The sequence below is a fragment of the Nostoc sp. genome (genome assembly GCF_036917235.1).
Lineage (GTDB): Bacteria > Cyanobacteriota > Cyanobacteriia > Cyanobacteriales > Nostocaceae > Nostoc.
Window position 1 is genome coordinate 1 of the sequence record NZ_JBALDU010000114.1, and the last position, 115,343, is coordinate 115,343.

General features: G+C 41.7%; 72 protein-coding genes, 1 other RNA gene and 2 pseudogenes (1 of these 75 running past the window's edge). 43 read left to right on the forward strand and 32 right to left on the reverse strand.

Annotation, left to right across the window (positions count from 1 at the left end; translation table 11 throughout):
* Nucleotides 1-388 precede the first annotated feature (388 nt).
* Nucleotides 389-838 (reverse strand): hypothetical protein, encoded by a 450-nt coding sequence (locus tag V7K44_RS32345; protein WP_334938065.1) that lies wholly within the window; start codon nt 836-838, stop codon nt 389-391.
* A 640-nt stretch (nt 839-1,478) separates the two neighbouring features.
* On the opposite strand from V7K44_RS32345, the gene dnaN reads away from it, so the two are divergent.
* Nucleotides 1,479-2,642 (forward strand): DNA polymerase III subunit beta, encoded by a 1,164-nt coding sequence (gene dnaN / locus V7K44_RS32350; protein ID WP_334938068.1) that lies wholly within the window; start codon nt 1,479-1,481, stop codon nt 2,640-2,642.
* 533 nt (nt 2,643-3,175) lie between these two features.
* Here dnaN and V7K44_RS32355 read toward each other — a convergent pair.
* The 4 genes from V7K44_RS32355 to V7K44_RS32370 form a co-directional block, all read right to left on the reverse strand.
* On the reverse strand, nt 3,176-6,484 hold the full coding sequence (locus tag V7K44_RS32355) for a GAF domain-containing protein (RefSeq protein WP_334938070.1): 3,309 nt from the start codon (nt 6,482-6,484) through the stop codon (nt 3,176-3,178).
* Nucleotides 6,485-6,740: 256 nt separating this feature from the next.
* Nucleotides 6,741-7,928: a TRC40/GET3/ArsA family transport-energizing ATPase gene (locus tag V7K44_RS32360; RefSeq protein ID WP_334938072.1), complete on the reverse strand. Its 1,188-nt coding sequence runs from the start codon at nt 7,926-7,928 to the stop codon at nt 6,741-6,743.
* A gap of 104 nt (nt 7,929-8,032) precedes the next feature.
* Nucleotides 8,033-8,314, reverse strand: a complete 282-nt coding sequence (locus tag V7K44_RS32365) for a hypothetical protein (RefSeq protein WP_094350381.1) — start codon at nt 8,312-8,314, stop codon at nt 8,033-8,035.
* A gap of 113 nt (nt 8,315-8,427) precedes the next feature.
* Nucleotides 8,428-8,586: a hypothetical protein gene (locus V7K44_RS32370; RefSeq protein ID WP_334938074.1), complete on the reverse strand. Its 159-nt coding sequence runs from the start codon at nt 8,584-8,586 to the stop codon at nt 8,428-8,430.
* A gap of 7 nt (nt 8,587-8,593) precedes the next feature.
* Here V7K44_RS32370 and V7K44_RS32375 point away from each other — a divergent pair, with 7 nt between their 5' ends.
* The gene (locus V7K44_RS32375; protein ID WP_334938076.1) at nt 8,594-9,451 is read left to right on the forward strand and encodes an SGNH/GDSL hydrolase family protein; all 858 of its coding nucleotides are present in this window, start codon (nt 8,594-8,596) and stop codon (nt 9,449-9,451) included.
* A 135-nt stretch (nt 9,452-9,586) separates the two neighbouring features.
* On the opposite strand, the gene V7K44_RS32380 is transcribed toward V7K44_RS32375, so the two are convergent.
* Together V7K44_RS32380 and V7K44_RS32385 are read right to left on the reverse strand one after the other, a co-directional pair.
* Nucleotides 9,587-10,306 (reverse strand): helix-hairpin-helix domain-containing protein, encoded by a 720-nt coding sequence (locus V7K44_RS32380; protein WP_334938078.1) that lies wholly within the window; start codon nt 10,304-10,306, stop codon nt 9,587-9,589.
* A 10-nt stretch (nt 10,307-10,316) separates the two neighbouring features.
* Complete coding sequence (locus tag V7K44_RS32385; RefSeq protein WP_334938080.1) at nt 10,317-10,949, reverse strand: DUF416 family protein; 633 nt, start codon at nt 10,947-10,949, stop codon at nt 10,317-10,319.
* 292 nt (nt 10,950-11,241) lie between these two features.
* On the opposite strand from V7K44_RS32385, the gene V7K44_RS32390 reads away from it, so the two are divergent.
* From V7K44_RS32390 to V7K44_RS32430, 9 genes and pseudogenes are all read left to right on the forward strand, one after another.
* The gene (locus V7K44_RS32390) at nt 11,242-11,856 is read left to right on the forward strand and encodes a HupE/UreJ family protein (RefSeq protein WP_334938082.1); all 615 of its coding nucleotides are present in this window, start codon (nt 11,242-11,244) and stop codon (nt 11,854-11,856) included.
* Between the two features lie 156 nt (nt 11,857-12,012).
* Nucleotides 12,013-12,576, forward strand: coding sequence for a hypothetical protein (locus tag V7K44_RS32395; RefSeq protein WP_334938084.1), 564 nt, complete (start codon nt 12,013-12,015; stop codon nt 12,574-12,576).
* Between the two features lie 53 nt (nt 12,577-12,629).
* Nucleotides 12,630-13,007, forward strand: coding sequence for a DUF2358 domain-containing protein (locus V7K44_RS32400; protein ID WP_334938086.1), 378 nt, complete (start codon nt 12,630-12,632; stop codon nt 13,005-13,007).
* Between the two features lie 285 nt (nt 13,008-13,292).
* Nucleotides 13,293-13,481 (forward strand): annotated as a pseudogene (locus tag V7K44_RS32405) (transposase); the annotation flags it as partial.
* A gap of 316 nt (nt 13,482-13,797) precedes the next feature.
* Nucleotides 13,798-16,131 carry an EF-hand domain-containing protein gene (locus tag V7K44_RS32410; protein ID WP_334938088.1) on the forward strand — a complete coding sequence of 778 codons (2,334 nt, stop codon included), beginning with the start codon at nt 13,798-13,800 and terminating at the stop codon, nt 16,129-16,131.
* A 393-nt stretch (nt 16,132-16,524) separates the two neighbouring features.
* Nucleotides 16,525-20,766 carry an ATP-binding protein gene (locus tag V7K44_RS32415; protein ID WP_334938090.1) on the forward strand — a complete coding sequence of 1,414 codons (4,242 nt, stop codon included), beginning with the start codon at nt 16,525-16,527 and terminating at the stop codon, nt 20,764-20,766.
* Between the two features lie 599 nt (nt 20,767-21,365).
* Complete coding sequence (locus V7K44_RS32420; RefSeq protein ID WP_334938092.1) at nt 21,366-23,585, forward strand: EAL domain-containing protein; 2,220 nt, start codon at nt 21,366-21,368, stop codon at nt 23,583-23,585.
* Nucleotides 23,586-24,144: 559 nt separating this feature from the next.
* The gene (locus tag V7K44_RS32425) at nt 24,145-25,728 is read left to right on the forward strand and encodes a mechanosensitive ion channel family protein (RefSeq protein ID WP_334938094.1); all 1,584 of its coding nucleotides are present in this window, start codon (nt 24,145-24,147) and stop codon (nt 25,726-25,728) included.
* Nucleotides 25,729-25,852: 124 nt separating this feature from the next.
* The gene (locus V7K44_RS32430) at nt 25,853-27,511 is read left to right on the forward strand and encodes a mechanosensitive ion channel family protein (protein ID WP_334938096.1); all 1,659 of its coding nucleotides are present in this window, start codon (nt 25,853-25,855) and stop codon (nt 27,509-27,511) included.
* Between the two features lie 637 nt (nt 27,512-28,148).
* Here the strand turns inward: V7K44_RS32430 and V7K44_RS32435 are convergent.
* Nucleotides 28,149-29,090 carry an N-acetylmuramoyl-L-alanine amidase gene (locus V7K44_RS32435; RefSeq protein ID WP_334938098.1) on the reverse strand — a complete coding sequence of 314 codons (942 nt, stop codon included), beginning with the start codon at nt 29,088-29,090 and terminating at the stop codon, nt 28,149-28,151.
* Between the two features lie 747 nt (nt 29,091-29,837).
* Between V7K44_RS32435 and V7K44_RS32440 the strand changes: the two genes are divergently transcribed.
* The 5 genes from V7K44_RS32440 (at nt 29,838) to V7K44_RS32460 (ending at nt 45,772) form a co-directional block, all read left to right on the forward strand.
* A complete protein-coding gene (locus V7K44_RS32440) occupies nt 29,838-30,047 on the forward strand; it encodes a hypothetical protein (protein ID WP_334938100.1) in 210 nt (69 codons plus the stop codon).
* A 297-nt stretch (nt 30,048-30,344) separates the two neighbouring features.
* Nucleotides 30,345-34,079 carry a magnesium chelatase subunit H gene (bchH, locus tag V7K44_RS32445; protein ID WP_334938102.1) on the forward strand — a complete coding sequence of 1,245 codons (3,735 nt, stop codon included), beginning with the start codon at nt 30,345-30,347 and terminating at the stop codon, nt 34,077-34,079.
* A 536-nt stretch (nt 34,080-34,615) separates the two neighbouring features.
* Complete coding sequence (locus tag V7K44_RS32450; RefSeq protein ID WP_334938104.1) at nt 34,616-35,062, forward strand: hypothetical protein; 447 nt, start codon at nt 34,616-34,618, stop codon at nt 35,060-35,062.
* A gap of 620 nt (nt 35,063-35,682) precedes the next feature.
* Nucleotides 35,683-38,541, forward strand: coding sequence for a HEAT repeat domain-containing protein (locus V7K44_RS32455; protein WP_334938106.1), 2,859 nt, complete (start codon nt 35,683-35,685; stop codon nt 38,539-38,541).
* Between the two features lie 589 nt (nt 38,542-39,130).
* Nucleotides 39,131-45,772, forward strand: coding sequence for a HAMP domain-containing protein (locus tag V7K44_RS32460; RefSeq protein WP_334938108.1), 6,642 nt, complete (start codon nt 39,131-39,133; stop codon nt 45,770-45,772).
* Between the two features lie 57 nt (nt 45,773-45,829).
* Here the strand turns inward: V7K44_RS32460 and V7K44_RS32465 are convergent, their stop codons facing one another.
* Entirely contained in the window at nt 45,830-49,000 is a 3,171-nt protein-coding gene (locus V7K44_RS32465) for a protein kinase domain-containing protein (protein ID WP_334938110.1), read from the reverse strand.
* Nucleotides 49,001-49,181: 181 nt separating this feature from the next.
* Here V7K44_RS32465 and V7K44_RS32470 point away from each other — a divergent pair, with 181 nt between their 5' ends.
* From V7K44_RS32470 to pstS, 3 genes are all read left to right on the forward strand, one after another.
* The gene (locus V7K44_RS32470; RefSeq protein WP_334938112.1) at nt 49,182-49,922 is read left to right on the forward strand and encodes a cytochrome c biogenesis protein CcdA; all 741 of its coding nucleotides are present in this window, start codon (nt 49,182-49,184) and stop codon (nt 49,920-49,922) included.
* A gap of 30 nt (nt 49,923-49,952) precedes the next feature.
* Entirely contained in the window at nt 49,953-51,350 is a 1,398-nt protein-coding gene (locus V7K44_RS32475; protein ID WP_334938114.1) for a cytochrome c biogenesis protein, read from the forward strand.
* Between the two features lie 227 nt (nt 51,351-51,577).
* Nucleotides 51,578-52,675 (forward strand): phosphate ABC transporter substrate-binding protein PstS, encoded by a 1,098-nt coding sequence (gene pstS / locus V7K44_RS32480; protein WP_334938116.1) that lies wholly within the window; start codon nt 51,578-51,580, stop codon nt 52,673-52,675.
* 37 nt (nt 52,676-52,712) lie between these two features.
* Here pstS and queF read toward each other — a convergent pair whose 3' ends face one another.
* The 6 genes from queF to V7K44_RS32510 all read right to left on the reverse strand — a co-directional run bounded on the left by queF (nt 52,713) and on the right by V7K44_RS32510 (nt 55,053).
* Complete coding sequence (gene queF / locus V7K44_RS32485) at nt 52,713-53,126, reverse strand: preQ(1) synthase (RefSeq protein WP_334938118.1); 414 nt, start codon at nt 53,124-53,126, stop codon at nt 52,713-52,715.
* Between the two features lie 80 nt (nt 53,127-53,206).
* Nucleotides 53,207-53,608 carry a hypothetical protein gene (locus tag V7K44_RS32490; RefSeq protein WP_334938120.1) on the reverse strand — a complete coding sequence of 134 codons (402 nt, stop codon included), beginning with the start codon at nt 53,606-53,608 and terminating at the stop codon, nt 53,207-53,209.
* A gap of 156 nt (nt 53,609-53,764) precedes the next feature.
* The gene (locus V7K44_RS32495; protein WP_334938122.1) at nt 53,765-54,151 is read right to left on the reverse strand and encodes a phasin family protein; all 387 of its coding nucleotides are present in this window, start codon (nt 54,149-54,151) and stop codon (nt 53,765-53,767) included.
* A gap of 25 nt (nt 54,152-54,176) precedes the next feature.
* Nucleotides 54,177-54,273, reverse strand: an RNA gene (gene ffs / locus V7K44_RS32500) — signal recognition particle sRNA small type.
* Between the two features lie 37 nt (nt 54,274-54,310).
* Complete coding sequence (locus V7K44_RS32505) at nt 54,311-54,577, reverse strand: YciI family protein (RefSeq protein WP_094350336.1); 267 nt, start codon at nt 54,575-54,577, stop codon at nt 54,311-54,313.
* 140 nt (nt 54,578-54,717) lie between these two features.
* Nucleotides 54,718-55,053, reverse strand: coding sequence for a KGK domain-containing protein (locus V7K44_RS32510; RefSeq protein WP_334938124.1), 336 nt, complete (start codon nt 55,051-55,053; stop codon nt 54,718-54,720).
* Between the two features lie 240 nt (nt 55,054-55,293).
* Between V7K44_RS32510 and V7K44_RS32515 the strand changes: the two genes are divergently transcribed.
* Nucleotides 55,294-55,845: a 2'-5' RNA ligase family protein gene (locus tag V7K44_RS32515; protein WP_334938126.1), complete on the forward strand. Its 552-nt coding sequence runs from the start codon at nt 55,294-55,296 to the stop codon at nt 55,843-55,845.
* Nucleotides 55,846-56,198: 353 nt separating this feature from the next.
* On the forward strand, nt 56,199-56,942 hold the full coding sequence (locus V7K44_RS32520; protein WP_334938128.1) for a peptidoglycan-binding domain-containing protein: 744 nt from the start codon (nt 56,199-56,201) through the stop codon (nt 56,940-56,942).
* A gap of 302 nt (nt 56,943-57,244) precedes the next feature.
* Here the strand turns inward: V7K44_RS32520 and cobO are convergent, their stop codons facing one another.
* The 3 genes from cobO to V7K44_RS32535 all read right to left on the reverse strand — a co-directional run bounded on the left by cobO (nt 57,245) and on the right by V7K44_RS32535 (nt 60,124).
* Nucleotides 57,245-57,922, reverse strand: coding sequence for a cob(I)yrinic acid a,c-diamide adenosyltransferase (gene cobO / locus V7K44_RS32525; RefSeq protein ID WP_334938130.1), 678 nt, complete (start codon nt 57,920-57,922; stop codon nt 57,245-57,247).
* Nucleotides 57,923-58,396: 474 nt separating this feature from the next.
* Nucleotides 58,397-58,717, reverse strand: coding sequence for a GFA family protein (locus tag V7K44_RS32530; protein ID WP_334938132.1), 321 nt, complete (start codon nt 58,715-58,717; stop codon nt 58,397-58,399).
* A 138-nt stretch (nt 58,718-58,855) separates the two neighbouring features.
* A complete protein-coding gene (locus tag V7K44_RS32535) occupies nt 58,856-60,124 on the reverse strand; it encodes a plasmid pRiA4b ORF-3 family protein (protein ID WP_334938134.1) in 1,269 nt (422 codons plus the stop codon).
* Nucleotides 60,125-60,318: 194 nt separating this feature from the next.
* Here V7K44_RS32535 and V7K44_RS32540 point away from each other — a divergent pair, with 194 nt between their 5' ends.
* The 3 genes from V7K44_RS32540 to V7K44_RS32550 all read left to right on the forward strand — a co-directional run bounded on the left by V7K44_RS32540 (nt 60,319) and on the right by V7K44_RS32550 (nt 67,656).
* A complete protein-coding gene (locus V7K44_RS32540; protein WP_334938136.1) occupies nt 60,319-60,855 on the forward strand; it encodes a nucleotidyltransferase family protein in 537 nt (178 codons plus the stop codon).
* Between the two features lie 184 nt (nt 60,856-61,039).
* Nucleotides 61,040-66,466, forward strand: a complete 5,427-nt coding sequence (locus V7K44_RS32545) for an ATP-binding sensor histidine kinase (RefSeq protein WP_334938138.1) — start codon at nt 61,040-61,042, stop codon at nt 66,464-66,466.
* A 527-nt stretch (nt 66,467-66,993) separates the two neighbouring features.
* Nucleotides 66,994-67,656, forward strand: a complete 663-nt coding sequence (locus tag V7K44_RS32550) for a nuclear transport factor 2 family protein (RefSeq protein ID WP_334938140.1) — start codon at nt 66,994-66,996, stop codon at nt 67,654-67,656.
* Nucleotides 67,657-67,803: 147 nt separating this feature from the next.
* Here the strand turns inward: V7K44_RS32550 and V7K44_RS32555 are convergent, their stop codons facing one another.
* On the reverse strand, nt 67,804-68,220 hold the full coding sequence (locus V7K44_RS32555; RefSeq protein WP_334938142.1) for a (2Fe-2S) ferredoxin domain-containing protein: 417 nt from the start codon (nt 68,218-68,220) through the stop codon (nt 67,804-67,806).
* 203 nt (nt 68,221-68,423) lie between these two features.
* On the opposite strand from V7K44_RS32555, the gene V7K44_RS32560 reads away from it, so the two are divergent.
* Together V7K44_RS32560 and V7K44_RS32565 are read left to right on the forward strand one after the other, a co-directional pair.
* Entirely contained in the window at nt 68,424-68,816 is a 393-nt protein-coding gene (locus V7K44_RS32560; RefSeq protein WP_292728612.1) for a carboxymuconolactone decarboxylase family protein, read from the forward strand.
* Nucleotides 68,817-68,871: 55 nt separating this feature from the next.
* Nucleotides 68,872-69,687 carry an alpha/beta fold hydrolase gene (locus V7K44_RS32565; protein ID WP_334938144.1) on the forward strand — a complete coding sequence of 272 codons (816 nt, stop codon included), beginning with the start codon at nt 68,872-68,874 and terminating at the stop codon, nt 69,685-69,687.
* A 9-nt stretch (nt 69,688-69,696) separates the two neighbouring features.
* Here the strand turns inward: V7K44_RS32565 and V7K44_RS32570 are convergent, their stop codons facing one another.
* The 6 genes and pseudogenes from V7K44_RS32570 to V7K44_RS32595 all read right to left on the reverse strand — a co-directional run.
* Entirely contained in the window at nt 69,697-71,259 is a 1,563-nt protein-coding gene (locus V7K44_RS32570; protein WP_334938146.1) for a hydantoinase B/oxoprolinase family protein, read from the reverse strand.
* Nucleotides 71,260-71,375: 116 nt separating this feature from the next.
* Nucleotides 71,376-72,191: a TrmH family RNA methyltransferase gene (locus V7K44_RS32575; RefSeq protein ID WP_334938148.1), complete on the reverse strand. Its 816-nt coding sequence runs from the start codon at nt 72,189-72,191 to the stop codon at nt 71,376-71,378.
* Nucleotides 72,192-72,450: 259 nt separating this feature from the next.
* Nucleotides 72,451-74,544: a hydantoinase/oxoprolinase family protein gene (locus V7K44_RS32580; protein ID WP_334938150.1), complete on the reverse strand. Its 2,094-nt coding sequence runs from the start codon at nt 74,542-74,544 to the stop codon at nt 72,451-72,453.
* Nucleotides 74,545-74,603: 59 nt separating this feature from the next.
* The gene (locus V7K44_RS32585; protein ID WP_334938152.1) at nt 74,604-77,762 is read right to left on the reverse strand and encodes a leucine-rich repeat domain-containing protein; all 3,159 of its coding nucleotides are present in this window, start codon (nt 77,760-77,762) and stop codon (nt 74,604-74,606) included.
* A 155-nt stretch (nt 77,763-77,917) separates the two neighbouring features.
* The gene (locus V7K44_RS32590; protein WP_334938154.1) at nt 77,918-80,728 is read right to left on the reverse strand and encodes an ATP-binding protein; all 2,811 of its coding nucleotides are present in this window, start codon (nt 80,726-80,728) and stop codon (nt 77,918-77,920) included.
* Nucleotides 80,729-81,235: 507 nt separating this feature from the next.
* A pseudogene (locus V7K44_RS32595) lies at nt 81,236-81,812 on the reverse strand (beta-phosphoglucomutase); the annotation flags it as partial.
* Nucleotides 81,813-82,006: 194 nt separating this feature from the next.
* Between V7K44_RS32595 and V7K44_RS32600 the strand changes: the two are divergent.
* Complete coding sequence (locus tag V7K44_RS32600) at nt 82,007-84,643, forward strand: sensor histidine kinase (protein WP_334938156.1); 2,637 nt, start codon at nt 82,007-82,009, stop codon at nt 84,641-84,643.
* A gap of 8 nt (nt 84,644-84,651) precedes the next feature.
* Here the strand turns inward: V7K44_RS32600 and V7K44_RS32605 are convergent, their stop codons facing one another.
* The 3 genes from V7K44_RS32605 to V7K44_RS32615 all read right to left on the reverse strand — a co-directional run bounded on the left by V7K44_RS32605 (nt 84,652) and on the right by V7K44_RS32615 (nt 86,764).
* Nucleotides 84,652-85,356 (reverse strand): helix-hairpin-helix domain-containing protein, encoded by a 705-nt coding sequence (locus V7K44_RS32605; RefSeq protein ID WP_334938158.1) that lies wholly within the window; start codon nt 85,354-85,356, stop codon nt 84,652-84,654.
* A gap of 21 nt (nt 85,357-85,377) precedes the next feature.
* Nucleotides 85,378-85,776, reverse strand: a complete 399-nt coding sequence (locus tag V7K44_RS32610) for an NINE protein (RefSeq protein ID WP_334938160.1) — start codon at nt 85,774-85,776, stop codon at nt 85,378-85,380.
* A gap of 592 nt (nt 85,777-86,368) precedes the next feature.
* A complete protein-coding gene (locus V7K44_RS32615) occupies nt 86,369-86,764 on the reverse strand; it encodes a hypothetical protein (RefSeq protein ID WP_334938162.1) in 396 nt (131 codons plus the stop codon).
* A 576-nt stretch (nt 86,765-87,340) separates the two neighbouring features.
* On the opposite strand from V7K44_RS32615, the gene V7K44_RS32620 reads away from it, so the two are divergent.
* From V7K44_RS32620 to V7K44_RS32630, 3 genes are all read left to right on the forward strand, one after another.
* Nucleotides 87,341-87,697 carry a hypothetical protein gene (locus V7K44_RS32620; RefSeq protein ID WP_334938164.1) on the forward strand — a complete coding sequence of 119 codons (357 nt, stop codon included), beginning with the start codon at nt 87,341-87,343 and terminating at the stop codon, nt 87,695-87,697.
* Nucleotides 87,698-88,108: 411 nt separating this feature from the next.
* The gene (locus tag V7K44_RS32625; protein WP_334938166.1) at nt 88,109-89,461 is read left to right on the forward strand and encodes a histidine phosphatase family protein; all 1,353 of its coding nucleotides are present in this window, start codon (nt 88,109-88,111) and stop codon (nt 89,459-89,461) included.
* Between the two features lie 197 nt (nt 89,462-89,658).
* The gene (locus tag V7K44_RS32630; protein ID WP_334938168.1) at nt 89,659-90,963 is read left to right on the forward strand and encodes a dihydroorotase; all 1,305 of its coding nucleotides are present in this window, start codon (nt 89,659-89,661) and stop codon (nt 90,961-90,963) included.
* A 359-nt stretch (nt 90,964-91,322) separates the two neighbouring features.
* Here V7K44_RS32630 and V7K44_RS32635 read toward each other — a convergent pair whose 3' ends face one another.
* Entirely contained in the window at nt 91,323-91,847 is a 525-nt protein-coding gene (locus V7K44_RS32635; protein WP_334938170.1) for an isochorismatase family cysteine hydrolase, read from the reverse strand.
* A 330-nt stretch (nt 91,848-92,177) separates the two neighbouring features.
* Between V7K44_RS32635 and V7K44_RS32640 the strand changes: the two genes are divergently transcribed.
* On the forward strand, nt 92,178-97,958 hold the full coding sequence (locus V7K44_RS32640; protein WP_334938172.1) for a PAS domain S-box protein: 5,781 nt from the start codon (nt 92,178-92,180) through the stop codon (nt 97,956-97,958).
* Nucleotides 97,959-97,970: 12 nt separating this feature from the next.
* Entirely contained in the window at nt 97,971-99,050 is a 1,080-nt protein-coding gene (locus V7K44_RS32645; RefSeq protein ID WP_334938173.1) for a hybrid sensor histidine kinase/response regulator, read from the forward strand.
* Between the two features lie 123 nt (nt 99,051-99,173).
* Here V7K44_RS32645 and V7K44_RS32650 read toward each other — a convergent pair whose 3' ends face one another.
* Nucleotides 99,174-100,274: a DUF6745 domain-containing protein gene (locus V7K44_RS32650; RefSeq protein ID WP_334938175.1), complete on the reverse strand. Its 1,101-nt coding sequence runs from the start codon at nt 100,272-100,274 to the stop codon at nt 99,174-99,176.
* Nucleotides 100,261-100,554 carry a hypothetical protein gene (locus V7K44_RS32655; RefSeq protein ID WP_334938176.1) on the reverse strand — a complete coding sequence of 98 codons (294 nt, stop codon included), beginning with the start codon at nt 100,552-100,554 and terminating at the stop codon, nt 100,261-100,263. The genes V7K44_RS32650 and V7K44_RS32655 overlap by 14 nt, the downstream gene beginning before the upstream one ends.
* A gap of 436 nt (nt 100,555-100,990) precedes the next feature.
* Between V7K44_RS32655 and topA the strand changes: the two genes are divergently transcribed.
* From topA to V7K44_RS32705, 10 genes are all read left to right on the forward strand, one after another.
* On the forward strand, nt 100,991-103,642 hold the full coding sequence (gene topA / locus V7K44_RS32660; RefSeq protein ID WP_334938178.1) for a type I DNA topoisomerase: 2,652 nt from the start codon (nt 100,991-100,993) through the stop codon (nt 103,640-103,642).
* A 422-nt stretch (nt 103,643-104,064) separates the two neighbouring features.
* Entirely contained in the window at nt 104,065-104,205 is a 141-nt protein-coding gene (locus V7K44_RS32665) for a hypothetical protein (RefSeq protein ID WP_012410890.1), read from the forward strand.
* Between the two features lie 7 nt (nt 104,206-104,212).
* Nucleotides 104,213-104,674, forward strand: coding sequence for a type II 3-dehydroquinate dehydratase (aroQ, locus tag V7K44_RS32670; protein WP_334938180.1), 462 nt, complete (start codon nt 104,213-104,215; stop codon nt 104,672-104,674).
* Nucleotides 104,675-104,758: 84 nt separating this feature from the next.
* Nucleotides 104,759-105,703 carry an ADP-ribosylglycohydrolase family protein gene (locus tag V7K44_RS32675; RefSeq protein WP_334938182.1) on the forward strand — a complete coding sequence of 315 codons (945 nt, stop codon included), beginning with the start codon at nt 104,759-104,761 and terminating at the stop codon, nt 105,701-105,703.
* A 230-nt stretch (nt 105,704-105,933) separates the two neighbouring features.
* A complete protein-coding gene (locus tag V7K44_RS32680) occupies nt 105,934-108,630 on the forward strand; it encodes an HD family phosphohydrolase (RefSeq protein ID WP_334938184.1) in 2,697 nt (898 codons plus the stop codon).
* A 105-nt stretch (nt 108,631-108,735) separates the two neighbouring features.
* Nucleotides 108,736-109,158 carry a putative toxin-antitoxin system toxin component, PIN family gene (locus V7K44_RS32685; RefSeq protein ID WP_334938186.1) on the forward strand — a complete coding sequence of 141 codons (423 nt, stop codon included), beginning with the start codon at nt 108,736-108,738 and terminating at the stop codon, nt 109,156-109,158.
* Between the two features lie 6 nt (nt 109,159-109,164).
* Nucleotides 109,165-109,383: a toxin-antitoxin system HicB family antitoxin gene (locus V7K44_RS32690; RefSeq protein ID WP_334938187.1), complete on the forward strand. Its 219-nt coding sequence runs from the start codon at nt 109,165-109,167 to the stop codon at nt 109,381-109,383.
* 302 nt (nt 109,384-109,685) lie between these two features.
* Nucleotides 109,686-110,504, forward strand: a complete 819-nt coding sequence (locus V7K44_RS32695) for a ParB/RepB/Spo0J family partition protein (protein WP_334938189.1) — start codon at nt 109,686-109,688, stop codon at nt 110,502-110,504.
* A 12-nt stretch (nt 110,505-110,516) separates the two neighbouring features.
* Nucleotides 110,517-111,230, forward strand: a complete 714-nt coding sequence (locus V7K44_RS32700) for a hypothetical protein (RefSeq protein ID WP_334938191.1) — start codon at nt 110,517-110,519, stop codon at nt 111,228-111,230.
* A complete protein-coding gene (locus V7K44_RS32705) occupies nt 111,223-113,514 on the forward strand; it encodes an esterase/lipase family protein (RefSeq protein ID WP_334938193.1) in 2,292 nt (763 codons plus the stop codon). Before V7K44_RS32700 ends, V7K44_RS32705 begins: the two co-directional genes overlap by 8 nt.
* 294 nt (nt 113,515-113,808) lie before the next feature.
* Here the strand turns inward: V7K44_RS32705 and V7K44_RS32710 are convergent, their stop codons facing one another.
* Nucleotides 113,809-114,465: a TetR/AcrR family transcriptional regulator gene (locus V7K44_RS32710; RefSeq protein ID WP_334938195.1), complete on the reverse strand. Its 657-nt coding sequence runs from the start codon at nt 114,463-114,465 to the stop codon at nt 113,809-113,811.
* Nucleotides 114,466-114,798: 333 nt separating this feature from the next.
* Here V7K44_RS32710 and V7K44_RS32715 point away from each other — a divergent pair, with 333 nt between their 5' ends.
* On the forward strand, nt 114,799-115,343 hold the 5' portion of the coding sequence (locus V7K44_RS32715) for a Rieske 2Fe-2S domain-containing protein (protein WP_334938197.1). Its footprint extends 409 nt past the window's final position; only the first 545 of its 954 coding nucleotides appear in the window; it begins with the start codon at nt 114,799-114,801; the stop codon falls past the right edge of the window.

Genomic DNA, 115,343 nt, shown 5'->3' on the forward strand with positions numbered 1-115,343 from the left:
AAATGGTCATCTTTCCATCACAATTGCTCAAAGATTTCTCTCTAATGATATTGACAAACTTCTTGCCCTTGTGGAATGAATCAGCCCTGCCTTAAAAAGGGGATAAAAGGAGGGTTAAAAGCCCCCCTTAAAAAGCTACGGTGTATACACAAGTCAAAAAAGGTTGATTTTCCATTGTTCTTTCGTTTATCTCGTTCCCATGAAGAGCATGGGAATGCTCCTCGTTGAGGCTCTGCCTCTAATCTGGCATTGAGTCTCTGACTCAATGAATGCATTCCCAGTCGGAGACTGGGAACGAGGAAAGTCTTATCAAGCTAGGTTTTTAGGACTTGTGTATACACGGTAGCTTAAAAAGGGGGGTTGGGGGGATCTGCAACGACTAATTGCGCTAACCGAGAAGTATTGCATTCGCAGCCGATGCCCCATTCATAGATCCATTTACAGAAGAAGGCTGAACAGAATCGACTACTAAAGAATTGGTGACTTTGGAATTGCTCGCTGTGCCTCGCTTATTTTTGGTATTACCTCGTCGCGCACCACCCGCCATCTCGTATTCCTGGCTGGTTTTACCGTAACGGCTGCCAACTCCTAGTAACATTTTTTCTGACATTGTTATGACAACCTGTTCTGCATTCTTCACATCATCTGTGAGTTTGTTAATGGAAGATAAAGCAGTGTTGTAGGCAGCAAGTTTAGACCGTAGATCGTTAATTGTTGCATTGTAAGCTTGTATAGTCAGTCCTTCGCCAAAGTCAAGTTCTACACTGATAGATTGTAAACTTTCAATCCGGCGATCGGCTTTTTCTAAAACGCTGGAGTTTCTTTTAGGACGTGCCATCATTCATCTCTCTCAGTAAACTATAGTACTGTTTTATACAAGAACTTCCTTGATTGTCATCAGAAAATATAACAAAATCAGTTGCGTAGGCGTAGCCCATCGTAGAGATTGCACCTCTAAATCTCTAGTTGATTATACTTAAATAATCTTGTAATTTTGGTAATAAATAAATTTATAAGTTTATTGCGACAATTGCTGCAATGATTTAAACGTTTCTTATACATGGAGGATTAATTGTTGCAAAGTATGAATGCTTTGCTGCAACTGCTTATATGTTTGTAAAAAATACTTAAGCGTTTCTTATACATGGAGGATCAATTGTTGCAAAGTATGAATGCTTTGCTGCAACTGCTTATATGTTTGTAAAAAATACTTAAGCGTTTCTTATAGATCGCGCAACATTAGCTGCAATCGTTTGAGTTTTTACAAGTCTGAAGCGTAGGAGCGTAGGCGTAGCCGGTCGTAGACATCGCTTTTCCCTGTTGTCTAACAATAGAATCTTCCCTTGAACCTTGTTAACGTGATAAATGAAGTCCTGTTGGTATTAAGTTGTCAGCTACACCCAAGCGCCAACCAGAAAACAGCGATCGCCTATAAACATAAGGATGTTAGGATATCTTTCACTAGCTGCATCTGACTTATGAAATTAGTTTGCTCCCAAAGCGATCTCAGTACAAACCTCTCACTCGTTAGTCGTGCAGTACCTTCACGACCAACTCATCCGGTACTTGCCAATGTGCTGTTACAAGCGGATGCTGAAACTAACCAAGTAAGTTTAACAGCCTTCGATCTCAGCTTAGGAATCCGCACCAGTTTTAACGCAGAGGTATGGCAAAGTGGTGCGATCGCACTTCCTGCTAAGTTACTTGTAGACATCACTTCTCGTCTTCCAGAAGGCGAAATCACTCTAGATAATGAATCAGCCTTGACAGGTGCAACATCCGGTGGAGAAGGTTTAATTGTCACACTCACACCCAAGAGTGGACATTACCAAGTCCGAGCAATGGGGCCGGAAGAATTTCCCGAACTCCCTGTAATTGAAAATACAGAAGTAATCCATCTCACCACCACCGCATTAATTGAGGGATTACGCGGTTCATTGTTTGCTACCAGTGCTGATGAAACCAAGCAAGTACTCACTGGTGTACATTTAACAGTTAAACAAGACACCCTAGAATTTGCAGCTACCGATGGACATCGCCTCGCAGTAGTAGAAACTAGCAACGAACGTCCTTTAGGTGGAACTAGTCAACTAGAAGTGACAGTACCAGCGAGAGCATTACGCGAACTCCAAAGAATGTTAGCTCATAGCGCTTCATCAGATGAACCCGTAGCTTTATATTTCGATCAAGGTCAAGTTGTGTTTGCATGGCAAAATCAACGTTTGACTAGTCGCACATTAGAAGGGCAATATCCTGCTTATCGACAATTAATTCCGCGCCAATTTGAGCGACAAGTGACAATTGAACGGCGACAATTCGTCAGCACTTTGGAGCGGATTGCTGTGTTAGCCGATCAAAAAAATAATATTGTCAAGCTCAGTATTGATAGCGAAGCCCAAGAAATTACCTTATCTTGTGAAGCTCAAGATGTGGGCAGTGGTAGAGAGTCGATGCCAGCCCAAATTTCTGGTGAAAATATTGAGATTGCCTTTAATATTAAATATTTGATGGAAGGCTTGAAAGAGTTACCATCTTCCGAAATTCAAATGCATTTGAATCAAAGCCTAACTCCAGTGATTTTTACACCATTGAGTGGCTTGAAAATGACCTATTTAGCTATGCCTGTGCAACTTAGAAGTTAGAGGTTATTTATCAAGTAAAAATCCAATTAGATCGTGTCCGCTTGATTGCTTATTAAACCCGAAGAACCCCACCCCCGCCAAAGCTACGCTTTGTCTCCCCTCCCCGCAAGCGGGGAGGGGATTAAGGGGTGGGGTACAATGAATGTGGTTAGCATAACTAATTATGCGGACATGATATTACTCTAGAATGAAATGTCTTTTAACCCTGATTTAGATCCCTAAGATCCCCAACTTCTTCAAAAAGTCAGAGTTCGAGCAATACGGTTTAGCTAAGAGGTTGTTTGAAAAGTATTTGGCTGTGATTTTAGGCACTTAGAGATCCCCCCTAGCCCACGCCAGTCGCTCATGGGGGAAACCCCCAAGACCGCGCTGGCTCCCCTTAAAAAGGGGGGAACCGGAATCAAAGTCCCCCTTTTTAAGGGGGATTTAGGGGGATCTGAAATGTTTTGCTACCAACGAGAGGACTTTTCAAACATCCTCTAAAGGTAAAAGTCTTTGCCAATGACAAATGACAAATGACTAATGACCAATGACTAATGACGAATTTGTTTAATCGGAATTTCAATCCAAAATTCTGTACCTAACCCCGGCTGAGAATCACATTTCAACACACCACCATGTTTATCTACAATAATCTGGTAACTAATTGATAACCCCAAGCCAGTGCCTTTTCCCACTGGCTTAGTTGTAAAAAATGGATCGCAAATTCTTGCCTTCATAGCTTCGGGTATTCCTGGGCCATTGTCTCTTATGCGAATTACTACGCTCTTGATATTGCCTTCAAGTTCTCCAAGAGCAGTACGGATAGTAATTTGACTGCTATGAGAATTTGATTTAGATTCGGTGTAATCTTCTAAAGCATCGATCGCATTGCTTAAAACATTCATAAATACCTGATTTAGCGGCCCGGCATAGCACTCTACTAAAGGAAGGTTAGTATATTCTTTGACTAATTGAATCGCCGGACTTTCTGGTTTTGCTTTCAAGCGATGCTGCAAAATTAGTAAGGTGCTATCAATGCCCTCATGAATATCAACTGGTTTTTTTTCTGCTTCGTCAAGGCGAGAGAAATTCCGTAAACCTAAGACAATCTGCCGGATGCGATCGACCCCAATTTTCATGGAAGATAGAGTTTTGGGCAAATCCTCAATGATAAATTCTAAGTCGATATCGAGTGCGCGATCGCGAATCTCAGAGCTAGGGTTGGGAGCATTTTGCAAATAGAGGTCTAATATACCAAGTAAATCTTTTGTGTAATCGTTGACATGATTGATGTTGCCATAAATGAAGTTCACGGGGTTATTAATTTCGTGAGCCACACCAGCTACCAGTTGACCTAGTGAGGACATTTTCTCAGTTTGGATCAGTTGGGTTTGAGTTTGCTGTAAATCATGCAAAGCTTGAGCCAGCTTTTGAGTCTGCTCTTTAGTTTGATTATGTAATTGCGCTTGTTGGAGTGCAACCCCAAGCTGATTGGCAATTTGAGTAATAAATTTAATTTCTGAAGCTTCCCAATGGCGGGGTGCAGAATTCTGGTAAGCTGCTAGTAAACCCCATAGCTGTTGCCCAATAAATATAGGTGCGATCGCATAAGCTCTTGCTTGAATTTGCTCTAGAACCGCAACGTGGCATTGAGAGTGGCCAACTTCATAGATATCATCAACTGCAAAAGTTTCATTGTGACGATATCGCCCACCTTGGGTTTCCTGTAAATAGCTATCTTGCCAAACTGTATTGGTATTTGAACCGACTAACTTTAACCAGTTATCACCCACAAACTCGGCGATATATTCACCACTCCAATCAGCCTGGAAGCGGTAGACTGCAACTCGATCTGCTTGTAATGATTTACAAATTTCTTGAGTAGTTGTCTGAAAAATCGCATCTAAATCTAAAGATTCTCTAACTTTCGCCACAACTTCAAACAATACCCGTTGTTGTTCTGCTGCTTGTTGCAAATCTAATGTCTGTTGTCGTGTCTGAGTGAGTAAATCAGCTTGCTGGAGTGCTACGCCCATTTGAGCCGCAATCTGACTGAGAAAGTTAACTTCAGAAGCTTTCCATTGCCGAGAACCAGTATGTTGATAAGTTGCCAACAAACCCCAAAGTTTTTGCCCAACAAAAATCGGCGCAAGCACAAAAGCATGAATTTGAAACTGCTCTAGATTGTCGATATGACACTGAGCAAACCCCATCTTGTAAATGTCATCGACTGCAAATGTTTCATTGTGGCGGTAACGTCCTCCTTCTGTGTCTTGTAAGTAGGTGTCATTCCAAATTGTATTAATACCCAGTTCCGACTCATTCGACCAGTATGGACTAGCAGCCTCGAAATCCCCGACAAATTCACCACCCCAATTAGAATCAAAACGATAAACAGAAACGCGATCGGCTTTGATTAATTGACAAACTTCTTTAGTTGTCGTCTGAAAAATCGTATTTGTGTCCAAAGATTCTCGAATCTCGGCAATAACTTTAAACACAGCTTGTTCTTGTTCAGCTGTGCGTTGTAACTCAGCGGTGCGTCTTCTAACTTGTTTTTCTAAATTTTCATTGAAGGTTTGCACTTGTTGGTATAATTCATACTGCTGAATTGCCGAAGCAAAGTGTTTACCAAGGTTTCTAGCCAGTTCAATCTCTTCAATTGTCCATTTTTGAGCTTGTGCTGTTTTAGATTCGCGCCAAACCTCAAAGGATCGTCGAGGGTAGAGTTGTCTTTGATCGCCCTCATGCTGCCCCGCCCATAAAGTTTCTGTGTCTACTTCATTGCGGAAAATACTTAAGTAACCCAACAACTGCTGACGATAGTGGAGTGGGATCATCAACACGCTGCGAATTTTAGTTGGTTGAAAAGCAACTTGCAAACTTCGCAAGCCAGGAGTGTTATATATATCTGAAATCGCCCAAACATCGTAGTTAGTAGACTTGTAGTGTTCGTGCCAGATACTATACTGCTCGATAAGTGGATATATAGTTTGTTCTGGCATTACAGGTTGCTGTCCACAGATATAAAGCTTGATACAAGTATTTCCTGGTATTAAGCATTCTGTTAAGCTGGTCACGTTGCCATTGTGGAAATCAAGAGCTTCATTTCTAATGCAAAGTCTGCCACCAACACCATTAAAGGCAGCAACAGCGGCTTCTAGGGCTGGCTGTAAGACAATCGTCGGCAGTGAATGTAATAGGGTAGCAATGCGGTTAACGATCGCTTCTCGTTCGGCTGTTTTGCGAACTTGAGTGTGAAGTGTACTTTGAGCGATCGCCACTGACAGTTGCTCGACTACCATTTGTATTGCTTCTAGCTCATATTCTGAAATCAAACGCGCTTCAGAATTATGAGAAACCAGGAGCCCCCAAAGTTGCTCTTGATAGAGAATAGGCGCTACTACGGAGGATTTTACGCCCATTGCCGTCAAATATTCAATATGGCAAGGGTCTACAGGGCGATAACGGATCTCCTCTGAGATAGTTTCTCCATTATCCAAGTCACGCAGATGAATTTGACCAATCTCTTTAGTCTCAACATTCACAACAGAACGCACCCGTGATTTGAGAAATAGTTCACGGGCATCGGATGGGATGTCATCGTAAGGAAAATTTAACCCTAGTAGCGACGGCAAACAATTTTTATTAATTGATTCAGCAATCACTTGACCACTACCATCAGGAAGAAATTTGTAAATCATCACTCGATCGGTTTTTAATAGCGATCGCACCTCTGCTGTTGTCACTGTGATAATTTCTTCTAACTCTAAGCTTCGTCGGATACGGTTTGTAATGCGGCGTAATAAACTTTCTTCATCGCTACATAAGGGCAAATTTTGTTCAGGATTAGAGGTCATTGTTTATAGCAAAATAAATTAATAATTTCAAAACTGACATAATTAAATCTAAAGACATTGTGAAATTTATTTCATCATTTTGTCTTCAGTAAAACTACGGTCAAATCATTAATAAAAATATTTTTTTGGCTTTTATCAAAATTCACCAAAACATCATAAAAACAGACGCTAAAAAGATTGCGTCTGTACTAGCTATAAGAGAAAATTCTTGCTTTTTAGTTTTAACTTTTTGTTGACAGACTAACGTTCAACAAAATTAAACTTTTCTGTTGTCAGCAAAGCGAATTTTTAGATAGTCATTTTCCATCTTTGCTCCGGCTGGTTGTAGTGCTGCTAAGGCTTGTGGCAAAACTAAGTTACGACGATGGTTGCCAATAGTGATGTTTAATTCGTCTCCAGTTTTACTGAGTTGAACTTGGTCTTTAGGAATACCCGGTAGGTAAAGTTCTAAGCTGTATTGGTTTTCCTCTTGCACTACTCTAAGAGTTGTTTCTTTGTAATAAACTTGAGTTGGATCTTCATCTTTATAAAGAGTTTCTTTCAGGCGTTCTAATGAAGCCAATCCACACATTTCCTCAGAAAATAGAGGAACTTCTTTCACAGGCAGAGGGTGAAAATTATCATGAATTTCTCGGCGATATTGCTCCTGACTTTCCTTCCAACGTTGGAAAAATGGATCTTGGACTTCATTGGGAATAATCCGATTCGCCACGACTAAATCTGTTGCAACATTATACAAACTCAGATAAGCATGGGCACGAAGTGACTCTTTAATCACCATTTTTTCGGGATTTGTTACTAGACGCACTGAGGTTTGAGTATTATCTGTTAATACTTTTTCCAGAGCTTCAATTTGTTCATAAAACTCATAAGGTGCATCCATTACTTCTTTATCAGGTAGCGAAAAACCAGCAATTGGTCTAAACAAAGGTTCAACCAAAGGCCGAAGTGCCACCGAGATGTTTTGAAATGGTTTGTAAAAACGGCGCATATACCAGCCACCGACTTCAGGTAAACTCAGCAAACGCAGTGCTGTGCCGGTGGGGGCTGAGTCGATAATTAAGACATCAAACTCACCTTCATCGTAATGGCGTTTCATCCTTACCAAGCCAAAAATCTCATCCATCCCTGGTAAAATTGCCAATTCCTCCGCCTGTACGCCATCTAAACCCCTTGCCTGTAAAACTTGGGTAATATAACGTTTCACAGCACCCCAGTTACCCTCCAGTTCTTGCAGCGCATCCAGTTCAGCACCCCAGAGATTTGGGCGAATTTTTTGGGGTGCGTGTCCCAGTTCCATATCAAAACTGTCTGCAAGGGAGTGGGCGGGATCTGTACTTAAAACCAACGTTTGATAGCCTAGTTCTGCACAACGGAGTCCAGTTGCAGCCGCGACGGAAGTTTTGCCCACGCCGCCTTTACCAGTCATTAAAATTACACGCATAGATGCTTCTATCCTGCCTGAGAATTTTTTACATTTATTTACATTATCGACTGTTTAAGGAAAATAAATGTTGTTTCAACACGTCTAGGCATTATTATGAGCGTTTACCCTAACTCATCCGTTGGGTTTTGCTGCAATAACTGGTCAAGCTTAGTTTCCAGTGCTGAGAGTTTTTTAAGAATTGTGGGGCGATCGCCATCAATAGAAATTAGTAGATTGGTTATTCTCTCTTGTATATTCGTTAATTGTGCTACCGCATTCTGGATTTGGAGCATTCCTTCTCGGAGTTCTTGGCGTTCCTGACGTGCTTCCGCCATTTCATCTAACATAGCTTGGACTGTTTTAGCGTTACTCTCAATTAGATGTTTGAGTTCTTTATCAGTCATTGCGATCGCGCTTTGGAGTTTAGTTTATTATTAACTCTAAAGTATTGAGGGATTTTGTTTCAATCTCCCGTAGGGCAGCATAACTGTGCTACCCTACACTACAGTTTAATTACCTAAAAATTGCGATCGGGGCTGTTTACTGGCTCAACAAGCATCTTAGCTTTGTGCAAATTCAACAGCTTTTCCTGTTCAAATCTATCGGGATAACTCATTTTCCTATCCTTGAGCGTTAGCCGAATCAGTGCTATTTGCTCATCTGTAGGTGAACTCATTTCGTCTATGGCTGCGCCAATATTAAGTTATACTTCAAAGATTTCAGGGATGATGAGCAAGACCAACATCGTATATGTATGTTTATTCCTCTTGATGATGATTGCCTTGTTTCAAATGCTAAGAAGGCAGATTCAGGCAAATTTTTTCCCAGTAGCTGAACAGCAGATAATCAGAGTTTTATTTATTGGTAACAGCTATACATATTTCAACGATCTTCCTTGGTTGACACAACAGTTGGCTGCTTCAGCGAAAGAACCTAAAAAGTTAGAAACTGAAATGGTTGTCATTGGTGGAGCTACACTTCAAAACCACTGGAAAAGTGGTAAAGCACTCAGACTTTTGAAAAAAAAACGCTGGGATTATGTAGTACTACAAGAGCAAAGTACTTTACCAATTACCAATCCCAAGGAAATGTACAAGTACGCTAGTCTGTTTGATGCCGAGATTAAGCGAGTGAATTCCCAAACAGTGTTTTACTTAACTTGGGCAAAGCAAAATCAACCAGAAACGCAACAGATATTGACTGATGGTTACATGAACATTGCTCAAGAACTGAAAGCTAAAGTTGCACCTGTGGGAATAGCTTGGCAAAAAATTCAGGAAGCGAATCTAAAATTAAACCTTTACAATTCCGATCTAAGCCACCCTAGTCCGATTGGCTCGTATGTAGCAGCGTGTGTATTCTATACAACATTTTATGAGAATAGTCCCGTAGGCTTGAGTCGTCGTATATATAGTAGTAATGCTAGTACCCCACAAAAAAACAACAGAATTGAATTGGAAAGTTTAAGTGAAACAGATGCCCAAATGATTCAACAATTAGTTGAGTATATCGTGAACAAGAATTCAGAAGTCAATATTTGAGAGTCATAATCAATTAACGAAAATTAAAAAGTAAAAACAGTGCTACACATAAATAAATTTAGAATGGTAGGTTGGGTTAAGCTACAGAAAAAAGCAAAAAAGCGTTGATAAGGTTTGGTTCTGACAAACTTGATGCTATGTTTTCTTGAGACTCTCTAAGTTACGTTGCGTTTGGACATAATTGCACTTTGCTGAGAGAGGGCAATTATTACAAAGAGGATTTTTTGCCCTGCAAACCATCGCTCCAAAGTCTAGCAAGGTTAGATTCCATTTGCCAACTTCTTTATTAGGAGCAATTATTTCTGCCGCACCCCAAAGAATTTTACAGCGCGATTTCACTCTTTCTCCTTGCAAGCCAAAGAAGCGTTCGAGGATGCGAGCTACGTTAGTATCGAGTACGGCTAGCGGTTGACTGAAGGCTTGAGAACAGATAGCACGAGCTGTATATTTACCAATTCCAGGTAATTCAAGCAACTGCTTTTCTGAATCGGGGATTTTTCCTCCATACTGCTCTAAGATGATGCGAGCGCACTTTTGTAATCTTTCAGCGCGGAAGAAAAGACCCAAAGCTTCAAGCAATTCTCTCAATTCATCAATGCTTGCCTTGGCTAAGTTTTCGAGGGTAGGATACCTCAAGAGAAATGCTTTGTAAATAGGAACAACCATAACTGCATCTGTTTTTTGCAGCAGATTTTCTGCAACGAGAATTGCGTAAGAATCGCAAGTCTGCCGCCAAGGAAAATCGCGTAAGTTTTGCGTTCCCCATATAGAGAGATGGTGGCGAAACCATTTAATTTTTACAGCATCCAAATTAGACGCTGCGTTTTCTTGAGGTTCTTTAGTCGCACCCTTCACGATTGTTTTCTCAACTTAAATCTAGCAGACTTTTACCACCATTTTCAGAAGAAGTACGCAGCCATTGTAAAAACTCACCAGTTAAGGTGGGAGTTTCTCGCAAGCGCTGTAAATCTTCGCTTTGTTTTGGCATTTCTCGTACTGTAAACGGATGGTTGGAAACTATTTCCACTAGTTCTTCGTGGGAAATGTCTTCCGAGTATTCGTCTTCAGACTCGCATCTTAAATAATCTATATACTCAAAAAGAGTTTCATGTATTTCTTCTGCTACTGAAATGGTCTGTTGTACACTTGGAGCTAAACAAAGTTCTAAAGTATAGAGAATTGCACCTGCGGCTCTCTGTCCTTCTGGAGTGTCTACGTTTTCATAATCACTGGGGTAGCTTTGGTCGCAATCAAAATACAGTTGACGAAATCTTGCCACATCAACCTTTTTTCCTGCCAAAAATTGCCAGATTTCATCGAGTGCTATTCTAAATAAATCTTCTCCATCCCAGCCTTCTTCTCTAACTATTCGCAATAAAATATCGTAGTGTGGATACAATCTCTCGCAACAAGCTGCCGCAAATGCTACTCGATGCATAGATGAAAGAGCTTCTAGTTCTCGCTCCAATATATCGAATTCACCGTACTTTAGACTCATTTTTGTAGTTTAGTTATATTGTCAGCAGTCGTTGGGTCGATTATTGATTAGCGATCGCACCTTGAATCTCAATATTAATAACCCGATCCTACTTGCTTATAAAAGAACTTTTTCTACCACTGCGGGTTTACATCACTTTTTGAAGCTAGTACGATTTAGGGTAATTACCACGTTAGTTTTTTGTGATAGCTGGGTAGTATAAATTACCTAAAAACTAATTTGGTATATAGCGATGTTCAAGACTAAATTATCAGAATCCCATGCTTGGGGGGAACTTAAGACCTCAAAGTTCATGGATCGTCATATTGGAGCGATCGCAGCTTTAATTTTAATTAGCTTACTGAGTTCATTGAGTGGAACACCATTTGACCATAACATCTCTAACGGCTGGGAAGCCTTTGTCTGGGGATTGGCAGATCCAGTAATTAGTTTAAATTGTTTAGTTGGTATTGTTGCAATTGGCTTACTCTCATCTGTGTTTGTTCGTGGCGCTGCGATCGCTGGATGTTTTGTCTTGGCAACAGTTTTAGGCATTGTAATTCATATATTTCAGTTAGATTTACCAGGCACAGAAATAGCCATTACCATTTCTACCATTGTTTTTGGTACTATGCTGATGATGCCAAATCAACTAAACTTTCTGGTGCTTGCTCTAGTAGGCATCAGTGCTGGTTTATTTCAGGGCTACGCTAATGCTGAATCTATTATTGGGGCAGGAACGATATCAGTAGTTGCCTATATACTAGGTATTGCTTTAACTCTGTTTGCCGTTGCCATGAGCGCTAGAGAAATTGGTGTTGCAATGGGTATGGGAGAAATAAACCGAATGTTACGCTGGAAAATCAGCCTTGCTGGCTTCGCTTTCTGTGCGATCGGTATCGTGTTTTTGAGCAATTCGCTTATTTAAATCAGATATTTAAATTCAGTGGAATACATTCATTCGTGGGGGCGTACACCTAGCTGTGCGCCCCCACTGTGTTTTCAGACTGGACAAGCAAGCATTCTAGTGAATAAGTTGATGCACCTCTGCGCTAATCTAGAGGCTAGATATAAATATAAGGTTATGACACCTAAAGAAATTGCGGGTACGCTAATAGAACTATTTGGCACATCGGCTGTTGCTGCGATTGCTACTGGATCGTGGCAAGTAGACACTCCTACTTTTCGGCTGTTGGTGCTGCTTTCCGAAGATAATACTTGGCTGCGAGTTTTACTGCCTATTCTGCCCATTCAAGAAGCCCAACCATTTTTAGAACAGTTCCTAGAAGCCAACTTTGATGACACTCAAGAAGTACGTTACGCTTTGTATGAAAGAGTAATTTGGGGGGTATTTCAATATCACAGTGATACTTTAGTGAGTGCAGATTTATCCAATGCAATCAACCGACTTTTATCTCTCCATCAGGCTAGATTAGATAATGTCTTTAATCAACTAATTGAAAGCCGCATCCGGCAAATTATTCAGGCAGCAAAACAACAAGGACAATCTCTGCAAGCTACCATGCAAAGCTTAGAACGCTTTTACGCCGAAGGAATGATGGGCGAAATAAATCAAACTTCACAAGGGCGAGAAGAAGTCCTAACTGCTTGGCGGCGTCAGTTAGAACGTTTATGGGATGAGGGTTAATTTCTATTTTTAAGTTTTCATATTAAACCAATTTACAGATATATTTATCTATCATGGATATTATTGAAATACTCAAAGAAGACTATCAAAGATTCCCAGTTAATCAAACTTACAGCATTTATGCCCCAGAGGTTTATTTTCAAGACCCGATGAATAAATTCCGTGGTGTTAAACGTTACAAAGAAATGATTAATTTTATCCAAACTTGGTTTTTAAACCCCAAGATGGACTTACATAATATTCAACGTTTAGGAGACACAATAACAACTGAGTGGACACTCAGTTGGAATACTCCTCTTCCCTGGAAGCCACGGATCTCTATTCCTGGTTGGAGTGAATTAGGTCTGAACTCGGATGGTTTGATTATTTCCCATATCGATTATTGGAACTGTTCACGCTTAGATGTGGCAAAGCAGCATTTTTTCTCTTGAAAAAGCGGATGATTCAAATAATATAATTACCATCAAAATCTTCATGGTTTGTAGTGAGGACTTTAGTCCTCTCTGACGAGATGCTACGCAAACAAAATCAGGACTGAAGTCTTGCTATCACACTAGTACCGCAAGGCAGAATTAAAAATTAACAATGAAGGGTTTTCAGTACTTTTTATGCTAAAGTATTAGCTATAAATGCAAAGTAATATTAAAAATTGTATTAAAAGATTACTAAAAGCATTGCAATCATTGACATCTAATAAATATTTATTGTTATCGAGAGCTAAAAAATATTTTCCCAATAGCAACAACACTATTATTCGTTGGTTTGATGAAATTATTGCTTACTTTGACAATGGGACAACTAGTGGCATGGTTAAAGGAATTAATAACAAGCTTAAACTGATTAAGCGTTCTGGATATGGATTTAGAAACTTTGAAAATTTCAGAGTCAGATACTTACTAAATTAGCATTCTATTTATTAAAAAGTTTGGCATAACAAGTACTGAAGAACCCAGATTTTTGATATTACTTAATATAGTTTGATTTATTCTCGCTGACTTACTTGGTTTATCTAGAGCATTTGGAATTAAAACCGTAAAGCTGCATTGATTGGAACAATAAGCAACTGACAAACTTACAAGGCGACTGCAAGTAAGGTTGAGACTAAGTTCAGACGTTCCTAATACTTACTATTTACTTAATATAATTAAACAGCATTGAAGTAGCTATTAGAAAATATGGTAATAAATTTATTAGTGACAGATATAGAATTGGAACAAAACCATGATTGATGAACAAGAAATAGAAAAATTGTGGCAAGCTTTCAAAGTATTAGACGTAGACGGCAACGGAGCGATCTCAACCGAGGAACTAGGGGAGGTAATGCGATCGCTAGGGCAAAATCCCACGGAGGCGGGGCTGCGTGACTTGATTAAGGAGATTGACGTTGACTTGTCAGGCACTATCGATTTTGAAGAATTTAAAACGCTGATGATCGCAAAGGTAGGCGATCGCGAAAGCCGCCTGAAGTTAGCCTTCAGTGCCTTTGATGAGGACGGTAGCGGTGAAATTACTGCTGTTGAACTGCGGACAGTGATGACTCAGTTTGGGCTGACAGACGCTGAATTGAAAGAGATGTTGCAGGAAGTAGATCATGATGGCGATGGCTCAATTGATTTTGAGGAATTCTGTCAGCTAGTACCGGAGGAGTCAGAAAGCAAAACTGGCTATCAAGACTCACCGATTTCCCTGAACAGTTCGCTCAAAACAGTTGCCACTTCCAATGAGGCCGCAGCAGCCAGCACCCAGCCGACGGAAGCAACGACTCCAGAGTTGGCACAGCTAAGAGAACAGTTAGCGCAACAACCAAACTCACCGAATCAGAAAAAAAGCGGTACGTCTCCTTTACAAATGCAGATTGGTCTGTTTCGTTTGATTCAAGGAGCAGCCTACCGCAGCTTCCGTGAAAGTTTCTCCGCCAATCACGAAACTCATTTGCGGGTGAAAAACTTGCCATACAAAATTACTGATTTTGTGAAGTTTGTCAAACAAGCGATCGCACTATACAAAGCATTAGGTATAGTATCCGAAGATTGCTACCCCGTCTTGGATGCAGTGGTTGAATCGATTGCCAATGAATATGCCCGATTGCAGGAGCGAATCAAAAACTGGCAAACAGTGGCAAAGACACCAGAAATGTTGGCAGAACAGAAAGCGATTTTAGAGGCGCGGAGTAAATTTGCCAATGTCAAAGAAAAGTTTGCTGCCGGAGTCGAGTTTGCAATTACGATCAAAAAGAAAAGTCTTAGCCTGGGTGACATCGTAGAAGGTGTGCTGGCCATTAACGAACTCAATCGTCTCAGGGGAATAGAACTGAATGAAGAAATGGCTCCACCACCAACTAAATCTCAGGCAAATCCAAAAGACTATTTGAACAAGTGGAACCGCGTCATCCTTTCCCAGGCAACTGAAGAAATAGATGGTGCAATCATGCCAGTAGCATATTGGTATGAAGACTTTATGCCGAAGTTGTTGGCAGCGTTTAGTGTTTCTAGCACAGCAGATATCCAAAGCAACACCGTACCCGACCAAGCGGCTTTGGATGAGTGGTATCAGTGTACAAAAAACTCAGGAGAATTTAACCGCTACGGGGCGGATGTTGCCGAAAATTTTCCCCGTTGCACTCCCAAACAGAAATTGATACTCAAACAAGCATGGCGGTTAACGCATCACTACTTGAATGGAGTGCAGAAACGCCGCGAACGCCTAGAATTTGGGCGAGAATCAGGGGCGCTATCGCAATATGTATCATTCATTGATGTCTATCTAGATCGGACTGAGGTGAAGGATTCCCAAATGCGAGTCAGCTTCCCCTACTACATTGGCCCGGCAGTGTGGCGCTTCTTCCATACCACAGCAGAGATTGTGTGTACTAAGACACCAGAACAGCAAAAAGCCGCAGTAGCAATCTTCAAAGACTTCTTCCAACTGTTTGCCACAATGTATCCCTGTCCTTACTGCCGACACCACCTGAATATGTATGTTGTCCAAAATAAGGAAGTGGATATGTATCCTGTAGAATATTTGGTGCTTGGGCGCGACCCTAACCTGATTGACTTTGAGGTGTCACTAGAGGCGAAATTATCCACCGTCGTAGATGGTTCCTCCCTGCGGTTATTCTTCTGGAAACTGCATAACACCGTTTCCTCATCCATTGCGCGATCGGAAGAATGGTATCACAAGGATGAAAAAGCGTTCTACACCACCCGTTTTTGGCCTAGCCTTGACTCTGAGTTAGCAAGAGCTAATGCACTCAAATACACCAGCATAGAAACTGCTCGCATCTACAACATCTATGGAATTCTTAAGCCATTGGCACGGCTGACAGGGGTAAAAACAGAATTGCCAAAGCTACTGGAGAAGGGCGATGCGAATAACCTCAAGGAAGCGTGTATAGTTGCACAGAACCACATCAAGGATTTAGAAGAAGCTGTCATTATCGGACAGTTTCTCCAAGAGACATACTACTTTGAGCCTAGCCTTGTGGATAAACCTCCACTCTTCACCCCTGAAGAAGAAGAGTTTGCCCGAACTGGTATGTTTACAGAAACGATTTAAATACTTAGGAATGCTTTAATTCCCCTCCTTCAAAGTTTCGTCGGTAGGGGAATTTTAGCACGACCCTTTAAAACTCGTCTGTTTGACCTACAGCGTGCCAAACGCTTGGGCTAGCGACGCCGTTGCAACATTAAATGAGAATTGCCCTTGGTAGCTTGAAATATCGATGATATAAAGGAGACAATAAAAAATAGCCAAAGTAGAAACTTGCCCTAAAAAAGCAATTTCAATGCTTTGAAAAGTCACAGCATTGGTATCTCAGGCTGTATGTACCTTTAAATATCCTCTAAAATGACTGTTTAGAAGCGTCAAGGTCTAGTTTATAAAGGATTTTTTCTAAAAGACAACTACTGATGTAGCCTGTAACCGCATATGACCAATCGAGAGGAATTGATGAAGAACGAATCAACGTTAGCAAGCAATGCCAACGTAAATTTCCTGATCGGTGGAGGTGAAATGGGTGCTAGGATGCGAGAATACGATTGGTCAAAAACGTCCCTTGGTCCAACACAGCACTGGCCACAGAGTTTGAAGACTGCTGTGCGAATTATGCTAACTTGCCGTCAACCCATGTTTGTTTGGTGGGGTGAGGAACTAATTAACCTTTACAATGATGCTTACAAGGCGATTATTGGCGGCAAACATCCAGCAGCGCTTGGACAGCCGGCTTCATACGTGTGGCGGGAAATTTGGGATCAGGTTGGGCCTCGCGCCGAATCAGCGATGCTGAAGAATGAGGGTACTTACGACGAAGCGCTGCTGCTAATTATGGAGCGCAACGGCTACCCAGAGGAAACCTATTATACTTTTTCATATAGCCCGGTTCCTAATGACCAAGGCGACACAGGCGGGATCATCTGCGCTAACACAGAGGACACGCAGCGGATTATTAGTGAGCGTCAGTTGGCACTTTTGCGCGAACTAGCGGCGAGGACGGCAGACGCGCGAACATTCGACGAAGCCTGTACGCTAAGTGCGAGTTGTCTGGAGAGCAACCCTTACGATCTCCCTTTTGCAATGATTTATTTGGTCGATCCCGATAAGCAGCAAGTTTTTCTGGCTGGAACGTGCCGCATTGGGCAAAACCACGTAGCAGTTCCCGAAACAGTGGCTCTCGATGATGCTGATGGGGTTTGGCCCTTTGCAGAAGCGATCGAAACACATCAAGCCAAACTGATTTCCGGTTTGGAAATGTCTTTTAATAGTCTACCCTGTGGTGTTTGGCAGCGATCGCCCCACCAAGCGATCGCAGTACCCATTGCCGCATCTGGTCAAACCGGAAAAGCTGGTATATTAATCGCTGGTTTGAACCCCTTCAGGCTATTCGACGACAATTATAAAGGATTCATTGATTTAGTTGCGGCTCAAATTGCCGCCAGCATCGCTAACGCCCAAGCTTACGAGGAAGAACGCAAACGTGCTGAAGCCTTGGCAGAAATCGATCGCGCCAAAACCGTTTTTTTCAGCAACGTCAGCCACGAGTTCCGTACCCCACTTACTCTAATGTTGGGGCCATTAGAGGACACCTTAACCACTTGTGCCACTCTGCTTCCAGCCAAAGAACGAGAGCAGCTAGAAATGGTGCGACGCAACGGACTTCGGCTGCTGAAACTGGTCAACAGCTTGCTAGATTTTTCACGCATTGAAGCCGGAAGGGTTCAAGCCTCTTATGAACCCACTAACCTTGCCACCTTCACCGCAGAACTAGCTAGTGTATTTCGTTCCGCAGTAGAACGGGCAGGGATGCAGTTATCAGTTAATTGTCCTTCCCTGCCAGCACCAGTGTATGTAGATCGGGAGATGTGGGAAAAGATTGTTCTTAACCTGCTCTCGAATGCCTTCAAGTTCACGATGGCTGGAGAAATTGCGGTCAGTTTGCAGTGGTCAAATGACCATATTGAGTTTGCAGTCCAAGACACAGGAATCGGTATTCCAGCCGCAGAAATCCCCCACCTTTTTGAACGATTCCACCGCGTCAAAGGGGCGCAAGGACGAACTTTTGAAGGGTCAGGAATCGGATTATCACTGGTGCAAGAATTGGTGCAAATGCATGGTGGAAGAGTTGATATTACCAGTCTTCTCGGAGCAGGCAGTTGCTTTACTGTGTCAATTCCAACCGGATATGCTCATTTGCCACCAGACCGGATTAGTGCCCCGCGAACTTTAGCTTCAACCGCATTAGGTGCAACACCTTATTTAGAAGAAGCCCTGCGGTGGCTACCGGAGGGGGCAGGGGGGCAGGGGAGCAGGGGGGCAGGGGAGAAGGAAGTATTTTTCCCTCTGCCTCTGTGTCCCTCTGCACCCTCTCCTCGGATTCTCTTGGCTGACGACAACGCAGATATGCGTGATTATGTCAATCGGCTATTAAGTCAGCAATATGAAGTGGAAGCGGTGCCAGACGGTTTAACTGCTTTGGAGTCTGCTCGTGGGCGTGTCCCCGATTTGGTACTGACAGATGTCATGATGCCTGGATTAGATGGCTTTGGACTGCTGCAAGCATTACGAGCCGATCCACGGACGCAAAAAGTTCCCATCATTTTGTTGTCGGCACGGGCAGGGGAAGAGGCACGGGTGGAAGGGTTAGAAGCGGGAGCCGATGATTATCTGATTAAACCTTTCTCTGCCCGTGAATTGTTGGCGCGGGTAGAAGCAGCCCTAAAAATGGCTCGTCTCCGCCAAGAGGCAATGGAACGCGAGCAAGGGTTGCGAATTGAAGCTGAGGTCGCTAAAGCACACCTAGAGACTGTTATCGCTGGCATCCAAGACCAGTTCTTTGTGTTGGATCGAGAGTGGCGTTATACCTTTGTCAACGATCGCGTAGCAGATGTTGTTGGCATCCCAAAGGAAGAGTTGCTAGGTAAGATCATTTGGGAAGTGTTTCCCGATCTGGTTAAAAGCAAGTTTGATACTGAGGTTCATCGGGCGAACGCCCAAGACACTGTTGTTCAGTTTGAATACTTTTATGCGCCTTGGCAGCGCTGGTTTGAGAACCGCGTCTACCCTTTTGCAGAAGGAGTAAGCATTTTTGTTACGGACATTAGCGATCGCAAACAAGCAGAGAAAGCACTTCGGGAAAGCGAAGAAAAGTTTCGCAACATGGCTGACAATGCCCCCTTCATGGTTTGGGTGACAGACACCAATAGCTACTGCACTTACCTCAGTCAAAGCTGGTACGATTTTACAGGTCAGAGTGAGGAAATGGGTCTAGGATTTAGTTGGTTAAATGCTGTGCATCCAGAAGACAGCAACGTTAGGAATGTTTTTCTGGAAGCTAGTAGCAGTTATTCGGCTTTCCGTTTGGAGTACCGCTTGCGGCGCCAAGACGGCGAATATCGCTCTTGCATCGATGCCGCTAATCCGTGGTTTGGGGTGGACGGTGAGTTTAAAGGTTACATCGGCTCAGTAATTGACATTACCGAACGCAAAGCCGCAGAAGCCGAACGCGATCGCCTCTTGGAACTTGAGCAAGCCGCCAGAACTGAAGCCGAAAGGGCCAACCGGATTAAAGATGAGTTTCTGGCGGTGCTTTCCCATGAATTGCGATCGCCTCTGAATCCGATTCTTGGTTGGGCGAGACTCTTGCAGACTCGTGAATTTGACGCAGCAGGATTGAAGAAAGCGCTCGCAACTATCGAGCGGAATGCTCAATTACAAGCTCAACTAATTGAAGATTTGCTCGATGTCTCTCGGATCTTACAAGGCAAGCTCAACCTGAAAATGTTACCTGTCAACCTAGTATTTGTGATTGAGGGGGGATTGGAAACAGTCCGTTTGGCAGCAGAAGCTAAAAATATTCAAATTCAGAGGATGCTGGATGCTTCTTTCGGGCAAGTTTTGGGTGATTCTGGTCGTTTACAACAAGTTATTTGGAATCTCTTATCGAATGCCGTTAAATTCACTCCTGAAGGAGGAAAAATTGATATTAAATTAGAGTGCGCTGACGCTCAAGCTCAGATTACCGTCACTGATACAGGTAAGGGAATCAGCCCTGACTTTCTGCCTTATGTGTTTGAATATTTTCGTCAGGCTGATAGTACAATAACGCGAAAATTTGGTGGCTTGGGGTTAGGGTTAGCAATTGTCCGTCATTTGGTAGAATTACATGGCGGTACGATTCAAGCAGAAAGTTTAGGTGAGGGGCAAGGATCTATTTTTCGAGTTAGGCTACCACTAATTAAAAAAGATTTAACCCCAAAACAAGATATAGATGTTGCTGCATTAAATTCTTCTCCTCCGATTGAAATCCTGGCAGGCATCCAAATCTTAGTTGTAGATGATGACAATGATACCCGTGACTTCCACACATTTGTACTAGAACAGGCTGGAGCAATGGTGACAGCAGTCACATCAGCAAAAGAAGCATTGCAAATTTTGGCAGAGTCAGAACCAGATATGCTGCTCAGTGATATTGGGATGCCAGAGATGGATGGCTATATGCTGATGCGCCAAGTTAAAGCATTGCAGGCAAACCAAGCCAAACAAATTCCGGCGATCGCTTTAACTGCTTATGCCGGAGAAATCAATCAGGAACAAGCACTTGAAGCAGGGTTTCAAAAACATCTATCTAAACCTATCGAACCAGATAAGTTAGTCAAGGCAATTGCAACTCTAATTGGTAGAAGTGGAAATGTCTGAGTATTTTAAATGTCTTCACACCAAAAATTGATAAATTTATTCGTCGAAGAAATACCAACATTAGATATTGATTTCCCTAAAACCCTTCAATCATTCAATCGAACTCTTGCACAAATACAAAATTCGCCCTCATCCCCCAACCCCTTCTCCCAATATTGGGAGAAGGGGAGCTAATTTCAAAGTCCCTCTCCCAATATTGGGAGAGGGATTTAGGGTGAGGGCTTTTGATTTATGGCTTAATGTATTAACTTGTTTCAAAAATTTTGTTGTTTACTGAGGTCGATTCCTTCTTCCAAAGATATATTTACTCTGAATTAATCTAGTTAAAACCCGTTCCTAATCTGCTTGATTTTGCCTTTATATTGTAAATTGAATTGTTAATTCAACTCCTCATTTTGTTGCTTAATTTCACAAAGCATATCGGCAATTACTTGGGCTTTTATTATAAATTTTGGAATGTGTTGCTGAGTCACTTATTCAGCTAAATTATTCAGTTTACTTAACTCATCAAATCTTCATGTATTTGAAGTATAGTTTATCTTTTACAGTAAAAATAGTGGGAATAATAGAATAAATCGGATTAAGCAAATTATTTAGCCATGAGCCAAATATGTCCTATCTCCAAAACCTGTGCTTGTCGCAATGTTGCACGCTGCCGGAATAAGGAGGCAGGTAGGCTCTTTCTCTGGTTTCCCGTTCCACATACCCTCACAAAAGTCACCTCCTACCTACAGCAGTTTTCCCTTAAGTATGAACTGATGCACGAGCGACCAGGTTTGAGTTTAGACTGTAAACCCGGACAGTGCCTAGAAATTGCTCGTAATCTGGCCAAACTACTGGCACCAAGAGAATTAAAAGAGACGCAAGTCCTTTTCATTCAAGGTAATATCCAACCTCAACTCCATGATTTTAGTGACATAGCCTCATTACAACGGTTCATTAAGTTGAACCAATCCGACTGGGTAGTTGATATGCTGGCAACGGAACGATTCACCAGTTACTTTCAACCAATTGTCTCAATTAACGATACATCGCAAATTTTTGGATATGAATCGCTCTTGCGGGGACTGGATGAAGAAGGCAATTTAGTGCTACCAACACCAATTCTGGAGTTAGCAACTGAAGCCGGACTTATACCACAACTAGACCAAGTTGCTCGACTCACTGCAATCACTCAATTCAGCCGCTATCAAGTGAATGGGCACATCTTCATCAATTTTGCACCAACATCACTTTATGACCCAGTTTTTTGCCTACGTAGTACAGTAGAGGCCATTAATACTGCCGGAATTTCCCACGATCGCGTTGTTTTTGAAGTTGTAGAGTCAGACAATCCTCAAGATTTAGCCCACCTCAAGGCAGTGCTTGAATACTACCGAAGTGAAGGGTTTTTAATCGCTCTTGACGATCTCGGTTCTGGCTATTCCAGCCTAAACTTGCTGCATCAGTTACGTCCAGACTTTATCAAGCTGGATATGGAGTTAATTCGAGATGTGCATCAAGACCTTTACAAAGCTTCGATTACGGAGAAGCTTCTAGAGATTACTCAAAAGTTAAACATTCAAACCGTTGCTGAAGGAATTGAGTGCATTGAGGAACTGAACTGGCTGCGAGAACGAGGTGCAAATCTTGCTCAAGGCTATTTGATTGCTAAACCCAGTGCAGTACCTATTACTACAACCCCTTACTTTGAGCAAATCTTGTTAACTATAGCATCAGCAAATTCTCAGGAAGTTGAGCAGCGTGTCCAACACCAAAGCGAGTCTGAGCGAATTGTTGCGGCTGTAACGCAGCGTATTCGCCAATCGTTAGAGTTAGACGAGATTTTGCAAACCACAGCAGCCGAAGTGCGACAACTGTTTGAGGTAGACCGAGTGCTGATTTACCAGTTTGAGCCAGACTGGAGTGGATTAGTGGCTGTAGAATCCTTAGCAGAAGGCTGTATGTCGATTTTTAGATTTCACGTCATGGATACGTGCTTTAAATCTACGCGTGCGGCTTACTTCCAAGAAGGTAACACCAGAGCGATCGAAGACATTGAAACTGCGGGACTATCGCCGTGTCATGCTGAACTCCTCCGAAGTCTGCAAATCCGGGCAAACCTTGTTGTGCCCATTTTACAACAAGAGCGTTTGTGGGGATTATTAATCGCTCATCAATGCCGTAAGCCCAGACAATGGCAGCAATCGGAGATTAACTTATTTAACCAGTTAGCGGGTCAAGCTGCGATCGCTATTCAGCAATCAAAACTCTACCATCAATTACAACAAGCAAACCAGGAATTACAACGCCTTGCCTGTTCCGACGGTCTAACCCAAGTGGGAAATCGACGCTGCTTTGATGACACATTAAACACGCAGTGGCAATGGTTGGCACGAGAGCAAAGTTCGCTATCTTTGATTTTGTGTGATGTCGATTACTTTAAGCTTTACAACGATACGCATGGACATCTGGCAGGAGATGATGCACTCAGACAAGTTGCCAAGGCAATCTCTCAGACAGTTAAACACCCAGCTGATTTAGTGGCTCGTTATGGCGGAGAAGAGTTTGCAGTCATTTTGCCGAATACTGATATCGAAGGGGCTATTGCAGTTGCAAAAGATATTCAGATCAATGTTAGTGCATTACAAATGCCTCATCCCCATTCTCAAGTCAGTGAATTCATTACCCTAAGTCTTGGTGTGGCAACCATCACACCTGATAGCCAATTATCTCCTGCAACCTTAATTGCTGCTGCTGACCAAGGACTCTACCAGGCAAAAGCACAAGGGAGAAATTGTGTGGTGCAGATGGATTGTGAGAATGGTAATGCTAAATAAGCTGATGCGCTTGTAAGTTGCATAGTTCAAATCGCTAGAAAGATGTAAAGACGCGGATATACGGGGAGTAAAAGACACTTTAACCCACTATCTACGCGCAATTATTGCAGTGAACACCAGAGAAATGCTCTCGTGTCATTCAGGCAAAAATGATGATTTTAGCCATAATGTTAGCAAACAAAGCTCCAAACCTAATTTCTGTCTATTGTTTAAAAGTTGGCTGAGATTTTTCTTTGACCAGAGTGATGGAAGAGCGTTAAGTAGAGCAGCATAAATAATTAAAGGTTTGTAGTGAAAACTTTAACCCTCACTTGATGGCTAAAGTTTTCACTAAAAACTAATCTCAAGATTTTTTACATTACTTAATTTACTTCGATTTATTCTCACTTACTTAAAGTCGGTGAAGATAAAACGAAAAGTGAACGTGTGAATAAAATGTTAATGGCTTGACAAGTTGTGATTATATGAAATAATAATCATCTATGTATTAAAAAACCCTTGATGATCTCAAGATATTTTGATATACAACTGTTAAATTCATTCAGTTTGATATTCATATATGAATGTATTAATTATTTTGGCTGAAGTCAGCCTGATAATCTTTGTTTTTGTATTACTAAACTGGTTTTTCAGCAAGTTATTCAAGCTATTTACTAAAACCTTTATACCTAAAAGCGATAATAGAAGTATCAAAACCCTCCGCCGAAATGTCACAGGGTTATTGTTACTTGCTTGCGTGGTGTCGTGCATTCTGATTGTGGGTGCTAATGGTTATCTAGTTTATCGGGGCGAAAACCTTCAACAATACACACTCTCGTTGATTGAGCGTATCCCATCAGGATTTTGGGTGACACTAGGAATTGGCATAGCTCAGAGTATTGGCACTTTGATTTTAGCGGCGATCGCCCTGAAATTTATCAAATATTGGCTGAAAGTAGCCAGCACTCGCGCCAAGAACTTAGAAAAAAATACTGCTGATGATGAAAGTATTGATGCTTTCTTTAAGGCCTTCTATGACAGAATCAGTGGTGGAATCTGGCTTTGGGCTATCATCTTATGTGCCCAGTTTCTCAAATTGCCAGCAACGATTTCGGAATATTTGTACATTGCGCTGCGAATCTATCTAATCATTGCCGTCGGCTTGCTTATACTCAAAGCAGTCGCTGCGATCGTTGATAGCCTAGACGCTCTCAGCATCAGATACTCCAATCCTGATAACCTGCTAAGATTCTACGATCGCCTGCGACACCTGATACCCTTTTTAAAGCGCTGCTTGGAATTTGTGATTTATGTCTGCATGGCAACATTGGTGATTCAACAGGTGCAGTTAATTGCCAACGTCGCAACTTTTGGCCCGCGAATGATCAAGATAATCGGTATCATCTTTATTAGTCGCGTGTTGTTTGAGGTCGTTTACTTACTTATTGAAGAGATGCTGTTCAAAGACCAGAATCTAACTGATATTCAAAGAAGTAGACGCCTGACGCTCGTTCCTCTGTTTCGTAGTTTCTTACAATACTTAATTTACTTTGGTGCTACAGTTTTCATTCTCTATGCCCTAAGTATCGATCCAACTCCCATACTTGCGGGTGCTGGTATTGTCGGCATTGCTGTAGGGTTAGGGGCACAAACACTAATTAATGATATTGTCTGCGGCTTCTTTATTCTGTTTGAAAACTACTATTTAGTAGGTGACTATATTGAAGCTGGAAAAGCCGAAGATAAAGTTGTCGAAGGTATTGTCGAGGCGATTGAACTCAGAACTACTCGTGTCAGACATCCTAATGGTCAATTGCAGATTATTCAGAATGGGAATGTTGGCTCAATTACTAATTACTCCAAACAGTATATCTTTGCAGTAGTAGAAGTTGGTGTGCCTTATGATTCCAACTTAGCGCACGTGTACAAAGTCATTGAGGAGGTGGGACAGCAGTTAAAAGCAGACGATCCAGATGTACTCGAAGGCACACAGGTGGATGGAGTCGAAAGTCTGGGAGAGTCTAATTTATTGCTGCGAACATTGACGAAAGTAAAGCCAGGAAAACATCTTCAGATTCAGCGCGTTCTTCGGAAGATTTTTACGAATGCACTGCTACGGGAAGGAATTGTAATTCCCGTGCGCGCTGAAAGTGTAGAAGGTTAATTTGGCACTTTCTTTTAACAAGAAATAACTCAGGAGTCATTTAATTTGGGATTTTTCCTTCAATCAAAAATCCCAAATTGGCAGAGCAACTTATTTGAAATTGCAATAATTGAAACAGGCACTAATGAATTATACTCTCATCGCCCAAGTCGCAGAATCTGCATCAAAAGCTTCTGTTGTAGTACCAGCACCTCCGACTTTTCCAACGGCTGCGCAAATTAGCTCTTTCTTTTATACATTCGGTGCATCTATAGTTATTGTATTTGTACTCTATATATTACTTTTCTATCTACTGCGATCGTTTCTGCGCCGCACAGAAAAAGATACAGCCCTGTTTATCCTTGGAATCTTGCAAATCCCTGCGATCGCTATTTTTATCCTTGCTAGTCTAAAACTCTCTCTGACTCAACTCGGATCGGGGGTAATCATTAATTTGATCGATCGAGGACTCACGGCTTTCCTAATTCTTGGTTTCACTTACGGCATAACTTTATTGTTTACAGAAGCAGCAGTCTACTACTTAAAAGACTACGCCCGAAAAACTGAGGCTGTCTGGGATGATGTACTAATTCCACTCCTACAAAATTTTATCCCAGTCATCACTTACCTCATTGGCATATCTCTGTTTTTCAGCACCATTGGGGTTGATTTAACAGGAATTGGGTTAGCAATAGGTAGCATCACTGTAGTGTTGGGATTAGCAGTAAAAGATATTTTAAGCGATTTTTTCAGTGGGTTAGTTTTATTAGTTGATACACCCTTTAGATTTGGAGATGTTATCTCCATGCCAGATGGTTCAATTGCAATTATTAAACACATTGGCATCCGGGTGACAAAACTATATTTGATTAATGAGCATTGCGAGGTATATACACCAAACACGACTTTGGGAGGTCAAAATATAGTCAATCTCAGTCGTCCTACAACTCACTACGCTTATACTATTAAAGTGTCAGTTAGAGTTGATGCTGATGCAGTGGTAGCAACAAATATTCTCCAACAAATTATCCTCGGTCATCCAGACACATTAGGCGATCTTGATGAAAAAATTCAATATTTAGATAGTTTTGCTGCATTGACAGAAGCCGAAGATGATAAACTGTCAAAAAAAGAAGCAGGGCGGCTGCGATTATTAGTTGAAAAAGATGTGAACACGCAACTGCAAAAAGTTGAGCAAGCATTTGAAGATTTTGTTAGAGAAGTTAAAAAGTTAGAAAAGGGTGGATTGAATTCAGAGGAACTGAAAACTCTCCAGAAAAACTATCTAGAAATATTGAACATTGTAGGGCTGGTAGTTATCACAGAACGTAAGGGTAAACGTCTGCGATCGCGCCTAGAAGAACAAGAGCCGACTGAAAAACAAACTCTAATTGGCTTGATTCGCCAATGGTATCAAACTTGGTTAAAAGATCCTGATTTAGTAATTGAAGACCAACATCTTTTACCAGACGAATGGGAGCAAAAAATTGATCTTCTGAAAATAAAACTAAATAAATTATTTCAAAAGATTTCCAATCCTGGAGTAGATGAAACTAGACTAGATGACTATTCATTAAAATTTGTCGAATGGTTACATGATAGTTTTAAAGAGTCTAATACTGCCTGGAAAGAACCACAAGTTCAGCTAACTGATATCCAAGGCTCTGCTATGCAATTTTCTGTGCGTTTCTATGTTGATAATATTCAGTTAGAACACTGGCGACGTGGAAACCGTGTCCAAAATGAGGTACGTCGAGAGATGGTAAGGCGGTTAAGACAAGCCTATATCTACACACTAGGATAATTCAGTCAGTGAAACCAGAGAATAGCGATCGCTCGTGGATTACGCGATCGCTGTCTTATTAAAATCTCATCTTTAAACTCAGTTATAAAAAAACAAGGGTTTTGAATCATATTTTAGAATAAGTGATAACATAATAAATTTTAAAATTAGTAAAAACGTGCTGATTTATACAAAAAATCAGTAGTGATTGTTATAGGCTTGAAAAGTCCTTTACTTTTATACTTTTGGCGAAACTTCACCGCCAAAAAAGCATCAGAGCATAGGAAATTACCTGTTACCAAATGCGATTGATACTTAATCAAACGCAAACTTGGTTAAGTTAACAGATTCTTGTCAACACAATAGGTGATTTCCTACGCCCTGGTTATTTCTTGTAATTATTTTAGCTCAATGTCTTTAAGCGATATCAATGCTGTCTCAAAAGCTTTGGCAGTTTGTGCACTTGCCAAAGATGTTATGAACAAAATATGGTTGTAAGTTGCTAAAATTAGCACCTTCATTTATTGATTAGGCAAAACAGTTCTGTTAGCAGTAGCGTGGCGTTTAACCCGTTCCCAGTTCTGAGTAAAGATGTTAGATTCCCAACTTCTTTACTCAGCACTACTACCCCAGTCTTTAGTTTTTAGTCCCCATCAGCCTAACCAATTAATTTCTGCCAGCTAGCAGGGCCGATAATGCCATCGGCATCTAAACCATTTTGCTTTTGAAAGTTTTTAACTATAACCTCTGTTTGCGGCCCGTAGACGCCATCATTCTCAACACCTAAACGATATTGTAAGTATCTGACAACTGCACCACCGGCATGGTTTGGTCTGATAATTCGTTTCGCCAAAATTAGATTTATGGCATTCCATGTAGTTGCGTCAGCAATTCCAGTCGCCTGAACTCCGACAATAGTCTGAAATTTTTCTACGGCAGATTTTGTGCTAGCCCCCGTGAAGCCATCTTCCACTAAAGCCTTACCATCTTTATCGGTTATTTTTAGTCTATTTAAGGATTTTTGCAGTCTGAGAACAGTCGCATCTATATTCTCCTCTTCATCTGGTACAGGGTTAACAGGGGCACTTGGCACTTTACCAGTTAAGCCTTTGACAATTGCATTAGCCATTGCTTCAGGATTAAAAAGATTCATATCTTTTTGCGAATCGATAAAGCAACCTTCTATCAAGATAGCAGGCATATCTGTATTTTTCAGAACAAACAAGTGGGAACCACTCTTAACGCCACGATTAAAAAATCCTAACTTGATGATTTCATCTAATACAGGTTTAGCGATTTTTCTACCTGTATCGCTAGTTGCAAATACTTCTGTGCCGTTAGCTTGTCCGTTAAAGCAGTTAAAATGAATCGAGACGTAAATATCTACTTTACTGGCATTAGCTGTAGAACATCTTTTTGAAAGTGAGTCCCGGACTGTACTAGCACTACTTGGTCTACATACTACAACTTCATTTCCTAAAGCTCTTAACTTGGCTATAACTCTATTACCTACATCTAGAGTTAAATTATCCTCGAATTTAATACCTCTAGCTCCTGTATCTGGTGGACAATTGTGCCCGCTATCAATTCCGAATTTCATTAGTTCATCCTCAATTTACTTGTTTTTACACTAGTTCAAAACTCTTATAATTATATAATACAAAGTTTGGTTAATAACTTTGTGAAAATACTTGTTAGCAATGGCTGCATTATTTTCAGCATTCCTACACTATTAAACCAAATAAGTTTTTGTGCGAACCTGAGCAGCAACTTTTATTTGGTAAAATCCACTAATTAAAAGCCATATTGCAACCAAAAACACAACTATTATAAGTTATCAGTATCGAGAATAACCAGTAAATTTTCCCAATAAATTGAAATCTAGCAATTGCCTCCATTATTTAGATAATAACGCTTTATAAAAGTGGAAAGCCATGACAAATGTACTTAGTTAGATGCCCAAATCCCTAAACCGAACACACCCCCTGATGTGAACCTGGGTTTATAAGGTCGTAACCTCTTGACAGACTCTACCCTTGGCTTCATGTTAACCCTGAGCAGCTTAACACATAATACTTTACAGTATTAATGAATACGCGTTCGCCCTTGGCGTTGGCGGAGCCATCGCTTCTAAACACCTGTGCGAGATTTATCAGATAAACTGCTCAAGAAACGAGGCTCAACATGGGATCTTTAAATTTTGTGAAGCTACTAGAGAATTCCATCTAATGAACCCGGCTGAGGGTGGACTCTTTGTTTTATAGGGGAAGATCAATCTAACAAACTTGCAGAACTCACGCAAGAATTGAGAGGAGAATTTTCTGCAATAGGCGATGGGAAAGAGATTTTGTCGGGTTTTTCCTATTGGGGAATCGGCCCAATCATCGCCTGGGATCGTGCCTGTAACGATCGCTTCTATCTCGTGATGAAAGAAAGTATAGAGTCTTTTAGATATCGATGGCATCAAATTCATTCTAATAATATCAAAGATCAGAAATATCATTATGTAAGTTTAGTTGTCGGCACCAGTGAAAAAGACCAACATATTTTAAGTTGATGTTAATCAGTTTAATCGGAGATTAGATATTACCGAGTTGCGTACATTCACAAACTTGTCACCACAAGAAATCCGTTCGCTATATGAAATGCTACAAGAATCGAAAGAGTTCAGTAATGTACTTAATTTGACCCAACCACAACTTTTTTGAAATCAAAATATCCAAAAGGTAATGGTGATAGTGAAGTTCTAACTCCTTCAAGGAACTACTGACTGGAATCTGTGGGTAGATATTTAACAATCAGCCTGAAAGCACGTTTAAAATTTAAGTAAAGAAATATTTCGTAGCTTACAGGCATGAAACGCATCGTCTTGATTGCTGGGTTTGAATCATTCAACGCTGACTTGTACAGAAAAGCAGCCTTTTTGGCTAACTCTCGCTGTCCTGAGTTGGATATTCGGGTATTTAGCGATCGCGATCTTACCAGTCAACGTGCCGAAGTAGAAGCAGCACTGCGTGACGCTGATGTGTTTTTCGGTAGCCTACTATTTGATTATGACCAAGTTGTGTGGTTGCGCGATCGCATTGCCCAAATTCCCATCCGCCTAATCTTTGAGTCAGCCTTGGAATTGATGAGTTTAACCAAGTTGGGTGACTTTGCCATTGGCGACAAACCCAAAGGAATGCCCAAACCAGTTAAATTCATCCTGGACAAATTTAGCAACGGACGAGAAGAAGACAAACTCGCTGGTTACATCAGCTTCTTAAAAATTGGCCCCAAACTACTGAAATATGTCCCAGTGCAAAAAGTCCAAGACTTACGCAACTGGTTAATTATCTATGGTTACTGGAATGCTGGCGGCCCAGAAAACGTCGCTTCATTATTCTGGACACTAGCAGAAAAATATTTAAATTTAAAAGTCGGCGACATTCCCCCGTTAATCGAAACCCCCAACATCGGATTACTCCACCCCGACTATCAAGGGTTTTTTGAATCACCCCACGACTATTTAGAATGGCATAAAACCCATTGTAGAGACGCGATTCATCGCGTCTATTGCGAAGACGCGATGAATCGCGTCTCTACAAAACCGATTGTAGGAATTCTCCTTTACCGCAAACACGTCATCACCAAACAACCCTACATTCCCCAACTAATTCGCAGTTTTGAAAAAGCCGGCTTAACACCTTTACCCATCTTCATCAACGGCGTAGAAGGACACGTGGCGGTACGAGATTTAATGACAACCAACTATGAAATTCAGCAACGACAACTAGGCAATATAGAAACTCCCTCACTATCAAGTGAAGCAGTTAAAGTAGATGCGATCGTTTCCACAATTGGCTTTCCTCTGGTGGGTGGCCCAGCTGGTTCAATGGAAGCTGGCCGTCAAATAGAAGTTGCAAAACGCATCCTTACTGCCAAAAATGTACCTTATATTGTTGCTGCACCATTATTAATTCAAGATATTTCCTCGTGGACGCGTCAAGGTATCGGAGGATTGCAAAGTGTAGTGTTGTACGCCTTACCAGAATTGGATGGGGCTATTGATACCGTTCCCCTCGGTGGTTTGGTGGGCGAAAATATTTATCTGGTTCCCGAACGAGTGGAGCGATTAATTGGTAGGGTAAAAAGTTGGGTGGCTTTGCGGCAAAAACCTGCATCGGAACGCAAAATTGCCATCATATTATATGGATTTCCTCCAGGTTATGGTGCTGTGGGAACAGCTGCATTATTAAATGTACCGCGTAGTTTGCTGAAGTTTCTCCACGCACTTAAAGAACAAGGTTATACCGTTGGAGATTTACCAGAAGATGGGGAAGAATTGATTCGCTGGGTGAAAGAGGCAGATGAATCTAATCCTCTTGTGGGGTGGGCATCTTGCCTGCCCCTAGACAATGGCAGGCAAGATGCCCACCCCACAAGTACTGTTAATGTTCGCACTCTAGAAAAATGGCTGGGATATTTGCAAACATCTCGTATCGAAAAACAATGGAAATCTCTCACGGGAACTGGAATTAAAACTTATGGTGATGAATTCCAGATTGGCGGCGTGCAATTAGGCAACGTATGGATAGGTGTACAACCACCTTTGGGGATACAAGGCGACCCGATGCGTTTAATGTTTGAACGAGATTTAACGCCACATCCGCAATATGCTGCTTATTATAAATGGTTGCAAAATGAGTTTGAAGCTGATGCTTTAGTTCACTTTGGAATGCATGGAACAGTGGAATGGTTGCCTGGTTCTCCTTTGGGTAATACGGGTTATTCTTGGTCGGATATTCTGTTAGGAAATTTGCCTAATCTATATATATATGCGGCGAATAATCCGTCTGAATCGATGTTGGCGAAACGTCGCGGTTATGGTGTGTTGATTTCTCATAATGTACCGCCTTATGGTCGCGCAGGTTTGTATAAGGAATTGGTGGCGTTGCGCGATTTGATTTCGGAGTATCGGGAAGATCCACAAAAGAATTATGTGTTGAAGGAAGGGATTTGTAAGAAAATTGTAGATTCTGGGTTGGATGCTGATTGTCCGTTTGAGGATGCGAGGAAGCTGGGGATTGCGTTTACGCCGGAAAATGTGCGGATGTTTAGCGGTCATGCTTTTGATGATTATTTGGTGGAGTTGTATGAATATTTGCAGGTTTTAGAAAATCGGTTGTTTTCTTCTGGGTTGCATACTTTGGGGGAAAAGCCGAATGAGGAGGAGTTGGGGTCTTATTTGGAGGCTTATTTTGGGGAGGAGGAAAGAATAAACGAAGAAAGAGAAGAAGAGGAAAGGTTAATAAGGGATTTGTTAATGCAATCTACGGATGAGTTAACGAATTTGTTAAGGGGTTTGAATGGGGAGTATATTCCGCCTGCGCCTGGGGGGGATTTGTTAAGGGATGGGGCTGGGGTTTTGCCAACTGGGAGGAATATTCATGCTTTAGATCCTTATCGGATGCCTTCACCTGCGGCGTATGAACGGGGACGAGAAATTGGTCAAAAAATTATTGCCCAGCATTTGGATGAATATGGGAAATATCCTGAAACGGTGGCGGTAATGCTTTGGGGATTGGATGCAATTAAAACTAAGGGTGAATCTTTGGGAATTCTGTTGGAATTGGTGGGGGCTGAACCTGTTAAGGAAGGAACTGGTAGAGTTGTTCGTTATGAATTAAAGCCGTTGGCTGAGGTTGGACATCCCCGCATTGATGTGTTGGGTAATTTATCTGGGATTTTTCGGGATAGTTTTGTAAATATCATTGAATTGTTGGATGATTTATTTCAACGGGCGGCTGATGCTGATGAACCGGACGATCGGAATTTTATTAGAAGACACGCTTTGGCTTTAAAAGCCCAAGGTATAGAAAATGCATCGGCGAGGTTGTTTTCTAATCCGGCGGGTGATTTTGGTTCTTTGGTGAACGATCGCGTGGTTGATGGTAACTGGGAATCTGGTGAGGAGTTGGGCAATACTTGGCAAAGTCGCAATGTATTCAGCTATGGGAGAGAAGATAAAGGTCAAGCTAGACCGGAAGTTTTGAATACTTTGTTAAAAACTAGCGATCGCATTGTTCAAGAAATCGATTCGGTAGAATATGGTTTAACTGATATTCAAGAATATTACGCTAATACTGGCGGTTTGAAAAAGGCAGCAGAAAAACAAGGCGGTAGGAAGGTTACAACCAGCTTTGTAGAAAGTTTCTCGAAGGATACTACACCCCGCAATTTAGATGATTTGCTGCGAATGGAGTATCGCACTAAATTGGTAAATCCCAAATGGGCGCAAGCAATGGCAAATCAAGGTTCTGGTGGTGCTTTTGAAATTTCTCAACGGATGACGGCGTTGATTGGTTGGGGTGGTACTGCCGATTTTACCGATGATTGGGTTTATGACCAAGCGGCTGATACTTATGCTTTAGATGCAGAGATGGCGGATAAATTGCGTAAGGCAAATCCTGAAGCTTTCCGCAATATTTTAGGGAGAATGTTGGAAGCGCATGGGCGGGGTTTCTGGGAAGCTGATGGTGATAAGTTGGATAAGTTGCGCCAGTTGTATGAGTTGACAGATGAAGAGTTGGAAGGTGTGACAGTTTAGAAGGTAGATGCGTTAAAAGTTCAAATCAAAATTATTGTAGAGACGGCGATTTATCGCGTCTTTGCTTAACGGAACCGTATTGAGAGCGATGTCTACGACGGGCTACGCCTACGCTATTACGCTTGAAGCTGTAAAAATTTAAACCTTTGCAGCTAAGATTACTTCATGTATAAGAAAGGCTTAAGTTTTTCTGGCAAATGTATAAGCCGTTGCTGCAAACGCTTAATACTTTGCAACAAATGCTTTTCCATGTATAAGAAAGGCTTAAGTTTTTCTTGCAAATATATAAGTCGTTGCTGCAATTGTTTAATGCTTTGCAACAAATGTTCTTCCATGTATAAGAAAGGCTTAAATCATTGCAGCAATTGTTGTAACGAAATTATGAATCTATTTAATACTGAAAATAAAATATAGTCTAAGTAAAATTAACTAAATTTTGAGAAATGTAATTGCAACTGATTTGCTATATTTTCCCATGACAATCAGAAATATTTTGGTATAAAACAGTACTAATAACCTAGTAGCAGAGATGCATTATGGCACGTCGTAAAAGAAATTCCACCGCTTTAGAACGAGCCGATCGCCGGATTGAAAGTTTGCAATCTATCAGTGTAGAACTTGACTTTGGCCAAGGATTGACTATACAAGCTTATACCATGACAATTAACGATCTCCGGTCTAAGCTTGCTGCCTACAACACTGCGTTATCTACCATTGACAAACTCACAGATGATGTGAATAATGCCGAAAAGGTTGTAATAGCGATGTCAGAACAAATGTTACTAGGAGTTGGCAGCCGTTACGGTAAAACCAGCCCAGAATACGAGATGGCGGGTGGTGCTAGACGAGGTAATACCAAGAAGAAGCAAAGCGTACTAGGCAATTCCCAAGTCACCAATTCTTTAGCAGCTGATTCTGTTAACGTTACTTCTGCAAATGGATCTATGAATGGGGTATCGGGTGCGGGTGCGATCGTCAGTTGAGTAAAATCCAATAGGGTTTAGTGTCAACTTAAGCTCAAACACTCAATTTAACTTGGTTTGAGATCCCCCAACCCCCTTAAAAAGGGGGCACTAGTTTTCACCTTTTTAAGGCTAGGGTGTGTATACACAAATCAAATTACCCCCCTTAATCCCCCCGATGCATTGGGGGAAGACCGGAAATCTATGTTCCCTCCCCTTTGCAAGGCTACGGTGTACACACAAGTCTTCTAGAGTTGCCTCATAGGCTTTTGATCCCCCCAACCCCCCTTAAAAAGGGGGGCAGAAGCCTGTCAAAGTCCCCCTTTTTAAGGGGGATTTAGGGGGATCTCCAAGGATTTTGAGTTTATACAGAGATGTGTGTACATCGTAGCTTTGCAAGGGAAGGGTTAGGGTGGGGGTAAAACCTTGGTTAATCAACTATTTCAGACTTGTGTATACAGCGTAGCCTTGCCAAGGGGGGTTAGGGAGGATCAAAAATCTAGGTAGTACATCGAAAAATTTTGAAATGAGCGCAGCCCGCCAATTACTTCCTTTGTAGGACGGACACCATAAAAACGATTGAGCGTTTTATTGTGTAGTATATAAAAGAGCGCTTAAAAGTCCTCGGTCAATTGACTACTATGGTTGCAGACCACAGCATAGATTTTCAAACGTATCTAGAATCACTGAGCGAGGATTGGCAATATTTATACACGCCAACTGATGCGCTCGACCGTCAAAGACTTGAACCCAAAAAATCGCGCAGACGCTTAGATTTGAGTTTGATGGTGCAAACAGTACCACAGCAACCAGAAGGTGAAGCACCAGACACAGAAAAAATTGAACGGTTGAATATCCTCGAAGGGTTACGGAAGTATGCACCCGTCCATGTATTGCTAGTAGGAAAACCGGGTTCAGGGAAATCTACAGCTTTAGAGCGTTTGTTGTGGGAAGAAGCTCAAAAAGGGAAACAAAGAAAACCAAATCAGAAAATTCCCGTGCTAGTGGAGTTAAGGCGCTACACAACTTCGGTGCTGGATTTAATTCGGGACTTTTTGACTAGCTATAACTTAAACCTAAACAGGACAGAGATTGAAAATCTACTGTTTACAGGGCAATTTTTGTTACTTGTAGACGGTTTGAATGAATTACCTAATGATGAAGCTAGACGAGATTTAGACGGATTTCGGCAGAAATACCACCGAGTCACGCCGATGATTTTTACTACGCGGTATTTGGGGGTGGGGGGTAATTTAGGTATTGAGAAAAAACTGGAAATGCAACCCCTTACAGAAGCGCAGATGCAGCATTTTGTCCGCGCCTATTCAGAGGTGGGTGATGAAATGCTGCGACAGTTGGCTGGACGCTTGCGAGAATTGGCGGAAACGCCGCTGTTCTTGTGGATGCTGTGTGAAGTATTCAATGATGCTAAACAAATTCCTACTAGTTTAGGTAAGTTCTTTCGTTGGTTCTCTGGAGAGTATTACAAACTCAAGGAAAATGTACCAATTGCTGAAGGGTTACGTAACTGGCTGCCTGAGTTATTGCAGCATCTAGCATTTGTAATGATGCAAGGCGACAATTCTATAGAGTTACGATTAACTATTTCTAAACAGCAAGCTAGAAATATTTTAGGAACATTTTTACAAAATCAAGTACCTTCTAGTGATGATTCTGCAAAACGCTGGCTAGAAAATTTGCTCAGGCATCAATTAATTCAGTTGCGAACAGATGACCAGATTGAATTTCGCCACCAGCTAATTCAGGAATACTACGCCGCAGAATGTCTACTCTTACAGCTTAACAAGATTGGTGATGAAAAGCTGAAAAAAGATTATCTGAATTATTTGAAGTGGACAGAACCGGTAGCGTTGATGTTGGGGTTATTGGCTGATAAAAGACAGGCTTTACGAGTGGTGAAGTTAGCTTTAGATGTGGATTTGAATTTAGCGGCAAGGTTGGTAGGAGAGGTAAAACGGGAGTATCAAAAAGAAATAGTCGATTTAATTTTAGAGTTAAACATTCATAATTTACTTAAAGTTGAGTTTTTGGGTATCAGTCCCTCTGAATATGCTGTTACTTTTTTAAGTAATTCGTTGCAGGATGAAGATTTCTATGTTCGTATGAGAGCCGCAGATGCGTTAGGAAAAATCGGCAACCAAGAAGGGGTATCTGCCTTAATTAAAGCTTTGCAGGATGAAGATTCCGATGTTCGTATGAGAGCCGCAGAGGCGTTAGGAAAAATCGGCAACCAAGAAGCGGTATCTGCCTTAATTAAAGCTTTGCAGGATGAATATTCCGATGTTCGTATGAGAGCCGCAGAGGCGTTAGGAAAAATCGGCAACCAAGAAGGGGTATCTGCCTTAATTAAAGCTTTGCAGGATGAATATTCCGATGTTCGTATGAGAGCCGCAGATGCGTTAGGAAAAATCGGCAACCAAGAAGGGGTATCTGCCTTAATTAAAGCTTTGCAGGATGAATATTCCGATGTTCGTATGAGAGCCGCAGATGCGTTAGGAGAAATCGGCAACCAAGAAGCTGTATCTGCCTTAATTAATGCTTTGCAGCATGAAGATTCCGATGTTCGTATGAGAGCCGCAGATACGTTAGGAGAAATCGGCAACCAAGAAGCTATATCTGCCTTAATTAAATTTTTGCAGGATGAAGATTCCGATGTTCGTATGATAGCCGCATTTGCGTTAGGAAAAATCGGCAACCAAGAAGCGGTATCTGCCTTAATTAATGCTTTGCAGCATGAAGATTCTGATGTTCGTATGATAGCCGCATTTGCGTTAGGAAAAATCGGCAACCAAGAAGCGGTATCTGCCTTAATTAATGCTTTGCAGGATGAAGATTCTGATGTTCGTATGATAGCCGCATTTGCGTTAGGAGAAATTGCTGGCTCTGAAGTTTTGCATTATATCTGGGAGTTACAATTAAAAACTCCGTCAGAAGATAAAAGCGACGCAATTTCTAAAATTCAAGATCGGTGCAAATTTTATAACCATGAAGTTTGTTATTCTGTCTTGAATGAGGAAACAAACAACGCCGAGCTTTCAACTAGTTTTCCAAACACATTTAATCAAACATTTATAATTATGTCAAAAACTCGTAAAAATGATTTTACAGGTGCTACCTTTAGCAACATCACAGGCAGTGTTACAGGAAATATCCAAGGTGATAACATTGGCACTCAAAACAATTACCCGTCTACACAAGATATTGCTAATTTAGAAACTGTGCTTGAGCAGTTGCTTGAGAAAATGGAGCAGGATAAACCGACTGTAATCGATGCTCAACCTATTGTTGCTCAAGCTGTTGAGAGTCATCCAGTACTTAAAAATAGGCAAGCGATTGAGCAAGTAATCAAAAATAATCCAACGCTTAAAGTACGTTTGCAAAGAGCAGTGACAGCAGCAGGTATTGAAACTATAAAGATTTTGTTTGCTCCTGCTGGGATTCCGATTGAAGCGATTAGGGCTTGGAATGAACCTATCTAGATGTGCCTTCTTAGAGAATGTTTGAAAAGTCCTTTTGTCGGTATCAAAAGTTCTAGATCCCCCTAAATCCCCCGATCAATTGGGGGACTTTGATTCCGGTTCCCCCCTTTTTAAGGGGGGTTAGGGGGGATCAGTAAGTGTCTAAAATCACAGCTAACTACTTTTCAAACAACCTCTTGGAGTTGCCGGATATTTCTGACTTTAGCAAACCTCAGTTATCAGTTAAGATTTCTTGATTTGCTGGTTTCGTCAAATTCCAAAAATCATAAAATGTAATGTTAATTGTCATTGTGTGTTTGACTGTGCGATCGCTTACTCGCTTAAGTTAGGCATCGCCGATAATTGATGTTCCACAACAGAGTCCGAGTAGCTATCATTAGCTAAGTGGGACGCCAGATACATCTACGGCAATACCATGTAGTTAGCAGTTTTTGTTAACTGCTTACACTCGCACCCATAAAAATTAGTTTGATCCACTTTTTATTCCCTGCTCTCTATTTTGATACGCATTGGCTAAAAGTACTCTAAGTAGGTACGGGGTGCAAAAAATACAAAAAACTCTTTAAGAATCAAGATTAAGGATAAGGCTATGGCAACCGAACAGTTAACTAGAGACAGCGACAATCTAGATTTAAATCACCTACTAAGAACGCTGAATGCTGTTAAACAGGGTGATTTCTCTGCTCGGATGCCCGTAGACCATACTGGTGTAGCTGGTAAAATAGCTGATACGCTCAATGATATTATTGACCAGAACGAGCGGATGGCGGCAGAACTACAACGGATTGGTAACGTTGTCGGCAAAGAAGGCAAAATTGCTGAACGCGCCTCTCTCGGTGATGTTCGTGGTTCTTGGTCAGATTGTGTTACTTCTGTCAATACTCTGATTACAGATTTAGTTCAACCAACAGCTGAAACTACTCGTGTAATTCGATCGGTTGCCAATGGTGACTTATCGCAAACGATCGCAACAGAAATTGAAGGCAGACCTCTGCAAGGTGAGTTTCTCCAAACTGCTAATATCGTTAACACGATGGTAGATCGCCTTGGTTCTTTTGCATCGGAAGTAACGCGGGTGGCGCGGGAAGTGGGAACCGAAGGTAAGTTGGGCGTTCAAGCCGAAGTGCAAGGTGTGGCTGGCACTTGGAAAGATTTGACTGATAACGTTAACTTGATGGCGGGTAATCTCACCGGACAAGTTCGCAACATTGCCGAAGTTGCAACTGCGATCGCAAATGGTGACTTATCCAAAAAAATCACTGTTAATGTCAAAGGCGAAATTCTGGAACTAAAAAACACCGTCAACACGATGGTGGATCAACTGAATTCTTTTGCGAGTGAAGTGACGCGAGTTGCCCGTGAAGTGGGAACTGAAGGGAAGTTGGGCGTACAAGCAGAAGTTAAAGGAGTGGCAGGTACTTGGAAAGATTTGACTGACAACGTTAACTTGATGGCAGGAAATTTAACTGCACAAGTCCGTAACATTGCGGAAGTGACAACGGCGGTTGCAAATGGCGACTTATCCAAGAAAATTACTGTTGATGTCAAAGGCGAAATTTTAGAGTTGAAAAACACCGTCAACATCATGGTGGATCAACTTAATTCTTTTGCATCGGAAGTAACAAGAGTTGCGCGTGAGGTTGGTGCAGAAGGTAAATTAGGTGGTCAAGCAGAAGTGCGCGGGGTAGCGGGTACGTGGAAAGACCTTACCGACAGCGTGAATTTCATGGCGGGAAGCTTGACGGCACAGGTGCGGAATATTGCCGAAGTTACTACGGCGGTGGCAAATGGCGATTTATCTAAGAAAATCACTGTGGATGTGAAAGGCGAAATTCTGGAACTCAAGAATACCATCAACACAATGGTGGATCAGCTTAATTCCTTTGCATCAGAAGTAACAAGGGTTGCGCGGGAAGTGGGAACTGAAGGTAAGTTGGGCGTACAAGCAGAAGTCCGAGGAGTAGCGGGGACTTGGAAAGATTTAACTGATAACGTTAACTTAATGGCGGGTAATCTCACCGGACAGGTGCGAAATATTGCCGAAGTTGCGACTGCGATCGCAAATGGCGATCTATCTAAAAAAATCACCGTCGATGTTAGAGGTGAAATTTTTGAACTCAAGAATACCATCAATATAATGGTGGATCAACTCAGTTCCTTTGCAAGTGAAGTAACACGAGTTGCGCGTGAGGTGGGAAGTGAAGGTAAACTGGGTGTGCAAGCCGATGTGCGCGGCGTAGCTGGTACTTGGAAAGATTTAACTGATAGCGTAAACTTCATGGCGGGAAGTTTAACGGCACAGGTGCGGAATATTGCCGAAGTGACTACGGCGGTTGCAACAGGTGATTTATCCAAGAAAATCACTGTCGATGTCAAAGGTGAAATTCTGGAACTCAAAAACACCATTAACACAATGGTGGATCAACTCAATTCCTTTGCATCAGAAGTAACAAGGGTTGCGCGTGAGGTGGGAAGTGAGGGTAAATTGGGCGTGCAAGCAGAAGTGCGCGGTGTTGCTGGTACTTGGAAAGATTTAACTGACAGCGTGAACTTCATGGCGGGAAGTTTAACGGCGCAGGTGCGAAACATTGCCGAAGTAACTACCGCCGTTGCAACAGGCGACTTATCCAAGAAAATCACCGTTGATGTCAAAGGTGAAATTCTGGAGTTGAAAAATACCATTAATACAATGGTGGATCAACTTAGTTCCTTTGCAAGTGAAGTAACAAGGGTTGCCCGTGAGGTGGGAACTGAAGGTAAATTGGGCGTACAAGCAGAAGTTAAAGACGTTGCGGGGACTTGGAAAGATTTAACCGACAGCGTAAACTTCATGGCGGGAAGCTTAACGGCACAGGTGCGGAACATTGCCGAAGTGACAACTGCGATCGCAAATGGTGATTTATCGAAAAAAATCACTGTTGCTGTCAAAGGCGAAATTCTCGAACTCAAGAATACCATCAATATAATGGTGGATCAACTCAACTCCTTTGCAAGTGAAGTGACGCGGGTTGCGCGTGAGGTGGGAAGTGAGGGTAAACTTGGCGTACAAGCAGATGTGCGCGGCGTAGCTGGAACTTGGAAAGATTTAACTGACAGCGTGAACTTCATGGCGGGAAGTTTAACGGCACAGGTGCGAAACATTGCTACAGTGACCACGGCGGTGGCAAATGGCGACCTCTCTAAAAAAATCTCCGTTGATGTCAAAGGTGAAATATTGGAACTCAAAAACACCATTAACACAATGGTAGATCAACTCAATTCCTTTGCAAGTGAAGTGACGCGGGTGGCGCGGGAGGTAGGAACCGAAGGTAAATTGGGCGTACAAGCAGAAGTTAAAGGAGTGGCAGGTACTTGGAAAGACTTGACTGAAAGTGTAAACTTCATGGCGGGAAGCTTGACGGCACAAGTGCGAAACATTGCCGAAGTTACGACGGCGGTAGCAAACGGCGACCTTTCCAAGAAAATCACCGTCGATGTGAAAGGTGAAATTCAGGAACTTAAAAACACCATCAACACAATGGTGGATCAACTAAATTCTTTTGCATCAGAAGTTACCAGAGTTGCCCGTGAGGTGGGAACCGAAGGTAAATTGGGCGTGCAAGCTTACGTCAGAGGAGTTGCAGGAACTTGGAAAGATTTAACAGACAACGTTAATTCAATGGCGGGGAACCTCACCGGACAAGTTCGCAATATTGCGGAAGTTACCAAGGCGGTAGCTAATGGCGACTTATCTAAGAAAATTACTGTCGATGCCAAAGGCGAAATTTTGGATTTGAAGAACACCACCAACACAATGGTGGATCAACTCAGTTCCTTTGCAAGTGAAGTAACGCGGGTGGCGCGAGAAGTGGGAACTGAAGGGAAGTTAGGCGGACAAGCGCAAGTCCAAGGTGTTGCGGGGACTTGGAAAGATTTGACGGACAATGTTAACTCGATGGCGGGAAACCTCACAGCACAAGTACGCGGTATCGCCAGAGTTGTAACGGCAGTTGCTAACGGTGACTTGAAACGGAAATTGATGTTAGATGCCAAGGGAGAAATTGAAACTTTGGCAGAGACAATCAACGAGATGATTGACACTCTAGCGACGTTTGCCAATCAAGTAACCACAGTAGCGCGGGAAGTGGGAATTGAAGGGAAGTTAGGCGGACAAGCAAGAGTCCCTGGTGCGGCGGGAACTTGGAAAGATTTAACTGATAATGTGAACGAACTTGCTGCTACACTGACAACTCAGTTGCGAGCGATCGCAGAAGTTGCTACAGCTGTAACTAAAGGTGATTTAACTCGTTCAATTGCCGTCGAAGCATTAGGGGAAGTAGCAATACTCAAAGACAACATCAACCAGATGATTGCCAACCTGCGGGAGACAACGCAGAAAAACACCGAACAAGATTGGTTGAAAACTAACCTAGCCAAGTTTACCCGAATGCTCCAAGGGCAGCGAGACTTGGAAACCGTATCTAAACTCATTCTATCAGAACTAGCACCCTTGGTAGGAGCGCAACACGGCGTATTCTTCCTGATGGAATCTGGGGAACATACACCATATTTGAAACTAATCAGTAGCTACGCTTACCGCGAACGCAGACATCTAGCTAACCGCTTCCACTTGGGTGAAGGTTTGGTGGGACAATGCGCCTTAGAAAAAGAGCGAATACTGCTGACGGAAGTACCGAACGATTATGTCAAAATTTCCTCTGGTTTAGGAGAAGCCACGCCCCTGAATGCCGTGGTGTTACCCGTACTTTTTGAAGGACAGGTGACAGCAGTGATTGAATTAGCATCCTTCCGCCGCTTTAGCGAAATTCATCTGACATTCTTCGACCAGCTTACCGAAAGTATTGCGATCGTTCTCAACACGATCGCAGCATCGATGCGAACTGAAGAATTACTCAAACAATCGCAATCTTTAGCTGAAGAACTCCAAACCCAGCAAAGTGAACTCCGCGAAACCAACAAGCGCTTAGAACAACAAGCCCAATCACTCAAAACTTCCGAGGATTTACTCAAAGGACAGCAAGAGGAACTGCAACAAACCAACGCCGAATTAGAAGAAAAGGCAGAGTTGTTGGCGATGCAGAAGCAAGAAGTCGAGCGCAAAAATCGCGAAATTGAACAAGCAAGACTATCTTTAGAAGATAAAGCTGAACAACTCGCCCTCTCCTCAAAATACAAATCAGAATTTCTCGCCAATATGTCCCACGAACTGCGGACACCGCTGAATAGCTTGTTGATTTTGGCGAAATTGTTGACAGATAATATCGATCAAAATCTTACCAGCAAGCAAGTCGAATACAGCCAGACAATTTATTCAGCCGGTACTGATTTGTTGACGTTAATCAATGACATTCTGGATCTCGCTAAAATTGAATCTGGAACCATGTCCATTGACATGACTCAAATGCCATTGGCAGAGTTGGGCGAGCAGATTGAGCGCACCTTCCGGCAAATCGCTCAGAGTAAAGGATTGGCTTTCGCAATTGAATTGACTCCCGAATTGCCACCCACTATCTATACAGATGTCAAACGCTTACAACAGGTGTTGAAAAATCTCCTCTCCAACGCTTTTAAATTTACAGAGCAAGGGGAGGTACGCTTACGGATTGCGGTAGCCAAGCTAGGGTGGAGCAACGACAACGAAACCTTAAATTGTGCCCAGCTTGTAATTGCCTTCTCAGTCAGCGATACAGGCATTGGTATTGCCCCTGAAAAACAGAAAGTGATTTTTGAAGCATTCCAGCAAGCCGATGGCTCTACCAGTCGCAGATACGGCGGCACCGGATTGGGCTTATCAATTAGCCGCGAAATCGCCCGTCTCTTCGGCGGCGAAATTAAACTAATCAGTCAACCCGGTGAAGGTAGCACTTTTACATTCTACTTACCACAATTGAGTGCTGAGTTCCGAGCGCTGAGTCCTGAGTCTAGATCGACACTCCTCACTCCCCACTCCCCACGGGCTGAACGCCCCGCTACCCCTAACAGCACTCAGCACGGGCTGAACCTTAGCTATCCGCTAACAGCACTCATAACTGACGATCGCACGACTATAGAAAGAGGCGATCGCGTCTTACTAATTGTTGAAGATGACGTTAATTTTGCGCGTATCCTTCTAGATATGGCGCAACAACAAGGATTCAAGGTGATAGCTGCCCAAACTGGTAGTACAGGTTTGATGTTAGCGCAGCAATTCCTACCTTCAGCCATTTTGCTAGATATCCGGTTGCCAGAAATGGATGGTTGGACGGTATTGGATCGTCTCAAACATGACCCAAATACCCGCCACATTCCCGTACATATCATGACTGTTGAGGAAGGAAAACAGCGCGGTTTGCAACTAGGTGCGATCGCATATCTGCAAAAGCCCTTAACCAGCGAGACAATATCCGAGGCGTTAACCAAAATTAAAGGTTTTGTCGAGCGCCAGGTGAAAAATTTATTGGTAGTCGAAGATGACGACACTCAACGGCTGAGTATTGTTGAGTTGATTGGTAACAGCGATGTTTCGACCACTGCTGTGGCTAACGGTGCAGAAGCCCTAGAAGCTATTCGCGCCCAGCATTTTGATTGCCTCGTTCTCGATTTAGGGCTACCCGACATGACCGGGTTTGAACTAATTGAGCAGATAAAGCTTCTACCTAACGGCAAAACTTTGCCAATTATTGTCTACACAGGTAGAGAAATTAGCAAAGCTCAAGAAACAGAACTCAGACGGATTGCCGAGACAATCATTATTAAAGATGTGCGATCGCCCGAACGTCTCCTCGATGAAACAGCATTATTTTTACACCGAGTCCAAGCAAATTTACCCGCACCTAAGCGCCAAATACTCGAACAACTCCATTCACAAGACTACTTACTCACTGGCAAAAAAGCGCTAATTGTAGACGACGATATGCGTAATATCTTCGCGCTGACAAGTATGCTGGAGCGTTATCAAATCCAAGTTGTATATGCTGAAAATGGCAGAGAGGGAATTGCCTTGTTAGAAAATACACCAGATATTGATGTGGTTTTGATGGACGTAATGATGCCAGAAATGGATGGTTACGAAACAACACGCACGATCCGCCAAAACGAGCGATTTAAGTCTTTGCCGATTATTGCACTGACCGCTAAAGCTATGCAAGGCGATCGCGAGAAGTGTATTGAAGCCGGCGCATCAGACTACATTACTAAACCCGTAGATACCGAGCAATTGCTTTCACTGTTGCGTGTTTGGCTATATCGTTAACGGCATCAACAAGAGAAATAATTGTTCACGAGTATACAAAGCACTCGTTAACGGAGTTCAAAGGCTCATTAACGCGATCGCCTTCACCAATTCTTCTGGATCTACAGGCTTAGAAATATGCTGTTGAAATCCGACAGCGATCGCTTGCTGATAATCTATCTCTCCAGCATAAGCAGTTAAAGCGATCGCCGGAATTGTCCCGCCTTGTTCTGGCTTCAAACTCCTCACCTGTTGCATCAGCATATAGCCATCCATTTCTGGCATCCCGATATCACTGATAATTAGATTTGGCTGGGATTGACTCAATGCAGTTAAAGCTTCAATGGCTGAGGCGACAACGGTAACAGTTGCCCCATATTGCTCCAACATGAAGGGCAAAAATTCTCGCATATCTGCATCGTCATCCACCACCAGAATCTCTAAACCAGCTAGCGGCGAAGACTGAGCCGCCACTAATGAGGAATTATCTTTTGCATCCTTGATTCCTTTGCTTTCATCCTGTAAGTATGGAAATCTGACGGTGAAAGTTGCTCCTTTACCTTCGCCCAGACTTTCTGCTTGCACACTTCCTCCATGAAGTTCTACCAGATGGTGGACGATCGCTAATCCTAAACCTAAACCGCCAAATTTTCGAGTTGTCGCCCCATCTGCTTGACGGAAAGACTCAAAGACATAAGGTAAAAACTCACGTGCAATCCCTTTTCCTGTATCAGTTACATGGATTTGCACTTGTGAGCCAACTTGCTCTAATTTAAGTTTTACCTGTCCGCCGATGGGAGTAAACTTAATGGCATTAGAAAGGATATTCCAAATTACTTGTTGCAATCGATTGGCATCGCCTAAAACTTGCCCGACACCAGATTCGAGACTTGTCTGAATCTGGATAGACTTAGCCTCCGCCGATAAACGCACTGTCTCGATCGCAGCTTCAATGACTGATACCAAATTAATTCGGTCAAAGTCGAGGTGAAGTTTACCTTGAAGAATCCGGGAAACGTCGAGCAAATCTTCAATCAATTGAGTTTGCAACTTGGCATTGCGCTCAATGGTTTCTAAGGCGCGATCGCTTGTTGCTTGGTCAAGTTTACGGGTTCGCATCAGTTTTGTCCAACCCAGAATCGGGTTGAGTGGTGTTCTGAGTTCATGAGACAAAACAGCGAGAAATTCATCTTTGATCCGGTTTGCCGCTTCCGCAGCGCTTCGCGCCGTTAGTTCGGCTTCGTAGAGATGGGCGCGAGCGATCGCTTGGGCGCATTGTTGAGCAACAGCAAAGATAAATGCTCGATCTTCCTCACTAAGTTCTTGAAGTTCAGTAAATCCCAAACTTATACCGCCTACTGCCGAACCTTCTACCATAAATGGAATAGAAATCCAGGCATCAATGTCATATTGGGTGTAAGCTTCAGCTAGATGAGGGTAACGAGCTATTCTATTTTGTCTCGATTCAGCCCAAACAGGTTGTCCAGTCCGCACAGCTTCGGCTAAAGGGGAAGGTGAATCAATAGAAAAATGTCGCCAAGTGTTTACTAAATCTTGGTTGTAGCCAAGCGCACGCACAATTTCTAGTTGAGTTTTACTTTCATTCACCAAGGCGACGAGGGCAGAACTGGCTCCCAAGCCAGCCATGCTCTGCTCTACAATCACTTCAGATACTTGGGCTGGTGTCAGGGATTCCGAAAGGGCAGCCGTAATCGATTGGAGACGGGCAATGCGCTCCAGGGCTACTTCTGCCGTTTTTTGTGCTTGCTGCGCTTCTTGGTAAAGACGGGCATTATCGATCGCGATCGCTGCTCGATGGGCAACATCTTCCGCTAGTAACAAATCAGCTGTGCTGTAACGACGTTCTGATTCCGCAGTAAAAAAGGAAATTGCACCAAAAATTCTTTTTCGGACCATCAAGGGAAGAATTATACATGACTTTAAACCAATTTCACGGGTAATCCTTAGATGTTCTGCATCTGGGATGCCTGCTGCTAGGAGTGCATCTGAAATTTCAGTTACCATTTCAGGAATTCCTGTACGCAGTACTTTGGGCACGCCTTGAGGTTCATCCAACTTTCTCGGATAATGCTGATGAAGTTGCCAACCGAGTTTAACTTTCTCTGGATCTCGGTGGGCAACTGCTACCCGATTAATTGATTGGTTGTCTTGCAAGAGATCGACACTGCACCAATCGGCGAAGTAAGGCACAACCAGATTGGCCACACTTGCTAGCGTGCTTTCGTAATCGAGAGAAGAGGCGAGGGTTGCACTGACTTGAGCTAAAAATGCTGCTCGTTGCTGATTAACTTCTGCTTGTTGTCGGGCGGTTTGTTCTTGAATCAGTTGGATACGTTCCGCTTCAGATTGTTTGCGATCTGTGATATCTTGCTCACCCAAGATAAAGGATTGGATTTCTTTGGTTGTCTCTAATTGCTTCAAACACTGTTCTAGATCGAATTGCAAACTTAAAGCGCTCTGATATCTCTGTTCTGCAACTTTCGACAGCAATTTCATGATGATGTCACAGAGCATTTGGGGAATATCAGAGTTTAGCTTGTTCGGACATAACGGAGATTTGGCAATATGACAATGTACCCACTCTAAGGGGTCTTTACCTTGAAATGGTAGTTGACCTGTGAGCATTTCATAAAAGGTGACTCCCAGAGAATACAAATCGCTGCGACGATCGATTCCTCGATTAATTTGCCCAGTTTGCTCAGGTGATAAATAAGGTAAACTACCTTCAATACGACTGGAACTGCTAATTATTTGCTGTTGGTATGGAATAAAAGCAGCAATTCCAAAATCGGTAATTTTTACCTGATTAGTTTCGAGATTAACTAAGATATTTTGCGGTTTAATATTTTTGTGGACAATTTGATAAGTGTGGATTTGTGCGAGTTTGCTAGTGATTTCAATAGCAATCTTTAGAAACTGAACAGGCTGTTGAAATTGACCTAGAAACTGGTCGAGCGATCGCGCCTCAAAATCCTCCATAATTAAATAAGGAATTCCCTGATGCATCTCTAAGGCGTAGACTTTGACTGCTGCTGTAGTATTTAACCTTTGAGCGATCGCATACTCATGTTTGAGTTGTTCAATATTATTAGGTGTACACTGTTCTGGACGTAGCCCTTTGATAATTACCGGGCACTGTTCTTTAACCTCGATCCCCCGGTATATGACTGCTTTTACCCCTGTTTTTAACAAAGTGACAATTTTAAATCCGGGTAATGCAATCATCATGCCAAATACTCCAGCCGTGCTTCTTCAGGGATAATCCGAGCTTAATTGTATTTTAGATACATTTCCTTGGGCAGATGAAATTTAAATGATATCAGCTTCGGATAATCACTTCTGCTGACTCAAAAACCAAAAGTAAGCTAAAATTCAAGCAGAGTAAGCATTTCCCGCTCAGAAACTCCCCATGTTTGATAACCTGCAAACCCAAATTTACCAATTAGAACAATTTGCCAACAGCCTTGTTTCTAGCCAACTGACACACCTTAGCGTGGTAAGCGTTGGTATCATCTTTGCCGCTGGCTTGCTTACCAGTCTCACACCCTGTATGCTTTCTATGCTGCCAATTACCATTGGTTACATCGGTGGTTATGAAGCCAAAAGCCGCTTGCAAGCAGCTGCACAATCAACTTGGTTTGCTTTAGGTTTAGCAACTACATTGGCAGGACTAGGCATAATAGCAGGTTTGGTCGGAAAAGTCTACGGTCAAGTGGGAATTGGTTTGCCGATTATCGTCAGCATTATCGCTATTCTCATGGGGCTGAACTTATTAGAAGCACTGCCTATACAATTTCCATCCTTGAATGAAACGAATTGGATTTCGCCAGATTTGCCAACAGGATTGCGTTCCTATCTACTGGGACTGACTTTCGGCTTAGTCGCATCCCCTTGTAGCACCCCTGTTTTAGCGAGCTTGTTAAGTTGGATTGCTAGTACACAAGACTTAATTTTAGGCGCTGTTTTGCTACTTTCTTATACAGCTGGTTATGTAGCACCGTTGATTTTAGCGGGTACTTTTACAGCTTCAATTAAAAAATTACTGGAATTGCGTCGCTGGTCTGGTTGGATTAACCCAGTTAGCGGGGCGCTATTGGTAGGATTCGGTGTATTTTCCTTAATTTCTCGGATTCCCCTCGGCAGTTTTTAATATCAATACCTTTGTTAGATTTTACACCTAATGACTTTAGAAGATTCAGCGTCCCAAGAATTAAAATGGTGGGCGATACCTGGGAAGTTCTTACGCCAAGAGCTTTTGCCTGTACTGACTAATTTACGATTAGCGATCGCACTACTGCTATTGATTGCAATCTTTAGCTCTACCGGCACTGTAATTGAACAAGGTCAGTCACCCGCATTTTACCAAGCCAACTACCCAGAACATCCAGCTTTGTTTGGTTTCTTAACTTGGAAGGTAATTCAAGTAGTTGGATTAGACCATGTATATCGTACTTGGTGGTTTCTGGCATTACTCATCTTATTTGGCACTAGCTTAACTGCTTGTTCATTTACCCGTCAGTTGCCAGCCCTAAAAGCTGCCCAGCGGTGGAAATATTACGAAGAACCACGACAATTTCAAAAATTAGCTTTAAGCACAGAACTAGATACTGGTTCCCTAAATTCTCTCAGCCAAATATTACAGAAACACCGCTATAAAATTTTTCCAAATCAAGAAAAAGAAAATCTCCTTTATGCCCGCAAAGGAATAGTCGGACGCATCGGCCCAATTATTGTTCATATTGGCATCGTTGCTATTTTGCTAGGGGGAATTTGGGGGGCAATGACTGGATTTCTCGCTCAGGAAATGGTTGCTAGTGGCGATACATTTCAAGTCACAAATATTGTCGATGCTGGGCCAATAGCCGCAAAAATCTCGAAAGATTGGTCTGTGCGAGTCAATCGTTTTTGGATTGATTACACTCCATCTGGCGGCATCGATCAATTTTATTCAGATATGTCTGTCTTGAATAATCAGGGAAAGGAAATTGACCACAAGAAGATTTTTGTCAACGAACCTCTGCGCTATCAGGGCATAACTTTCTATCAAACTGATTGGGGAATTGCAGGTGTTCGCGTCCAATTTAACAACAGCCCAATTTTTCAGCTACCGATGGCGCAATTGAACACCAACGGTAACGGGCGCATTTGGGGAACTTGGGTTCCTACTAAACCGGATTTGAGCGAAGGTGTCTCTTTGTTAGCTAAAGACTTGCAAGGGATGGTATTAATTTATGATGCCACTGGCAAACTTGTTGATACAGTCCGTGCTGGGATGTTCACCGAAGTTAATGGCGTGAAGCTGAAAATTTTGGATGTTATTGGTAGCACTGGCTTACAAATTAAAGCCGATCCAGGCATCCCAATTGTTTACACAGGGTTTGGCTTGCTCATGCTGGGTGTGGTGATGAGTTACTTTTCCCACTCGCAAATCTGGGCATTGCAAAAAGGCGATCGCTTGTATATTGGTGGCAAAACTAATCGCGCCCAAGTTGCTTTTGAACAAGAAGTTTTAGATATTTTAGACCGGCTGAGTTCACAGCCAAAAGGTGAGGAGAAAGAGGCGGCGATTGAAGTTTAAACGCGGAGGGGAGGCAGCGCGTCTTGGGGGTTCCCACGGCAGTCGCTCATGGGGGGAACCCCCAAGACCGCGCTGCCTCCCCGTTGTAACGACTGCCGTCGCGCAAAGGAAATCGCAGAGTAACGCAGAGGATGACTTTGCGTTACTCTGCGTTAACCTCTGCGCTCCTCTGCGTTTCAAAGTTATTTACAATTAATTAGAAAATTACTAGAGGTATTTATTCAACATTGGAACAAAAGATTTCTATATCTGCTCAACTTCAATTTAAGGGACGCATTTACCTTTTACCCCTAATCGCTATCTTGTTAAATATCGCTTCTTGCACTGCGAATAATCAAAACATCAACCATATTTCTCTCGTTGGTGCAGGGGCAAGTTTTCCTGCACCTTTGTATGAGCGCTGGCTTGCAGATTATAACCAGCAACATCCTGATGTACAAATTAACTATCAAGCTATAGGGAGCAGTGCTGGAGTGCAACAACTCATCGAAGGTACTGTGGACTTTGCAGCTAGTGATGTGGGAATTACAAATGAACAAGCAGGCAAAATCAAACGGGGAGTGATTGCTTTACCTCTAACAGCCGGTTCTATTGTGTTGGCTTATAACCTCAAACCAGTTGCACAGCAGTCGCCTCAAGTAAATGTGCCAACTGCTCTCAGGCTACCACGCCAAGTTTACGTAGATATCTTTCTCGGAAAAATTAAGAATTGGAATCATCCTAAAATAGCCGCAGCTAATCCAGGTGTAAGTTTGCCCGATTTACCAATTCAAGTTGTCCACCGAACTGATGGTAGTGGAACTACAAGCGTGTTCACACAACACCTAAGCGCCATAAGTCCAGAATGGAAAAGCAAAATTGGGGCTGGTAAATCGATAGCATGGCAAGTGGGAGTTGGTGGAAAGGGTAACGAAGGTGTTACCGCCCTGATTCAACAGATACCAGGAGCTATTGGCTATGTAGAATACATTTACGCCAAACAAAATAAGCTTCCTGTGGCTGCTTTAGAAAATAAATCTGGTAATTATATTACGCCGACACCAGAATCTGTAGCACAAACTTTAGAAGCAGTGAAATTACCAAGTGATAACTTGATTGCTTTTATCACCGATCCTACAGGTGCCCAGTCTTATCCCATCGTCACTTACAGCTGGCTTTTAACTTATCACCAATATCCAAACCGAGTCAAAGCTCAAGCACTGAAAAACTTTGTGAATTGGGCTGTGATTGACGGGCAAAAATCCAGTTTGGAACTTGGATATATTCCTTTATCAAAAAAAGTTGTGATTCAAGTGCAATCTGCCGTGCAGAAAATTGCTGAATGAAGCTGATTAATTCCATCTGCGCTCATCAGTAATGATGTTACTTTTGGTGACGCACTTCAACTACAGTATGTACATTACCGCGAGGCGTGAAATCTGCTTTTACCGTGACTTCCAACGGATCGCAAGCAGCCACAAAATCATCCAAAATTTGATTAGCAGATTCTTCGTGGGAAATGTAGCGATCGCGATAACTATTAATATAAAGTTTGAGCGCCTTCAATTCCACTACCCGTTCATTAGGAATATATGTAACGTAAATTGTCGCAAAGTCAGGATAACCGGAAAACGGACATTTACAAGTAAATTCCGGCAAAGTGATGCTAATGTCATATCGCCTCCCCACACGCGGATTCGGAAAGGTAATTAGTTTACCTTCCGCAATGTCGCGTTCGCCATACTTCATTTCTTGGTTTGCCTGGGATGCACTTTCAGATAATTTATCAGTTGTCATTTCTCAGTTGTTAGTTTTTAGTTGTAATTTGTCATTTACTCCCCCTGCCTCCTGCCCCCTGCCCCCTGCCCCTTTGCCTCTTAATACTCTTCCTTCTCCCAGTCTGGACAATTCTCATCCTCACAACCGTGGGGATGCATAGCACAAACTAATAAATTACCACCATAAACTTGACCGTGGTAATGACTACAACCAATACAGGCAGGATTTTTTTCAGATGTAGGTTCAACTGAATAAGGAAAACCCGGATCGACATCTCCTACAATGTCTTCCAGTTCCCAGTAAGCTTCTAACATCGGTTCAGCCAAATCCTGTAGATACTGATCCACTTCCGTAACAATATTATTGTGTACTTGCTCGCTGACTTCTTCCGTTAGCTCAAAAAATGCGTCTACCACTTCACTCATTCCCAGGAAGAAGCGCTCTACTTCATCAGCCACTGTTTCGACGATTTCTACTAAATCTTTTTGCCACTGTTCCATAAACTTGACACCTTTGCAGGCTATAAACAGGACGCTTTGTGCTATCTGGCTTGAAGCACTAAAATACACACTAGGCAATGTATCTTATCAAGTTTTTATCTGAAGTGTCATGTCAAAATGCCACTTTTTACTTATATGTCGAGCAAACAATGCTTTTTATCGATCGCGTTGCAATCGTTTTAACTCGTCTTGCAGCTTTAGCACTTCATCGCGCAATTTATCTACATTCTCATCATTTGACGCCTCTTTCACCGTTGGCTCTTCATCTTCCTCTAAAATTTCAATGCGGCGAGGTTGAGAAGCCGGCGTTTCTGGTGAGGTTTCAACAGATGGTTGCGCTTGTTGGGCTTGCTTCATCATGTCCTCAACGAAGCGGCGGGCTTCTTCGGTGTTCATTTCGCCCTTTGCCACCATTTCATCTGCCAGTTTTTGGACTTGCGATCGCACTTCGGCTAATTTTCCCCCTGCTTTCTCACCCGCGTAAGAAGCTAATCCAACACCGAGGTAAAAAGCTTTTTGAACAATATCTCCAAAACCAGGCATGGTTGCTGACAGCTCCTAAAAATAGGGCGACCCGGAGACTACGCCTACCACAAGCCTCCCGTGTTGCTGCTACCTTCCGGTTCTGACAAGATTTGGGTGTTGCGATCGCATAGATCCAGGTCTTCAATAACCATAACATGAAAAGTCAGTAAGTGTGTGTCATTCCATAACAATTCGCCATTCATAAAGCTGATAGTTGACGCAGCCGTGTTTTACCAAGGGATCATCAGCTACAATCGTTTCTGCTTCCTCCTTTGAGGCAGCCTCAAATAGTAACATTCCGCCTCTTTGTTCCACCCAATAGCCTGTTCGGGCTTTGTGTCCTTTAGTAATCAATTCCCGAATGTAGGCTTTGTGAGCAGGTACATATTGGTCAAAGGTAGGTTTATCAACTTTCCCCTCTTCAATTTTTACAAACCACGGCATTGGCTTCTTAACTCCAATTACAACAACATCCTGCTTTAGTTATGACTATTTTTGAGTAGCATTTGAGTAGCAATATACACGAACTATAACGATTTACTGAAGATTTCACTAAAACAGCAGAAGCAACGCATCTGTGAATGTTAGACTTCTAGGTGCGATCGCAGATCATCCAGTGGAGATGCCGAGTTCGTGGGAATCAGTGGTTTTGTTGGTGTGGGCTTATCAGGAATAAATTCAAAGCGAATTCGGATTTTACCTTTCTGCCAGCCGCCACCCTGAGCCAGTAAAACCTTACAGTTCACGCCATTTGCAGCCCAGGCTTCAGCCTCGTCCTGTTGTAAGCTGGTGTTCTGAAATACCAAATTTACCACAGTCTCCATCAATTCTTCACCTGTTGATGTTGAAGTCCCAGTCAAGTTAGCATCCTGAGTCATAGAAACAACATCCTCATCGGACAGAAAAATTTGATCGCTCATTTAATTTTCTCTTTCGGTAAACAATATGGCGGAGCAAGTCCCAACTCGATCCGCCTTTCCTAAGTTTTCCCATTAACCACCAATTACTAAGCAATAAAAATAATTGGCGTTGCTGAATTAAGGGATGATTCTTGTGGGGTGGGCATCCTGCCCGCCCGGAAATACAAGGGACGCTCATGTTGCCCATCCCACAAAAATAGTAAAATCATCCCGCAAATATGCAACCCCAAATAATTAATTATGAGTCGTTTTTTTGTCGCCCTCATACCACCGCAAGATATTCAAGACTACGCCAACGAGATTAAGCAGTACTTTGCCGATCGCTATACTAGTAGCGGGGCGCTAAAGTCTCCGCCTCATATTACCCTGCAACCGCCCTTTGAATGGGCAGATGATAACTTGCCACTGTTAGAAGCATCCTTGAAGGAGTTTGCCAGTGAACAACAGCAAGTAGCAATTACACTGAAAGGGTTTAATGCCTTTGCACCTCGTGTCATCTACATTAATGTCGTCAGAAGTCAAGAGCTTTTAACTTTGCAAGCTGATTTAATGGCTTATACAGAAAGCAACTTGAGAATTGTTGACAAGGTTTCTAAAACCCGCCCTTTTGCACCCCATTTAACGGTTGCATTTCGGGATTTAACAAAGCAGAATTTTAAAGCTACTTGGCCAGAATTTGAAAATCGTCAGTTGTATTTTGAGTTTACTGCTGACAAATTAACCTTGCTGCTTCACGATGGGAAGCGCTGGAATATTAACCGGGAGTTTGCTTTTTTCGCTGGTAGTAATTGAGCGATGTTTTTGCGATGGCCGCTGGCGCTGTTTGATATTGGAGCTACCTTGACGATAATATCCAATATTATATTTACCTGAAGCCTTTTGTAAAATTGTCTGCGCACATCTGTGTGTCCCTAACACGTAGTATCATTAATAGTTGAGAATAAGCGATCGCATCTCTTTCTTTTTCACCCTCTGTAGTCGCATACGTCGAACGTCTCAAAGAGTTGCAGCTTGTCGTCACACATCGCTTAAGCTTCGGAACGTCTTGCAAATAAGAAATGTTAGATTTATTTATTTCTACTTACCTAATTTTTGTAAAACCAGATACATTAAATGGTAGTTTAATCGCAAAGGAACCAAAAAGTATGGCCGTTAGTAGCCCTGAAGTGATCCGTCATATATTGATCGGATTGGGATATTTAGCTTCTGAGATTGATCCTAAGCCGGATCTGACTAAATTTGCTCCCTGGAAGCGGAATAACAACTCCTTGACAGACGATCCTACTGAAGAAGCTATTAAAAAGTTTCAGAAACAGTACTCACAAAAACTTGTGGTTAATGGTAATGCTGATGTAAAGACTCGAACTGTTATGGAAGATACAGTGAAAGGGCTTCAGAATAGATTGAAGTTTCACGGTTTTGCAACCAATGCCGAAATTCCTCCAGATAAGCCTTTTTATGGACCAGCTACTTATACAGCAGTCAAGAAATTTCAGAAATCTCAGGGTTTAACTGAAAATGGGATTGCTACTATTGAACAGCGGCAAATTCTACAGCAACCAAGTCTCACAGATAAACCCCAGACTCCGCCTCAGTCACAACTAAAGCTGATAGATTTGTGCTTTCAATTCAAAAAAAATCCTCAAAGTCCTTCTTACATTGCAGCGTTAAATAACTTACAACAAAATCTACCCAAGGACGTTTTACACAAAGTTACTAACAAATGGAGAGGGACAAACGATCAAAATCCTGAGATTGTCAAGCTGACTAATCTTTTTACTTATTATGATGACAATAATGCAAACCATCGTGATGCACTAAATCACTTACAAAGTCAGATTACCCCAGCCATCTCTCAAGCATTTTTAAGTCTTTGGAATAAGAAGTAACAAATGGAGCTTACAGCAGAATTCAGAACTAAAACTTTGTATCTCATCAACTTGAAATCTGCTGTATATAGGCGTAATCTGCTTTTCCACATCTGATACCAATTCAAAAAATGTTTACGACACATAAGCTCACCTGCGCTGATAGCGCACCCCTTAGTAAGGCAGCAGGGTTGGTGATATCTATTATCTGTTGCATTCTTTTTTCAAATTGGTATGACATACGAGAATTAAAAACCAGGTTTCTGAATCTCTGCTGAGTCGGAAACCTCGTTTTTTAACAATTCTGAGTCCTGAATTCTGATTTAATATTCAATTCCCGGTTGTGCTTTCACACCTTGATCGCGGAAAGGGTGCTTAATTAGAGTCATTTCAGTTACTAAGTCAGCACACTCAATTAAAGCAGGTGGTGCGCCTCTACCTGTGAGAATAACGTGTTTGTTAGCGGGTTTTTGTGCCAAACCTGCTAAAACGTCTTCTACTGGTAAATAAGCCATTTTGAGGGCGATATTGATTTCGTCTAACAACACTAGATGAAAGTCTGGGTTGCGGATGTATTCTAATGATTTTTCCCAGGCGGCGCTAGCTTTGTCAAGATCGCGATCGCGGTCTTGAGTCTCCCAGGTAAAGCCTTCACCCATTGCGTGGAATTCTATCTGGTCTTCCCAATAGCTGAAAACCCTTTTTTCGGAAGGTTCCCAGCTACCTTTGATGAATTGAATGATCGCTACTTTATACCCATGACCGAGCGATCGCAACACCATCCCCAAAGCCGCAGTGGTTTTACCCTTACCGTTACCAGTATTTACAATAATTAACCCTTTTTCTGGTACAGCTTCTGCTATGCGCTTGTCTTGCACTTCTTTACGTCGCTGCATCTTTTTGCGGTACTGTTCATCAGTCAGAGATGAAGACATTACCTCATCAATCAAGCGTCCAATTTCTTGGTCTGGGTTCAATTCTTGCGGTGTATCGTTTTTCATCAAGCTTGTCTAGAAATAACTGTTAAAAGTGTTGAAAATGAACCAAAATCGCCTTACTTATCCAATTTCACTTACATTACTTGATTAGAAATGTCCAGTAAGCTTTCATGTGAAATATTAATAGTGTGTTAGCTTTATTAACGATTTGCAGACAACTGGAATTATATATGATACACAAATGAACTTATAATTTGAGTTTACTATTACTGTTTTAAATAATCTAATATGTTCATTAAAGCATTTTACCAGTAAAACTTTATTATTATCTTCTTTAGTACAATGATAAGTTAGATACTTTAAGTATCATAAGTATAATGTCTAATATCAGGAGTTATGCATTTATGGATATTGTTGTTTCTATTTTTCCCATAAAGCCTGCGTATCTTCTGGTTGCCCATCATAGTTGAGCAATTGGTCTGAAATTATCATCCATGATTGGGCACTGCGTGTCCAAATGTTACCCACTGGGCGTAATCAACTTGTATCATCTAAGGTTCCAGCTTTGACATTGATAGTATTTGAATTGTAAGTCCTTTCATGGAACAATCGCGTTCCGCAGTCGCCACAAAATAGGTTATTTACTTCACGTCCACTATCATTTTTCCGAGTCCAAGCTTTTGGTTTTCCCTGAACAATTACAACAGCATCTCGTAATACTGTAAGAGACATTCCAAAAGCACTAGAAGATTGTTTCTGACACTCCTTGCAGTGACATAGATAAAGTGTTAACGGTTCGGCATTAATTTCATAACAAATCTGTCCACATTGACAACCTCCAGTATATGAAAGATTCACAGATTTTATCTCCTGCTAATTTGTATTGCCTTATTGTAACTAAAACTATCTCAATCTTAAAGCGGGTTTTAATAGACACAAACAGAAGAGATGAGAATACGAGAAACTTTTGATTATCTACACTTTCCTAAATCTTCTTCATTCTTCATCCTCATCCGATTCATCATCCTCACTCCAATACTGTTGAGGTGCATTTCCGTAAACTTCTAAAATCTTCGGTTTTTTGATTTTGTTATCAGGTGGATTAATTGTTTCTAACTGCACATCAAATTTCCAGTTGTCACCAAAATCATAAAGATAGGTCATTTTACCACCCGGTTCTAGAGATAAATCACCAATCTGCACTTGGTCGGCAAATGGGGGTGTTTCCATGTAGGCATGACCGATTTTTATGATGCGACCAAAATGGTCTTTATAACTAAACTCGTACAGGTGATCGTAATCAAAATCAAAAGCATCGAGAATTATCTCTGCTAGCCAGCTTAATGGTTTTTTTGCTGGTATGGCAATACGTCGCCAAGCCTTAAAAAGGGATACTTTGAAAATATAAATACCATCAGTGAAGCCTTGCTTGGGAACAAGTAAATTATGCTCCCATTCTGGAAAAAAGGGTTGAAAATGTGACTGCAATTTTCCAAAAGTCACATTCACATCATCCTGTAATTCTCCTCGTATACCCAGTGGAAAAAGTAATTGCAACAGAGCATCACCAAAGGGTAAACGTTGTAAACTAGTAATACGCCACCCCTTACTTTCTTGTGGTTTGCCATGTTTTATAGATAACAATCCAAATAACTCTAACAAGGCAACATTATGCAGTCCGGGGTAATAACTAATATTGTTTTGATCTTCATATTTAGGAAAATTTAAACCTTTATCTGGGACGCGAGGCCAAAGTTGGATACATCTAAATAAGTTCCCTAATGAATCTTGATGTTCGCCCAAAACTTCGTTATTTCCCCAAATCAACCAAGCTTCTAATAAGTTGAAATAGCGTTCTGTTAGATTGAGGCTTGACCATGATTGCAAAGTTGCTGCATCTAAAACTAAAACCTGCTTCTTCCCTTGGGATTTAATCTGGGCTATTCCAGAACTGCGTAATAACAGATATAGTGCATTAATGTAGGGGTATGATTTCTGTACGGGGCGTTTGAGTTTAGTTTCAATTGGGTGACTTAACCGAGAATTAACTTCTGATAGGACTTTTAGCGGTAGCAGGTTATTAATACTACTAACTTCCACTCCGTTTTGTTGTAAGAAATCTATCAGGGTTTGAAAGTCATGCAGAATCGTACCGGGTTGATTTTCATCAATAGTGAGTTCTTGGAGGAGTTGTTGTTGTGACTCTGCAAGAGTTGGCAGTTCAGGATTGAGTGTGCGTTCTAGTCGCGCAAATAAATCTTCCATAAATAAAAATTCTAAATTATAAATTCACAATTTAACCTTCTGTTTAACTTGTTTTCTTTATACTATGACTACAGAAGTTCTCCTGATAAACATTGACCTGCGAAGTCTCACAACAGGACTATCAACACCCTAAGTTTAATGAAATGTGAATGATAATATTTTCACCTTATACTTGACAATCCCAGAAATTTGATATGAATAGTAACACTCGCCTACAGATGATTTTAGCTGATACACGTATTAATACAGTATTACCTGCGATCGCTCAACTAAATCTACCTAACTGGTGGTTAGCCGGGGGTGCAGTCCGAAACACCGTTTGGTCTTCAATTTTTGGTAATGACTGTGGGTTAGGTATTAAAGATTTTGATATTGCATTCTTTGATATAGAGGGGAACCGTTCTCAAGAAATAGCAGCAAAGGCGACTCTCACAGAACAATTTCCTGATGACGAGTTTGATGTCAAAAATCAAGCCAGTTTTGCTCGTTGGCGTCTTGGTAGCAGACCTTATACTAGTACAGAGGATGGCATCACGGATTGGCTGCACACCGCTACTGCTGTGGGAGTTCGACTAAATGCTCAAAGACAATGGCAATTTTTTACACCCTACGGGTTAGATGACCTATTTGGCGGCATTATTCGACCTACGCCAACGCATACTCATAATTTGGATGCCCATAATAAGGCATCTGGATTTTTACAGAAGTGTCCTTATCTGCGGTTGGCCTAAAAGTTACAGTCAGATTTTAGCCGTTAGTTTCCGTTACCAGGAAATAATCGCTTTTTAATTTACAACCCTTTAATACTGAAGCGCAATGTTAATAATTTTCTACGTACTGGGAATATTAAACTAGAATCTCTTTCACGATAGAACAGGGATGATGCTAATTTTATAACTTTATAATCAAAAATCAATGCCAAATCTTACTGGATACCAAATCAACTCGACTCTCCACGAAGGAATCCAAACAATTATTTATCAAGCACAAACGCCAAAGACGCAACAGCGAGTTATCCTCAAGTTACTTAAAAATGAATGTCCGACCCTTGAAGCCTTTACTCGCCTTAAAAATGAGTATCAAATTCAGCAAGGTTTAGACCATCCCAATATAGTTAAAGCTATCAGTCTAGAAACCTTTGAAAACCGTGTGGGATTATTGTTAGAAGACTTTGGTGGTCAGTCTTTATCTCAACTGCTCCAAACAAAAAAACTTGACTTAATTAACCATTTAAAAATTGCTATTCAACTGACTCAAGCTTTAGATTATTTGCACAAACACCAGATTATTCATAAAGATATCAAACCCAATAATATCATAATTAACTCCCAGACAGGTATTGTTAAACTCACCGACTTTGGTATAGCCTCCCTTCTCAATAAAGAAAATCCTCAATTTAATAACCCTAACTGCGTTGAAGGCACACTTGCCTATATGTCTCCTGAACAAACTGGAAGAATGAATCGCATTCTTGATTATCGTACTGACTTTTATTCCCTTGGTGTGACTTTATATGAAATGCTCACTGATAAAACACCATTTGTTAGCCAAGACCCCCTAGAAGTAGTTTATAGTCACATTGCAGTTCAAGCGAGAAACCCACAATCATTAAATTCACAAGTTCCTACCGCCATCTCTGAAATTGTGATGAAGCTGATGGCAAAAAATGCGGAAGACAGATATCAAAGTGCTACAGGATTATTAGCAGATTTAGAATCATGTCTCAAGCAGTTAGAAACTAAGGGAATCATTACTGATTTTGTTCCAGGTCGTTTGGATATATTGAGCCAGTTATTAATTCCTCAAAAATTATATGGTCGTAAAGAACAAGTTAATGAACTTTTAGCTGCATTTGAGCGAGTTTCATCTGGAACTAGTGAAATGATGCTAGTTTCTGGTTATTCTGGGATTGGCAAATCAGTTCTAGTCAACGAAGTTAATAAACCGATTACTCGCAGACAAGGGTACTTTATATCTGGTAAATTTGACCAGTTAAAACGGAATATACCTTATGCTTCTTTAATTCAAGCCTTTGCATATTTAATGCGGTATTTGCTGACCGAGAATAATGAAAAAATAGAAGTATGGCGTAGTAAAATATTATTAGCTTTAGGGACAAATGGAAAAGTTATTACTGACGTAATTCCAGAAGTAGAATTAATCATCGGTACACAGCCGGAAGTTACCCAAATTGGTGCAACAGAATCACAAAATCGCTTCAATCATGTTTTTAAAGAATTTATCCAAGTTTTTACTCAAAAAGAACACCCATTAGTCATATTTTTAGATGATTTACAATGGGCAGATTCAGCTACTTTAAATCTAATTCAACTGCTCATAACTGATAGCGATAGCAAATACTTTCTATTTATTGGGGCATATAGAGATAATGAAGTTAGTTCAGCCCATCCTTTAATTCAAAAGATGGAAGAAATTAAAAATAGTGGTACGATTGTTAATAATCTTATATTGCAACCTTTAAATTTAGATAATGTAACTCAGCTAGTTGCCGAAACTCTCCAAGAAACAGAGGTTAAGCAGGATGAAGAAACGAGAGCCTTTAACAAGGAAATTATTAAGCTAGCTGAGTTAATTTGTAACAAAACAGGTGGAAACCCATTTTTCATAACCCAATTAATTCAGGCACTTCATCAAGAAAAACTGTTAAAATTTGACTTTGCTAATGCTAAATGGCAATGGAGTTTAGAGGATATTCAGGCAATTGGAATTACCGATAAAAATGTAGTTGAGTTAGTTGCCAGCCGAGTTGAGAAACTACCAAAGCTTACCCAAGATGTTTTAAAATTAGCAGCTTGCGTAGGCGACAGATTTAGTCTGGATATTTTATCGATAGTCAATGAAAAATCACCTTCTTTGACAGCGAATGATTTACACTCGGCTTTGCAAGCGGGATTAATTCTGCCTTTAAGTGAAGCTTACCGCATTCCTTTAGTTTTTAATCAAGAAGAAGCGGTTAATTTAAATTTCGACACTTCACGGGTGGGTTACAAGTTCTTGCATGATAGAGTACAGCAAGCAGCATATTCCTTAATTCCAGAAGAACTTAAGAAATCTACTCATTTGAGAATTGGGCAATTGCTTCTTCAAAATATACCTAAAGAGGAAATAGAAGCTAATATTTTTGATATCGTCAATCAGTTAAATGTAGGTATTGTTAACCTGATAGAACAATTTGAAAAAACTGAATTGGCACGATTAAATTTAATTGCAGGACGAAAAGCTAAAGCTTCTACAGCTTACGAAGCTGCTCTTAAATACTTCAGAAATGGGATAGAACTTTTAAATATAGATGCTTGGCAAACGGAATATACCTTAACCATTGGTTTATATGAAGGAGCCGCAGAAGCAGCCTATTTGGGTGGTGATTTTGAGCAGATGCAAAAATGGGCTGAGGTGGTGCAGCAAGAAGCCAAAATCCTTTTAGATAAAGTGAAAGTCTATGAAGTACAGATTATCGCTTCTATCATTCAAAGCAAGCAATTGGAAGCTATTCAAACCGCAGTATCAATTCTGCAATTGTTAGGAATAAGTTTTCCAGACGAACCGACATCAACTGATATTAAGCAGGGGATGGATGAAATTGCTACTTCTTTGAAAGGGAAAGCCATTGCAGATTTAATTAATTTACCATTAATGAACGATCCTAACAAGATTGCAGCCATGAGAATCTTAATGGGAGTTCTACCTGCGGCTTTTCAAACTGCTCCGGCAATGATGCCAATTATTGTCTGTAAAATGGTTAATTTGTCTTTAAGGTATGGAAATACGGCTGTATCTGCTTATGGTTATAGTCTTTATGGATTACTTCTTTGTGGAATTCAAGGAGAAATTGATTCTGGCTATGAATTTGGGAAATTAGCTTCACGTCTGGTGTCACAATTTAATGCTGAAGAACTTAAGGCGAAAATTCTGACGGTTGTTAGTGCCCATGTTATGCATTGGAAAGAGCATATTAGAGAGACATTAACATCATCAATGTCAGGATATTCTAGTGGTCTGGAGACTGGAGATTTAGAATATGCTGGTTATTGTGGTTACATTTATCCCTATCATTCATTTTGGCTTGGTAAAGAACTTTGGGTTCTAGAAAAAGAACTGATAGCTTATTGTGATTCGCTGAAAAAAATCAATCAACAAGTAGCTTTCACTTGGAACTCAGTGTATTTGCAAACAGTTATGAACTTGAAAGGAAATTTTGAAAATGCGGACTGTTTAATTGGAGAAGCCTACAACGAGCAAAGTATGCTCCCAATTCATCAGCAAGTAAATGATCTTTACACAATTAACCATTTATTTGTTAATAAGCTAATGCTCTCTTACATATTTGGAGAGTATTTTAAAGCTGTAGAAAATGCTGCGATCGCAGAAAAATCTTTAGGTGGTGTTACAGGTTTGTTTGTTGTCCCAGTGTTTTATTTCTACGATTCTTTAGCCCACTTGGCAATATATCATACTGCTAAAGAGTCTGAGAAGCAAGCTATTCTAAAAAAAGTTCAAGCTAATCAGGAAAAGATGGAACTCTGGGCTACTCATGCTCCCACCAATCACTTACACAGATTTTATCTCGTGGAGGCAGAACGGTGTCAGGTTTTGGGTCAAAAGCTAGAAGCAATGGACTATTATGAAAACTCGATTGCCAAATCTCAAGCAAACGGTTTTCTCCAAGAAGAAGCTTTAGCCTATGAGTTAGCTGGAAAATTCTATCAATCTTTAGGTAAAGAATTAATTCATCAAACTTATATAACTAAAGCCTATTATGCCTATATTCGTTGGGGTGCGATCGCTAAACTTAAACACTTAGAATCAAAGTATATTTTCCTGGTAGGACAAACTACTACTATAGAGAACACTAGTTCAAAAATTGATACAACTCATATTACAACAAACACTACTACTAATAACAGCTTGAGCGATTTTCTAGATTTTAATGCATTCATCAAGTTTTCACAAGCAATTACCAATGAAATTGTTTTAGAAAATTTATTGGGTAAGCTGATCAAAATTTTACTAGAAAACGCTGCTGCACAAAAAGCAGTACTACTCCTACTTAAAGATAATCACTTATATATTGAAGCTTCGGGAAATGCTACTAACGATGTGGTGACAGTTTTACACTCTATTCCTGTTGAAAACTATCAGGACTTACCGCTCTCTGTGATTAATTATGTTCTCCGAACTCAGCAATATCTTGTATTAAATGATTCAACAACTACAGAACCTTTTAACTTTGATATCTATATTCAAAAATCTCAAACAAAATCAATATTTTGTTTGCCCATTATGTATCAATCACATCTTACTGGTATTATTTATTTAGAGAATCAGTTATCATCAGGGGCTTTTGTTCTAGAAAGGGTAGAGATATTAAAAGTCTTAGTTTCTCAAATGGCTATTGCTATAGAAAATGCCAGCTTATACACAAAAGCGCAAGACAAATCTAAGGAATTAGAACAATCGATAAAAGATTTACAAGAGGCGCAACTACAACTAATCCAAAGTGAAAAAATGTCTTCTCTAGGAAATTTAGTTGCAGGCGTAGCACACGAAATAAACAACCCCATTGGTTTTATTACAGGTAGTATTGCCCAAGCAAAAGATATTGTTAAAGATTTAATAGACTATCTGCAACTGTACCGAGAACAATTCCCCAATCCTGGCGCTGAAATTGAAGAAAAAGCCGAAGAGATAGATATAAATTTTCTGATAAAAGATTTACCTAAAATGATTGATGGTATGACAGTGGGAACACAGCGCATTCGTAATATTAGTACCTCTCTCCGCACGTTTTCTCGTGCTGATACTACCTCTAAAGTATTAGCTAATATTCATGAAGGCATTGATAGTACTTTGCTGATTTTACAACATCGTCTGAAAGCCGATCGTAATCGTCCTGCCATTTACATTATTAAAAAATATGCAGATATCCCATCAGTAAAATGCTATTTGGGACAATTAAATCAAGTGTTTATGAATATTATTGCAAATGCAATTGATGCTTTAGAAGAAGCAAATATAGGACGTGATTTTTTAGAAATTCAAGAAACATATCCTAATATTATTACGATTGAAACTAATCTACAAGTAGATAATGAAAATGTAGTAATTAAGATTCAAGATAATGCCAAAGGAATGCCTGAAGAAGTTAAATCCTGTATTTTTGAGAATTTATTTACTACCAAATGCGTAGGAAAAGGTACGGGATTAGGATTATCTATTAGTCGGCAAATAATAGTTGAAAATCATGGTGGAAATTTGATTTGTGAATCAGTTTTGGGAAAAGGAACACAATTTATAATTTCTATTCCTATTTTGGGAGAATAAAGGATTTTTGATAGTTGTAGCCGGATTCTCGACTTTTCAAATAAGTTGAGAGGGAGCATCCCAATGAATGCAAATTTACCAAATTAGAATTAGTCATTGCGAATGGAGCGTTCGCAATGACAAAATATGTTTTTACACATTTGGGATGCTTCCAGTTGAGAATTTTATCATGAATCTTTTAGGATTGCTAGAGTAATTCTATTTAGTTTTTTATAATTGGTAGAATTAATTTCATTTTACTGTTAATCAAACTATGTAAGTGGTAACTTTATTACTTAATCAAATCAACACAAACTTAGTTGCAATTAACACTTGTAACTTATTAATTAACTGTTATAACTAATTGTATACATCAAATCTTGTACATAGATACTAGAAAATACATTTTCTAGCGGGTATAAAACGTAATTGCTAGCGAAGTCTGCAAGCATTTAGTCAGTTTTTATGAGCTAAATTTATTAGCTCAAACTTTAGTTTTTGGTAAAGTACAAGATGCGAAAATCGTAAATAATTAAGGGAGTCATCTTGTGGAAAAGAGAAGAGAAAATAGGGGAATAGTTTCCAAGGCTATTTCGTTTCTGTTAAATCGTATAACTTTGATTGTGCTTGCAGTCACTCTTGTGCTGTTTGTTGGAGGTAAGTTTGAGGTAGCAAGTGCAGCTCAACCTAACACAGAACTAGAAATTCAAAAATTAACATCCTGTTACGCTCTGGGAACTGACGCCATTGGTAGAGGAAATCTCCAAGAAGGAAAGAATATTTATCGGGATTGTTTTACTCAAGATGCAGTTCTCACTGCCATTTTTCCTGATGGGGCAACTCAAACAAATTATGGGACAGATTCTTGGGCAGATTTTGTTTACTCAGTATTTCAAGGAAATGGTTATACAGCTACTCAACACTTGATGGGTACAATAAACATTTCAGTTCAAAATAATCAAGCAACGATGACTTCTTACCTCCATGCGACTCACAAACGCTCGGAAACCAGCATTGATGTTGCTAATGGCACTTATGAAGATCAAGTCGTCAACAGAAATGGGCGCTGGAAAATTCGTAATCGTACCCTTAAACTGATTGATTTCTTGAATCTTAGTTCGCCAACTACTGCTTCTTCAAGCACTAATGCCCGAAGTGCTAATTCCTCAGCTACCTTTGTAAGACCAAATATACCTCGTTTAAAAGAATAATTTTTTAGATTGGAATAACACTAATACGGGTTGGATAAGTATTCTTTACCTCCCTGATGACCTGAAAAAAGGGGTGAATTAAAATATTCACCCCCTTTTTATTTGCCACTTGAGCAAAATATAGTGCAAGATAAACAACCTTTGCAGTCAGTCTTTATTCTGTTTGATATATGAATAGAGAAGTTCGCGATCGCTCCGAGCATTGACAATTAAACATGGGCTATTCCCGTGACTTCCATTACTTACAATAACTACAGTAATACCCATCCGTGGACAAACTCCTAAACAACTGCTGCTAACTACCCGAAATTCACCCCATAATCCCTCAAACTTTAAACGAGATTTCAACCAATTCTCTAAGTCTTCGGAAGCGGTTGAGCCTGACTGCTCGTTTGCACATTGCGAACACACAAGCACCAAACCAGACTCCCATCGGGGAGAAACAGTTGGAATAGAAGGTTCTAATCGAGTATTTATTAGATGCGATGGTTGCTGAGAATTGGATGCAGACCTCTTGAGGATACGTTTGAGTAATGCTTTAATACGCTGTAGGAATTTTTTCATGGACTACCCTACCTATTTCTCTGACAAGATAGTGTAAATTTCCTGTTTAGTCTGTTCTAGTAGATCGCCCAAGAAATGCTAGTCTATGCCAAGTCGTTTGTAGACAGGATGTCAAAGGGACATGATATTACTATCTTTAATTGCAACTCAGTATTACAATCTAAGGGTTCCCACTCGCTGGGGAAACTATATGGAATTAAAACATGACTAAGCTGATCGAATACGAAGAAGCCAGCGACGAAGTACGTGCAGTGTATGACGACATCCGCGTTACACGTCAGAATGACTACATCAATAACTTCTGGAAAGCCATAGCCAACCATCCTCCTACTCTGCAACGAACGTGGCAAACGTTAAAGGAAGTGATGGTTAGCCCTGGTGAGATCGATCCACTGATGCGCGAATTGATTTATATTGCCGTGAGTGCGACGAATGGCTGTGAGTATTGCATCGCCTCGCACACAGCGGCAGCGCGTGCCAAGGGTATGAATGATACTATGTTCGGGGAACTAATGGCGATCGCAGCTACTGCCAATATGACCAATCGCCTCGCCAACGGCTATCAGATTCCGGTGGACGAGAAATTTAAAACGTAGGAGTTGAGCCTTGTCTATCGCTGTTTAAAAATAAGGTTTAGCAAAATTATTTACTATGCCCAAGGTTCAGATTAACGGGATTGATTTGTTCTACGACATTAAGGGAACGGGTGAGCCTTTACTATTAATAGCTGGCTTCCTTTGCGATCATGCTTATTGGTCGCTGATTATGCCATCGCTGGTTTCGCAGTATCAAGTCATTCGCCTGGATAACCGAGGTATGGGGAGAAGTTCTGCTCCCGAAAATCCCTATAGTCTGAAACAGATGGCTGGTGACGTTGCAGCATTGCTCGATCGCATCGGCATCGATCGGGTGCATCTAGCAGGTCATTCAATGGGTAGTCAGATAGCCCAAGAGTTAGTATTAGCACACCCTGAAAAGGTAAAAAGTCTGATGCTACTTTCATCTGTGGCAAAAGGTGATGCATTATTCAACAGCATCATCGAGACTTGGGGCGAACTTCCTAGTAATGTAGACCTGAAACTTTATGAAAAAGTCGTTTTGCCCTGGATATTTACAGATGCATTCTACTCAATTCCTGGAATGATCGAAGGTCTGATTGAATTTGCGATCAGATATCCTTTCCCGCCTGCAACTTATTCACTCTATCATCACAGCCAAGCCATCCTTAACAGTGATACAACAGGCCGCCTCAAACAAATTTATTGTCCTACCTTAGTTATGGTTGGTAAACAAGATATTCTCACTCCGCTAAAGTTTTCTCAGCAACTTGCTCAAGGTATTCCCAATGCTGAACTTGTAGTCATCGAACGTGGTGGTCATGGCTTCTTGATTGAGTCACCGGATGCTGTAGTTTCAGCTATGCTCAATTTTCTAAGGAAGTTGAAGCCAGCTTATAGTAATTTTTGATTATTAAGATTAAGAGAGTTTACCAAAACCACCGCCGCCAGGAGTTTCTATCACAAAAACATCTCCAGTTTTCATCTCTACTGTTGCTGTGCTGTCTAAATTTTCTTCAATTCCATTCTGACGTTGTATCCAGTTGCGGCCTACTTTTCCTGCTTCCCCACCGTTTAATCCAAAGGGAGGAACAACCCGATGACCAGAGAGAATATTAGCTGTCATCGGTTCTAGAAATCGAATGCGGCGGACAACTCCATTACCACCTGAATATTTTCCTTTGCCACCGCTATCAGGGCGAAGACTAAAGCTTTCTAAAAGTACAGGATAACGGGTTTCTAAAACTTCTGGATCGGTCAAGCGGGAGTTAGTCATGTGAGAATGAACGCCATCAGTGCCATCAAAATCAATTCCGGCACCAGAGCCGCCGCAGATAGTTTCATAATATTGATATTGCTCATTACCAAAAGTAAAATTATTCATCGTTCCTTGAGAAGCAGCCATAACACCCAAAGCACCATATAAAGCATCAACAATAGTTTGAGATGTTTCTACATTACCCGCGACTACTGCGGCTGGATAGATTGGGTTGAGCATACAGCCAACCGGGATAATAATTTCTAGAGGATTAAGACACCCGGCATTGAGAGGAATATTATCATCAACTAAAGTACGGAAGACATATAAGACTGCTGCTTGAGTTACGGCTTTGGGAGCATTAAAATTACTATTTAGTTGTAGAGAAGTTCCTGTAAAATCAATGGTAGCACTACGGTTTTCTGGGTGAATCGTTACTTTAACTTGAATTTGTGCTTCATCGTCCATTTTATAAGTAAATGAGCCATTTTTAAGAACTGCGATCGCACGTCTAACAGATTCTTCAGCATTCGCTTGTACAAATTTCATATAAGCTTGAACAGTATCAAGACCGTATTGCAAAACCATTTTACAAAGTTCTTGAACTCCTCGTTTATTGGCGGCAATTTGTGCTTTTAAATCAGCTAGATTTTGGTCAGGGTTCCGAGCCGGATAAGTATGATTTGAGAGGTGCTGTCTGACTGCTGATTCTCGAAAATTTCCTTCTTCAACTAAGAGAAAATTATCGAAAATAATTCCTTCTTCTTCAACTGTGGTACTGTGGGGAGGCATGGAACCGGGAGTAATTCCACCGATATCAGCTTGGTGTCCGCGAGAAGCGACGTAGAATAGGGGAGTAGATGCAGAATTTTCTCCACTTTCTAGAAAAACAGGGGTAATTGCAGTTACGTCAGGAAGATGTGTACCGCCGTTATAGGGATTATTTGATAGATAGACATTTCCCCGTTTTAGGGTGTCGCCTTTATCGTTAATTAAACTGCGGACACTTTCACTCATCGAGCCTAAATGTACGGGAATGTGGGGGGCGTTAGCAACTAGTAATCCAGAAGAGTCAAAAATAGCGCAGGAGAAATCTAGCCTTTCTTTGATATTTACAGATGTGGCCGTGTTTTGTAACACAATTCCCATTTGCTCGGCGATAAATTGATAGAGATTTTTAAAGATTTCTAAGCGAACAGGATCGGGTTGAGATGTTGTGTACATTTTTAATTTCTATTTGTTTAAATTCAATGAATTACTTAACATTTGTTGATATAAGTTGAGTTAAGCAAGTGCAACCCAACACAAAACTTGATTGATGTTGGGTGTCACTTCACATATTATGTTCTCGACCTATAAACCTCATACATTAAAAGGCTACCTGCTACAGCAAGATTGAGGGAGTCAACCGCACCTACCATCGGAATCCGAACAAGATGCTGGCATAAGTCTCGCTGTTCTGGGGTTAGGCCTTGGCGCTCCTCGCCCAGGAAAAGAAGAGTAGAATTGGGATAATTAAACTGATGAAATTCAGACATCCCATCTGGTGAAGCACCAATAACAGGACAGCGGTGGTTCTGTACCCAGTGACGGAGCGCAGAAAAGCTTGTGCGTACAAACTTCTGGTTAAAGAGCGAACCCATAGATGCCCGAATAACATCGGGAGCAAAGGGATCTACGCTATCTTTGATAAAAATAAAGCCAGCACCGCCAACGGCTTCTGATGTGCGAATCAAGGTTCCGAGGTTTCCTGGCGAGCGAACAGTTTCAACAGCCACCCAGCACAAATCAGGTTGTGGCGAGATATCACGTAGTTTGAACCAGCGCTGACGAACAATTGCACCAACTCCAGAAGCACGTTCACTTTGGGAAACACGTCGAAACTGTTCGGGTGTAAGGCTGATGCAAGGAACACCAGAACGCCGAGATTGCCGAACTAGTTTCCGTGCTAAAGGTGCTGTGAGCAGTTTCTCACTAAACGCGATCGCTGAAATGTCAAAATCGTTGTCAATTACTTTTACAAAGTTACGCACACCTTCGATATAGAATAATCCAGAGGCGTCACGATGTGCGCGGTCAAATTGGAGCCTTTTAACTTCGGTTAGCGTAGCCTCGACATCTAACCGTTCATGGCTGGAACTATTAACACCAGCCATCCTCCTTGAGCAGAGCTACTTGGCTCTCTAGATAAAAAACTTGAATTAGCATGAGATATTGCGGAAACTATACCGCAGACATCAACTTTACTGCGATCGATATTAGCACACTTTTATTCTAAGTCAGGTGTATTTAACTTTCTATCTAGACAAAGCTAGCAAATTTCCAAAGGAAGAGAAGATAAATTTAACATTGAAAATCTCCGAATATTTTTCTGAAACTTAGCATTTTCGGCTAATGAGATTAAATCACAAATTTCTATCTAAGACGTTGCAAAATTAAATGATTGCGTTCAGTTAATCTGGCTTCCCAATTAGGTTCAACTACAATCGTACTAATTTTTTCAACAACGATCGCAGGGCCATTAATACTATCTTCTGGTTGTAAATCTTCCCGCCGATAAACAGGAGTATCGTGCCATTTATCGGCAGCAAACATCTTTACTGTCTCAACAGATACAGGGGCTTCATCTAAAGAACGGGTACGAATAATTAAAGGTTCTTCGGGAGTATCCATTTTTTGAATTACTTCCACTGAAGCGGATTCGACAATTAAGGTTTTCTCTAATTGAATAAAACCATAGCGAGATTGATGTTCAGGCTCAAACTCTTGTCGCATCACTACCACATCATCGGCAAAGTTAACTGTCAAGGTAGAGTTAGTCCCCTGATATTTTAAGTTAGTTTTTCGGATTACTTCTACTTGACTCAATGCCTCATCTATTTCACTTATAGCTTGGGTTTCTAAATACTTCATTAACTGCTGTAGTTGAGGGATTAATGCTTGAGTTAAAGGTTGTTCAACTCCTCCTTCTCTAATTGCCCGTATATCAGCTAATCCCATTCCGTAAGCAGAGAGAACGCCAGCATAAGGATGTAGAAATATTTTTTTCATTCCCAAAGTATCGGCAATTAAACAAGCAACTTGCCCACCTGCACCACCAAAACAACAAAGCACATATTGACTGACATCATAACCGCGTTGCAGACTGATTTTTTTAATTGCATTCGCCATATTTTCCACTGCGATCGCAATAAATCCAGCGGCTACTTGTTCGGGAGTACAATCATTTAATGTAGCAGCTTGAATATCTTGGGTTAATTGGGTAAATTTTTGAATAACAATATCTTTATCTAAAGGTAAATTCCCATCAATGCCAAAAACTGAGGGAAAATATTGTGGGTGAATTTTACCTAACATCACATTGGCATCAGTAACCGCTAATGGCCCGCCACGTCGATAACAAGCAGGCCCAGGATTTGAACCAGCAGATTTAGGGCCGACACGATAACTAGAACCATCAAAAAACAGAACTGAACCACCACCAGCAGCAATGGTATTAATTGCTAACACAGGAACTCGCATCCGCGCCCCAGCTATTTCTGAATCTAGTTGTCGTTCATACTCTCCTTTAAAGTGGGCAACATCTGTACTTGTCCCTCCCATATCAAAGGTAATAACTAACTCGAAACCTGCCCTTTTACTAGTTTGCACTGCGCCGACAATACCGCCAGCCGGGCCGCTTATAATACTATCTTTTCCTTGAAATTGTTCGGCTGCGACTAAACCGCCATTAGATTTCATGAACATTAATTTTACTCCGGGTAACTGACTTGCTACTTGGTTGACATAGCGCCGCAGAATAGGAGTTAAATAAGCATCGACTACTGTTGTATCTCCTCGGCTAACCAACTTCATTAAGGGACTAACTTGATGGGATACGGATATCTGCGTAAAGCCGATTTCTTGGGCAAGCTGGGCTATTTGTTGTTCATGATTGGGATAGCGATCGCTGTGCATAAAAATAATAGCACAACTCCGAATTCCTGTATGGTAAACTGCTTGTAAGTCACTTTTGACTTGTTCAATATTTATAGGGATTAATTCATTTCCGTTAGCATCGTAGCGTTCATCTATCTCAATGACCTGCTCATAAAGCATCGTTGGTAAGATTATCTGACGGGCAAAGATATGAGGACGGTTTTGGTAGCCAATTCGCAGCGCATCTTTAAACCCTTTAGTGATGAGAAGAATAATGCGATCGCCTTTCCTCTCTAATAACGAATTTGTTGCTACTGTTGTCCCCATTTTTACTACTTCTATCGCTTCAGTAGGAATGGATTCGTTGCCGGAAATACCCATAATATCCCGTATACCTTGGATGGCTGCATCTTGATATTGTTCGGGATTTTCTGAAAGCAGTTTGTAGACTATAATCCATTGCTGATTAGGCAGAGTCACAATTAAAAAACGTTCAGGATGTCTTGAGAGTCTGTCTATAATTGCTTGATTGTTAGTAACAGCAACAATATCTGTGAATGTACCACCGCGATCGGCAAAAACCTTCAACATTACTCTGTTTCCTGTATAATGATAAAAAATTACGAAATAGCTCTAATATCCGTTGTCAATTAATATTCATCTACAAATTGAGGATGAACCCAGAGAAATTCACGGCGTTTGTTTTGCACCCGCACTAAACCACCAAAACTAGGATCTTTTTCTTTCAATAAGGCGTGTAATTCTCGCAAAATCGAGCCTTGAGCGCGGATTGCATCGCCTTCCAAGAAGGAGGCATCGCTCTTGGACTTTCCAGCCAAAGCCATATCACTTCCCTTTAAAGTAGACTCGATGCTTTTCTGTCCTAAATCGAGTTGTTCTTCAATGGCTTTGTAAGTGGTATCATCCAGTATAAATTTGGTTGCTGAACCTGCCACAGGTAAGACTAGGCTTAGGGTTCCGGTCAAAATTCTGAGATAGGGGACTGCCTTGGTGAACCAATCACGCGGCAGGTCTAATTCATAGACTCCCTTTTTCTTGTCGTTGGGATTTAAGGCTGGAAGTGGTTGACGTGCGTGTTCACACCAGAGGGTGAGTTGAAACTTGGCACTCATCCATTTGGGGCGATCGAAAAATTTCGGATCGATAGGCTGAAAGCTGAACAGGCGCGGGCCGTCTTTGGCTTCATCGGTGAGCATCTGCATCAGTTCTGCAAACTGCTGATCGACCTGGCTTAAAATGGTGCGTTGCTCCTGAGATAATACCTGAAAGCGTGCTTGATCTAGGCGATCGTACATAACCAAATCTTTGCGGATGATGTTTAACTCGTCTTTTACAATGTATCGGAACTGCTCAATGCCAATTTCTTGCAATGGAGGTTGAGTAGTGGGTGCGTTATTTAGAAGTCGGTCTATGTTTTGCCATTCGCCACACCCGGAAATGGGACACGGGAATTCATGACGATTTTTCTTTTTGCTTTCAATTAGTTTCTGTACTTCAAACAGTCCGTTTCCAGGGACATTCATACCGCAAGTTTCAATGCAGGGAACCATCACATTACAACGCAATCCTTCCCAGAAATTCTCGACTAGCCATTTAATCTCTTCCGTAAGATAGGACAGGAACCTTTCTGGATAAGCTGCTCGCACTGTGATTTTTACATCTGTGCCAATATACTCTAGTAATGCCCGACCGTTGTAGTCGTTGTCAAGCATTAAGCCCCGTTGCCAGTGGATGCTGTCTTCGTAATTTGCCCGTCCCAGTGAGTATTTGTGCAACCGAACAATCAACTGGTAAAATAATCCTTCTGCTACTGCAAACTGTCCGCGATCGTCTACAATGCGGCAGATTTGCATCTGTTGTCTGTCTCCCGCTTCCGGTTGTTCTCCCCAATTAGTAGCGAATTTCTCCGGGCGTGTGTCGGGAACAAGTTGAGCTATAAGGCTGGTATTGCTAGTTTCTGACCGCTCGAATACGACTTTGTAGGATAAATCAAAGCGTTCCATCAGCCGCAGAAAGATTGGATGCAATTTTGAGGGGTAGCCTTCCTCGCCTTCAAACGGCGGATGGCTCCACAACTGACTGAGATACTCAAATTCCACCAAACCGTTGCGTCTGCGTGTCGCTTCATCATCCAGCACGAAACTGATCGCCTTTGCCAGCCAGTCGGGTTTGAGGATGACGATATTGCGTAGTATTGAGTCGTTATGATAATGGATAAAATGCCCTAGTATATGGGAGATGCGAAGGAACAGTTCTGCTTGCTCCTCAGCGATTCCCTCTTTAGCGCAGATGGCAATGACATCATTGTAGGGGAGATAGGCTTTGTCACTTGTCTGTAAGGTTTCCCGCACCCGTTGCCACTTGGCGGGAACGGAACGCCCCATTTCGGGAAGAGATGCAGCGACACCAGCAATAGCATTTTTTAATTCTGCAAGCCCAGTGCAATCCGTCGTATCCTGGTTGGGTTTGCTGTCTATATGGAAGAAATCGATTACCGTATCTTTGCCGAATTGATCGAGAATTTCTTGTCTGTTAATGTCCGGTTGTCGCTGTCCAGGGCCACCGTGCGTTGCAACTATCAACACCTTTGCATCTGGTTCTCGATTTTTGATCAGTGTAATCCACTCTTTGACAAAGCCTTGCTGGGGGCCTTCCCGTGGTTTCCAGATAACCAGATACACAGCTGGCGCACTGAAAAACAACTGGTGCGTTGGTCGATAAACCCGTTGACCGCCAAAATCCCAACCATTGAGTGATATCTTTGTGCCACTATCGGGATTGGTGACGATTACAGGCTTAATCTCAATTCCGTGAGTTGTGGGGCGACCATCTACCCATTCATCTCCTCGCAATGCACCTAACAGACAACTCTTGCCCACTTCACCCTCGCCAATTAGGATCAGTTTGGCTTCATTCAGAGTTATTTGTGCTTCTGCCTTTGCCCGCAGGTATTGGAAGACTGCTTCAGTGCCTTGTTCGTAGGCAGCAGCAAGGTCAGGGTTAAGAGGGTTGTTCCGGAGGTAAAGCACTTGCAACTGAGTCAGGGATGCGATTGCTTTTGGCAGTTGGGTCAGTTGGTTGTTTTCAAGGTTAAGCTTTTGCAACTGAGTCAGGGATGCGATCGCTTCTGGCAGTTCGGTCAGTTGGTTGTCGGAGAGGAAAAGCGTTTGCAACCCAGTCAGGAATGTGATCTTTTTTGGCAGTTCAATCAGTTGGTTGTTGTTGAGGTAAAGCTTTTGCAACCCAGTCAGGGATGCGATCGCTTCTGGCAGTTCGATCAGTTGGTTGTTGTCGAGGTCAAGCACTTGCAACCCAGTCAAGGATGCGATCGCTTCTGGCAGTTGAGTCAGTTGGTTGTTCTGGAGGAAAAGCTGTTGCAACCCAGTCAGGGATGCGATCGCTTCTGGCAGTTCGATCAGTTGGTTGTTCCGGAGGTAAAGCCGTTGCAACCCAGTCAAGGATGCGATCACTTCTGGCAGTTCGGTCAGTTGGTTGTTGTCGAGGTCAAGCTTTTGCAACCCAGTCAGGGATGCGATCGCTTCTGGCAGTTCGGTCAGTTGGTTATTGTGGAGGTCAAGTAGTTGCAACCCAGTCAAAGATGCGATCGCTTCTGGCAGTTCGGTCAGTTGGTTATTGTCAAGGTCAAGCTCTTGCAATCCAGTCAGGGATGCGATCGCCTCTGGCAGCTCGGTAAGTTCCATGTTGCTGAGATCGAGTTCTATTGCTCCCTCTTGCCGTGCCTGTTCAATACGCTGCTCTGCTTCCCAATAAGCTCTATCTCTTGCCATGACCAAATCCTTTTTCTCACTACCAAAATTGCAGTAATAGCCAGACTTTTTCTAGGTAACAGCCTATACAGGCGGTTTAGCGAGAAAATCTCAGCCTAACATTCTAGCAACGCTAAGGGTGAAAACTTAACCACGTCAAATAATAATATTGACAATTAGATAACTTGCTGATTTAACGGAATTACAATTACAAATTCTGTCCCCTTTCCAGGAGCAGAAATACATTGTAATTTTCCCTGATGCTTTTGGGTGATAATCTGATGACTAATAGATAAACCTAACCCAGTACCTTTATTAACTGGTTTAGTCGTAAAAAATGGTTCAAATAATCGTTTTTGTACCTTTTCGGGAATGCCTATACCATTGTCGCCAATGCAAATAACTACCTGATCTTCGCTAGTGAGTTTAGTCTGAATGCTTATCTGGGGAGTAGAAAGCGCTTTTTCCCCTACTTCCCACTCACCATTTTCTACTGCCTCTTCTAAAGCATCGATCGCATTTGCGATAAGATTCATAAATACTTGATTGATTTGTCCAGCATAACATCCTACTAATGGCAAGTCGCCGTACTCTTTAATCACCTCAATTGTTTGATTGTTAGATTTAGGTTTGAGGCGATGTTCTAAAATCATCAATGTATTATCTATACCCTCATGGATATTCACAGCTTTCATCTCTGTGTCATCTAACCGAGAAAAGTTTCGCAGAGATAAAACAATTTCTGTGATTCGTTCTGCGCCAACTGTCATAGAAGTGAGCAAGTTGGGCAAGTCTGCAATCAAGAAATCTAAGTCGATCGCTTCTGTTTCTTGTTGAATTTCCTTTGCTGGATTAGGATAATTTTTCTGGTATAGTTGCAGCAATCTTAATAAATCTTGGATATATTGATTGGCATAGCCGACATTGCCATAAATAAAATTGATTGGGTTATTGATTTCGTGCGCTACACCTGCTACTAACTGCCCCAAACTTGACATTTTTTCACTATGCACCAGTTGAGATACTAGCTGCTTGGCCTCTTGGCGCAATTGTGCTTCTGAGTATCGCAATATCTGTTCTGCTTGTTTGCGCTGGGTAATGTCGTGGAGAATAACAACATACTCCTGAAAATCCTGATGCGGTCGGTCTGAAATGGAAACTTCCAGAGTTTTGTTTTTCCCATTACCGATTAAAATTTGTTCGCTACGCTTTGTCCACTGCTCTGGATAGGAGACTAATGCAGGTAGCCATTTGTTGAGGTGATTTCCTGGCAACTCAGATGGGTTGACACCAAAAAACGATTCGGTGGCTGGGTTAGCTTGCTGGATAATGCCTTGATTATCTACAACTAAAATACCATCTTGGGCGACAGTAAACAAGTGTTCGGCAGCTTCTCTTGCTTCTGCGATCGCTACTACTTGCGGTAAACTTGTCCAACAAGCGATCGCTACTCCCACAAATGCCACGCTCATCAGTAGCACCACAAATATATTCTCACCGCCCGCAGTTGCCACTTTATTAAGTTTGACACCAAATAACCAGCCAACTCCCACGGCGCTGCACAGTAAAAAAATCAGGATGCTCACCTGAAGAATTACTGAATCTTTAATGATTACTACAGGGCGTGTGCGATATCGCCGCATCCACCAATCAGGATGGAATGCAGGGAAATCCACACGGCGAATTACCGCATCTATTCCCATAACACTAATGGGAAATAATAGCCCAATTAACAAGTTGAGCCAACCCCAAGCAAATCCGCCCACGAAGAGCACCACAACTTCTAACAGCAGAATGCCCAGAGATATGCGAGGAAATAAAACTTCTGGGCGATCGCGCCGGAGCCAAAGCCCCAAATGCAGTAACATAAAGGAGACAAACCAACCGATGTTACCAACAGCGACGATTCGCGCTACATCTCCCCAAATCAGATAGATTAAGCACAACACCAGTGTCAACGTCAATGCTGGGACAAACACACCCCGACGTGAGACAACAGAAAATACTGGTGAAATGTGGTTATCTAAAGCCAGTTGATACAAAATTCGTGGGCAATTAGAAACTACCGTTGCCGAACCTAAAAGACTTGCAGCTACTAACAAAAAAGAAACACTTACACCAGCAAATCTTCCCCAAAAGGGCAGGGAAGCTGCCACAAGATTTAGGAAAGCATTGTCTTTTAGGTCGGGATTTGTCGCCAACCGCATTACTACCCAAGACCCTCCCAAAAAGATGGGTGGCATCATCCAGGCGGCAATGTCTAGAAACCGCAGTGTTTGAGTGGGGTTGCGGCTATCGGCAACAAATGAAGAAGCTGTTTCACAGCTGTAGGTTGCGTAAGTGACGAAAAAGAACCACTTTGCCCAATCCACGAAGCTCAAAGATGACCAACTGCTAGGAAAAAACCCAGGACTAACAGGAGAAAACGCCAACCAGCCAAGACCTTGCACGCAGAAGGTCATTAGCAATCCAAAGGCTGGAATGACAAAAAACAAATGTAAAATACTCAGGGCGCGAGTCCCACTAAACGCCACGATAAAAGGTAACAGTGTAAAGCTAATATCCAGAAATATGTCTGGACAGGCAATACCCAGCGCCTCCAAATTTACTTTAATTAAATCTCTGAGTACGATTGTATTCACTGACAGGTAAGAAACCCAATTGAGGAGGTATCCAATTGCTGCATAACGAGCTAGTCCTGGGTAGTTTTGCAGTAGCTTGGTAGCATAGTTAGGTGTTCCTCCAGCTACATTGATGAAATGCATACCTAAACGTTTTACTTGATAATTAAGCAGCATTCCGAAAATTACCGCAGGTATCCAGACAAAGATAGCTTGGGAACCGAGAGCAGCATGAATCGCTGGAACCAATGCTGTCCAAGAAATATGAGCTGTCAAACCAAAGCCCCAACTTTCAACAGCACTCAAGCTTCTAGTTAAGCGAGGGTAAGAAGATTGGCCCAATGTGGAATGAGCAAAATGGGACATGATTGGCAGTGTTGGGTGGGATACTTTAATTAAGCTTATTAGCTAGAGTTCCCATCTCGTAAATCTTCTGAACAAAAACTTTCTGTACTGAATCATACTTAGATGTTAATACATCTATTACTAGATAAAATTCACTTTACAACACCAGTGTTTATTGCTCTCATCCCTCAACCCCTTCTCCCAATTTGGGAGAAGGGGAGCTAATTTCAAAGTCCCTCTACCTTAGGCTACGGTGTACACACAAGTTGTTGACCTGCACCTTAATTGCATTGACTTGCACCTTAATTGCATCGACTTGCACCTTTGTTGCATCCACTTGCAAAAATTAATCTACCCTACGTTACGTAGTAACTTTAAAAGATTTGTGTGTACACCGTAGACCTTGGGAGAGGGATTTAGGGTGAAAGCTCATTGATTCGTGCAAGAAATCACTTAGCTAATTTTCGAGCGTGTATCTGCCAACGCGGGAACTTTAACTTCTGTTTCGGTTCCTAAGTCGAAGTCATACTACTCGTTACGCCATTCCAGGCGAAACTTTAAACGCGTCCAGTTGGGTGGTAGATTGGGACAGGCAACGGGGCCAAATTGAGTCATCCGAATGCCGCCAAACCCGAAAACTACTGCTTGCCATACTCCTCCAGCACTGGCGGCGTGAATTCCTTCGGCTGCGTTCAGTCTCACATCCTCTAAGTCTACCAAAGGCGATCGCAGAAAGTGTGTGTAAGCTTCGGTTGGTTGATTGAGGTCGCAAGCTAAAATAGCGTTAATGGCTGGGCCTGGTGGCTTCAATTCCTAGCAAACCTTGCAGAGATTTGCTGCGCTGTTCGTAATCAGCAAGGTTAACGTCTTCTAGCTGGAAAAAGCTTTCAAATTGCTCAATTCAACCTGCTTCATCAGCTTAATTGACAAATAGACGCTCTTGAATTTCCGCCCAATGGTGCAGACGCTCTGTAGTTAAGTTGAGTTTTTGCACCAGTTGGGCTGAAGTTTCAGGATAAGCTTGTTTGAGCCAATCTCACAGCGCCAAAGCTGACTGCAAATGCCACTGTACCATGAGATTGGTGAAAGCATTATTATCGCGTCTTTGTCTTTATGATGGACGTTAGTCATATTTTGGCTGGTAAAATCTACAGTGCAGTTAAGTAACGTTTTGTTCTTTTACCAGAAGTGGTATATTGGCACTTGACCCGACCGAGTACAAACTATGCATAAGCCCACAGGACAGCAAACTAGAGGTGTTGTACTCAGTAATACAGGACAGGAAGGGAAAGTGGGCAAATGAATAAAAATACTGGGCAAGGTAATGTTTTTTCCCTGTGTAAAGGCGTACCTCTAAGTCGCATTTTGGTAGCGTTGTTTTTGCTGCAAATCTTGCTAGCTGTGGGATTGACTGCATACTTATCAATCGGCAACGGGCAAAAGGCAGTCAACGAGGTAGCTAGCGAATTACGTCATGAAGTTGGCAATCGAGTCGAGCAGAATTTACAGACTTATTTAGCAACGCCGCGTCAGGTACTACGCAGTAATCAAAATTTGATTAACATGGGGTTGCTGAAGATAGAGAATCTGACAACCTGGGAGTCATATTTAATAGAGCAGTTAAAGATTTTTCCCGATGCGTTGGCAATAACTGCAAGCAATGAACAGCAAGAATATCTAGCGGTAGAGAAGATCAACGATCGCCAATCTTTACTCAGAAAAGCCGGAAAGTCAACTGGGTACGACCTCTACACTTACATAATTGACTCTCAAGGTGAACGTACTCAACTACCAGAAGCGATCAAAAACTATGATGCGCGATCGCTTCCTGATTATCTCACAGCAGTTACCGCTAAAAAATTCAGCTTTAGTCAGATTTTTAGTCCCCGCACTGAACCAACACTCTTGATTAGTGCTTCTCTTCCCATCTATAACTCCCAAGGGGTATTACTCGGAGTCAACAGCACTCTCACTGACTTATCACAAATTGGGGATTTGCTGCAAAACATCAAGGTTGGCAAGTCTGGACAGATTTTTATTATGGAGCGATCGGGGCTATTAGTTGCAAGTTCTACAACTGAAGAACCATTCCGTTTCCAAAATGGTAAGCCCATTAGGTTGAAAGCTTCCCAAAGTGGGAATTATTTGACTCAAGCAACTGCTAAATACTTAAAAACTAAATTTAATAACTTTGACCAAATTCAAAGTTTACAACAACTAGATTTTTCTTTTGACGGCAAACGACAATTTTTAGAAGTTAGACCATTACAAGGCGAACCAAATGTCAACTGGTTGATTATCGTGGCTGTCCCAGAAGCAGACTTTATGGGAAAAATTAATCGCAACATTCAAACTACCATTTTTCTCTGCTTGGGAGTGTTGGGACTAGCGATTATATTGGGGATTGTCACCGCCCGGTGGATTACTCAGCCAATTTTGTACTTCAGCACGGCGACAAAAGATTTAACTGACTTTGCCAACAGTGAAGACTCAGTGGTGAAAGTGCAGGGCATTCAAGAACTAGAGGTGCTGGGTGAATCTTTGAATGAGATGGCGCAATATTTACGCAAAACCTTTACTGCACTGATTAGCAAAAATGAAGCTTTAGAACTGCAAGTTAAGCAGCGAACTCAAGAATTACAGCAAGAGATTCAAGAACGCATTAACAGTGAGCAAAAACTGGGGCAGTATTATCAAGTACTCACAGAATTGGCAAATCACAAAGCGATTTTTGAAGGAAATTTAGAAACAGCATTCAAAGTTATCACAGAAAAAGCAGCCAATGCCTTAGAAGTAGAACGAGTGAGTGTGTGGTTATTCAATAGCGAGCGTACGAAGCTACAATGCATAAGTCTCTATGAACGTAGCAATCAGAAACATTCGGCAGGTTTAGAACGCAACCTTGCAGATTATTTAATCTACTTTAGAGCTTTAGTGGCTTCTCGTACCATTGCCGTCTCTGACACTCGTACCGATCCACGGGTACAAGAATTATCGGATAAATTACTCGAACCAAATAATATTGTCTCCCTAATTGATACCAGTCTTTGGGTTGGGGGCAAAATGGTGGGAACAGTATTATCTGAACAAGTTGATATTCCCCGGAAATGGGAACTGAGCGAGCAAAACTTTATTAGCTCAATCGCGGAAATTATCGCCTTAACTTTAGAAGGATGCGATCGCAAACGCGCAGAATCCGCGCTAGGTGAGGCTAAAGAACTCGCCGAAGTCGCAAATCGTGCTAGAAAAACTTTTTTAGGAAACATCAACCACGATCTGAGGACTCCTTTAAACTCAATTTTGGGAATCACAGAGGCACTCAAAGATCAAGTGTACGGCCCTGTAAGTGAAGAACAGCGCCAGTCTTTAAATATCCTCGAATCTAGCGGTAAGAACCTACTAGAATTAATTAACCAAATCCTTGACATTACTGACACCGAATCCAGCAAAATAGAACTGCAACTAGCTGCTACTTCGATTCAGGGAATATGTGACTTCTGCTTGAGTTTTGTCAAAGATTTAGCCTTCCAGAAAAATATCCGGCTGAGGGCACAAATACCTGAAGAACTCGAACCCATCCAAGTCGATGAACGCCGCATTCGCCAAGTATTTATCAACTTATTGACTAACGCGATCAAGTTTACTAAAGAAGGAGGCGAAGTCTGGATTGAAGCCCAGCCAAGTTCCACCAATGAATATATCTTTATCAGTGTGGTAGATACTGGTATTGGGATGCTTTCCGATGACCTTTTTAAATTATTTCAACCTTTTGTGCAAGTTGAAACTGCCTCTAACCATCGTTCTTCGGGAACTGGTTTAGGATTAGTAATGGTGCAAAAAATTGTCGAGTTGCATGGTGGAACTGTCCACGCCGAAAGTCAGTTAGGTAAAGGTAGTCGATTTACTGTGAAGCTTCCTTGCAAAAAGGCAGGATAATCGAGAGTCTAGGCTATGTGACGATAAGTATTAAACGGTAATCCAGTGCGCTGCTTCACATCAATCAATGATTTATACTCACCTCGTTGCTGCCTTTCGGCAACAATTTGTTCTGCGATCGCACCATCCAATCCACAGGTAATTAATTCATCAGTTGAATATGTGTTTAATCGTTTCCAAGAAAAATCAGCTTCTTTTTTGTAGTTGTAGCCAAAAGTAATCAGTGGTGTAATGCGAGTTACCTGCTTTTCGGGAATTCCGGCTATTTCTATTAACTCTTCTATATGAGTAAAAACATATCCCTCATTCATCAATGATTCGATGTTATTTGCATAAACTATCGGTAGCCCTAAATAATTAACTAATTCATGTTTAGAGCATTCATTAATATCTATTTTATCACGACTATTCGCAACTAAATTTGCTAACTCTTGTTCTTCTGGAACTGGCAAATTCTTCGGATAACTTTTGATTAAATAAGATTTCTTGAGATAGAACGCAATACCAATTTGAGCCATCCAGACAGCAAAAGCTAAACTATTTGCCGATAAAGCTAAAGCTAAAATAGAGATGCTAATTCCTAGAACAACCCAAGTTTTCGTCTTAGATTTATAACCTGCATAGACAATCGCAAATCCCCCGAATGTCGGGATTAATGATAACCACACCCAAGCAGGAGTTTGTTGAAACCAAGATTTAGATTGTGAGATCATAAATCGACTAATGATTTTAATTTATAAAGATTTCAGAAGGTTTTGGCGCTTTTCTTCATACTCTTCTGCGGTAATTATCCCAGAATCAAAAAGAGTTTTTAAATCAGCTAATGCACTGGTTGCATCTTTTGCAGAGACGGCTCCACCTGTGCTTGCGATAACTTGATTATATTTTGTATTGAATTCGGGATCTGGCATCAAAACTAGGATGAAGAACTCAACAAAGGCTATTAAAGATGGAATACAAGTCCAAAAAAACAATAAGTACAAAATACCTGCTACGTTTTCTCCTAAATAAAATTTGTGGATTCCCAGCCACCCGCCAAAAAAGCAAAGTATAATTGCTGTAGATTTAGTCTTCATAACATTTACTTCCTTAATTAACTCTAATAAATATCTATTGGCATATAATACAACCAAATTTTTTGACCTTTTTTGATTATTTATGTGTTTTGCTAGTGATTTTTGCCGTCAAAAAATAAATAACGATTATACATAACTGAGATTCCATTAAGACTAAATATCCTTTCACTATGTAGTTTAAATCTAGGTTGGAATTAAAATAAAAAATTAGAGAACCAATTGCTAGATATGGAACTAAACGCAACTGATGAAGTTTGAGTTTGAGTCTTTGGTTATTCAAGTCGCTCATCAGTGGATAAAGTTATGTTGAGCAATAGTTGCTGATAAACAATCGATCGGTTATTACAAATTTGTTTGGTTTAACAGATATTGACTGCTATTTAAAGCTAATTTTAGTTAATTTTTATCTATTAAACCTCATGAATTTTACCGACTTTACTTATAGGCACATCAATAGATTTACGTAAAGTTTCTGATGACTAAAGTAAAATACACAGCATAAAAATCACTAAAGTTTTGCATTGTTGCTTTTCTAGACAACAAAACTATGTAAAATTCAAGTATGACACCGATCGGGAGTTCTTGTTCATGCCTAAAATCTTGCTAAAAACAAGCTTCAGTAGCGGCAGACTTTAATTTTAGGACGCTTTTATACAGTTGTAGCATTCTTAGCAACTGCTTCCTCTGAAATCGATCTCAAGCGTGTTGCTCTGCTTTTACGGATGCGATCGCTTTTGCGAACACCACCCGCCATCTGATATTCATGGCTATCTTTGCCGTACTTAAAAGCAACTCCTAGGAGCATTTTTTCACTCAGATCGCTCAAAGTTTTTTCCAACTCTTTCATCTCACTTTTATAAGAGTCAATCACAGCCAGAGTGGTATTATAAGCATCTATTTTACTGCGGTACTGTTGAATAACTTGTGCGACATTTTGCAAGTTGCGAGCATCCCCAAAATCCATGCTGGGATCGATTGCTTTGAGTCCGGCGATTCTCAATTCAGCTTTTTCTAGAACGCGATATGTACGCTTTTGACGAGGCATAATGATGTTATTTTTAAGTGTTATAGAGCTAGCTTGCCTTACTAAAGCCTAATTTTGGTTGGGTAAAATCCACATACTTTAGTGTTTATTGTAACAATTTACTCAGCAATATTAACTAAATCTATGATGTTTATAACGAAAATCGTAGTGATAGTAACTAAATTTGTAAAATTGTAACGAAAATTATGATGTTTGTTACAAAAATTGTAGTGATGGTAACTAAACTTGTTATTGTTAGTAACAAATTTGTAAGATTGTAACAAAAATTGTAGTAGTGGTAATTAAAACAGCTTCACCTAAGCGATCGCTCTACTGCGATTGTTAAATATCCCTGGTTTCATCCTGGCATATCTCAATGAATGTAACTGCGATCGCTAAGAAACTTAACCAGATAATCTAACTTCCAAAGAAATGCCAAAGTTATAACTTGTTAATGCCTACAACAGCCAAAATCATTGACACGCTAAGTATCTATACAATACCATTATTATAGTTAAACCTAACGATAGAGTTGATTAAAATACTTTTTCCAGAGAATAATAGATAAGCAATATTAAAATAATTTGGATAAAACAAATGAACACCAAAATTATTGCTTTCTTAGGGATTACGGCAGCCTTTACAAGCTTAGGAAGCCAAGTCTACGCTCAATTGCCAGCATCAAACTCAAATCCCGGACAATATAGATTAACTGGTGATTCTCTACTTGGAATCGATAAGAAAACAGCCCAAGATGACTTTAGGAGTTTTTTTGAGCAAACTAATCCAGCAACTCTTTCTAACCGTAATAATAGAAGAGAAAATAAAACTCCAGCCAAAATCCGCTTTAACGAATCATTATCACAGCCAGACACTTCAATTTTCTTAACACCGGCTCAGTCAGACAGTGACAATGATGGATTGCAAGTCCAGTTAGATATAGGGAGAGAGTAAGCAAGTATAAAGGCTGACGTTGTAGTTTTAATTAATTATGCCTTGCCCAAAATGTTTGCTGATAATTTGTCAAGTTTCAATTAGTAAGGTAAACAAGTTCGTAGTAAAGACTTTAGTCTTTAATTTTCTAAGCACTAAAGTCCTTGCTATAAACTTTTCATTACTAGCTTAAATATTTTAATAGGCACAATTACAATATTGTGACTACATCATTTTAACTCTTGTATTTATACTTAAATCAAAACAGCTTTATTATAAAATATCGTTCAGACAACGGCAGTTTTAGCCAATCGTTTTGTCTCCTCTAACAGAATAAAATTTTGCACCTGACTCAATCCGCCTTCCTGAGTCGATAATTATGCAATCGTTTTGCAGTAAAATTAATCGTCAAGATAAGAGGAGGGCTTTGAGATGACTCGTGTCATCATTGTGCGCCACGGTCAAAGCGGTTATAACACCGAGCGGCGTATCCAAGGACGCACTGATGCGTCAACATTAACCGAAAAAGGTCGTAACGATGCAAGTCTAGTAGGCAAAGCCCTCAGCAATATCTTATTTAATGCGATTTACAGCAGTCCCTTACAACGAGCGAAACACACAGCAGATATTATCCATAGTGAGTTAGCGACTCATGCTGAACAATCTGCTGTACTCCAAGTTTCTGATTTGCTGCTAGAAATCGACCTACCTTTATGGGAAGCACTGCTAACTTCTGAAGTCAAGCAGAAATTTGCCGAAGACTACCGCACTTGGCATCAACGTCCCGACGAACTGCGGATGCTGCTTAATGATGCACAAGGAACAAGAGAACACTTTCCTGTTCTTGCTTTATACGAACAAGCACGGCAGTTTTGGCAAGAAATTTTGTCTCAACATCAAGGCGAAACTATTCTCATCGTGGGACATAACGGAATTAATCGCGCCCTGATTAGCACAGCGCTAGGAATCCCTCCCAGTCGTTACCACTCAATACAGCAATCTAACTGTGGCATCACCGTATTAAATTTTGCTGGAGGATTGGGCGAACCAGTCCAGCTAGAATCCTTAAATCAGACGCAACACACCGGAGAATCTTTACCCTCATTGCGACCGGATCATCAAGGAGTACGATTGTTGCTAGTGCGTCATGGGGAAACTGACTGGAATCGCCAAACCCGGTTTCAAGGTCAAATTGATGTCCCCCTCAACGACAACGGTAGACAACAGTCGCAAAAAGCAGGCGAATTTCTCCAAGACGTAGAGATTCATTTTGCTGTCAGTAGCACAATGCTGCGCCCTAAAGAAACAGCAGAGATTATCTTAAAACAACATCCGAATGTCAAGTTAGAATTGCAAGATGGTTTAAGAGAAATCAGTCATGGTCTCTGGGAAGGAAAATTAGAAACAGAGATAGAGCAAGAGTTTCCGGGAGAATTGCAGCGATGGCGGCTGATACCAACGCAAGTGCAAATGCCTGAAGGGGAGAATTTGCAACAAGTGTGGGAGCGTAGTGTTGCAGCTTGGCAATCAATTCTGCAAGCAGCATCAAATAATCAATTCAAAACTGTATTAGTAGTAGCTCATGACGCTACTAACAAAACCTTGCTTTGTCACATTCTGGGTTTATCGCTGGAAAACTTCTGGAGTTTTCGCCAGGGGAACGGTGCAGTTAGTGTTATCGACTACCCTGCTGGAATCGATGGTTTACCAGTACTGCAAGCGATGAATATCACCTATCACTTTGGTGGAGGCGTACTTGATAAAACAGCAGCGGGAGCGTTGTGAGTGCTGAGTGCTGAGTGCTGAGTGAGGAGTGAGAAGTTAGGAATTACGAATAAATTTATAAGCAAGGAATTAGAAGTGAGGAATAAAGTTAGAAGCAATGATTGAGGAACAAATAACTCATAACTCCTAACTCCTAACTCATAACTTTTCACTCTCACTCTTGACTCATAACCCTTAACTCATAACTAAAAACTTTTATGACTGAACTGCTGCAAAAAGTACGAGTGATTGACCCTGTTTCTGAAATCGACGAACTCTTTGATGTGCTGATTGCTGATGGTTATATCCGAGAAGTGGCTTCGCACATTTCTGACATCGCTTCCGATACTCAAATCAGAGATTGTCAAGGATTAGTTCTCGGGCCTGGATTAGTTGATTTGTACAGCCACTCTGGTGAACCTGGCTTTGAAGAACGAGAAACCCTTTCGTCTTTCTTACAAGCTGCTGCTGCTGGCGGCTTTACTAGAGTTAGCATTTTACCCGATACATCCCCAGTTATTGATAACCCTGCGCTTGTGGCACAGTTGCAGCAGAAGAGGGTAGAGGGGCAGAGGGGCAGAGGGGTAGAGAAGAGTTTGTCTCCCCTGTTCCCTCGCTCCCCTGCTCCCCTGCTTCATATCTGGGGTGCTATCACCGTAGATGTTGCTGGGAAACAGATGACGGAATTGGCAGATTTAGCGTCGGCTGGAGTTGTTGGTTTTACTGATGGTAAGCCTTTAGAAAATTTGGCGCTGGTGCGGCGAGTCTTAGAGTATCTCCAGCCGTTGGGCAAACCAGTTGCATTTTGGCCTAGCGACCGCCAGTTAACAGCAAATGGTGTAATGAGAGAAGGGACAAATGCTCTCCGTTTTGGTTTACCCCCAATCCCCGCCAGTGCTGAAACAACTGCGATCGCAGCTATGCTGGAATTGGTTGCAACCATCGGTACACCAGTCCATATCATGCGTGTCTCTACAGCTCGCAGCGTGGAATTAATTGCTTCAGCTAAAGCGGCTGGTTTACCCATCACCGCCAGCACCACCTGGATGCACCTTTTACTTGATACTAAAGCAGTTAAGAGTTATAACACCAGCTTGCATTTAGACCCGCCTTTAGGAAATCCTCGTGATATGGTGGCGTTGCGTGCGGGGGTACGTGTGGGTGTAATTGATGCGATCGCTATCGATCACACACCCTATAGCTACGAAGAAAAAGTCCAAGCCTTTGCCGAAGCGCCTCCAGGAGCAATTGGTTTAGAATTAGCACTACCTCTTTTATGGCAATATCTTGTTGAAACTGAGGAATTTACAGCTTTAGAATTATGGCGGGCATTGAGTACCAATCCAGCAGAGTGTTTGGGGCAGAAAGTAAGTGCAATTCTACCTCATCAACCAGCAGAACTTACTTTATTTGATCCCCAGAAACCCTGGAAAGTCGAACGTAAAAGTCTTTATACACTTTCACAAAATACACCTTGGTTAGGACAACAGTTGAAAGGTCATGTTGTGCAAACTTGGTGTTGAAAAAGCGTACTTAAAACTACGGAATATAACTCAATACGGTTCAGTTAAGCGTAAGACTTTTTTTTAACGAACCGCAAAGGACGCATTCGCGCAGCGTCTCGTAGAGAAGGACGCGAAGGAAGAGAATAAAGAGAAGCTTAACTGAACTGTATTGGAATATAACTAATCCCTAAAAGATTAAGATAGATTTCCCTTACTGCCTGAATTACTATTTTGTAAATTTCTATTTTACTGTATCTCTTCAATTGCCATAGTCTTTTGAGTAAATGACTAAGCTTTAAAACATCGGACTATGTTCATAAGACTAACCCTTGCGTAGGCATCGCACCAGCTTCACGATATTAGCGATGATACAAGGCTTATAACATCTCCTCAAGAACCTCATCAGTCATCTTAATTTGGTTTTTTCCTATATTACGCTTCAGCAAAAAAATACCTGCATCATGTGCTTCCTGACCACCGTGACTAGAGCAAGCATCCTCGATAATCACTGGTTCAAGACCACGCTCAAAAGAATCAATTGCTGTTTTGAAAATACAGCTATCAGTTGCAATTCCACAAAGATATATTTTGCTGATTTTATTAATAAAAATAAAACTCGAAAAACTTTCCGTAAATGCGGAGTAATAAGGCTTGTCAAAAATATTATTTGTATATGGCTGAAGTTCATCAATAATGCTCGTCTCTGATTCTTGCATCAATCTTGACCAATGAATTAGTTTTACATAATTACTATCAGCAGTATTGATAAATCTTGTGAATTCAACAAGTTTTCCATCTGCTAAAAATCGCTTGATTAGTTTAATAATAGTAGGAATAATATGTCTGCATTTCTCAGACATAAAACCGTTTTGCATGTCTACTACAAGAAGTATTTCGCTCATTTGTGCCAGAATTTATTTAGATTAAGAATTACGACGTGAAACAAAACAATATTATAAACTCCATCTGCTAGAGTTGTAGGCGATGTAATACAACAGATCGTGGAACGGACAAAAGCGCCAAATCCTGATCGTGTTAGGGAAATTTGCTAGATTATTGCCAAGCGGAACAAGTGTGTTTTATTGCTTCTAGAGCAACCCTGATTGAGCAAGTTATGTCTTAGATTCAAGACTCTCCAGGCTGAAGCCTGGAGAGTGTCACATCAGGCTATTGACACGATGATATCGAGCTATAATTTTTTTGAAACGCGATCGCGTTTGTATTTTTAAGTTATGAGTCATCCTTCTTGCCTCACGATCTTGCTGATTGATGATTGCGCTGAAGATCGGGAAGCATATCGTCGCTTTTTAGAGCAAGACAGCCTGTATACCTACCGCATTTTGGAGTTTGAGACGCCAACGCCAGCACTGAAATGGTGTCAACAGGAGATACCAGATATCATTTTGCTGAATTTTTTGTTACTCGATGGCGATGGGCTGAAGTTTATTCAGCAGTTTCGGGAATGCCATAGCAATACCCAAACTGCTGTAATTATGCTGACAGCACAAGGGGATGAAATTACTGCTGTCCGTGCGATGAAAAGTGGTGTGCAAGATTATCTGCTTAAAAAGAAACTCACGGCTGAAGTTCTTCAAGGTGCAATTCATCATGCCATTGAACGGATGGATTTGATTCGACAGTTAGAACAAAGTCAGGAACAACAGCAACTGATTGCTGCGATCGCCTTACGGATTCGTCAGTCTCTTAAACTAGAAGAGATTCTGCGTACCATAGCAACAGAAGTACGGCAGTTTTTGAAAGCAGACCGAGTAGTTGTCTATCAATTTCAGCCGGAGATGAGCGGTACAATTGCGGCAGAGTCAGTGCTTCCAGGTTGGACAGTGGCTTTGGGACAGCAGATTTTGGAGACCTGCTTTCAAGAAGGAGCCGCAAGTGATTATCGCCAAGGGAAAAAACGAGCAATCGACGATATTTATCAAGCTGGCTTAACGAATTGTCATTTGCAACTTCTAGAACAATTTGAAGTCAAAGCCAATTTGGTAGTACCTATTTTAGTCAAAGAGCAATTATGGGGATTATTAATTGCTCATCAATGTAGTGCATCTCGCCACTGGCAATCAGTAGAACTAGATTTGTTGGATCAACTAGCGGTGCAAATAGCGATCGCCATTCAACAGGGAAGTTCTTCTGAACAACTACAGGCAGAACTGGCAGAACGCCAACGGACAGAAGCAGCGCTAAAAGCCAGTGAAGACAAACTCAAGCTTACCCTGAATTTTGCTGGTATTGGCTATTGGGAGTTGAACCCAATCACCAATCAAATATTTGCCAGTGAGAATGCAATTCACTGTTTTGGTTCCGATTTGAGTGATGTGAACTGGACTTATGAAAAGTGGCTCAATCAACTACATCCAGAGGATCGGGAATGGGTTGAGCAGGAATTGAGGCAGGCGATCGCCACCCAAACCGATTACGCTGTGGAATATCGAGTTGTCTGGCAAGATGGCAGCATTCATTGGGTATCGGCAAAAGGACGGGGAGTTTACGACACAACCGGACAACTACTGCGAATGCTGGGCGTACTAATAGATATCACAGAACGCAAGCTCTCAGAGGAAGACCGGCGGCGTGCCCAGATGCTGCGAATTGAATTACATCTTCTGGAGCAGATTCTTGAAATCGGGCTAGCAGGTTACTGGGACTGGGATATTCCCGGCAATCAGGAATACTTGAGCTTAACCTTCAAGCAGATGTTTGGCTATGAAGATTATGAATTATCAAATACACCAGAGAGTTGGCAACGCCTGATTTTTCCAGAGGATTTACCAGGTGTTCTGCAACTTTTTGAGCAACACGTCCAAAGTCGCGGAAAAATCCCCTTTTACAATGAGGTGAGATACCGACATAAGGATGGTTCTACCGTTTGGGTCATTTGTTCCGGTCGTGTAATTGCCTGGGATCGAGACGTCAATCCCTTGCGGATGATTGGTTGCCATGTTGACATTACACAACGCAAACAAGTAGAAGCTCAATTATTAGCGATCGCTAATTTGCAACAAGCTATTTTAGATGGCACCGACTATGCCATTATTCTTAATAACTCAAATGGTATCCAAATTTTCAATGCGGCTGCTCAGAAAATGTTGGGCTACAAAGCAAATGAAGTTGTTCGGCAAATAAGTCCAACTACATTTCACGACCCAGAGGAACTCAACCAACGAGCAGCAGAACTCTCGTTAGAATTGGGTAGGGAAATTGCACCCGGTAGAGATTTTTTTACTATTGTCACTCAAGACGGAAGCACCTATGAAAACGAATGGACTTATATTCGCAAAGATAGCTCTCGTTTCCCTGTATTTCTGTCGGTGAAAATTCTCCAGGATCTGGAAGGACAGAATATCGGATTTTTGAGTATTGCCAAAGATATTACCCAGCAAAAACAAATAGAGACAGCCCTTCGAGATAGCGAACTCCGTTATGCACATCTGGCAGAAGCGGCTCCTGTAGCTATTTTCCGGCTGGATGCCGTTGGTAACTGCATCTATGCTAACGACCGCTGGAGTAAGATGAGTGGTAGACCAACACAGGCAGCATTGGGGATGGGTTGGTTACAGGCCTTGCACCCAGAAGACGCCGAGCGTCTGGGGAGGGAATGGTCTCTAAAATTTAAGCAAGAACGTGTTAACCCAAGGGAATTCTATCAGAGTGAGGGCAGACATCTACGCCCAGATGGCAGCATCAACTGGTTCTATATCCAAGTACTACCTGAAATCAACACCAACGACACCATTATCGGCTACATCGGCACACTCACAGATATTAGCGAACGCAAACAAGCAGAAGAACAGCTGCATCGTCTCTCCGAACGCCTAACCATAGCAATCGGCTCTGGAGGATTTGGTATTTGGGAATATGATTTCGTCCAGGCAAAGCAGATTTGGGACGATCGTATGTACGAACTATATGGAGTGAGCAACGCTGATTATAACGGTTCTTTTGATGCTTGGTTGAACTGTCTGTACCCGGACGATCGCCCTTATATGCTAAGAACCATAGAGCAAGTTCTGCAAGGAAAGCAAGAATATAATGTCGAGTTCCGCATCGTTCAACCAAGTGGAGAAATTCGTTATCTGAAAGGGTATGCTATTGTCAAGCGTGACCAGCAGGGTGAACCTGTACGGATGATTGGGGTTAACTATGATATCAGCGAACGGCAAGCCGCGCTACGCGATCGCAAACAAGCCGAACAAGAACTCATCCACAATCGGGATTTGCGAGAAGCAATTTTTAACGAATCAGCCGATGCCATTTTCCTGGTCGATCCGCAAACGCTGCTGACTCTAGATTGCAATCGGCGGGCAGTGGAAATGTTTGAGGCGGTTGACAAAGCTGAATTAGTCAATATCAATGGGCAGACACTCCAACTGCGTCCATTCACTGCCAAGGAAACAGATGCGATCGTCAGAGATATGCAGTCAAAAGGTGTCTGGAGCCTAGAGATTGAATATATTACTCTTCAGGGTAAGATTTTCTGGGGAAACATTGCAGCCAAACCGATTACTGTCGCCGGACGTACCATGCATCTAGTCCGAATAACTGATATAAGCGAACGGAAAGAGGCACAAGAGGCATTGGCAAAATATGCCCATGAAGTTGAAGATTTGTACAATAATGCTCCCTGTGGCTACCATTCCCTCGACAGCGAAGGCCGATTGGTCAAGGTAAACGAGACTGAACTGCAATGGTTGGGTTATACCCGTGAGCAAATGATTGGCCGACCTGTGGTGAATTTTTTTACCCAAGCCAGTCGCTTGTCCTTCGCGCAAAACTATCCTCACTTCAAAAAACAGGGTTCAGTGAAGGATTTGGAGTTGGACATAGTTTGTAAAGATGGCACAGTTTTTCCAGTGCTGGTAAGCGCTACTGCTGTCAGGGATGCTGAGGGAAACTATCTATACAGCCGCACCACCCTATTTGATATCCGTGAACGCAAACAAACCGCGCAAGAACTGGAAGAATCACGCAAAATGCTGCAAACGGTACTAGATACATTTCCGCAACGTGTTTTCTGGAAAGACCGCCAATCGCGGTTTATTGGTTGCAATCCAGCATTTATCCGCCATTCTCAACTGACAGCCCATGAGATCCTTGGCAAGACCGATTTTGAATTACCTTGGGCAAATTTGGCACACCTCTACTGTGCAGACGATATGATGGTGATGAACACTCGAACACCTAAACTAGGCTATGAAGAGCCATTTGAAGGGTCTAATGGCGAACAACTCTGGCTGCGAACTAATAAAGTTCCCCTAACTAATAGTGCAGGTGAGGTGATTGGCGTAGTAGTATCTCACGAAGATATCACAGAACGCAAACAAGCCGAAGCACAATTACGGCAAACGAATGAGCAGCTTGCTAACGCCAATATGGAACTTGCCCGCGCCACTCGCCTCAAAGACGAATTTCTCGCAAACATGAGCCATGAACTGCGAACACCTCTCAATGCGATTTTGGGTATGTCAGAGGGCTTACAAGAAAGTGTATTCGGCTCCATTAATGAAAGACAAGCAAAAGCGATCGCCACTATTGAGCGCAGTGGCAGACATTTACTAGAACTAATCAACGACATTCTAGACTTGTCTAAAATTGAATCTGGCAAACTGGAACTGCAACTAAGTGATGTTTCTGTTAGGAGCCTGTGTGATACCAGCCTTGCCTTTGTCAAACAGATGGCTTTGAAAAAAAGTATTCGTCTTAGTACTCATATTTCTGACAATATTGACAGCATCCAAGTAGACGATCGCCGCCTGCGTCAAGTACTAATCAACCTGTTAAGTAACGCCGTCAAATTTACGCCAGAACGGGGATGTGTAACGCTAGAAGTCAGGCTGGAGAGGGCAGGGGAGCAGAGGGGCAAGGGAGCAGAGGGGCAGGGGAGCAGAGGGGCAGGGGAAGTAAATTCTGCTTTGTCTTCCTCATCTTCCCCAGATATTTGCTTCCGTATCACTGACACCGGCATCGGTATCGCCTCTGAAGAAATTGGCAAGCTGTTTCAGCCTTTTATCCAACTTGACAGCAGCCTCAATCGCCAATACAGTGGCACAGGTCTAGGTTTGGCACTGGTACAAAAGATTATTAACCTACATGGAGGAACCGTCTTAGTTAGCAGTGAAGTTGGAAAGGGAAGTTGTTTTACCGTCCGCATTCCCTACCATAGCAGCGACAATCTTCTAAGAACGCAGGTAACTACTTCATTACCCAGCTATCCCTTACTTGTTGAAAATGCTCAAGTTTTAATTATTGAAGATTCTGTGGCGGCAGCCGATCAAATTACTCGTTACTTGAGCGAGATGGGAATGCAACCCATCATCTATTCTCAAGGTGAAGGAGCCGTAGAAGAAGTGCTGCGAGTTCAACCTGCTTTAATCATTCTCGATTTGCAACTACCGAACCTATCGGGTTGGGAGGTGCTAAATCAACTCAAGACCAACCCAAAAACCAAAGATATTCCAACGATCATCATTTCAGTTGTGGATGAGCATAGCAAAGGACTGGCTCAAGGAGCGTTTGAATATCTGGTCAAACCCATTACTCGCGCTCAACTTCAGGTAACTATAGAGAAACTACAACATCCTGCCCGTTTTAATTCGCCAAATCTAATTGTAGTGCCAGAAGTCTTTCTGGACACTCCCTTGATTTTGCTGGCAGAAGATAATCAACCAAATATTGACACAATGTCCGCCTATCTTGAAAGTCGAGGGTATCATCTCATTTTGGCAAACAATGGACAACAAGCTATTGACTTTATGAGAGTTGAACGCCCTGACTTAATTGTGATGGACATTCAAATGCCGGGAATGGATGGGTTGGAAGCCATCCGCCGCATTCGTAACGAACCACAATTTGTGCATATTCCCATAATTGCACTAACGGCATTAGCTATGCCCGGCGATCGCGAAACTTGTTTAGCAGTTGGGGCTAATGAATATTTGACCAAACCCATAAAACTAAAACAGCTTGTAACTACAATTCAACAACTTTTAGGAAGGTAGCGGAAATTCTCGATGGATAGTCAACCCTCTATTTTAGTAATCGATGATGAACCCGATAACTTTGATGTTATTGAAACTCTTCTCGATGGTGAAAACTACCAGCTATACTACGCTCCTAGTGGTCAACAAGCTCTAAACCGCCTCGATAGTTTTCAGCCCGATCTGATTTTATTAGATGTGATGATGCCCGATCTTGATGGGATGGAAGTCTGCCGACGCATCAAAGCCGATCCACAATGGCAAGCAGTGCCGATTATTATGGTGACAGCATTAACCGATAAAGAAGATTTGGCTCGATGTCTGGCGACGGGTGCAGATGATTTCATTAGTAAACCCGTTAATGGTGTGGAATTACGAGCCAGAGTTCATTCCATGTTGCGGATTAAACACCAGTACGACAGTATGCAAGTATTGCTCAAGCTGCGAGAAGACATGGTAAACATGATTGTGCACGATCTGCGAAATCCACTTACCAGTATTGTTTTAGGCGCAGAGATTCTGCGGTTGTCAAGTTTGTCACCTGAACAACAGCAAGGCAAAGTCGATCAAATTTTAGTTGCTGGACAACAACTGCAATCGTTAATCGATAGCTTGCTGATCGTGGCAAAGCTGAAATCTGGGAAAATGGTTCTCAACTATACAGAAGTAGACCTTTATACGCTGTGTATGTCAGCATTGGCAGGTATTGAGGCGATCGCTAATCAAAAGAACCTGACCCTGATACGCGAACTACCCGAACCTGGTGGTATTGTTGCAGTAGATGCAGTTATCTTTCGTCGAGTGCTGGATAATTTGCTCTCCAATGCCATTAAGTTCTCCCCGTCCAAGTCTCAAGTTACCCTACGGGGAGAGTATTTAGCAGCAGGTGGTGTAAAAGTGCAAGTCGCCGATTCTGGTTCGGGAGTAAGTCTGGAGTTACGACAAATCATTTTTGATAAGTATGAAATTGGAACTCCAATACCAGAAGTTTCGCAAATTGGTTTAGGATTGGCTTTCTGCAAAATGGCGATCGACGCACATTCTGGTACAATTACCATCGAAGATAATTATCCAAATGGTAGTATCTTCACTGTATTACTCAAAAATGAATAATTAACTCTCAAGTTACTGCATTTAAGAAATATAGTATACCCTTTCTGCTAATGTGATATCTAGCATAAATGGATCGTCATTACCTTTTTGAACAACTTCTAAATGGGGAAGTCCTTTAAGTAATTATGTTTGCACACCAAATTCCTCTGGATCAATTCCCCAATTTACCCAGCTAATTGCTTCACGCGCTGAATTTATATGTAGTGGAACTCGCAAGGCGTGAATAAACCCTGTACTAGGGCAAATCATTTTTAATAAATAAATCGGCTCGATATCCACATTTTTATCAATTCTTAATAGTGTATATTCTTGCCAGTTGTCTAATTCAATCGCTTGTAGTTCTTGGCAGATTCTAGCGTAACCGATACCCTCAATTAATACTCGCCGTAGTTCGGCGTTTTCCTCTGATAAAAGCCATTCCGCTTGCCATTGCTGTGGGTGAATTTTACCGTATTTTTCAGGTAAGGTTACGCCGTGGTAGGAGTACAAGCTATATCCATCAATAAATTCAATGGCTGGTTCGCCTTCCGCGTGGAGGCGATTTTGATTGTCAAACCGCAGATGAAGGGGGCGATCGCAGACAATACAAATATTTTTACCTGCGAAAATCCAGCCGCACTCTTTGACTACTGACTCAAAGGAATTCCATTTAGCTTGCTCATACACACAATTCAAAACCGAAATACAAAAATCATTAAAACTTGCACCGCAAGCTAATATTTCATATTCAATGCAGTCATCCTTGGCATTTTCCACTTCAAGTTGTAGTTGACTTTCCAATTGTCTGTCTAATTCGCTCCACAATTCCCAGCAATGGTTACAATTATTCAAACTATTCTCTAGTTTCATTGCTAATTCAAACCACAGTAGAGTATGAAGTTCGCCATCAATTTGTTTATATAATTCATCCTCTAGGTCGTTACATACGTTTGCAGGCGGTAGTTCATAAATACATAATTCCCCCCACAGAGCCGAACCACTATCCCAATCGCTACCAAGTTCTTGTAATAATTTGCTTAAAGTAGTTATCAAAGCAGCATTCGGGCTATCATAAAAAACTATCTCAGGTTCTTCCATACCAATCAAAACATAAGTAGCTTTGACTGCTTCCGCCGCTTTTTCACGATCAATTCGCTCAGTTGAAAGCGCGATCTCTCTCCACTTCTCCCGATAAACTGGAATCAAAGCCTCTTGCTCAGGCGTTAACTTTTCAATCAGCGACATATCGCCAACCTTCAGGCTCGTATTCCCGCTGAATTTTCACCATCCAGTCACCTTGAGGAATAGAAATAGCTTTATGCTCCTCATGGGCAAGCAATGCCGACTCTGAAAAAACACTTAAGTAAAGTGTGCTATCTTTTTCAGATAATTCCGCCTTACCCTCAGTAATTTGATGTTTGTGACCCGTAACTTCGCCTTCTGCCAAAGTTAAATGAGGTATTTTTTGTCCTTCAACCTGCTGCACAGGTAGTAAGATAACATCACCCTGACGAATTGGTAGCATAGTTCTGCTTTCCTAAGATGGGTACAAACCCCACTTCGCTTTTGCTCTCAAGTTTGATTTAATTTTGGCACAAGCTCTATGAAAGTAGGGCATTGGGTATGGAGAAGAGACAAGGTAGAAACTTGTTAAATAATTCCCCCTTGTCCCCTTGTCCCCCCATTCCCGATTCCCCAATTAAAGAATATTTTGAAAACTGTAGTCGCCAATTATGCGTTAGATAAGTTAAAGATTGAAATAGCTGGGAATTCAGACTCAGCGTACCCTCATTTATCCTCTGGGACAGACTGGGCATTAAGTTCAGCTGATTTTCTCCCAAGCAGACAGTTTATGTGAGGATTAAATCACCGCCCTAAGCGCGACTTAATCTTGACAATTTGCAAAAATTACCTCAATTTGACTGTTTAGCTTACTAGCTCTTCTTTTTATTGAAATTTCCATGTCAACTCTCGTCATCGTCGAATCTCCAACCAAAGCTCGCACCATTCGCAACTACCTGCCAGCAGGCTATCGGGTGGAGGCGTCTATGGGTCATGTGCGTGACCTACCGCAGTCAGCTAGTGAAATTCCTGCTGCCGTCAAAGGGGAATCATGGGCACAGCTAGGGGTAAATGTGGACGCCGACTTTGAACCGGTATATGTTGTCCCGAAAGACAAAAAGAAAATCGTCACCCAGCTCAAAGATGCCCTCAAAGATGTAGATGAACTGATTCTGGCAACGGACGAAGACCGGGAAGGCGAAAGCATTAGTTGGCATTTATACCAATTGCTGAAGCCGAAAGTTCCCACTAAGCGGATGGTGTTTCACGAAATTACCCAAGAAGCGATCAAAAAAGCTCTGAAAAACTGCCGCAATATTGATGAGCAGTTGGTTCGCGCCCAAGAAACGCGGCGGATTTTAGATCGACTGGTGGGCTATACCCTGTCTCCATTGCTGTGGAAAAAAATCGCCTGGGGATTATCTGCTGGGCGAGTGCAATCTGTAGCCGTGCGGCTTTTAGTCACTAGGGAACGCCAACGCCGCGCTTTCCATGAGGGTACGTACTGGGATTTGAAAGCTAGTTTGTCAAAGGAAAAAACCCCCTTTGCTGCCCAGCTGGTAACATTAGCAGGAACTAAAATCGCTAACGGCAGCGATTTTGACGCCACGACCGGAGAAATTACCGCAGGTCGCAATGTCTTGTTGCTAAACGTTGAACAAGCGGTAGCCCTCAAGGAACGCCTAACTGGGAAAACCTGGAATGTTAACGACATCGAAGAACGCCCTGTGACGCGCAAACCGTCGCCACCGTTCACCACCTCGACGTTGCAACAAGAATCTAACCGCAAACTGCGTCTCTCAGCTCGTGACACAATGCGGGTTGCCCAGAATTTGTACGAGCAAGGGTATATTACCTATATGCGGACAGATTCGGTGCATTTGTCAGATCAAGCGATCGCAGCTGCTCGGAGTTCTGTAGAAAAGCTCTACGGTCAACAATACCTCAGTCCCCAACCCCGGCAATACACCACCAAGTCCAAAGGCGCACAAGAGGCGCACGAAGCAATTCGTCCAGCAGGTAGCACCTTCCGCACCCCTCAAGAAACTCCTTTGGGTGGTCGAGAACTTGCTATCTACGATTTAATTTGGAAGCGGACTGTCGCTTGTCAAATGGCTGATTCCCGGCAAACTCAAATTAGCGTGCAATTGCAAGTTGAGGACGCTGGATTCCGTTCTTCTGGCAAACGGATTGAATTTCCTGGATACTTACGTGCCTACGTCGAAGGTTCAGACGACCCAGAAGCAGCACTGGAAGACCAGGAAGTAATTTTGCCGAATCTGAAAGTGGGCGATCGTCCGAATTGTACAGAACTGGAAGCAGTTGGGCACGAAACTCAACCGCCAGCTAGATACACCGAAGCTTCTTTGGTGAAAACTTTAGAAAGCGAAGGTATCGGTCGTCCCAGTACCTACGCCAGCATCATTGGCACAATCATCGACAAGGGTTATGCCCATTTGGTGACTAACGCTCTCATTCCCACCTTTACCGCTTTCGCCGTCACCGACTTGCTGGAAAAACATTTCCCGGACATTGTTGACCCCAGTTTCACCTCGAAGATGGAGCAAACCCTTGATGACATTGCCACAGGTGAAGTGAAATGGTTGCCCTACTTGCAGCAATTTTATCTGGGAGAAAAAGGGTTAGAAACCTTGGTAAAAGAACGGGAAAGTCAGATTGATGCCACCAAAGCGAGGACTGTAGAACTTGAGAATCTAGATGCCAAAGTCCGCATTGGTAAATATGGCCCTTATATTGAAGTCGAAAATGGTGAAGGAGTTATCACCGCTTCAATTCCCAAAGACCTGACACCATCTGACCTCGACCCCAAACAGGTAGAAGTATTGCTGCGGCAAAAAATCACCGGTCCTGACCAGGTAGGCCGCCATCCCGAAACTGGCGAACCGATTTATGTAAAAATTGGTGCTTATGGACCTTATGTCCAATTGGGTGACAAAACCGACGAAAACCCCAAACCGAAACAAGCCTCCCTACTCAAAGGTGTCACCCCAGAAACTGTTACCCTGGAGATGGCTGTTGGTCTGTTGGCGCTACCCCGGACATTAGGGGTTTATCCAGTTACTGGCGGCAAAATCCAAGCAAGTTTGGGACGCTTTGGCCCTTATGTGGTTCACGACCAGGGGAAGGAAGGAAAAGACTACCGCTCCCTGAAAGCTACTGATAATGTATTGGCAATTAGCCTAGAACGTGCATTGGAATTGTTATCCGAACCCAAAAAGGGACGCAGTTCCACCAACAGCAAGTCTAAGGCAGCCTTACGCGAATTGGGTACGCATCCAGAGGACGGGGAAACAATTAATATCTACGATGGCCCCTATGGTCCTTACATCAAGCATGGCAAAACTAATGTAAGTATCCCAGAAGGTCAAACGGTAGAAGATGTAACCCTGGCGGCGGCGCTGAGTTTGTTGGCAGCTAAGACATCGACTGGGAAATCGACTCGCAAAACGAGTAAATCAACGACTTCTAAATCTAAGTCAACAGCTAAATCCTCAACGACCGCTGCAAAGAAAAAGGGTACAGAAGGCTAGTGACAAGTCAAACAATTTTGGATTTTAGATTTACGCTAGAGTTAGCGACGTTCGCGCGCGCAGCGTCTCGCAGAGAAGAAGCGTCTTTTAGATTTATTTCGCCCATAACGGGCGAGGCATGAATCTCAAAATTCTCTTAATCCAAAATCTAAAATCTAAAATTCCTACTCAATAGTCTATCTAAAGTCCAATTTTTAACTCTTGACCCTTAATATCCATCCTTGATAGGATACAGTTCAGTAGGTTCAAGTGTGATACTCTAAAAAGTAAGGGAAAACACAACGCTAAATTTTAGAAGTGGCTTATGTCCCAAATGCGGGATTGTGTATCAGCCCGATTGGAAGCCAGAGGTGCGAAAGTATGTTTTTTTCTGCGTACCTGTTAATCAAAAATTGAGGTAGTATCTCAGGAGCGGTCAGTTCATGGACTATATAGAAAAGGTGCTGGAAAAGCTTAAGGAATTAGCTCGTAGGCTAATTGAAAGCCTATTAGGGCCAGAGGCTGAACCGGAACCGGAACTGATTCCGATTCCCGTGAACGATCGCTCGCGCCGTCGCCACTAACCCCAAAGTGGTAAACTCGACGTTACAACCCTTAAGTATTCTGGCACTGCATGGGCCAAACTTAAATTTGCTAGGACAGCGAGAACCAGGAATTTATGGTTCGTTAACACTAGCTGAAATTAACCGCCTGTTAGAAGAAGAAGCATTCAAATTACAGGCGAAAGTTTTTCCTTTGCAGTCAAATCATGAAGGACTTTTGGTAGATACTATTCATGGCGCGTTAGGGCAACATCAGGGAATTCTGATTAATGCAGGAGCGTATACCCACACAAGTGTGGCATTACGAGATGCGATCGCTGCTGTTAATTTACCCACCGTGGAAGTGCATCTGAGTAACATTTACCGTCGGGAAGATTTTCGCCATCATTCGTACATCGCCCCAGTTGCGATCGGGCAAATAAGTGGTTTTGGCGTTCAAAGTTACTTATTGGGCTTACAAGCTTTGGTGAATTATTTAAGAAAAGATTAAAAATAACTCAATTTTAAATTTGATATTTTGGATTTTGGATTAAATTATTCAATCCAAAATCTAAAATCCAAAATCCAAAATTGTATGCGTTACTCTCCTGTAAGTCGGTTTAAAGGAACTTTACTCGGAGCATTACTGGGGGAAAGTTTAGCTCCTGGTGGTAAAGTACAGTTTGAGAGTTACCCAGATTTAGGCAGAATGGCGGTTCTGGGTATCCAGAGTTTGATTGCGTTAGGTAGATTAGATTTAGATGATTGGATAGAGCGTCAGCAAGAAAAACCTCCTCATTTAGTAGCAACTGATGATATCTCGATAAAAATAATTATTGCCACACTACCAGTAGCACTTTTTTTTCACGAAAATCCAATTAAGCTCCGACAAAACTTGCTGCGTGTACTAAAAATCTGGGAGGATGATCCAGTAGTCAGGGATGGAACACTAGCAGTAGGATATGCGATCGCTCTTGCCTTAACTGAAAAACTTGACCCTATAACTCTTATCCCCCAAACAATTTCTTTTATCGGAGAAACACCGACATCAATACCAAAAAAATTATTAAGAGTCCAGAATTTATTAGAGCAAGGGGCTGGATTATCAACGGCGCAAGCTGAGTTTGCTAAGGAAGAAAAACTCAGTAACTCTATTGCGATGTCATTTTACTGCTTTTTGAGTACCTTGGAAGACTTTCGCCTTACACTTTTACAGGCTACTAATAATGACAATTCTCAAGTGCAAGATGCTACGCTTCTAAGCTCACAGGCTACAGGTGCAATTACTGGTGCTTTATCGGGAGCATATAACGGGACAGGCGGAATTCCCGTAAATTGGCAAGTCTTGCTCTTGCAGAGGAATTATCCAGTATGGGGACTAACTAGCTTTTCCCAAATGTTAGAATTGACCGATGCATTTGTGGCGGTGTGGTCAGGAGTGTATAATCTTACTTTAAACCCAAGGGAGTTAACAGAGGACGGATGTGAAGTAGCTCCGCTTTCAATTTACGCAGCTCCTCGCGTTATTCGATCGCGTTAATTCTTAATTAACCAGATAAGGGGTTAAAAGTAGGCAAACTTCCGCCACTGTGTATTAGTCTTATATACTGGAATTTTTCAGTAAACCCTCGGACTGATTCTGTAGCTAGCTATTGTGGCAAATCAGCAATAAAAAAGCCCCCGCTACCAAGTTGCAGCAGCCGCAGATCGAACTTTCCTGATAATTGTCTTTTTTTGAGCTATCAAAGTCGGCAATTGCAGGTATAGATAATGAAAATGCATCAATTTTTGCAGTTCTTGAACCAGCAATTGACTCACTGGCGGCGACAGTACAAAACACTACGCCGTAAGGGAAAGTTAGTGAGAAGTCCCAAAGGTAAAACCCATAGAAGGGAACTTCTAAGGACTATGCTCAAGAATGTATTCCTGTTTTTATCAAAAACCAATGAGAAAAGCAAACGTCGAAAACAAGAAAGAGCGCTAAGGGCAAAGGTAAAATCGGTTAAAACTAAGAGTAGTATTTGTGCAGTTGGTTTAGATTGGGCATATAAACAGCGTTACTCGGTGATTTTAGCGATCGCTGTAGTGTCCCTCACAGGTATTATTGGGTATAAATTATACAATCAAACTCAACTCCGAGTAGGACATCCCGCACCCCAAACGATTACAGCGCCTTACACAGCTAGCATCGAAGATCAGAAAAAAACCGAAGCCGAGCGCAAAGCCGTCAGCACAAGCTCCTTACAGGTGTTAATGCTTGATGCGCGAATCAACGAAAAAATCAACGAAAATTTGCAACAACTTCTAGATGATGGCAACGAAATTCGCGCTGTTGCTGGAGCTTTTCCTTTTTTTGATCCTGTAGTTTTATCTATCTCTACCCAACGTTATCTCCGCTCTTGTTCTGAGTTGGAATGGCAAGCATTGCTATCTGCTGTAGAAAATAGTAAAAATCAGCAGCAGAAGAGAATCGGACAAACCACCCCAGCCACACCCAATCAGAAACGCCAGCCGCGCATCACATCCAAATCTGATTCCCAGAGTCTAGAGAAGACAGAGCCAGTAGATTTTTCTCAAAACACTGATTTTACTCAAGCTGTAGCAGAACTAGAATCTTTCCGCCTCACAACTTCTGAGAAAAGCTTGTCCTTAATGATTGCCGAAATTTCCCAAACACGTCAAAGATACATCCAAGCCACTACCAAACTTTTAAAGTTAGAGACTGTTAGCACCGAAGCAGTATATGAAGAATCTCTACTTTTGGATTTATCAGATGTGGAATGGGAAAAAACCCAAATGGGAATCCATCAAAGTATAGAGCGGATTCTCACCCAAGGCATCCCAAAAGGACTGCCAAAAAATATCTTGCAAGATGCGGTGAGTTTACAATTACAGACTTTTGTACCAGAATCCGCTGAAACTTTGGCAAAAAATCTGTTGTTAGCTGTACTCAAGCCGAATCTGCAAAAAGATGAAGAACAAACCAGACAAAATGCTCAAAAGGCGGCGGCTGGCGTGCCACCCGTGATGGTGAAGGTACGGCATGGTGAGGTAATTGTCAAAAAAGGAGCGCAGATTACTGCATGGAACTTTGAGGTGCTGGAGCATTATCACCTGATTCGCCGGGAGATAAAGTGGCAGGAGTTGGTGAAGTTAGGAGGCGTGATTGCGATCGCTATTGGCATTTTTGTCTGGGTAGAACGCCATATTGATTACGAATTGCGACAACGCGATCGTCTGTTGGTGTTATTGCTAACTCTAAGTGTGCCAGGAGTAATCGTCATCGGATTGCCCTATACCACTTGGAGCGCCCTTGGTTTATTGTTGGGAAGCTTTTACGGCCCCACTTTGGGGTTGACAGTTGTCGGACTGTTGTGTCCGATATTAGGCATTAGTTTGGATATGAGCAAGGCTGCGCTTTTAGCTGGTGTTGGGGGAGGAATATTAGGTAGTTACATTGCCCAACGATTGCGATCGCGTGAAGAGTTAGCATTATTAGGCGTTGCGATCGCCTTAACTCAGGGTGGTATTTACCTGCTTGTTAAAATCTTAATTGGTCAAGTATTTGGTTCAACCTGGTATATTGTCTTCCAAGAAGCGGGATTGTTTGCTTTATCCGGCTTAGGGTGGAGTGTTGTAGCCTTGGGTTTAAGTCCTTATCTAGAAAAAGTTTTTGATTTAGTTACCCCAATCCGTTTAGCAGAACTGGCGAACCCTAACCGCCCTTTATTAAAACGACTTGCTACTGAAACTCCGGGAACTTTTCAACATACGTTGCTTGTGGCTACCCTTGCTGAAGCTGCTGCCAAAGAATTAGGATGCAATGTTGAACTAGTCAGGGCTGGAACATTATATCACGATATTGGCAAAATGCACGACCCTCTTGGCTTTATTGAAAATCAAATGGGGGGGCCGAATAAACATGATACAGAGATTAAAGATCCTTGGAAGAGTGCAGAAATTATTAAAAAGCACGTAACTGAAGGGTTAGTGATGGCGCGTAAACACCTTTTACCTACGGCGATTCAAGCTTTTATTCCAGAGCATCAAGGAACGATGCTGATTGCCTATTTCCATCACCAAGCCCAGCAAATGGCTCAGTCAGATCCAAGTTTAACTGTAGACGACGCAGACTTTCGTTACGATGGGCCAATTCCCCAATCACGGGAAACCGGGATTGTCATGTTAGCAGATTCTTGCGAAGCAGCGCTGCGATCGCTGCAAGCATCGACTAAATCTGTGGGAGAGAAGCGATCGGTTAAAGATGTCTCTACAGAACAAGCTTTAGCAATGCTGAATAATATTCTACGTGCCAAGTGGCAAGACAATCAACTCGTTGATTCAGGACTAAAACGGGAAGAGATGTCACAAATTGCCCAGATATTTGTAGATGTTTGGCAGCAATTTCATCACAAACGGATTGCTTATCCGAAGTTGAAGGCTAGTAGCACTGCGCGGAAATCGTAATGCGATGTCTACAACAGGCTACGCCTACGCATATCTGTTGATAATCTTGTTAAGAAGTTTTTTTGAGTCGCGCTGTTATGATAGCATATATGCTATCATAACAGCATGGCGATTAAAATTGTGGTTGATACCAGCGTTTTTATTAGTGCGCTTATTAGCTCTAAGGGTTCCAGTAGAGAACTGATTCGACGCTCCTTGAAAGGCGAATATCAGCCTTTGATGGGAAACGCTTTATTTTCTGAGTATGAGTCAGTTATTGGGCGAGAAGAAATTATCGCCAAATGCCCTTTAACGAGTGCAGAAATTTCTGCTTTACTAGCATCATTTATGAGTGTGAGTCAATGGATTTATATTTACTACTTATGGCGACCTAATTTAAAAGATGAAGCTGACAACCATTTAATTGAATTAGCTGTTGCTGGTAATGCTCAAATTATTGCCACTCATAATATTAAAGATTTCCAAAATGCTGAATTGTTATTTCCTAACTTATCAATCTTAAAACCTGAAGAAATTATTAGGAGTTAAACAAAAATGGCTACTTTAACTATTCGTTTACCAGACGAAAAACACAACAGATTAAAAAAACTGGCTCAAGCCAAAGGTATAAGTGTAAATAAGCTGATTGAAGAACTTTCCACCATAGCTCTAGCAGAATTTGATGCCAGTACCAGATTTAAGGCAATGGCCGCAACTGGGAATCCAGAAGAAGGTTTAAGAATACTTGCTAAACTTGATGCTCTGACGGAATAGAAATAAGAGAGTTTATAGCGGGATGATACAAGCACCCAGTTGAGGCGATTATGGGTGCGATGTCTACGACGGCCTACGCCTGTGCTTACCTGCTGATAACCAACATTAGAATTAAAAAAGTACAAGTTTTTAATTCAATTATTTAACGTCAGTTCGGGTTAAGGAGGTTTATTCAACGTTAACTGGCTGAAACGGTGCAAGCACGTTGACAGATCCCAGAATCAAGCAACGGTGTAATGAGGGTTTCAGCTTATCCCGAACTCAGGTTATGTAAATATAAAACGGTTAATGATGAGGTACAGATGACAATTACTGAGAATAGTGTAGTTAGAGAAATTCCACTTGACCAAATTGACATCGGACTGTCTCAAGTTCGTACTAGCGAGATTGACGAAGGTATTCAAGAATTAGCAGCCAGCATTGAAAAAATAGGACTCCTTGAGCCAATTGTTGTTTCTCCAAAAGCGGAAGAACGATATGAAGTAGTCACAGGTCAGAGGCGTTTTCTAGCACATCAGTATTTAAGACGTGAAACTATACGTGCTACAATACTTGCTGAACCAGTAGAACCAGAAATTGCAAAAGCAATTTCTCTAACTGAGAATATGGTTAGACAAAATTTGTCAACCAAAGACTACATTGATGCTTGCACAGCGTTATACATAAAATATGGGTCTATTAAAAAGATTTCAGACACATTAGGACTTCCCTATTATAAGGTAAGCCAGTATGTTAAATATGAGCAACTGATTGAACCATTAAAAGAAAAAGTTGAAAGTGGTTTAAAACTTGATGTTGCACTTCGGGCGCAAAAAGCAGCGACAGACTCAACTAGTAAAGAAGTTGACAATGAAGCTGCTATCATTTATGCCGAAGAAATGCAAAAAATGAGTGGTCTTCAACAACAACAAATCGAAAAAGTTGCGAATCAAGAGCCAAGCTTACCTCCAAAAGAAGTTATACAAAGGAGTAGGCGGCAGAAGCAAATAAATCTCAGAGTAGTAGTTGGCGACAAACTATATGATGCTTTAAATCAATTTACACAAGATGAGGAGATTGACCAAGATAATGCGGTTATAACTCTCCTTGAAGCAGCGCTTTCTGAACGGGGTTATCTCTAAGTTAAAAAACTTATGTTAGATTCACTTTCGTCTGAGGAACGGCGAGATTTAATTCTCTCTATTGGAACGCATAAGAAAAATCGCAGGCTATCTCCGATACAAGTTGCTCAATTATTAAATCGCTTGTATCAAATTCAAGGAATTTCCCTCAATCAAATCGCCCAGGAACTTGAATTAAAAGACCCCTCTATTTTGCGTAGGTTTCTTTTGCTATTATTGCTCCCGCCTGAAATACAACCTCTTGTCAATTGGGGAACATCACCAGGTTATCTGTCTTTTTCCGTAGCATCTGAAATTTCGAGGGTTAAAGAGTCTGAAAATATTAACCTTTTGGCTAAAGATGCGCTTGAGAATCAGAGGAGCAAAGAAGAAGTTCGTGCGATTCTTCAATGCAACCTGCGGGGAGGAGGAAGCTTAACTGACTGCATAGAAACAATTGACTCGACTCGATCCAAGGTTATTCACCATTATGTTTTCCTGGGCAAACTTCCAACTCTAGCTGATGGGAGTCAATGGGAAGAACAGTATAGTTTTGAGCTTCGAGCTATGTTATCTAAGCTAGTACATGAGGAAAACGTTCTTTCTACTGCTATCAAAAATGGCCGTTTTAGCTTTACATTAACCGAATCAGCTACTAAAAATCCTAAAGTTGCTCCCCATCTTACACCTCAGAAGGTCGAAGCTTTTGTCGCCAATTTACTGATGAAAAGGAGCAACAATGAATAATCTTCAAGGTGCAGCTACTGTTCGCAAAGATGGATGTATTCTTATAGGTCAGACTGTGACTTGTGATGGATTTGCTCCAGAGCGTTCTATTCGCATACAGACTAATATCAATCGCCTTAATGATTTCAGTACCAGTAAAGGACAGCAAAAAAAGATTGTCTTAAGTAAAGAAACTTATGAACAATTATTAGAAAAATCTCCAGATATAAAGTTTAGACGTGGGCAATTTGAAGTTCTTCCAGCCGATGGAAGCTGTCATATAGTCGAGAATATTCAAATATGTCTGTTTCCATCAGGTGATAAGCCCGGTTCAGTAATGCCAGTGGTTCGCACTGAAAATGGCGTTAATGTAATGTATTCGTCAGATTTATCTTGGACTACAAGTTCATTCGGGGTTTCTTTCCCTGAAATAGATGTTTTGGTTGTAGATGTAAAATCAGGCAATTTTGACTCTAATAGTGCTGATTGGAACGTAGTAATCTCATTAATACAAGCAGTACAACCAGCTTTTGTTATTACTTACAGTTCGCAGGATGGAAATGCTAGTTTACTGGCTGATTACATAGAAAATAACTTAGGAATCAAAGCAAGTTTTGAGGAACAGCCTGTAGGACTGGCTTGGGGAGGGACAGACGGAACAAGAATAACCAGTCAATCTGCGACTAGAACTACTCCTGTTAGCTCAACTTCCTTAAAACGGCTCATTGTTGTTGTTCCTTCTGAAAATCAAGATGCTGAAAGTTGGAAGCCGTTAATTGAAGAACTTAAGAAGGAAACTGCCCTAACTGAGAGTGAATGGCTACCTTGGGATAAGCATAATCTTCATGATTGGAGTTTTCAGAAAGGCATTAGCTTATGCACAGAGCTAAAAGCCAAAATAGATGCAAAGTGGCGACGCAAAGGCCCATTTGACGAGGTTATCCTTATTGGGCATAGCTTAGGTGGTGTACTCATTCGGCAGACTTACCTATTAGCATCTGGTATGTACCCTGATTATGATCAAAGTCCCTGGTATGAGTACGTCAGGCGCTTTGTTCTTTTGGCTTCACCCAATCGCGGTTTAGATCCTACTCAATCTCTAATTTGGCGAATGGTAATGGCGTTTGAGAAAGCTACATCTTTTTCCTTACAGAGATTGATGCCATTACAAGATTTTATTAGAGGCTCTGCCTTTATCACAAATTTGAGAGTTGAGTGGATTCGACATTTCAACGACGAATCTTATTATCCACTAACTATCGTTCAACTGTTGGGGGCAAAAGATGGAAAGATAACTCGTGATGACAGTGTTGATTTAGAACAGTTTCCTGATGCTTTTCATATAGATATTCCTGATGCCGAATACACGAATATTCACCGCGTAGATTGTGCAGAAGATAGTGAAGAAAGATATCATCTGATTAGGGAAGCAATTCTTAGCAATCAACCATTAGATGAAAATCCTAATTTAGCGCCATCCATTGCTAGAAATAATGTGGTATTTATTCTTCATGGAATTCGAGCTAGTAATAGCGGCTGGGTTGAGCAGATCAAAGAGAAAATACTTCAAGAAGATCCAGACACAGTAGTTATCACTTCTTCCTATGGTTACTTTTCGGCGTTTAACTTTGTTCTTCCTGGTCTTCGTCAAAGTAATATAGCTTGGTTTATGGATGAATATAGCTACTATTTTGCTAAGTATCCCAATATAGATTTTCATTTCATTGGACACAGTAATGGGACTTATATTCTAGGGGAAAGTTTGAGGAAAGTACCTGGAATGAAGTTCAAACGAGCTTACTTAGCTGGTAGTGTTTTACCACAAGAATATCCTTGGAAAAAGATATTTGACAAGGGTCAATTAGAGAAGCTATGCAATGCCCGTAGCTCTTTTGATTGGCCAGTTGGAATTCTGTGTAGTGGTTTACGAGGAGTAGGAATGGCAGATATTGGAACTGGAGGATTTGATGGTTTTTTGATGGGAGATGATCGATTGCAAGAATTGTACTATTTTAATGGAGATCATGGAAAACCTCTAGAAGAGAGCAATCATATAGGTATTATTAAATATATTTTAACAGGCATAATTTCTCAACCTCAAGGACTGAAATCTGAAGCAGAAATATCTAATTTTCAATTTTTTTCAAGGATTTCGCCTTTTATTAATCGTTCGGTTTTTATAGGTATTATAATAGTCAATTTTTTATTTATATTTTATAACTTTTCTGTGATAAAGTTAGCCATAGTTTTAATCTTCAATGTAGTAATTTTTTGGTTAATCAGAGTTTTATTAAGTGTGATATAATTTAAATCTCGCTAGTGTCAGGTTGGCTGGAACGATTTTTTCTACATAAAAGCCAAATGGCACTTATGGCTAAATCTTTACCATCAAATATGGGGTCCCCGTTCCACTTTTCTTAGTGTCATTCCGAACTGAGGTGATTTACATACATCCGGTGAGCTTGGTCGTTATACGCCTTCATTATTTGTGTGAATGTGACAAACCTAAGCGCTTGGGTTTATCAAGAGAGCGAGTAGTTACTATACTTTTGTCACCCCATAGCGCTTTACTGGGAAAGAGTTTTCCCATATTCAATCCTTAATTCTCACTACGCCGCACACCAGACAAAATAAAATTAACTGCCGCTTGAGTATGCTGCTCAATCATTTCTGGACTCAGCAGTTGCAAATCGGGTCTAGTATGCTTGATGTTTTCGTAAGCGTTGAAGTATAAATTACAAACTCCAATAATATGCAGGGTGGTGAAAAATGGATCGAGTTGACGGAAACAACCTTCCGCCATCCCGCGCTCTAAAATCTTGATGAGATAGCTAAAATTTTCTTGCCAGTTCGCCTGCTTGAAATACTTTCCTTGATTTTGGTTTGCTTCTTGAAACCAAAGCATCCCTCTGTGCGGATGAGCAGCTTCGTAAGCGATCGCTTCTTTAACAAGCAACTTCAAGGCTTCCTCTGGTGGGAACCGATCCAAATTTAGCTGCCCAAACCCTTCGTGCATCTCCACCGCCGGACGTTGTAGAACAGCTTGATATAGTCCTTCCTTGCTCTGGAAGTAGTAGTAAATCATCGCTGTAGTGACACCTGCACCTCTAGCGATCGCCCCTGTCCGCGCCCCTTGAAGTCCATTTCTGGCAAACTCCGCTTCCGCCGCATCGAGAATCTGCTTTTTCGTTGCTTCTGCATCGCGCACCTGACGCGGCTTTTTAGATGAGAATTTTGACTGCGTTGAACGACCCACATTGCTCCATCAGCATAACGAAAATATATTAACTAAAAACTTGGTTAGTAGTTGACATAGAAGATGAAATTTATTAAATTAATATTTACTAACTAAAAAATTAGTTAATTGCATAACTTGTCCATGCAGTAGCCGAAGTTAGCCGAGCAAATGCCCGGTAGTATTAGTTGGTCCATTGCAGACAAGACTTTAGTTATCCCAATTTACATTCAAAAGAGTGATGTAGAACAGGCGACACCAGCTTGTCTACAACCTTGAAGTTTCAAGATTACGTTACCTTTTGCTAACGCATCTAGCAACTTTTCAAAAAATTATCAAGATTTTGGAGGAAAAATGGAAGCAATTTTACCTGGTGCGCCTTGGTTAATCGCGCACAAATCTACATTAGGAGTGAATAAACCTAACAAAATCACATTAAACGGACAGGACTATGTTATTTGGCAAAACCAAAAAGGCGAAGTGTTTGCCCTTGATAACATCTGTCCGCACATGCAAGCACCATTATCAGGTGGCTGGGTTTGTCAGGAAAGAGATACTATTACTTGCCCTTTTCATGCACTAGAATTTGATGGGCAAGGCAGACTACAGCAAGGAGATAAAAAAGAAACTCAGCCAATTACCAAAGCATTAGAGTTAATTATTAGCAATGACTGCATCTGGGCTTATGCCGGATTTGAGCCAAGATTGCCCATCCCAGATTTGCATCAGAAAATTGTCGATGAATACGAGTTCATTGGAGTAACTGGGGAAAAAAGTATTGAAGGTGAATTTTTGAGTAACCTGATGGTTAACTATGACTATAATCACCAAAATGGTACTCATAAAGAACTATTTAAAATTACATCTTGTAATGTAAGTCATTTTGAAGAAAAAGGATA

What these genes read in the sequence shown, in the direction of transcription:
- V7K44_RS32345 (WP_334938065.1), bottom strand. Translation starts at nt 838, where the DNA reads ATGGCACGTCCTAAAAGAAACTCCAGCGTTTTAGAAAAAGCCGATCGC.
- dnaN (WP_334938068.1), top strand. Translation starts at nt 1,479, where the DNA reads ATGAAATTAGTTTGCTCCCAAAGCGATCTCAGTACAAACCTCTCACTC.
- V7K44_RS32355 (WP_334938070.1), bottom strand. Translation starts at nt 6,484, where the DNA reads ATGACCTCTAATCCTGAACAAAATTTGCCCTTATGTAGCGATGAAGAA.
- V7K44_RS32360 (WP_334938072.1), bottom strand. Translation starts at nt 7,928, where the DNA reads ATGCGTGTAATTTTAATGACTGGTAAAGGCGGCGTGGGCAAAACTTCC.
- V7K44_RS32365 (WP_094350381.1), bottom strand. Translation starts at nt 8,314, where the DNA reads ATGACTGATAAAGAACTCAAACATCTAATTGAGAGTAACGCTAAAACA.
- V7K44_RS32370 (WP_334938074.1), bottom strand. Translation starts at nt 8,586, where the DNA reads ATGAGTTCACCTACAGATGAGCAAATAGCACTGATTCGGCTAACGCTC.
- V7K44_RS32375 (WP_334938076.1), top strand. Translation starts at nt 8,594, where the DNA reads ATGGCTGCGCCAATATTAAGTTATACTTCAAAGATTTCAGGGATGATG.
- V7K44_RS32385 (WP_334938080.1), bottom strand. Translation starts at nt 10,949, where the DNA reads ATGAGTCTAAAGTACGGTGAATTCGATATATTGGAGCGAGAACTAGAA.
- V7K44_RS32390 (WP_334938082.1), top strand. Translation starts at nt 11,242, where the DNA reads ATGGATCGTCATATTGGAGCGATCGCAGCTTTAATTTTAATTAGCTTA.
- V7K44_RS32395 (WP_334938084.1), top strand. Translation starts at nt 12,013, where the DNA reads ATGACACCTAAAGAAATTGCGGGTACGCTAATAGAACTATTTGGCACA.
- V7K44_RS32400 (WP_334938086.1), top strand. Translation starts at nt 12,630, where the DNA reads ATGGATATTATTGAAATACTCAAAGAAGACTATCAAAGATTCCCAGTT.
- V7K44_RS32410 (WP_334938088.1), top strand. Translation starts at nt 13,798, where the DNA reads ATGATTGATGAACAAGAAATAGAAAAATTGTGGCAAGCTTTCAAAGTA.
- V7K44_RS32415 (WP_334938090.1), top strand. Translation starts at nt 16,525, where the DNA reads ATGAAGAACGAATCAACGTTAGCAAGCAATGCCAACGTAAATTTCCTG.
- V7K44_RS32420 (WP_334938092.1), top strand. Translation starts at nt 21,366, where the DNA reads ATGAGCCAAATATGTCCTATCTCCAAAACCTGTGCTTGTCGCAATGTT.
- V7K44_RS32425 (WP_334938094.1), top strand. Translation starts at nt 24,145, where the DNA reads ATGAATGTATTAATTATTTTGGCTGAAGTCAGCCTGATAATCTTTGTT.
- V7K44_RS32430 (WP_334938096.1), top strand. Translation starts at nt 25,853, where the DNA reads ATGAATTATACTCTCATCGCCCAAGTCGCAGAATCTGCATCAAAAGCT.
- V7K44_RS32435 (WP_334938098.1), bottom strand. Translation starts at nt 29,090, where the DNA reads ATGAAATTCGGAATTGATAGCGGGCACAATTGTCCACCAGATACAGGA.
- bchH (WP_334938102.1), top strand. Translation starts at nt 30,345, where the DNA reads ATGAAACGCATCGTCTTGATTGCTGGGTTTGAATCATTCAACGCTGAC.
- V7K44_RS32450 (WP_334938104.1), top strand. Translation starts at nt 34,616, where the DNA reads ATGGCACGTCGTAAAAGAAATTCCACCGCTTTAGAACGAGCCGATCGC.
- V7K44_RS32455 (WP_334938106.1), top strand. Translation starts at nt 35,683, where the DNA reads ATGGTTGCAGACCACAGCATAGATTTTCAAACGTATCTAGAATCACTG.
- V7K44_RS32460 (WP_334938108.1), top strand. Translation starts at nt 39,131, where the DNA reads ATGGCAACCGAACAGTTAACTAGAGACAGCGACAATCTAGATTTAAAT.
- V7K44_RS32465 (WP_334938110.1), bottom strand. Translation starts at nt 49,000, where the DNA reads ATGATGATTGCATTACCCGGATTTAAAATTGTCACTTTGTTAAAAACA.
- V7K44_RS32470 (WP_334938112.1), top strand. Translation starts at nt 49,182, where the DNA reads ATGTTTGATAACCTGCAAACCCAAATTTACCAATTAGAACAATTTGCC.
- V7K44_RS32475 (WP_334938114.1), top strand. Translation starts at nt 49,953, where the DNA reads ATGACTTTAGAAGATTCAGCGTCCCAAGAATTAAAATGGTGGGCGATA.
- queF (WP_334938118.1), bottom strand. Translation starts at nt 53,126, where the DNA reads ATGACAACTGATAAATTATCTGAAAGTGCATCCCAGGCAAACCAAGAA.
- V7K44_RS32490 (WP_334938120.1), bottom strand. Translation starts at nt 53,608, where the DNA reads ATGGAACAGTGGCAAAAAGATTTAGTAGAAATCGTCGAAACAGTGGCT.
- V7K44_RS32495 (WP_334938122.1), bottom strand. Translation starts at nt 54,151, where the DNA reads ATGCCTGGTTTTGGAGATATTGTTCAAAAAGCTTTTTACCTCGGTGTT.
- V7K44_RS32505 (WP_094350336.1), bottom strand. Translation starts at nt 54,577, where the DNA reads ATGCCGTGGTTTGTAAAAATTGAAGAGGGGAAAGTTGATAAACCTACC.
- V7K44_RS32510 (WP_334938124.1), bottom strand. Translation starts at nt 55,053, where the DNA reads ATGAGCGATCAAATTTTTCTGTCCGATGAGGATGTTGTTTCTATGACT.
- V7K44_RS32515 (WP_334938126.1), top strand. Translation starts at nt 55,294, where the DNA reads ATGAGTCGTTTTTTTGTCGCCCTCATACCACCGCAAGATATTCAAGAC.
- V7K44_RS32520 (WP_334938128.1), top strand. Translation starts at nt 56,199, where the DNA reads ATGGCCGTTAGTAGCCCTGAAGTGATCCGTCATATATTGATCGGATTG.
- cobO (WP_334938130.1), bottom strand. Translation starts at nt 57,922, where the DNA reads ATGAAAAACGATACACCGCAAGAATTGAACCCAGACCAAGAAATTGGA.
- V7K44_RS32535 (WP_334938134.1), bottom strand. Translation starts at nt 60,124, where the DNA reads ATGGAAGATTTATTTGCGCGACTAGAACGCACACTCAATCCTGAACTG.
- V7K44_RS32540 (WP_334938136.1), top strand. Translation starts at nt 60,319, where the DNA reads ATGAATAGTAACACTCGCCTACAGATGATTTTAGCTGATACACGTATT.
- V7K44_RS32545 (WP_334938138.1), top strand. Translation starts at nt 61,040, where the DNA reads ATGCCAAATCTTACTGGATACCAAATCAACTCGACTCTCCACGAAGGA.
- V7K44_RS32555 (WP_334938142.1), bottom strand. Translation starts at nt 68,220, where the DNA reads ATGAAAAAATTCCTACAGCGTATTAAAGCATTACTCAAACGTATCCTC.
- V7K44_RS32560 (WP_292728612.1), top strand. Translation starts at nt 68,424, where the DNA reads ATGACTAAGCTGATCGAATACGAAGAAGCCAGCGACGAAGTACGTGCA.
- V7K44_RS32565 (WP_334938144.1), top strand. Translation starts at nt 68,872, where the DNA reads ATGCCCAAGGTTCAGATTAACGGGATTGATTTGTTCTACGACATTAAG.
- V7K44_RS32570 (WP_334938146.1), bottom strand. Translation starts at nt 71,259, where the DNA reads ATGTACACAACATCTCAACCCGATCCTGTTCGCTTAGAAATCTTTAAA.
- V7K44_RS32575 (WP_334938148.1), bottom strand. Translation starts at nt 72,191, where the DNA reads ATGGCTGGTGTTAATAGTTCCAGCCATGAACGGTTAGATGTCGAGGCT.
- V7K44_RS32580 (WP_334938150.1), bottom strand. Translation starts at nt 74,544, where the DNA reads ATGTTGAAGGTTTTTGCCGATCGCGGTGGTACATTCACAGATATTGTT.
- V7K44_RS32585 (WP_334938152.1), bottom strand. Translation starts at nt 77,762, where the DNA reads ATGGCAAGAGATAGAGCTTATTGGGAAGCAGAGCAGCGTATTGAACAG.
- V7K44_RS32590 (WP_334938154.1), bottom strand. Translation starts at nt 80,728, where the DNA reads ATGTCCCATTTTGCTCATTCCACATTGGGCCAATCTTCTTACCCTCGC.
- V7K44_RS32600 (WP_334938156.1), top strand. Translation starts at nt 82,007, where the DNA reads ATGAATAAAAATACTGGGCAAGGTAATGTTTTTTCCCTGTGTAAAGGC.
- V7K44_RS32605 (WP_334938158.1), bottom strand. Translation starts at nt 85,356, where the DNA reads ATGATCTCACAATCTAAATCTTGGTTTCAACAAACTCCTGCTTGGGTG.
- V7K44_RS32615 (WP_334938162.1), bottom strand. Translation starts at nt 86,764, where the DNA reads ATGCCTCGTCAAAAGCGTACATATCGCGTTCTAGAAAAAGCTGAATTG.
- V7K44_RS32620 (WP_334938164.1), top strand. Translation starts at nt 87,341, where the DNA reads ATGAACACCAAAATTATTGCTTTCTTAGGGATTACGGCAGCCTTTACA.
- V7K44_RS32625 (WP_334938166.1), top strand. Translation starts at nt 88,109, where the DNA reads ATGACTCGTGTCATCATTGTGCGCCACGGTCAAAGCGGTTATAACACC.
- V7K44_RS32630 (WP_334938168.1), top strand. Translation starts at nt 89,659, where the DNA reads ATGACTGAACTGCTGCAAAAAGTACGAGTGATTGACCCTGTTTCTGAA.
- V7K44_RS32635 (WP_334938170.1), bottom strand. Translation starts at nt 91,847, where the DNA reads ATGAGCGAAATACTTCTTGTAGTAGACATGCAAAACGGTTTTATGTCT.
- V7K44_RS32640 (WP_334938172.1), top strand. Translation starts at nt 92,178, where the DNA reads ATGAGTCATCCTTCTTGCCTCACGATCTTGCTGATTGATGATTGCGCT.
- V7K44_RS32645 (WP_334938173.1), top strand. Translation starts at nt 97,971, where the DNA reads ATGGATAGTCAACCCTCTATTTTAGTAATCGATGATGAACCCGATAAC.
- V7K44_RS32650 (WP_334938175.1), bottom strand. Translation starts at nt 100,274, where the DNA reads ATGTCGCTGATTGAAAAGTTAACGCCTGAGCAAGAGGCTTTGATTCCA.
- V7K44_RS32655 (WP_334938176.1), bottom strand. Translation starts at nt 100,554, where the DNA reads ATGCTACCAATTCGTCAGGGTGATGTTATCTTACTACCTGTGCAGCAG.
- topA (WP_334938178.1), top strand. Translation starts at nt 100,991, where the DNA reads ATGTCAACTCTCGTCATCGTCGAATCTCCAACCAAAGCTCGCACCATT.
- V7K44_RS32665 (WP_012410890.1), top strand. Translation starts at nt 104,065, where the DNA reads ATGGACTATATAGAAAAGGTGCTGGAAAAGCTTAAGGAATTAGCTCGT.
- V7K44_RS32675 (WP_334938182.1), top strand. Translation starts at nt 104,759, where the DNA reads ATGCGTTACTCTCCTGTAAGTCGGTTTAAAGGAACTTTACTCGGAGCA.
- V7K44_RS32680 (WP_334938184.1), top strand. Translation starts at nt 105,934, where the DNA reads ATGAAAATGCATCAATTTTTGCAGTTCTTGAACCAGCAATTGACTCAC.
- V7K44_RS32685 (WP_334938186.1), top strand. Translation starts at nt 108,736, where the DNA reads ATGGCGATTAAAATTGTGGTTGATACCAGCGTTTTTATTAGTGCGCTT.
- V7K44_RS32690 (WP_334938187.1), top strand. Translation starts at nt 109,165, where the DNA reads ATGGCTACTTTAACTATTCGTTTACCAGACGAAAAACACAACAGATTA.
- V7K44_RS32695 (WP_334938189.1), top strand. Translation starts at nt 109,686, where the DNA reads ATGACAATTACTGAGAATAGTGTAGTTAGAGAAATTCCACTTGACCAA.
- V7K44_RS32700 (WP_334938191.1), top strand. Translation starts at nt 110,517, where the DNA reads ATGTTAGATTCACTTTCGTCTGAGGAACGGCGAGATTTAATTCTCTCT.
- V7K44_RS32705 (WP_334938193.1), top strand. Translation starts at nt 111,223, where the DNA reads ATGAATAATCTTCAAGGTGCAGCTACTGTTCGCAAAGATGGATGTATT.